Below are 114,385 nucleotides of genomic sequence, written 5' to 3' on the forward strand. Positions count from 1 at the left end.
CATGGAACAACTGATCTGGAGTGTGCAGCGCCATGACCACGCCGAGTCGAGCCTGCGCCTGCTGGCGTTGGTGCCGGGGTTGCTCAAGTCACTGCGCGATGGCCTGAGCAGTTCGGCGTTCGATCCGTTCGCAACCAGCGAATTTTTCAGCGAACTCGAAGCCCTGCATGTGCGGGTGCTGGAGCGTTCTGCCGAGACGGATCAGGCCGCGATGATGGTCGAGGTGTCGCAGCAGATCGTTTTGCAGGCCGCCGACGAGGGCTCGCTGGAGCTGACCTCGGTCCGTTTGCCCCATGACGACGCGGGTCTGCGCCAGGTCGATCAGTTGCGCCTTGGCAGTTGGGTGGCGTTTCAGGAAGACGATGAACACAGCTTGCGCTGCAAACTGGCTGCCATCATCGAGGCCACGGGCAAATACGTCTTCGTCGATCGCACCGGGATGAAAGTGCGCGAGCGCAGTCGCACCGGGCTCGCCCTGGAATTTCGTCGCGGCGCAGTGCGCGCGCTGGACGATACCTTGCTGTTCGACCGGGCGCTGGAGTCAGTGCTGGGCAATCTGCGGCGACTCAATCGCGCCAAGTGATCGCGCGCCGGGGGCCGATCACGGCATACTGGGCGCCAACACAGTCGGCGTTGAAGGAATCGGTATGCAGTTGGATCCCGCTAGCGGATGGTGTCACGGGGTGCAGGTCTGCCCATCGCCCAACTTCAATGAGCGCCCTGCGGGCGAAGTCTCCCTGTTGGTCATCCACAACATCAGCCTGCCACCGGCGCAGTTCGCCACGGGCAAGGTGCAGGAATTTTTTCAGAACCGTCTGGATGTCACTGAACATCCGTACTTTGCCGGGATCGCCGACTTGCGCGTCTCCGCGCACTTTCTGATCGAACGTGACGGCAAGGTCACCCAGTTTGTCTCCTGTCTTGAGCGGGCGTGGCATGCGGGGGTGTCGATTTTCGACGGCCGCGAAACCTGTAACGATTTTTCCGTGGGCATCGAGCTCGAAGGCACCGATGATCTACCGTTCACCGACGCGCAGTATCAGGCGTTGACGACGCTGACCCAGCAGTTGCAAGCAGCATTTCCGGCCATCACCGGCGCCCGCATTTGTGGGCACAGCGACATAGCACCCGGGCGTAAGACCGATCCTGGCCCGGCATTCGACTGGGCGCGTTACCGCGCAGCCCTGGCACAAGAGGAAGGACAATGAGTTTTCTGGTGTTACTGCTGGCGGTCTGGATCGAGAAGTTTTCGGCCCTGCGCCATCGGCTTCAACGCGATGGCGGATGGATCCGCGAACTGAACAAACTCGAAAGCAGTCAGCGGCTGGCGAAACAGCCCTGGCTGGTGCTGACGATTCTGGTGCTGTTGCCGGTGGCATTGTTGGCGCTGTTGCTGGTGGTGCTGGAGCCGGTGGCTTATGGCCTGTTGGCGTTGCCGGTGCATTTGCTGGTGGTGATTTACAGTCTGGGGCGCGGCGATCTGCTCGGCGGCCTCGGCCCGTTTCGTGATGCCTGGCGCCGTGAGGACCTGCAGGCGGCGGCCCATGTGGCCAAGCGCGATCTGAATATTTGCGCCGACAGCGGCGAGCAATTGCTTGATCGCGTGCAGGGGCATTTGTTGTGGGAGGCCTATCAAAGCTTCTTCGCAGTGATTTTCTGGTATTTCCTGCTCGGTCCGGTGGCCGCATTGGCCTATCGCTTGCTGGCGCTGGCCGAGGAGCACGGCAAGAACCCGGCACTGGTTGAACGTGCCGCGCAACTGCGCCACGCCTTCGACTGGGTGCCGGTACGTCTGCTGGCGGCGAGTTTTGCCTTGGTCGGCAACTTCGTCGCGGTTGGCCGGGTCATGCTGCATGAGCTGCTGAACTGGAACATCAGCGCCGCACAACTGATCAACAAGGTCGGTTTGGTCGCGGGCGAGATCCCGCCGCCGGTGGTTGGGCCGGAAGGCATCACCACCCTCGACAGCCTGTGGGAACTGCTGCTGCGTGCGGCGGTGCTGTGGTATGCCGGGTTTGCCCTGTGGACTGTTCTGATCCACTAGCCAGTTGGGGCGAACTCCTATGTGGACAGTCCTGATTCACTAACCAACTAAAGCGAACTCCTTTGTGGCGAGGGGATTTATCCCCGATGGGCTGCGCAGCAGCCCCAAAACCATCCTCCACGATTTATCAGATACAACGCCTGTTCAGCTATTGGGGCCGCTTCGCGCCCCATCGGGGATAAATCCCCTCGCCACAATGGTTTTGTATTGTCCTCGCACCGTTAACCTTAAGTTACAAAACCTCCCGCCGATTTGCGCTATACAGTGATGGCGCCCGATAGTGGCTATCTGCTGTCGCCCCGCGCCTGCCAATAAAAACAAGAAAAACCAAGGGAGACTTCCAGTGAAGAGCTTGCTCTATCCCGCCGTCTCGCTGATGAACCGTCTGAGCTTCGGCATGAAGTTCAGCTTGATCAGCGTGCTGTTCCTGGTGCCGATGCTGGTGACCAATTTCTATCTGGTGCGCGATTCCTATCGAGAATTTCAGGGCACCCGCGTCGAGTTGCAAAGTCTCGATCTGCTCGGCAGCAGCCTGACCCTGCGCCGGGATCTGGAGACCCTGAACAATCTGGTGCAGATCAACGTCACCCTCGGCCAATCCGGCAAGGCCGGCACTGTCGAAGCCAAGATCAGTACCCTTGAGCAAACCGTGCTGGCGCGTCTGCAAGGGCTGACGGCGATGACCGACGATCCCGAGCAGATCAAGGTGTTCGACGGCAAACGCGATGAAATGATCGCCGCGTTCAAGGCCCAGCAAGCGGAAAACTCGCTACAAAGCAAAAGTGCGTTGATCGGCAAGCTGCTCAGCAGTGCGCAGATCTTCAGCCAGATCATCACCAGCCAGGCCGGCCTGAGCCGTGACAACCAGGGTGACATCCGCCAGTTGAGCGAGCTGGTGACCCTGATCACGCCAGGCATTACCCAAACCCTCGGCGAAGGTCGGGCGATAGGCTCGTATTCGCTGGCACAGGGTTTTCTCAACAGTGCCTCCAGCACGCGTTTCGATGAGTTGCTGGGGAAGATTGAAAAACTCCAGGCCGAGTACGGCTTGAAGCTGCAGGACGCCCTCGGCTCCAGCAAAGCTGCGCGTGACACCCTCAGCGCTCAGGCCGACGACAGCAGGGCCTCGCTGAAGCAGGCCAGCGAACTGTTCGAAGAACAGGTGGTGATGGCTGACACCCTCGATGCGCCGTGGCAGGGGTTTTACGATCAGGTCACCGCGCTGATGGACAAGACCTATGCGCTTAACGAAGCCTCGCTGAAATTTCTCGACACTCAACTGCAACAACGTCTGGCGCATAACCGCACGCACATGGTCTTGCAGGCCGTGGCGTTGTCGGTGGTGTTTGTGCTTATTTTCTATCTCTATGGCGGTTTCTACGCCTCGACCCGCACCACGCTCAAGCGCCTCGGCGCGATGATGGACAAGGTCGCGGCGGGGGACATGACGGTCAACTTTGTTGCTCACAGCCGCGATGAACTTGGCGAGTTGGGCGAAGTGTTCAATGGCACCGTGAAGAAGATTCACGACTTGATCGAACGTGTCGGCCACACCGTCGGTGAGGTCGAGCGGCAAGCCGGACAGGTCGAAAACGTCTCGGCGCAGAGCAATCAGGCGGTCGCCGGGCAACGCACGCAGATTGAACAAGTGGCGACGGCGATGAACCAGATGTCGGCGACCTCACTGGAAGTCGCGCGCAGTGCCGCCGCAGCCGTGAGCAGCGCCCACAGCGTCAATGATGAAACCATCAGTGGCCGTGGTCTGGTCGAGTCTCAGCAGGGCAGCATTGCCGCGCTGGCCAGCGAAATCGATCAGTCGGTGCGGGTGATCAACCAATTGGCCAGTGACAGCCAGTCGATCAGCCGGGTACTGGAAGTGATCAAAAGCATCGCCGAACAGACCAATCTGCTGGCGCTCAACGCTGCGATCGAAGCGGCTCGCGCCGGGGAGCAGGGCCGTGGTTTTGCCGTGGTCGCGGACGAAGTGCGCACGCTGGCCAAACGCACCCAGCAGTCCACCGAAGAGATTGAGCAGATGATTGCCAAACTGCATGGTGGGGTCGGCGCGGCGGTAAAGGCCATGGGGGTCAGCCATCAAATGGCTAGCGGCACGGTCGGGCAGTCGGAAAAAGTCCAGCAGGCGCTGGAAAACATCCTTGGCGCTGTGGGCATGATCGTCGATCAGAACCAGCAGATTGCGGCGGCAGTGGAACAGCAAACGGCTGTGGCCCATGACATCGACCAGAACATCGTCGAGATCAACCGCGCCGGCGAGCGCACCGCCCACGGCGCGCACCAGACCGAAGATGCCAGCCGCGCGCTCTCTGCCCAGGTCGTCGAACTCAAACAACTGATCAGCGCCTTCCGCGTCTGAGTCATCTCTTAAAACTTTGTGCGAACCTTTGTGGCGAGGGGATTTATCCCCGATGGGGCGCGAAGCGCCCCCAAAACCTGAAACAGAGTTTTATCTGATAAAACGTGAACTATGGTTTGGGGCCGCTTCGCAGCCCATCGGGGATAAATCCCCTCACCACAAAAGCCCGATTCCACAGGGAGATGTGTTACCAGCCAAACACTTCGCAGCTGTTGGCGGTGCTGGCGGCGGCGAGTTGTTGCGGGGTGATTTTCATCAACTCGGCCAACGCTGTGCAAATCGCCGGCAAGTGCGCCGGTGTATTGCGGACACCTGGGAACATCGCCGGCGCCATGTCCGGTGAATCGGTTTCCAGCACGATCGAGTCCAGCGGCAATTCCGCCAATACCCGATGCATACGCAACGCCTGCGGCCACGTCGGCGCGCCGCCCAGCCCCAGTTTGAAACCGAGTTTGATGTATTCCCGCGCCTCTTCACGGCTACCGGCAAAGGCGTGGATGATCCCCGCGCGTTCAAGCTTGAAGCGCTTGAGCGTGGCGATCACCGCGGCGTGGCTGCGGCGCACATGGATCAGCGCCGGCAATGCAAAGTCCGCAGCCAATTGCAGCTGTGCTTCGAACAGCGACTGTTGGCGCTCGCGATCCAGCGTTTCGATGAAGTAATCCAGACCGATTTCGCCCACCGCGCACAGCTGTCGATGACCGCGCAGCCGGGTCAGCCAATCACCCAGTGCCGTCAAATCTTCAGGACGATGCTGATCGAGATAAACCGGATGCAAGCCAAACGCCGCGTGCAAATCGACATCGCTGCGCACCAGATCCCATACCCGTTGCCAATTACCCTCGTATACACCCAACACCACCATCCGCCGCACCCCAAGGGCGCGGCTTTCGGCCAGCAATGCCGGGCGATCGGCGTCGAAGTCGGGGAAGTCGAGGTGGGTGTGGCTGTCGATCAGCTCCACGGTTCAGTCTCGGTGAATACGCTGCTTGAAGGTCCGCGCAATGGCCTGCACGCCGGGCTTGTATTGCGACTGCTCGACGGCAGCGAGCGCCAGTTCCAGCGCCTTGTCGGCGATCAACTGGTGCTGCTGGGCCATGGCGTTGACCGGCAGCGGCAGGAAATCGAGCAACTGCGTATCACCGAATGTGCCGAGGCGCAGCGGCCGCGATTTCAGCGGGAAGTCATGCAGCGCATCGAACACGCCCTGCAACAGCACGTAGGAAGTCGTTACCAAGGCGTCGGGCAAATGCCCCAGGCGTTGCAGGAGTTCTTCCATCAACTGCTTGCCGCACTCGCGGCTGAAAGATTCTGCGTGCTCGACCAGCACTTCGCCTTTGAAGTCGACAAGGGCCTGTTTGAAGCCGGCGGCACGTTCCTGGCTGATGCTCAGTTCCGGACGTGCGCCGAGCAGTACGATCTGCTTCGGTTGCGGGTCGAGCAGGCTCTGGGTCAGGTGCTGACTGGCCTCGCGGTCGTCACTGACCACCGAGCAGAAATGCTCGGGCTCCATGACCCGGTCGATGGCAATGATCGGCGTGCCCTTGGCCTGCAACTGGCGGTAACTATCATCGCCGGCGGGCAGGCAACTGGCGACGATCAGCGCATCGCAACGGCGCGCGCGGAACAGTTGCAGCAATTGCCGTTCGCTGTCCGGCGCATCGTCGGAACTGGCGATCAACAACTGATAGCCGCGTGCCCGCGCACCTTGCTCAAGCAGTTTGGCGATCCGCGCGTAACTGGGGTTTTCCAGATCCGGCAGAATAAAGCCCAGCGTGCGCGTGTGGCGGCTGCGCAGCCCGGCCGCTTGAGGGTTTGGCGTGAAGCCGTGCAGGTCGACCACCGCCCGCACCCGCTCGACGGTCGCAGTGCTGATGCGTTGCTGTTCGGCCTTGCCGTTGATGACGTAGCTGGCGGTGGTCACGGACACTCCGGCCAACCGCGCGATATCACTGAGTTTCAACCCGGGATTTCCTTGTTTTTGCGAGCTTGCCGCAACATTTTCGCCAATCCTACCCGATTAGGGCAGGCGACTATTGTCGCAACGCATCCGACAAGTTGGACTTCAAGGATGGGACATTATCGAGTAACGTGCCGATCAATCTAGATTAAACGTTTCAGCAAGCGTATTTTCTACGTTTTAGACGCCCTTGGCCGGTGCTGCCGTGAAACCGCCAAATCTGCCGCTGAAAAGCAAAGCGGCAGAGCGCCTAAGCTGCAACCATTCAAAACAATACCTGGCGTCATCCGATGCCAAAAAGGAGATCGCATGCTCGAGCTCACTATAGAGCAGATATCCATGGGCCAATCGGCTGTGGATAAACCCGCCGCCCTGCAATTGCTGGCCAATCACCTGGTCGCCGATGGTCTGGTCGCCGACGGCTACCTCGCCGGATTGCAGGCCCGGGAAGCCCAGGGCTCGACCTTTCTCGGTCAAGGTATTGCCATCCCTCACGGCACCCCGGAAACCCGCGATCAGGTGTTCGCCACCGGCGTGCGCCTGATGCAGTTCCCCGAGGGCGTGGACTGGGGCGATGGCCAGATCGTCTATCTGGCGATCGGCATCGCCGCCAAATCCGACGAGCACCTGCGCCTGCTGCAACTGCTGACCCGCGCCCTCGGCGAGACCGATCTGGGCCAGGCCCTGCGTCGCGCCAGTTCTCCGGAAGCGCTGCTGAAACTGCTGCAAGGCGCGCCGCAGGAACTGGCGCTGGATGCACAGATGATCGGCCTCGGCGTGTCGGCTGACGATTTCGAAGAACTGGTCTGGCGTGGTGCGCGTCTGCTGCGTCAGGCTGATTGTGTGAGCAACGGTTTCTCGGCGGTGCTGCAACAGGTCGAAGCGCTGCCGCTGGGCGATGGCTTGTGGTGGTTGCACAGCGAACAAACCGTGAAACGCCCGGGTCTGGCGTTCGTTACCCCGGACAAACCGATGCGCTACCTCGGCCAGCCGCTCAGTGGTCTGTTCTGCCTGGCCAGCCTCGGCGAAGCGCACCAAGCGCTGCTCGAACGTCTGTGTGCGTTGCTGATCGAAGGTCGCGGCCATGAATTGGGTCGCGCCACCAGCAGCCGTAAAGTCCTTGAAGTGCTCGGCGGTGAACTGCCTGCCGACTGGCCGAGCGCACGCATTGCGCTGGCCAACGCCCATGGTTTGCACGCGCGCCCGGCGAAGATTCTCGCGCAACTGGCGAAGAGTTTTGATGGTGAGATTCGTGTGCGCATTGTCGACGGCCAAGACAGCGCCGTGTCGGTGAAGAGTTTGAGCAAGCTGCTCAGCCTCGGCGCCCGTCGTGGTCAGGTGCTGGAGCTGATTGCCGAACCGAGCATCGCTGCCGACGCCTTGCCGGCATTGCTCGCTGCTATCGAAGAAGGCCTCGGCGAAGAAGTCGAGCCGCTGCCCGCCATCAGCGAGCAACGCGAAGTCTTTGCCGACATCGCCGAAGTGGTGATTGCCCCGGCCTCTGGCACTCAGTTGCAAGCCATCCCCGCCGCGCCCGGCATTGCCATCGGCCCGGCGCATATTCAAGTGCAACAGACCATCGATTACCCAATGCGGGGCGAGTCCGCCGCCGTTGAACGCGAACGTCTCAAGCAAGCGCTCAGCGACGTGCGCAGCGACATTCAGGGCCTGATCGAGCGCAGCAAAGCCAAAGCCATCCGCGAGATCTTCATCACCCATCAGGAGATGCTCGACGACCCGGAACTCACCGACGAAGTCGACACACGCCTCAAGCAAGGCGAGAGCGCCGAAGCGGCGTGGATGGCAGTGATCGAAGCGGCGGCCAAACAACAGGAATCGCTGCAGGACGCGTTGCTCGCCGAGCGTGCGGCGGACTTGCGTGACATTGGTCGCCGCGTGCTGGCGCAACTGTGTGGCGTGCAGACCGCGAGCGAGCCTGAGCAACCGTACATTCTGGTGATGGATGAGGTCGGCCCGTCCGACGTCGCGCGGCTGGATCCGGCGCGCGTGGCGGGGATTCTCACCGCGCGCGGCGGCGCCACCGCGCACAGTGCAATCGTTGCGCGTGCGCTCGGGATTCCGGCGCTGGTCGGTGCTGGTGCGGCAGTTTTGTTGCTGGCGCCGGGCACACCGTTGCTGCTCGACGGTCAACGCGGTCGCCTGCACGTCGATGCCGATGCGGCGACCCTGCAACGCGCCACCGAAGAACGCGACACCCGCGAGCAACGCCTGAAGATTGCCGCCGAACAACGCCACCAACCGGCACACACCACCGACGGCCACGCCGTCGAAGTGTTCGCCAACATCGGCGAAAGCGCCGGCGTGATCAGCGCGGTGGAGCAGGGCGCCGAAGGCATTGGTCTGCTGCGCACCGAACTGATTTTCATGGCCCACCCGCAAGCGCCGGACGAGGCCACGCAAGAAGCTGAATACCGCCGTGTGCTCGATGGCCTCGCCGGGCGGCCGTTGGTGGTGCGCACGCTGGACGTCGGCGGCGACAAACCGCTGCCGTATTGGCCGATCGCCAAAGAAGAAAATCCGTTCCTCGGCGTGCGCGGCATTCGCCTGACCTTGCAACGTCCGCAGATCATGGAAGCGCAACTGCGCGCCCTGCTGCGGTCGGCGGATAACCGTCCGTTGCGGATCATGTTCCCGATGGTCGGCAGCGTTGAAGAATGGCGTCAGGCCCGCGACATGACCGAACGTCTGCGCCTGGAAATCCCGGTCGCCGATCTGCAACTGGGGATCATGATCGAAGTGCCGTCCGCCGCATTGCTCGCGCCGGTGCTGGCCAAGGAAGTCGACTTCTTCAGCGTCGGCACCAACGACCTCACGCAATACACCCTGGCCATCGACCGTGGTCACCCGACCCTGTCGGCGCAGGCGGACGGGTTGCACCCGGCGGTACTGCAACTGATCGACATCACCGTGCGTGCGGCCCATGCCCATGGCAAATGGGTCGGCGTCTGCGGTGAGCTGGCGGCAGATCCGCTGGCAGTGCCGGTACTGGTCGGCCTCTGTGTCGATGAACTCAGCGTGTCCGGGCGCAGCATTGCTGAAGTGAAGGCGCGCATCCGTGAACTCAGCCTGACGCAGGCGCAAACCCTTGCTCAACACGCCCTGGCCGTGGGCAGCGCCAACGAAGTGCGCGCATTAGTGGAGGCCCTGTAATGGCCAAGATTCTTACCCTGACCCTCAACCCGGCGCTCGACCTCACCGTTGAGTTGCCACGGCTGGACGCCGGTCAGGTCAATCGCAGCGACGAGATGCACACCCACGCTGCCGGCAAAGGTGTGAACGTCGCGCAGGTGCTCGCCGACCTCGGTCATCAACTGACGGTCAGTGGCTTTCTCGGCGAAGACAATCTGCAAGCGTTCGAAACCCTGTTCGCCAAGCGCGGTTTTGTCGATGCGTTTATTCGCGTACAGGGCGAGACGCGCAGCAACATCAAAGTCGCTGAACAGGATGGACGGATCACCGACATCAACGGCCCGGGGCCGGTGGTCGATGCCGTCGCGCAGCAGGCGTTGCTCGATCGTTTGGTGCAGATCGCACCGGGTCATGACGCGGTTGTTGTCGCCGGCAGTTTGCCGCGTGGCGTGACCGCGCAGTGGTTGCGTGAACTGATCGAACGGCTCAATCAGCTCGGCTTGAAAGTCGCCCTCGACTCCAGCGGCGAAGCGTTGCGCGAAGCGTTGAAAGCCAGTCCATGGCTGATCAAACCCAATACCGAAGAACTCGCCGATGCGCTCGGTTGCGAGGTGGTTTCTCACGCCGCCGAAGCGCAAGCAGCGGCGCAATTGCACGCGCAAGGCATCGAGCACGTGGTGATTTCTCACGGCGCTGATGGCGTGAACTGGTTCAGCGTCGGCTCGGCATTGCACGCCACGCCGCCGAAGGTCAGCGTTGCCAGCACGGTCGGTGCCGGTGATTCATTGCTGGCCGGCATGCTCCACGGTTTGCTCAGCGCCGACACGCCTGAACAAACCCTGCGCACGGCCACTGCGATTGCGGCGATGGCGGTGACCCAGATCGGTTTCGGCATCAACGACCGTGCGCAACTGGCGCAGCTCGAACAGGGCGTGCGCGTGCGTCCCCTGACAGAACAATAAGAGGGTTTGTCATGAAATTAGCCATTGTTACGGCTTGCCCGAACGGCATGGTCACCAGTGTGCTGTGCGCGCGATTGCTCGATGCGGCGGCGCAGCGTCAGGGCTGGAGCACCAGCGTGGAAGTGGTCGATGCGGCACACCCGGAACGCGAATTGTCGGCGGCGACGATTGCCGCGGCGGAGTGGGTTTTGTTGGTCGCAACGGGTGCGGTCGACATGACGCGTTTTGTCGGCAAGCGGGTCTTCCAGATTGCCCCGGCGCAGGCGTTGCAGGATGTTGAAGCGGTGCTGCGACGTGGTGCAGAAGAGGCATCTGTCTACGTTGCCAGCGAGGCTGAGCCGGTTGCTGATGCGTCGCGTGCCCCTCGCATCGTCGCCATCACCGCGTGCCCGACTGGTGTTGCTCACACCTTCATGGCCGCCGAAGCCTTGCAGCAAACCGCCAAGCGTCTGGGCTATGACTTGCAAGTCGAAACCCAAGGCTCGGTGGGCGCGAAAACCCCGTTGGGCGCAGCGGCGATTGCCGCAGCGGATGTGGTGTTGCTGGCGGCGGATATCGAAGTCGCTACCGAGCGTTTCGCTGGTAAGAAGATCTATCGTTGCGGCACTGGCATTGCGTTGAAGCAGTCCGAAGCGACGCTGAAAAAAGCCTTGGCCGAAGCTGTTGTGGAAAGCGCGGCGGCTGACGGCAAAGCACCAGCCAGGCAAGAGAAAACCGGCGTCTACAAACACCTGCTGACTGGCGTTTCGTTCATGCTGCCGATGGTCGTGGCGGGCGGTTTGATGATCGCGCTGTCGTTCGTGTTCGGCATCACCGCGTTCAAGGAAGAAGGCACGCTGGCAGCGGCGCTGATGCAGATCGGTGGCGAGACCGCGTTCAAATTGATGGTGCCGTTACTGGCGGGTTACATCGCTTATTCGATTGCCGACCGTCCGGGCCTGGCGCCGGGGATGATTGGTGGCTTGCTGGCGAGCACCTTGGGCGCTGGTTTTATCGGTGGCATCGTCGCCGGTTTTATTGCCGGTTATGCGGCCAAGGCGATTAGCCGTTATGTCGCTCTGCCGCAAAGTCTTGAGGCGCTGAAACCGATTCTGATCATCCCGCTGTTTGCCAGTCTGTTCACCGGTCTGGTGATGATTTACGTGGTTGGCAAACCGGTCGCCGGGATGCTGTTGGCGCTGACCAGTTTTCTCGACAGCATGGGCACCACCAACGCGATCCTGCTCGGTGTGGTGCTCGGCGGCATGATGTGCGTCGACCTCGGCGGGCCGATCAACAAAGCCGCGTATGCGTTCTCGGTGGGGCTATTGGCGTCGCAGAGTTATGCACCTATGGCGGCGACGATGGCGGCCGGCATGGTGCCGCCGATTGGTCTGGGCATTGCCACGTTTATTGCGCGGCGCAAGTTCGCGCAGACCGAACGCGAGGCGGGTAAAGCGGCGCTGGTATTGGGGTTGTGCTTTATCTCCGAAGGGGCGATTCCGTTTGCCGCGAAAGACCCGTTGCGGGTGATCCCGGCGAGCATTGCCGGCGGTGCGCTGACCGGCGCGTTGTCGATGTATTTCGGCTGCAAATTGATGGCGCCGCACGGTGGCTTGTTTGTGTTGGCGATCCCGAATGCGATCAATCATGCGCTGTTGTATCTGCTGGCGATTGTCGCCGGTAGTTTGTTGACCGCCGTCGTCTATGCCACAGTCAAACGCCCCGAAGCCGTCGAACTGGCCCTCGAACCCGCCAAGGCTTAACCGACACCACAAATCTCCTGTAGGAGTGAGCCTGCTCGCGATAGCGGTCTGTCAGTGACATGAATGTTGGCAGATATACCGATATCGCGAGCAGGCTCACTCCTACAATGGGTTCTGCGGTGTGTCTGGTGTCATGTGTGTTTCATGATGTCGTGCTTAAGTTTTCCTTTTCTCAGGGAGAACAGCATGAGCGATTTCAATCCTGGTCGTCGGCGTGTCGTGCAAGGGATTGGCGCCGGGCTGCTGCTGCCGGGGCTGGCGCCGGCGGTGATTGCTTCGGTCAAGGATCGGCCGCAACTGACCGATGGCGTGCAGTCCGGCGACCTGCAAGGCGATCGCGCGATGATCTGGAGTCGCAGCGATCGTCCCGCGCACATGGTGGTCGAGTGGGACACCCGCAGCCAGTTTCGCAACCCGCGTCGGTTGGTCTCGGCGCTCGCCGATGCCCGCAGCGACTTTACCGCCCGCGTTGAGCTCACCGGACTGCCCGCCGATCAGGCGATTTTCTATCGCGTGTATTTCAAGGACGCCCGCACCGGCGTCGCCAGCGAACCGTGGCTGGGCCACCTGCGCAGCGCACCGATGGCGCGGCGCAATATTCGTTTCGTCTGGAGCGGCGACACCGTCGGCCAAGGCTTTGGGATCAACCCGGACATTGGCGGCATGCGCATCTACGAAGCCATGCGTCTGCGCCTGCCGGACTTCTTTATCCACAGCGGCGACACCATCTACGCCGATGGCCCGGTGCCTGCTCAGCTCACCACCGAAGGCGGGCGCATCTGGCGCAACCTCACCACCGAAGCCAAGAGCAAAGTCGCGCAAACCCTCGACGATTATCGCGGCAACTATCGCTACAACCTGATGGACGAAAACATCCGCCGCTTCAACGCCGAAGTGCCGCAGATCTGGCAGTGGGACGACCATGAAGTGGTCAACAACTGGTCACCGGGCAAACAGCTCGACGAGCGTTATCAGGAGAAAGATATCCACACCCTGGTCGGTCGCGCGCGAAAAGCCTGGCTGGAATATTCACCGATGCGCCTGCAGGCCGCCGACGGTGGCGGACGGATTTATCGCAAGCTCAGTTACGGGCCGATGCTCGATGTGTTCGTGCTCGACATGCGCAGTTATCGCGGCGCCAATGACGACAACCTTGGCGCCGCGAAACCGTTCCTTGGGCGTGAGCAACTGGACTGGCTCAAGCGCGGCTTGAAGAAATCCAAAGCCCAGTGGAAGGTGATTGCCGCCGACATGCCGATCGGTTTGGGTGTGCCGGATGGCGAGGTCAGCCCGGGTGTGGCGCGCTGGGAAGCGGTAGCTAACGGTGACCCGGGACCGGCGCAGGGGCGCGAGGTGGAAATCGCCGAATTGCTCGGCTACCTGCGTGCGCAGCAGGTACGCAATTTCGTCTTCCTCACCGCCGACGTGCATTACTGCGCGGCGCATCACTATCACCCGGATCGCGCGGCGTTTCAGGATTTCGAGCCGTTTTGGGAGTTTGTCGCGGGGCCGTTGAATGCCGGGAGTTTCGGGCCCAATCCGCTGGATAAAACCTTCGGCCCTGAGGTGGTATTCGAGAAGGCGCCACCGGTGCAGAACGCATCGCCGTTTGCCGGGTTTCAGTTTTTTGGCGAGGTGAATATCGAAGGGCAGAGCGGGGAAATGAGCGTGGTGTTGCGCGATCTTAATGGTGTAGCCGTTTTCGAACAGAAGTTGCAGCCAATCTGACCGTAGGAGCTGCCGCAGGCTGCGATCTTTTGATTTTGCTTTGTGAAGATCAAGATCAAAAGATCGCAGCCTGCGGCAGCTCCTACAGGGGTTTTTTCAGTAGACGTCGCGACGGTAGCGGCCCTGTTCGATCAGGCGCTCGACTTCGGTGCTGCCGAGAACGTCGTTGAGTACCTGGTCCACGCCTGAGGCCATGCCTTGCAGGCTGCCGCAGATGTAGATCACGGCACCGTCAGCCAACCATTTTTTCAATTCGTCAGCCGACTCACGCAAGCGATCCTGCACATAAATCTTCTCCGCCTGATCGCGCGAAAACGCCAGATCCAGCCGTTGCAGATCACCATTGATCAACCACTCTTCCAGCTCCGCGCGGCAGAGGAAATCGTGCTCGCGATTGCGCTCACCAAACAGCAACCACTGGCGTTGCTGGCCGTCGGCAATCCGTGCCTTGAGCAAACTGCGCAGCCCGGCCAGACCTGTGCCGTTGCCCAAAAGAATCATCGGCACTGGCTCGTTCGGCAGGTGGAAACCACTGTTGCGGCGCACGCGCAAGCTGATGGCGCCACCAACCGGCGCATGCTCGGTCAACCAGCCGGAACCGATGCCGAGGCTGCCATCGGCATGCTGTTCCTGACGTACGATCAGCTCCAGCACACCGTCGGCGGCAATCGAGGCGATCGAGTATTCACGCATGGCCAGCGGCACCATCGCGTCGACCAGCGACTGTGCGTGTAGCCCGACCAGATGCGCGCGGTGCTCAGGCAATTGACGCGAAGCCAGTGCGACTTCCAGCGGCTCGTCGAGGCCGTTGATTTTCACCGTGGTCTCGCCACGAATACCCAGGCCGTCGAGGAAATGTTCGATGGCCCACGGGCAGTTGCGGGGCAGCACTTCCACCAGGTCACCGGCCATCCAGCTGCTGGTGTTCGGGGCGCTCAGGCCCAACAGATAAACCGGCGAACCGCTGCTGTCCGGGTTCAGCAGTTCGCGGCGTGTCAGCGTCCAGTTGTCGTAGCTCGGCGCCTGCCAGGTATCGACCGGCGCTTGTCCGGTGAGCAGACCAAGTTGTGTCTGCCAGTGACGCAGCGCGTAGGGATCGCCACTGTCGACTTCCACCGGCGCAAACAATGTCTTGCCGCCGTGTTCACTCAGCCATTGATGCAGGCGTTTGGCGAAGCCGCAGAAGTGCTGATACTGACGATCGCCAAGCCCGAGCACGGCGTAGTTCAGGCTGTCGAGTGTCGAGGCCTTGCCCAGCACTTTGCGCTCGAAGCCACGGGCGCTATCTGGCGCTTCGCCGTCGCCGAAGGTGCTGACCACGAACAGCGCATTGTTCGACTCACGCAGATCCTGCTCGCTGACATTCGCCAGCGGCTGCACCTTCACCGGCAAACCGGCGGCCTGCAATTGTCCGGCGGTTTGCCAGGCCAATTGCTCGGCAAAACCGCTTTGACTGGCAAAACCGATCAGCCACGCCGATGCATCGTCGGCCGGTTGCTCGAGACCTTTGCGCGCGTCCTTGATCTGCTTTTTCTTGCGCCGACGATCGAGGTACAGCAGCCAGCCGGTGATGAAAAACAGCGGCATGCACACCGCCGCGAGGGTGACGATGATCCGCCCGATCAGGCCGAAATAGCTGCCGACGTGCAGCGCATAAATGCTGGTCAGCAGTTGCGCCTTGAAGCTCTTGTCGGCGTAACGGTCGACACGTTTGACGATGCCGGTGGCCGGGTCGAGAGTGATCTGGTTCAGCGCGCGTTCATGCGGCGAGCTTTCCAGCAGATAGAACACTGTTGCCGGTTGGCCAGCCACGGCCGGCATGCGGATGTTGTACGCCGACAGGCCTGGGCCGGCGGCGCTGTAGATGCTGCTCCACATCGCCGCGTAATCGGCAGTTGGCGCCGGGCCTTGCGGTGCCGGGCCACGACCGCCGCGCACGCGCTCGTTTTGCGGCGCGTCGGAAAGCAGTTTGGTCAGGCCCTTGTTGTACCACTCGTACGACCACGACAACCCGGTCAACGCCAGCAGCAGATAGACCAACAGGCACCAGGTGCCGGCCACCGAGTGCAAATCCCAGTTGAAGGCGCGGCCGTTTTTCTTCCAGTCCAGCGTCAGCCACACGCGCCAGCTGTTCCACTGGCGCGGCCAGCGCAGGTACAGACCGGAGAGGCAGAAAAACAGCAGGATCAGCGTGCAGGCGCCGGTGATGTTGCGGCCGGTATCGCCCATCGCGAGGAAGCGGTGCAGTTGCAGCATCAGGCCGAAGAAGTCCTGGCCGACGGCATCACCCATGAACTCGCCGGTGTACGGATCGAAGTAGCGCATCTCGCCGCGACGCTCACCCTTGGGCGGGGTGAAGAACACTTTCGCTGCGCTGCCGCTGTCGGTCTCGACCCAGAGCATCGACACGGTCTTGCCGGAGGTGGCTTCGATGCGCTCGACCAGTTCGACCGGCGGGAGGACGCCGGCGACTTGTTTTTCCACCTGCAGGACGGAGGGATTGATCGCCCGCAGGATTTCATCCTGAAACGAATAGGCCGCGCCGGTGATGCCCATCAGGGCCAGCACCAGGCCTGCGGTGATGCCAAAAAACCAGTGCAACTGGAACAGGGTTTTCTTCAACACGTCACTCGCCGTCCATTCGGAAATTGTCTTCACGGCGCGCATTATGCCGTGGGTTATCGAGAAGCGTTCTTTATTACGCAGAAAAGCCCCGTTCAACTGAATGAACGGGGCCGACTGTTTTTGCAGGAGCTGCCGAAGGCTGCGATCTTTTGATTTTGCTTTTAAAGATCAGGATCAACAGATCGCAGCGTGCCGCAGCTCCTACAGGGTCAGAAGTGGAAGTTGGTGCTCAACAGTGCCGTACGGCCCGCCGCCTGGTTGGCGAAGTGGGTCGAGAAGGCTTTGTCGTAGTAGTTTTCGTTGGTCAGGTTCTGCACGTTGAGTTGCAGGTCGACGTTCTTGGTCAGCTTGTACGCGGCCATCGCGTCATAACGAACATACGAGTCAACCATGGTGGTATTGGCCACGCTGCCGAACACGTCATCCACGTAGAACGCACCACCACCGATGGTCAGCTTCGGCGTGACTTGGTAAGTGGTCCACAGGCTGGCGCTGTTCTTCGGTGTGTTAGGCAGTTCGTTGCCGTCGTTGGCGCGGCCCAGTGGACCACCGTCGACTTGCTCGCTGTCCATGTAGGCGTAGCCGGCGAACACTTGCCATTTGTCAGTGATCTTGCCGCTGGCCGACAGTTCGACACCTTGCACACGGGTCTTGCCGGCGTTTTCGTACGACGAGGTGTCGACTTGCACGCGAGCGTTTTCTTTCTCGGTGCGGAAGATGTCAGCGGTCAGCGACAGGCGATCATTGAGCAGGTCCCACTTGGTGCCGATTTCGTAGTTCTTGGTGGTTTCCGGCTCCATGTCACTGCTCAGCAGGTTGCCGGCACGATCAGTGCTGCCGCCCAACGGGTTGCCTTCCTGACCTTCGCCCAGGGTGTTGCCCGGTGGCGTGGCGGAGGTGGCGTAAGACGCATAAATGCTGCCGTTTTCCGCTGGCTTATAAACCACGCCGAACTGACCGGTGACGAACTCGCTGGTGTCAGCACCCTTCGAAGTGGTGGTGCCGGCGTTGGTGTAAGTCTTGTAGCCGGTTTCGAAATGGTCGTAACGCAGGCCCATGTTCACCAGCCATTGCTCGGACAGCTCCAGGGTGTCGAACGCATACAGTGCGTAAGTATCGGACTGGGTGTCGGTGCCGGCGTAGTTGCGCGAGATCGCACCGTTCCACGGATCGTTCGGGTTCGGATTCGACAGCGACGTGCAGTTGTAGTTACTCGACGCGCCGATCATCGACGGCGTGCAGTTGCTGCTCGATGGCACGTTGGTGGTGCGCGGCGTGGTGTCGACGTTGACGTTGTACGAGGACTTCTGGCTTTCCTCACGGGTGTATTCAACACCGGTGGAGAAGCTGTTCTTGAAGCCGGCGACGTAGAAGTTGCCGAACAGGTCAGTCTGGTTGGTGGTGGTCTCGGTGTTGCTCACGCGCGTATTCGCACGGCGCCAGACCGTGCCGTTGTTGACGTTGCCCTTGCTGTCGTCCGGCTGGGTGAGGATGTAATCCTGCATGCTGGTGCCGTGACGCAGGGTGTTCTTGATCGTCAGCGAGTCGCTCAAGTCATGTTCGATGGCGAAGGTCGCGGTGTCGGTGCGGCCCTTGCGGAAATCGCGATCCAGACCGTAGAAATTGCTGTGGTCACCGCCAGCGTAAGGTTTGTCCGGGTTGGACTTGGTGCGTGCCGCGGAGCCACCGGTTGGAATGGTGTAAGGGATGCCCGAATCCGGGGTGTCGTTGCTTTCGAGATGGTAGTAATCGAGGTTGACGCGGGTGTCGGTGCCCAGGCCAAAGGCCAAGGACGGGGCGATACCCCAACGGTCGTAATCGACCTTGTCGCGACCGGCGACATTGCTCTCGTGGCTCATCAGGTTCAGACGGCCAGCCGCGGTGTCGCTGAACTGGTAGTTGCCGTCGAGGGTGTAACGCTGGGTCTGGTCGGAGCCCCAGGTGAAACCACCGTCGAACGAGTTGCCCAGGTGGGCTTTCTTGCTCACCAGGTTGATGCTGCCGCCCGCTGCGCCACGACCACCGATGGCGGAGTTCGGGCCCTTGCTGACTTCAATGTTTTCCACGGCGAAGATTTCGCGGCTCTGCGAACCGGTGTCGCGCACCCCGTCGAGGTAGGTGTCGCCCTGCGCGTCGAAACCACGAATGAACGGACGGTCGCCCTGTGGGTTGCCGCCTTCACCGGCGCCGAAGGTGATGCCCGGCACGGTGCGCAGCGCGTCCTGCATATTCAGGGCGCCGGTGTCTTTGAGCACTTGTTGCGGAATTACGGTAACCGAACGCGGCGTGTCGACCAGCGGCGCGGTGTACTTGGGCGAGGAGGCTTTTTCGACCTGGTAGGACGTCGCGTCCTGCGCTTCGCCGGTGATGGCGGTGGCGTCCAGGGCGATGGCATTGCCGGAGGCTTTGCTGTCGGTCTTTTCGGCAGCGAACACCATGTGGCCAGCGGAGCCGGCGGTAATCGCTACACCGATTGCAGAGGCGAGCAGACGTGGTGAACTGACCGGTAATTGTGCGTGTTGACGTGCCATTTTTATTCCCCTCCCCAAGGATTTGAGGCGGCGGAATATAGGGTAAACACGTATTCGTATCAATTGCGAAACATTGTTATTCGCACTGAATTTACATTCTTTACAATTTAACCTTACGGTTTCTGCCAGTTCATTCGTCTCCCGGGTTTTACACGGCCAATAAGAATCAATACCATTGCCGCCTCTTTGCCATCAGGTGACATCGCCATGCTGCTGCACATCCCCGCACTGTTCGCGAAAGAAGAAGTGCAGCGCATTCGCGAAGCTCTGGAGCAGGCCGATTGGGCCGATGGCAAGATCACCGCGGGCTTTCAGTCGGCCAAAGCCAAGCACAATCTTCAGTTGCCTGAAGGTCATCCGCTGGCCAAGGAAATCGGCGCGGCGATGCTTGAACGGCTGTGGAAAAATCCGCTGTTCATGTCTGCCGCACTGCCGCACAAAGTCTTCCCACCGTTGGTGAACTGTTACACGGCCGGCGGCAGTTTCGACTTCCATATCGACAACGCTGTGCGCCAGCCCAAGGGCAGCATCGAGCGGGTGCGTACCGATCTGTCGGCGACGCTGTTCTTCAGCGAGCCTGAGGATTACGAAGGTGGCGAACTGGAGATCCAGGACACCTACGGCACCCAACAAGTGAAATTGCCCGCCGGCGACATGGTCTTGTACCCCGGCACCAGCCTGCACAAAGTCAATGCGGTCACTCGCGGCGCGCGTTATGCGTCGTTCTTCTGGACGCAAAGCCTGGTGCGCGAAGACAGCCAGCGCGCTTTGCTGTTCGAGATGGACGGAGCAATCCAGCAACTCACCCAGGACATGCCCGATCACCCTTCGCTGATTCGCTTAACCGGTACTTATCACAACCTGCTGCGTCGCTGGGTTGAGGTATGAGTTTTCTATTGCGTCGCGAGGAAGTCCTCGACGGCGAGCAACTCAGCGCCATGCTCACTGAAAGTCCGGCCCGTGCGGCCCAAGCTATTTTGCTGGCAGCGGGCGAGGGCGAGGTTGAAGCGCAGGCATTGCTCGGGCAAATCCTGCTGGACGGCCAGGGTATCGCGCAGGACCCGCCGCTGGCGCTGCGCTGGTTCGGCATCGCCGCCGGACGCGGGCACCTGATGGCGCGCAACATGCTCGGTCGTTGTCATGAGCATGGCTGGGGGTGTGTCGCCGATGCCGGGGTTGCCGCGCAGCATTATCGAGTCGCGGCGCAGGCAGGGCTGGATTGGGCGATGTACAACCTGGCCAATCTCTTGGCGACCGGGCGCGGCGTGGCGGTCGATCAGCCGCAAGCATTGGCGCTTTATCGCCAGGCCGCCGAGTCCGGACACGCCAAGTCGATGAACCTGCTCGGGCGTTATCTTGAAGAGGGACGCCATTGTCGCGCGGACCCTGCCGCAGCCTTCGACTGGTATCGCCGCTCGGCGCAGGCCGGCGACTTCCGTGGCCAGTTCAGTTATGCCAGCGTGCTGGCCGAGCGCTCACAGATTGAAGAGGCGTCAGGCTGGTACCGCAAGGCGATGTTCGGGGGGCATGCTGCGTTTCTCGGCGTGGCTGCCCAGACTTTGGAGAGCGCAGCACACCCGGCCATTCAGGCATTGGCTCAAGAGTATAAAGAGCGCGCAGGGCACATCAGCGTCTAGTTGAATTCAAGGCGCTGTTCGCAAGTGTCGAGTCGTATGTCCAGTTGTTAGTATTCTTTATAAATATATTGAAGGCATGAAACGCTTTTTTTAACTGCGGCTTTTATGTTTAAGTCTGTCTGGCAAGTTTAAGTTCTTACGGGTTCTGACTTGTTTTTGATTTTACTTAACTTAAAACTGATTAAAGGAATGATCATGTCTTCTTCCAGCTTATGGGGCGATGCCCTGAATAATGCCTCGCCTGAACAAGTTATGCAGATGGCGGCAGCGGCGCCAAAGTTACTAAGTGACGCATCGACGTCGGATGGCGATGATGTAGTACGCGACAGAGGGTTGCTCCTCACTAAAAAGCAGATCATTGATTTGCGTAAATATGAAGCAGCCGGCCTGGCGCTGCCGCATACCCTGAAGGATGTCGAAGATTATCTGCGCTATGGCGCGGGGCAGAACGGCGGCCCAGGGTTGAATCCGACAGATTTCCTCTCGACCTTTGTAAACACCCGCAACCACGCAAGACGCTGGTCGCCGCTGCGTGAACGCATCATGATGACCGGGCAGGGGCTGAAGAGCTTTGCCAGCAGCATGCTCAATTATGGCAAGGCGATTCAGGAAGTCTTGAGCGACGATGATTCGGTCGCGTTCCTCAAGAAAAACAAGATTAAAACACTTGCCCAGCTTAAAGCACTCGAAATTGAATTGGGTGACAAGTTTCCGGATATTGAAATTGATCCGGATACCGTCGCGACGTTGGGCTATTACCTGCAGCGAATATTCGAGCGGATCAATAAAAACCTCAGCGATGTGCAAGGCATCAAGAATGACCTGGACCTATTTGGTTATGATCTGCGCGAGCATGTCCTGCCCAGTATAAAACTCAGGGTCGGTTTGATCGACAGCAGTTCGTTGGCAGCAGATATCAAGGTATTGAAGAACGACATCGATAATCGTGCCAAAGAAATCGATATCAAAAACACTGAATACAAGGCCGCTGTTCAGGAGGCATTGAAGTCTGCCGCCGGGATGAACATCGTGGGCCTGGCCATGGCTATCTACATGGGGGTGGAGGCGGAAAATATTCGTGCTGCACGCAAAGCGTTGTATGCCGAACAGGAACGGGATATCCAGGTGTTGGCGAGCAAGAACCAGACACTCGGTTCTCTTGCCCGCGTCAAACATGACCTGCAAAGTCTGATGATCGTGGCCATCGATGCCGACATCGCTACGCAGAACCTGATGCATGTCTGGAAAAGCCTCTACCTGCACATTTCCAACTCGGTCGCTGCGATGGGCCGTGTCAACGATGCCTTGAGCCTGCGGGTCTTCGGTACCGAGTTCGAAGAAGTCGTGCTGCCATGGAAAGCCATCGAGACCGACTCGGACAAGCTTATTCAGGTCTTCAAAGAGGCTGATGAAGAATACGAGCGCAACTATTCGTTCAGCACGCGAACCTCGCGTGTGATCAGTCTCAGCGCGACAGTGAGCTATCCGCCTGTGGACATGGCCACCCTGGCCGCCACTGTCGAACAGATGCGTGAAGCTCGCACTCAGGCAGAAGTCTTGAAGACTAAACTGGGTTACCTGCCCGATCTGTTCGACCGCTTCAAGCGCACTGTGAGTGGCATGGGGCAATGCCAAAACCAATTGCAGGATTCGGCCCAGACCGGAGTGAATGATCTGCAAAACAGCCTGCGACGTCTCGCCCGCAACGAGAAGGATCGGTTGAAAGAAACCGATCCTGAGGTCATTGAAGAAATCGACGATGAGCGCAAGGATATTTTGCGTTCGATTTCCTCTGCCATGACCAGGCAGGCAACTCTGGTGCGTAACGCCTTGCGCAATATTGATGCACGGTTTGATATGCGCCTGACGCAGGCTTACATCGCCGATTTCCAGCGCGACGCTCTCGTGGCCGATGCAGAAATTGCGCAGCTGGACAGCAAACTTGCAGAGCTTGCGGCTGATCGAAAGGTCATCATTGACGGGGTCAATCTGCTGGAAAAAAGCGGTATCGAGAATCTGGGCAAGGACGTTGAGCTGACCATCGCCAAGATCACCGAACTGGGCCTCGCTCCGCCGGAAATCAAACTGGTGATGGCGGCCATCGACCAACTGAAGCGAACCCTTATTGGCATTAGTGAGTCTGTGCGCTTCCTGGACATGGTGCGTGAGAGCGACAAGCTGAAGCTGAAAATCGATGGCTTGCAGGCCGAGATTGAACGCGAGCGCGCAGGTATCCGTGATTCGCAAGGCAAGGTCACTTACCTGAAGGCCATTCACGCCATGGAAGACTGTCGCGCCGAATATGCCGCCACCTACCGTCCTGCCGTGAATGCTTTTGAGCAGTTGCGCGATGCAATCGATGTCGACGTGTCGGACGACTGTGATGCACTCAGTGCCGCGTTGAAACAGCATGCGCCACTGTTTATCGCTTTCCTTAATCCGCTGTCCGTTCCGCAGCGCTGAGTCTGCCGGTAGGCGTGCTCTGCATTTGTTGTGATATCAGAGTCCGGCGCAGGATTGCCGATGGGCACGGTTCCATCGGCAATGAAAGTACGATCAGACTAAGGAGAGGCTGATGCTTGAATATTTACTGGCAGAAAAAAACTTCGCTGCATTGAAGCAGTACGTGAAGTTTCTGCAGGATCTACCCCCTGCCTTGCAGGAAATGACGGAGTTTACTGAAATCTTCGAACGGCAAAAGCACATCATGGTGCCGCCGCCGAATGTTCAAAGCCTGAGGCAGGCTGCACAAACCAGTGAAATGTGTTGGCGGGCGATACAGGTGGCCACACCGGCGCTCGGCAGCCATTCTGCGCAGGTGTTGCGTGAGATTTTTGCCTTTATCGAAGAGTTTCAGGCAGTCGTTTCAAAGGCCGACAATCGCCGAAAGACGATCATCACGATCGATCCGCGGCAATTTTCACTGGTGAGGTCGCCTGCCTGGGGCAATGCACCTGCCGAAAGCATCATCGATGTGCTGCGCGAAATGGATCGCCGGCTTGAGCAATATCGGGGCATGGTGCTCAATTTCAAAACCCGGGTGATCGGACTGGCCGAGTCGATCCACGGCATCTTCGTGCGTTTCATCGAGTGCCTGACGATGCCGATATGCACGTGCGATAAACCGATCCCCAAGATCGAGGCCTATTACAGTCTGGGTAAAATCGGTCTGCCCGGCACGACTTATGAGCCAGGCCGGTTGTATTCGCAGGAGGAGCGAATCGCGCAGTCCAAAGAACATGTCGAGTTTCTGTTCAACCTGCGCCGACGCGCTGCCAGTGCGGCGAACAACCTCAGCGATTTCTGCTATCGGATGTCGTGCATGCTGGATGAAGCGCAACAGATGCTTCGAAACCATTATCCGGCGATGACGATGGCGCGGGCGAAATCTGCGCTGCCGATGCTCAAGGGGCCGTTGAACGATGTGCAAAGCATGTCGGACCAACTGGGCAAATTGCCCCGGCTGTAACGCATAAAAAAGCCCATGACAGGTCATGGGCTTTTTGCGTTACGGGTAAGACGCTTACACGTAATACGACTTCAGCGGCGGAAAGCCGTTGAACTCGACCGCGCTGTAACTGGTGGTGTACGCACCGGTCGACAGCCAGTACAGACGATCACCGATCGCCAGGTTCAGCGGCAAACCGTACTTGTAGTTTTCGTACATGATGTCGGCGCTGTCGCAAGTCGGGCCGGCGATGACCACTTCTTCCATCTCGCCTTTCTTCTCGGTCCAGATCGGGAACTTGATCGCTTCGTCCATGGTTTCGATCAGGCCGGAGAACTTGCCCACATCGGTGTACACCCAGCGCTCGACGGCAGTACGCGATTTGCGCGCAACCAGCACCACTTCGCTGACCAGAATACCGGCGTTGGCGATCAACGAACGGCCTGGCTCGAGAATGATTTCCGGCAGATCATCACCGAAGTCTTCCTTGAGGAAGCGGATGATTTCTTCGGCGTAGGTTTCCAGGCTGTTGGTGCGGGTGATGTAGTTGGCCGGGAAGCCACCGCCCATGTTGATCAGCTTGAGATGGATGCCGTCTTCTTCTTTCAGGCGTTCGAAGATCACTTTGACCTTGGCGATCGCCGCGTCCCAGACGCTGATGTCGCGCTGCTGCGAACCGACGTGGAAGGAGATGCCGTATGGCACCAGGCCGAGGTCGCGGGCGAGGATCAGCAGGTCCATGGCCATGTCGGTCTGGCAGCCGAATTTGCGCGACAGCGGCCAGTCAGCCGTGGTCGAGCCTTCGGTGAGGATGCGCACATAAACTTTCGAACCCGGCGCAGCCTTGGCGATGTTGCGCAGGTCGGCTTCGGAGTCGGTGGAGAACAGACGTACGCCCTTCTCGTAGAAGTAGCGGATGTCCTTGGATTTCTTGATGGTGTTGCCGTAGCTGATACGGTCGGCGCTGACGCCGCGATCCATCACTTTGTCCAGCTCATAGATCGAGGCGATGTCGAAGCTCGAGCCTTTCTCTTTGAGCAGGTCGATGATCTCGACGGCCGGGTTGGCCTTGACCGCGTAGTAGACCTTGGCGAATTCGAAACCGGCGCGCAGGTCATCGTAGGCCTGGCTGATCATCGCGGTGTCGATCACCACGAACGGGGTTTCCTGTTTGTCGGCGAACGCCTTCATTTTGTCAAAAGTGGCGCGCGCGAAATAATCTTCGACCTGGATCGACATGCTAGGGAGCTCCTATGGCAAACGTGTAAAAACAATGGGTGCAAATGAACGTCCTCCGTATCCCCACTTTGGTTCGCCTACTTCCCAAGGCATGTCGCCGAAAGCAAAAAGGCCATGGGTGCGTTGCTGCCCTTGGCCTTGCTGTCTCGTCGTCAGTACTTGAGCCGGATGGATCGTTTCCAGCATGGACGTTCGGCGCGAACTTTAGGGCGTGAGGGGCCTGAGATCAACAAAAAATGTCGCATTTCTGCACGCTTCCGTCGTGCGGTCTTCCCTGACTCCTGATGTAACCGACCGAGATGACAGAAGGATGTTCCCCTCGCAGGATTCTTTCCTTCCGCCAGCATCCTCAAGCTCGCGTAATAACGGCCCTTGAAGTTTATTTCGAAAAAGTATCAATGACGCTGTTAAGACTGTCATTTCTGACAGGTGTTTATTGTTCTTTATATCCCTAAGGTAGGCACCGGTAACTCTCTTTTAACCAAGTGCAAGCAAGCGTGCCGGCAACTTTAAAGTTATCCGCACCCACGTGCCCGTGCGCTGCTGATTTGTCGAAATATCACGTCGGGGATCAAAGGATGAAAAGAATAAGTGCGTTATTGATTGCGCTGACCCTGTCCGGTTGCGCAACACATGAAGTACCGCAGGAACAGCCGACACTCGTCACTGCTTCAGCGCCGATCAACGTGAGAGCCAATGGCACCGGCCCGGAGATCGCGGCTTACTTGACCAAGGCTTACAACGACACGGCGACCCTGTGTAAAAATCGTCCGTCAGCCCCAGCGTTTCTGTGCTCTGGCGTACTCTTGCGTGCTACGAACCATTCTGCCAGTTACCGATTCTGGGATCCGAACCCCCAGTCGACCGGCGTTTCGTTTTCCTTCCTCCGTACCGATGCAAATTTCAACAAGTTGGTGTTTGGTTATAAAAACGGCTTTATTTTCTATCCATTGTTTTTCTCTCCGGTGGGTAAGGTCTACCCAACGGTCTTATGTTTCTTTCCGGTCGATGCGGGTGCCGACTTGCGCGATGATCAAGGCTGTGGAGTACAAGTGGCTTATCCTGTCGTTGGCAAACCATGCCAGTCCCAAGGTATTAACACCGCCGCCCAATATATTGATCACTACAACAAGTCGACGGTGAAGTATGGAAGCCTGTGCGGATTTAATGTGCGCGATAGCTTAAATGAAGGGGCAACCACTGCATTTAACGAGGCGCTCAAGGCGCAGGGCATGGGCGGCACCTTTGCTTTCAATACGCAAAACGAATTCCGCATGGGTAAATGGGCTCAGGGCCTGGGTAAAACCTTGCCGATCGAAGCGGTTTTTTACATCAGTGATTCTGGCAAGGCCTCGGCCCAGGCCGATCAGAAGGATTTCAAGACCCACACCGATATCTGGATTCCGGTGATCAAAATCACCCTGCCCCAAACGCCCACCGAAAAAGCCAAGTTCGAGTTTTTCGCGGCCGACCAGGCCATTACCTCCTGAACGAACAACCGGGCCATTCTCCGTGGAGACTGGCCCGGTTCGCCGTATCAGGCCAGCGCCGTCTCTGCTGGCGAGACAATGCTGGTTTTACCCCCTCGGGATTTACCCGAGCTCAGGTACTCGGCAATCGACTCCTGCGTCACCTCACCGAGGAACACGCGCTCGGCGTCCATCACTGGCAACCACGAACGATTGAACTCGTACATGCGTGACAACAGAATGCGCAAATGCTCGTCGTAGGCGGCCGTGGCGTTGAACTCGCGCAAGTACTGCGCGCACGTGCCGGTCTGACGGTGCAGGTCGCGACGGCGCACATAACCCAGCGCCTTGTTCTCGGCACAGGTGACCACCACATAGCGACGGTCATGCTCGTCCATCAATTCCAGCGCATCGGCCACCGGGGTTTCCGGGCTTACTGACGGCGCGTTGTCCGCCGCGTCTTCTGCTTTGACCAACAGCAGGCGCTTGAGCGTACTGTCCTGACCCACAAAGTTGCTGACAAAGTCGTCCGCCGGGTGCGCGAGCAGCGTGTCCGGATGATCGATCTGCAGCAGTTTACCGGCGCGGAAAATCGCGATCTTGTCGCCGAGCTTGATCGCTTCGTCGATGTCGTGGCTGACCATGATCACGGTCTTGTTCAGCGCGCGCTGCATCTCGAAGAATTCGTTCTGGATCATCTCGCGGTTGATCGGGTCGACCGCACCGAACGGTTCGTCCATCAACAGCAGCGGCGCGTCAGCGGCCAGTGCACGGATTACGCCGATGCGCTGTTGCTGACCACCGGACAATTCGCGCGGGTAGCGATGCAGATACTGCTTGGGCTCCAGCTTGATCATGCTCATCAATTCGCGGGCGCGGTCGTGGCATTTCTGTTTGTCCCAGCCGAGCAGTTTCGGCACGACGACGATGTTCTCTTCGATGGTCATGTTCGGGAACAGACCGATCTGCTGGATCACGTAGCCGATGTTGCGACGCAGGGTCACTTCGTCGAGATCAGTGGTGTCCTCACCGTTGATGAGGATCTTGCCCGAGGTCGGTTTGATCAGGCGGTTGATCATCTTCAGCGTGGTGCTTTTGCCGCAACCCGATGGCCCGAGGAACACACAGATTTCGCCTTCATTGACGGTCAGGCTTACCGAGTCCACGGCTTTGACATCTTTGCCGTTGCTTTGGAAAGTTTTGCTGAGGTTTTGAAGTTCGATCATTTGAGCAGTCCTTTTGGAGTCAACGAGCGTTGCAGCCATTGGAGAAACAGGTCAGCGAAAATGGCCAGAAGACTGACCAGCAGTGCGCCGACGATCAGCATCGACATGTCACTGCGGCTGATGGAAGCGAGGATCAACACACCGAGGCCACCGGCGCCGATGGTCGCGGCGATGGTCATCACGCCGATGTTCATCACCACGGCGGTGCGCACGCCAGCGAGGATCACCGGCACGGCGATCGGCAATTCAACCATGCGCAGGCGCTGGCCGAAGGTCATGCCGATGCCGCGTGCGGCTTCACGAATACCGGGTTCTACGCCGGTGAGGGCGAGGTAGGTGTTGCGCATGATCGGCAGCAATGAATAAAGAAACACGGCGGTGATCGCCGGCATTGGGCCTAGGCCTTGGCCGAACTTGGAGTAGAACGGCAGCAGCAGACCGAAGAGAGCAATCGACGGCACGGTCAGCAGCACCGTGGCGCTGGCCTGCAGGGGACCGGCGAGGGTCGGAAACCGCGTCATCAAAATGCCCAGCGGCACGCCAACGACAATCGCCAGGGTCACGGCGATGCCGACGAGGGTGATGTGCTGCCAGGTCAGGTGCATCACCTGCTGCCAGTCGAGGTGGGAAAAGGCGTTCAGAAATTCCATGACTTTTCCTCCTTAATTAAGTGGATGCTGGCGCAGGAAATCGGCGGCCACTTTCGATGGGCTTTCGTGATCGACGTCGACCCGCGCGTTGAGCTGGCGCATGGTTTCGTCATCGAACAGTTCGGCCAGCGGCTTGAGTTGCTCGGCCAGTTGCGGGTGCGCGTCGAGGTAGGCCTGACGCACCACCGGCGCTGCTGTGTAGTCGGGGAAGTAATGCTTGTCGTCTTCCAGCAGCTTGAGGCCGAAGGCGTTGAGACGCCCGTCGGTGGTGTAGACCAGGCCGGCGAACACCTGACCGTTGCGCAGCGCGGTGTAGACCAGGCCCGCGTCCATCTGGCGGATGTTCTTGCGGCTCAGGTTCATGCCGTAAAGGTCGACCATGCCGATCAGGCCGTCGGAGCGGTTGGCAAACTCGGTATCCAGCGCTACCAAGTGATTAGTCTTGGCCTCGGCGCGCAGCACTTCGTTCAACTGGCTGATGTTGTTGATCTGCGGATATTCCTCAGCGACCTTTTTCGGCAGCGCGAGGGCGTAGGTGTTACTGAATTTCGACGGCGTCAGCCAGATCAGGCCTTTTTTTGCGTCGAGTTCTTTCACCCGGGCGTAGGACTGGGCGCTGTCGAGTTTTTCGGTGACATGGTTGTAAGCCACCAGCGACACGCCGGTGTATTCCCAGAGCATGTCCAGCTGCCCGCTTTCGTGGGCGCTGCGGGCGAGGTTGCTGCCCAGACCACCGGTGATCTGCGCGTCATAACCTTTACTGCGCAGGTATTGCGCGGTGATTTCGGCGAGCAGGGTCTGCTCGGTGAAGACCCGGGCGCCGAGGCGGATCACCGGTTTTTCAGCGGCTTGCGCGATGCCCGCGAACAGCAGGACGCAACCTAAGATCAAACAAAGTCGTTTCATATTCATTCCTTCGCAAAAGCCTTAAGACGGGCGCAAACCGCGTTCCAGCCAGAGGCGGCTGGCGAGGGTGACGACGCCATCGAGCAGCAAGGCCAGCAGCGCGGTGCACGCGGCGCCGAGCAGCAGTTGCGGCTGATTGTTCAGGGCGATGCCGGGGAAGATCAGGCTGCCGAGGCTGTTTGCGCCGATCAGGAACGCCAGTGGCGCGGTGCCGACGTTGATTGCCAACGCCACGCGCACACCACCGACAATGATCGGCACCGCGTTGGGCAATTCGACTTTCCACAGCACTTGGCGCGGCGTCATGCCGATGCCGACGGCCGCTTCTTTGAGCGAGCCCTGGACGTTTTTCAGGCCTTCGTAGGTGTTGCGCACAATCGGCAACAAGGAAGCGAGGAATAAAGCGAAGATCGCCGGGCCACTGCCGATGCCGAGGACGCCCAGGGCAATCGCGAGCACGGCCAACGGAGGCACGGTGTTACCGATATTGAAGATCTGCATGAAGCGTTCAGCACGGCCGACCATGGTCGGGCGACTGAGGAAGATGCCGGCAGGGATGCCCACGACAAGGGCAGCCAGCATTGAAGCGAGGACGAGAATCAGATGAGCTTGCAGGTAAAACAACAAATCGTCGCGGTAGTGTTCGATCGTGTTGATGCCGATCCAGTGGACCAGCAGGGCCAGGAGCGCGATCACCACCGCACCTCCCATCAGCCCTTTGCCATAGCGGATAGCCACAGGCGGACTCCTTTTTTTGTAGTCGGCGAACGCTCTCCCGTGTGGCATGCCAAGCCTTGGCTGCCGGGAGTGAACGTTCGCGAGAAGCAGCTCCCTCAGCACCGGCAAAAAGCGGTCTGAAAGCGAGCCATGAGCGCAGCCTCGTCAGGCTAACTTGCTGATTTTTCAGCCCCTGACGAAAATTCGTAACAGGGGATGGACGTCTCCGTGCTTTAAAAGGTTCCCATCTGCGGCAGCATTTGGCCACCCTTAATGTGCTCAACGGTTCGGTTATTGCATCGACTTGGGCTATAATCGCGGCCCTTTTTTGAATCACCGCCAGGCGATTTCCCATGACCAACCAGGCCGCCGAAGTCGCGAAACGCCGCACTTTCGCCATTATTTCCCACCCCGATGCCGGTAAAACCACGATCACCGAAAAGCTCCTGTTGATGGGCAAGGCGATTGCAGTGGCCGGTACGGTGAAATCCCGTAAATCCGATCGCCATGCGACATCCGACTGGATGGAGATGGAGAAGCAGCGGGGTATTTCCATTACCACGTCGGTCATGCAGTTCCCCTATCGCGAACACATGATCAACCTGCTCGACACCCCGGGCCACGAAGACTTCTCCGAAGATACCTACCGCACCCTGACCGCGGTGGACTCGGCATTGATGGTCCTCGACGGCGGTAAAGGTGTCGAGCCACGGACCATCGCGCTGATGGATGTCTGCCGTCTGCGTGACACGCCGATCGTCAGCTTCATCAACAAACTCGACCGTGACATCCGCGACCCGATCGAACTGCTCGACGAAATCGAAGCCGTTCTGAAGATCAAGGCGGCGCCGATCACCTGGCCGATCGGTTGCTACCGCGACTTCAAGGGCGTGTACCACCTGGCCGACGACTACATCATTGTCTACACCGCCGGTCACGGTCACGAACGCACCGAAACCAAGATCATCGAGAAGCTCGATTCGGACGAGGCGCGCGCGCACCTGGGCGACGAGTACGAGCGTTTCATCGAGCAGTTGGAACTGGTTCAAGGCGCCTGCCACGAATTCAACCAGCAGGAATTCCTCGACGGTCAGCTGACCCCGGTGTTCTTCGGTACGGCTTTGGGCAACTTCGGTGTTGATCACGTACTCGACGCCGTTGTCGATTGGGCGCCGCGCCCGCTGGCCCGTGTGGCCAACGAGCGTACCGTCGAGCCGGTCGAAGAGAAGTTCTCGGGCTTCATCTTCAAGATCCAGGCGAACATGGACCCGAAACACCGTGACCGCATCGCCTTCATGCGTATCTGCTCCGGCAAGTACGAAAAAGGCATGAAGATGCGCCACGTGCGCACCGGCAAGGACGTGCGCATCGGCGACGCCCTGACGTTCTTCTCCTCCGAGCGTGAGCAGCTGGAAGAAGCCTTTGCCGGCGACATCATCGGTCTGCACAACCACGGCACCATCCAGATCGGCGACACCTTCAGCGAAGGCGAAACCCTCGGTTTCACCGGCATCCCGCATTTCGCCCCGGAACTGTTCCGTCGCGTACGCCTGCGTGATCCGCTGAAATCCAAGCAACTGCGTCAGGGCCTGCAACAACTGGCCGAAGAAGGCGCAACGCAAGTGTTCTTCCCGGAGCGCAGCAACGACATCATCCTCGGTGCCGTCGGTGTGCTGCAGTTCGACGTGGTCGCCAGCCGCTTGAAAGAGGAATACAAGGTCGAGTGCTCCTACGAGCCAATCACCGTGTACTCCGCGCGCTGGATCGAATGCAGCGACAAGAAGAAGCTTGAGGAATTCTCCAACAAGGCGGTGGAAAACCTTGCAGTCGACGGCGGTGGTCACCTGACCTACCTCGCCCCGACGCGGGTCAATCTGGCCCTGATGGAAGAGCGCTGGCCGGACGTGAAATTCCGTGCGACGCGTGAGCATCACTAAGTAGAAGTCACTGCATTTCGCGGCGTTGAACGTTGAGTAGTGCTGGTGCAATAGAAGCCCCGCAGGCATTTGCCTGTGGGGCTTTTTACTTTCTGGCTTAGTTGTCTACTGTCAGGTCTGACAGTAGACGCTGGTTTCGCGAGGACGTTAGATGAGTGAGCGGCGCCGTCGCCGAACATGCAGAAAGGATTGCTGATGACCCGTCAAACCGCATCGAATACTCAGGGGCATCTTTGGGCAGAAGACGACCAGGGCACGCCAATATTTAAAGCCAAAGACTTACAGTTTTTGCAGCCGGACTCTAAGGCGATGTGGGTGGGGGGCGAGGTTAATGGAAGCTCTGGCCAGCGCCTGCACTTCTACATTCCCAAGAAGTACTGGGTGATAGGAATTCACCCGATCAATCTCGATAAAGACGCCGAGGCTTATTACAACCATCAGTTCGGCATGACCTGGACGACGCAGCCCGGCGGCTGGCTCGAGATTGTGCTGATCGATCTGGTCAAGGAAATAATGATCATTGAATTTGAGTTCGTCACAAAACAAGACGTAGATGATGGAGATTGCCTTACGTTAACCGGTTCAGGCTGGCTTAAAGGCTTCACGACCGATCCCTCACATGCCAGCGCTACGTATCTTCAAACATTAAGAAACGCGAAAAATCCGGCTTAGTTGTCATCGCTATTAACGCTATTCAAAACCGGTCTTTCATCGCCCGGCATTTTCTCCATTCCCTTAGCGTCCTATCTGGTGAACCCGGCTGATCGGAACTAGATTTCACACAGCACCAGTCAGGCACGTATGTCTCACCTGCGAAAGGATGGAGTCGGTTATGAAGAGCAGATTGCTACGCGTTTTATTGCTATTGAAAGTGATGGTGATGCTGTCCCTCGGCACCGCGACGGCCTGGGCCGAGTGCGAGGATCACGATTCTCAGGCGTTCAACGGGCAGGTCGGGCACAGCTCGATGATGCTCGCCAAGTCGGAGTCCGAACCGGGTGACCAGGATCAGGGCGGCAGCGCCGATGATGACGACTCGACCACCGACGAGCCGGACACTGATGATCCGGACGAAGGTGACAGCCAGACGTAGATCAAAGATCAAATAAACCCCTGGTTGCGATATCCCGGTAGGAGCTGCGGCACGCTGCGATCTTTTGATCTGGATTTTATCAATAAGAATCTAAAGATCGCAGCGTGCCGCAGCTCCTACAGTTTTAACAGCAACTGCCGCGAGCGAGAGCCCGCAAAGTCTGAGCCGACAGCCAAAAGAAAACCCCTTGCGCCTCGACTGATGCGCAGTCGATGCAGAAGGGGTTTGCTCACACTTCAACCCTGGATAAACACGACCCCTGTAGGAGCTGCGGCACGCTGCGATCTTTTGATCTTGAATCTGAAAATCAAAAGATCGCAGCCTCGTTTCACTCGACAGCTCCTACAGGTTTTGTGTCGGTCTCCAGTTTTGCTTACGCCGCGCCGTCGAGGAATTGCTCGGCGTAGTGGCAAGCCACCTGCCGGCTGTCGAGCTGGCGCAACAACGGCTCTTCAGTGCTGCAACGCTCGGTCGCGTACGGGCAGCGCTTGTGGAAGGCGCATCCCGACGGCGGGTTCAAGGGGTTGGGGAGTTCGCCGACAATCTTGATTTTCGGCTTGTTCGGGTCCGGGTGAATGGTCGGGGTCGCCGACAGCAGCGCCTGGGTGTACGGGTGCAGCGGACGCTCGTAGATGTCGTTTTTCGGCCCCAGTTCCACCGGGCGACCGAGGTACATCACCATCACGTCATCGGCCACGTGCTGCACCACCGCGAGGTTGTGCGAAATGAACACGTAAGCGGTGTTGAACTCCTGCTGCAGATCCATGAACAGGTTGAGCACCTGCGCCTGAATCGACACGTCCAGTGCCGAGGTCGGTTCATCCGCCACCAGCACTTTCGGTTGCAGCATCATCGCCCGGGCCAGGGCGATACGCTGGCGCTGACCGCCGGAGAACATGTGCGGATAGCGCTGATAATGCTCAGGACGCAAGCCGACCTGCTTCATCATCGCCTGGACTTTCTCGCGACGTTCGGCAGCGCTCAGGTTGGTGTTGATCAGCAGCGGCTCGCCGAGCTGGTCACCGACTTTCTGCCGTGGGTTCAACGACGCGTACGGGCTTTGGAAGACCATCTGCACGTCTTTGCGCAGTTGCTTGCGCTGGGCCTTGTCAGCGCCGGCGACTTCCTGGCCGGCGATTTTCAAGGAGCCGGACGACGGGTCTTCGATCAGCGTCAACGCGCGGGCGAGGGTGGATTTACCGCAGCCCGATTCACCAACAACGGCGAGGGTCTTGCCGGCTTCCAGTTCGAACGACACGCCGTTCAGTGCGCGCACGGTCGCGTGGCCCTTGAACAGGCCACGGGAGACTTCATAGTGACGGGTCAGGTCGCGGGCGGTAAGTACGACGGCCATTACGCCACCTCCTGGTTCAGCGGGAAGAAGCAGCGGGCGAGGCTGTGGGCTTTCGGATCAAGGCCTGGACGCTGCGCACGGCAGCTGTCCTGCACGTAGGGGCAGCGCGGCGACAGCAGGCAACCCTGCGGACGGTCGTAACGGCCCGGAACGATGCCCGGCAAGGTCGACAGACGTGCGGCGCCGAGGCTGTGCTCGGGAATCGCCTTGAGCAGCGCTTCGCTGTACGGGTGCGCCGGGATGTCGAACAGTTGCGGTACCTGACCGACTTCAACGGCTTGGCCGGCGTACATCACGCAGACGCGCTGGGCGGTTTCAGCCACGACCGCGAGGTCGTGCGTGATCAGCACCAGGCCCATGTTCTGTTCTTTCTGCAACGCCAGCAGCAGATCCATGATCTGCGCCTGAATCGTCACGTCCAAAGCAGTGGTCGGTTCGTCGGCGATCAGCAGTTTTGGCTCGCCGGCAATCGCCATGGCGATCGCAACGCGCTGGCTCATACCGCCGGACAGTTGATGCGGGTAGGCGTCCATACGGCTGGCGGCGCCGGGGATTTCGACTTTTTCCAGCAGTTCGATCGCACGTTTGCGCGCTTGCTTGCCGGACATTTTCAGGTGCAGACGCAGCACTTCTTCAATCTGGAAACCGACGGTGTAGCTCGGGTTCAGCGCGGTCATCGGGTCCTGGAAGACCATCGACAAGTCTTTGCCGACGATTTGCCGACGTTGACGGTTGCTCAGCTTGAGCATGTCTTTGCCGTCAAAGCTGAGCGAGTCGGCGGTGACGATGCCGGGATGCTCGATCAGGCCCATCAGCGCCATCATGGTCACGGATTTACCCGAACCCGATTCGCCAACGATGGCCAGTACTTCGCCTTTGTCGACTTTCAGATCGAGGCCGTCGACCACCGGGGTCGCGGTCTTGTCGCCGAAGCGAACGTTGAGATTCTTGATTTCTAGCAGTGACATGGGAATCTCCTCAGGCGGCGTTCTTGAGTTTCGGGTCCAGCGCATCACGCAGACCGTCGCCCATCAAGTTGATTGCCAGCACGCTGAGCAAAATGGTCAAACCAGGCAGGCTCACCACCCACCAGGCGCGTTCGATGTAGTCGCGGGCCGAAGCGAGCATGGTGCCCCACTCAGGGGTTGGCGGTTGTACGCCAAGGCCGAGGAAGCCCAGTGCGGCGGCATCGAGAATCGCCGAGGAGAAACTCAAGGTCGCTTGAACGATCAGCGGCGCCATGCAGTTCGGCAGCACGGTGATGAACATCAGGCGTGGCAGACCGGCACCGGCCAGGCGCGCGGCGGTCACGTAGTCGCGGTTCAGTTCGCCCATCACCGCGGCACGGGTCAGACGCACGTAGGACGGCAGCGAAACCACAGCAATGGCGATCACGGTGTTGATCAGGCCAGGGCCGAGGATGGCGACAATCGCCACAGCCAGCAGCAGCGATGGCAGGGCCAGCATGATGTCCATCAGACGCATGATGGTCGGGCCGATCATCTTCGGAAAGAAACCGGCGAACAGACCCAGCAGAATCCCCGGAATCAGCGACATCACCACCGAAGACAAGCCGATCAGCAGCGACAGGCGCGAGCCCTGGATCAGACGCGACAGCAGGTCGCGACCGAGTTCATCGGTACCGAGCAGGAACTGCATCTGCCCGCCTTCGAGCCACGCCGGTGGCGTCAGCAGGAAGTCGCGGTATTGCTCGCTCGGGTTGTGCGGCGCGACCCAAGGGGCGAACAGCGCGCAGAAAATCACCAGCAACATGAACAGCAGGCCGGCAACCGCGCCTTTGTTCTTCGAGAAGGCTTGCCAGAATTCTTTGTACGGCGACGGGTACAGCAGGCTTTGATCCGCGTTGGTGGCGGAAGTCGCTACTGAGGAAGTTGGAGTGCTCATTGGATTGGACCTCAGCGCTGATGACGGATGCGTGGGTTGGCAAAGCCGTAGAGGATGTCCACTACGAAGTTGACCAGAATCACCAGGCAGGCGATTAACAGGATGCCGTTTTGCACAACCGGATAGTCCCGGGCGCCGATGGCTTCGATCAGCCATTTACCGATGCCGGGCCAGGAGAAAATGGTTTCGGTCAGGACGGCACCCGCCAGCAGGGTGCCGACTTGCAGGCCGACCACGGTGAGTACCGGAATCAGCGCGTTACGCAGACCGTGGACGAACACCACGCGCGACGGCGACAGGCCTTTGGCCTTGGCCGTGCGGATGTAGTCTTCGCGCAGCACTTCGAGCATCGACGAACGGGTCATCCGCGCGATCACTGCCAGCGGGATGGTGCCGAGCACGATGGCTGGCAGGATCAGGTGATGCAGCGCATCGAAGAACGCACCGACGTCATCGGCCAGCAGCGTGTCGATCAGCATGAAACCGGTGCGCGGCTCGATGTCGTAGAGCAGGTCGATGCGCCCGGAGACCGGCGTCCAGCCCAGGCTCACCGAGAAGAACATGATGAGGATCAGGCCCCACCAGAAGATCGGCATCGAATACCCCGCCAGGGAGATGCCCATCACCCCGTGGTCGAACAGGGATCCTCGCTTGAGTGCCGCAATCACCCCGGCCAGAAGCCCGAGAATGCCGGCAAACAGCAGGGCGGCCATGGACAGTTCCAGGGTCGCCGGGAAAAGGGAGGTGAACTCGGTCCATACGCTCTCACGCGTACGCAGGGATTCGCCGAGATCGCCGTGGGCCAGTTTGCCGATGTAGTCCAGATACTGGGCATACAGCGGCTTGTTCAGACCTAGGCGTTCCATTGCCTGAGCGTGCATTTCGGGGTCGACCCGACGTTCGCCCATCATCACTTCCACGGGGTCGCCAGGGATCATGCGAATCAACGCGAAGGTCAGCAAGGTGATGCCGAAAAACGTGGGGATCAACAACCCCAGTCGGCGGGCAATAAAACTAAACATCTTGTGTGGTACCTCATCAGCCGGTTAGGCGTGCCCGGCTTCCCTGGGGTCAGGGAGGCCGGGAGTTTCTTATCTACTTCACCTGGGTGGTGGCGAAGTTATTAGTGGTGAGAGGGCTGATGTGATAACCCTCTACATTCTTGCGCATTGCGGTAAACATCCTGGTGTGGGCCATGCTGATCCATGGCTGGTCCTGATTAAACAGCACTTGTGCCTGTTCGTAGAGCGCGGCGCGTTCGGCCGGATCTACTTTAGCCCGTGCTTCATCCAGCAGTGTCTGGAATTTCTCGTTGCACCAGCGTGCATAGTTCTCGCCGTTCTTGGCCGCTTCACAACTGAGCATAGGCGTCAGGAAGTTATCCGGGTCACCGTTGTCGCCCGCCCATCCGGCCGACACCATGTCGTGTTCGCCGGCCTTGGCGCGTTTAAGCATCTCGCCCCATTCCATCACGCGGATGTCGACCTTGATCCCGACTTTCGCCAGGTCAGCCTGCATCATCTGCGCGCCGAGCATCGGATTCGGGTTGGTCGGGCCACCGCCGTTACGGGTAAACAGGGTAAACACGGTGCCGTCAGGAACCCCGGCTTCCTTGAGCAGGGCACGGGCCTTGTCGAGGTCGCGTGGCGGGTTTTTCAGGTCGTGGTTGTAACCCAGCAGCGTGTCCGGGTACGGGTTGACCGCAACGGTTGCATTGCCCGGGCCAAACAGAGCGTTGACGTAAGCCGCTTTGTCGAAAGCGATATCGATCGCTTTACGCACGCGCACGTCGCTCATGTATTTGTGCTGAGTGTTCATTGCGATGTACGAAACGGTCATGGCGTTCAGTTCATCGACCTTGAGCTTGTCGTCTTTCTTGATGCTCGGGATGTCATCCGGTTTCGGGTACAGCGCGATCTGGCACTCGTTGGCCTTGAGCTTCTGCAGGCGCACGTTGTTGTCGGTGGCGATCGCCAGGATCAGCGCATCGGCCGGTGGCTTGCCACGGAAGTACTCAGGGTTGGCCTTGAAGCGCACCTGTGCATCCTTGGCGTAACGCTGGAAGATGAACGGGCCGGTGCCGATCGGCTTGTTATTCAGGTCGCCAGCCTTGTTGGCCTTGAGCAACTGGTCGGCGTATTCAGCGGAATAGATGGCCGTGAACGGCATGGCGACGTCGGCGAGGAACGGTGCTTCGCGACGCGTCAGGGTGAACTTGACGGTGCTGTCGTCGACTTTCTCGACGCTTTTGAGCAGTTCCTTGAAGCCCATGCTTTCAAAGTACGGGAAGCCCACGCTCGACAGTTTGTGCCACGGGTGATTCGGGTCCAGCTGACGCTGGAAGCTCCAGACCACGTCGTCGGCGTTCATGTCGCGCGTCGGCTTGAAGTATTCGGTGGTGTGAAACTTGACGCCTTGGCGCAGGTGGAACGTGTAGGTCAGGCCGTCTTCACTGATGTCCCAGGTGTCTGCCAGCGCCGGTACGATCTCCGTGGTGCCGGGCTTGAAGTCGACCAGACGATTGAAGATGGTTTCGGCCACCGCATCGGCAGTGACTGCAGTTGTGTACTGGACCATATCGAAGCCTTCCGGGCTGGCTTCGGTGCAGACCACCAAGGGTTTGGCCGAGACGCCCAGGGCGGCACTCAGCAAGGCGGCAGCGATGGCCGCACGTAGGGGAAGCATTTTCATCGATAACCCTCTGCAATCGGTTGAAGACAAAAAACCGCACGGCCGACTCTTCATGAGTCAGCCGACGGTTGGCGTTTTTACAGGATGTTGAACGGGATGGTGGTCACGAGACGGAACTCGTTGATGCTGCCGTCAGCCTGGTTTTCGCTGGCGCGGTGGGTGGTGTAGGTCGCGCGGATAGTGGTGGCCTTGAGCGGGCCGCTCTGCACGGCGTACGAAGAGCCGATGCCGTATTCGTAATGGTGTTCGCCGTCCATGCTGCGCACGTCATAAGCGGTGCCGACGTAGTGAGTACCGTCGATGCCCCAGCCGCGAGCGCTGTAGGCGTTGAACTTCAGGCCCGGAATGCCGTACTCGGCCATGTTGATGCCGTAGGCGATCTGGAAGGATTTCTCGTTCGGTCCGTTGAAGTCCGACAGCAGGGAGTTGGCCAGGTAGATGCCGTTGGTTTCGTGCAGGTAGTCGAAGTACTCGTTACCGTTCACTTCCTGGTACGAGAAGGTCAGGGTGTGTGCCTGGTGAGTCAGACCGAACGACAGCGAGTAGGTGTCGTTGTCGATCTCGCCCATCAACTTTTTGCCTTCGTCGACGGTCTTGTAGTAGTTCAGGCCGGTGGTCAGGCTCAGTACCGAGCTGTCGCCCAGTTCGTGAGTGGCGCCGAAGTAGTACTGGTTCCAGAAGTCTTCAGCCTGGGTCGCGTAGAGGCTGGTTTTCAGGCTCTTGAGCGGCTGATAGTTCACGCCTGCAGTGTTGACGTGGTCGGTTTCGACACCGGTGTTGCTGTATTCGGTGCGGAATTTCGACAGGCTCTGTTCGGTACGTGGCGACACGCGGTCGAAGGTTGCGAGGTCGAACGACAGGTTGTCGAATTCTTCACTGTGGATCGCCACACCCTCGAAGCTCGAAGGCAGCGGACGGTTGCCGATGACGTCGACGATCGGGCTGCTGAAGTTCATGCGGCCGGCAGTCAGGGTGGTGTTGGAGATACGCGCCTTGACGTTGGCCAGACCCAGTTTGCTCCACTGATCGACGGCGTCGCCGTTGGAGTGGGCGAGGGTACGGTTGGAACCGCCCTTGATGTCTTCGCGGCTGCGATCCAGTGCGATGGCGTTGTAAGCCGCGACTTCGGTGCTGATCCCCACGGTGCCTTGGGTGAAGCCCGAGGTGTAGTTGAGGATGGTGCCCTGAACCCAGTTGATCCGGCGCGAGCCGGTCAGGGTTTCGCCGTGGCGTTCATAGCTGAAAGTGCCGCCGCGCTGTTTGTCTTCGTTGGCGTACCAGTTACGGGTCGAACCCGACAGGCTCTGGCCATCGATGAAACCCTTGGCTTCGGATTGGGCGCTGGTGCTGGCCAGTTGCGTCGGAATGAAGTCCTGGCTGACGCTTTCAGCATGGGCCCCGGCGGTGATGCTGCTGATGGCCAGGGCCAGTATCGCGGTGTTGCTCAGTTTCATGGGTGAAGCTCCTTTACTTTCTTTTTATGCCGGCTTTTTTGGGTTGGCCGGTTATTGGTTTAGAACTCATTCACACATCGCAAACGTTTGCAGAAGGCCGGATGGGCGAATTTCGGCAAAGCGCTTGCGTGAGGGGGTAGACAGCCCCCTCAGCGTTGCGGCTAATCGGTTGGTTTAATCGATACTGACACCCGAGAAAACGTTGCGACCGAACGGGCTGACTTTGAACCCTTCGATTTTCGTGCTCAGCGGCTGGTTGACCGTCGAGTGGGCGACAGGCGTGATCGGCACTTGCTGTTTAAGCAATTGCTGGGCCTGTTTATAGAGCACGGTGCGCTGGTCACGGTCGGTGACGACCTTGGCCTCTTTGATCAGCTTGTCGTAAGCCGGATCGCACCACATGGAATAGTTGTTGCCGCCAATGGCATCGCAGCTGTACAGCGTGCCCAGCCAGTTGTCCGGATCACCATTGTCACCGGTCCAGCCGATCAGGCTGATGTCGTGCTCGCCATTCTTGGTGCGCTTGATGTACTCGCCCCATTCATAGCTGACGATCTTCACTTTCAGACCGATCTTGGCCCAGTCCGCCTGAAGCATTTCGGCCATCAACTTGGCGTTTGGGTTATACGGACGCTGCACCGGCATCGCCCACAGGGTGATTTCCGTGCCTTCCTTGACGCCGGCAGCCTTGAGCAGCTCTTTGGCCTTTTCCGGGTTGTAGGCGGCGTCTTTGATGGTGTCGTCGTAAGACCACTGAGTCGGTGGCATGGCGTTGACGGCCAACTGACCGGCGCCTTGATAAACCGCGTTGAGAATCCCCTGTTTATTCACCGCCATGTCCAGCGCCTGGCGCACTTCGAGCTGGTCGAAAGGTTTGTGCCGGACGTTGTAGGCGATGTAGCCGAGGTTGAAACCCGGCTTGGAGATCAGTTGCAGTTTTGGATCGTTCTTCAACGCTTCTACATCGGCGGGGCGCGGATGCAGAGTGATCTGGCACTCGCCGGCCTTGAGCTTCTGCACGCGCACCGAAGCGTCGGTGTTGATGGCGAAGATCAGGTTGTCGAGTTTGACCCGGCTCGGGTCCCAGTACTGCTTGTTGCCGGTGAAGCGGATGTTCGAGTCTTTCTGATAACTCTTGAACACGAACGGCCCGGTGCCGATCGGCTTCTGGTTGATGTCGCTCGGTTTGCCATCGGCCAGCAGTTTGTCGGCGTATTCGGCGGACAGAACGGCGGCGAAGCTCATGGCGAGGTTCTGGATGAACGCGGCGTCGACGCTGTTAAGCGTGAACTCCACGGTCAGCGGCCCGGTCTTTTCGACCTTGGCGATGTTCTTGTTCAGGCTCATCCCGTTGAAATACGGGAACTCGGTGGGATAGGCCTTACGGAATGGCTGCTGTGGATCAAGCATGCGATTAAACGTGAACAACACGTCGTCCGCGTTGAAGTCGCGGGTCGGCTTGAAGTACGGCGTTGTATGAAATTTCACACCTTCACGCAGGTGAAAGGTGTACTTGAGACCGTCCTCGGAAATGTCCCACTTGGTTGCCAGACCCGGGACGACATTGGTTGCGCCTTTTTCGAACTCGACCAGACGGTTGTAGATCGGCTCGGCGGCGTCGTTGTCGGTCGCGGTGGTGTATTGGGCGGTATCAAAACCCGCCGGGCTGCCTTCGGAACAGAACACCAGGCTTTTGCTGGCGGCGAAACTGGCGGACGAGACGGCCAACAGACCGGCGCCCAGCAATGCGGAAAAAACCAAGGTATGGCGCATGACGCTCCCTCTTTTTTTAGTGTTGTGCAATGCGCCGCGTCTCGTCCTGAAACGTTGTGGTCGCATTGAGCTCAATCCAATACGTACAGCAAACCGTTGGCCCACGCAGGCACTGGTCAGAACCCGACGGTAGGGGCCGCGGGACTGGCAGTAAATGCGTAAAAGCCTGAAAACCTCGTAGGAAAAGTCGACGCGCCTAGACCGTTGCAGTCACCCGCAGTGGAATTGGCTGTAAGAAAATTCCTAACTTCCCGGCAGGTAAAACAGCGGCGACGTCATGAACGTCGCCGCTGTGATGCCTTATTTGCTGACGCTGACGCCGTAGAAGGAGTTCAAGCCGAATGGGCTGATCTTGAAATCCTGCACGTTGGCGCGCATGGGTTGGTACACCGTCGAGTGAGCGATAGGTGTCATCGGGACTGCATCTTTGAGGACGTGTTGCGCCTCTTTGTACAGTTCGGTGCGCTTGCCTTGGTCGGTTGTGCGCTTGGCTTCTTTGACGAGGCCGTCGAACTTCTTGTCGCACCACTTGGAGAAGTTGTTGCCGCTGAGCGAGTCGCAGCCGAACAGCACGTTCAGCCAGTTGTCCGGATCACCATTGTCACCGCTCCAGCCAATGAGCATGGCCTGGTTCTCGCCACCTTTGGAGCGCTTGATGTACTCGCCCCACTCATAGCTGGTGATCTTCACTTTCAAGCCGATCTTGGCCCAGTCGGACTGGAGCATTTCGGCCATCAGTTTGGCGTTCGGGTTGTATGGACGCTGCACCGGCATCGCCCACAGAACGATCTCGGTACCTTCCTTGACGCCAGCTTCCTTGAGCAGCTGCTTGGCTTTCTCAGGGTCGTACTTGGCATCTTTGATGGTGGTGTCGTAAGACCACTGGGTTGGCGGCATGGCGTTGACCGCCAGTTGGCCTGCGCCCTGGTAAACCGAATCGATGATCTGTGGCTTGTTCACAGCCATGTCCAGCGCCTGACGTACACGCAGGTCAGCCAGCGGGTTTGGCTCGTTGCTGTCCTTGACCTTGTCCATCACGTTATAGGCGATGTAGCCGAGGTTGAAGCCCGCCTGATCAGGCATCTTCAGGGACTTGTCTTCTTTCAGCGCTTTCAGGTCGGCCGGACGCGGGAACAGGGTGACCTGGCACTCGTTCTTTTTCAGCTTCTGGATACGTACCGACGGGTCGGTGGTGATAGCGAAGATCAGGTTGTCGATCTTCACGTCATCCGGCTTCCAGTAATCCTTGTTGCCGGTGTAACGGATGTTGGAGTCTTTCTGGTAGCTCTTGAACACGAACGGACCAGTGCCGATCGGCTTCTGGTTGATGTCGGCAGCTTTGCCTTCCTTGAGCAACTGGGCCGCGTACTCGGCGGACTGCACGGAAGCGAAGCTCATGGCCATGTTCTGGATGAACGCTGCGTCGACTTCTTTCAGGGTGAACTTGACGGTGTGGTCGTCGACTTTATCGATCTTGGTGATGTTGGTGTCCATCCCCATGTCGGTGAAGTACGGGAATTCGGTCGGGTACGCCTTACGGAACGGGTCATCCTTGTTAATCATGCGATTGAAGGTGAACAGTACGTCGTCGGCGTTGAACTCACGAGTCGGCTTGAAATACGGGGTAGTGTGGAACTTGACGCCTTCGCGCAGGTGGAAGGTGTACGTCAGGCCATCATCGGAAATGTCCCACTTGGTCGCCAGACCAGGAATCACGGCGGTGCCGCCGCGCTCAAACTGGGTCAGACGGTTGAACATGGTTTCAGCTGAGGCGTCGAAGTCGGTTCCGGTGGTGTACTGGCCCGGGTCGAAACCGGCCGGGCTGCCTTCGGAGCAGAACACCAGGTTAGTCGCAGCGGATGCGAAAGGTGCGGAGGCTAACAAGCCTGCGCCGACTAGAAACGGAATGACCGCGTGTTTAAGCATGTTGGCCTCATGATTTGTTGTCATTTTTTAGTTGTGAGGTACGACCTCGTGAGTCGTGCCTGCGGATACTTATGCAGGGGCCATACCCATTGCAAGATCCAGAGTGTGAGCGAGCGTTAAACGGTGGCACGTACGTACCTTAATGTCGCATCTGTATAACTTTTGACGCATTTGACCGTTTGCGCGTGGTTTTTACGGTGCAAACGAAGCCCCAAAACGGTGCGCCGGTCACGTTGTGCGCGCCGCGTTGGGGCTTGGTGTTACTTATTTATACCCACACCGTAGAAGGGGGTTAGACCGAACGGACTGATCCGGAAGTCAGTAACTTCCTTGCGCAGTGGCTGGAACACCGTGGAGTTGGCGATCGGGGTGATCGGCACCTGCTGTTTAAGAATCAACTGGGCCTGTTGATACAGTTTTACCCGCTGCGTCTTGTCGGTGGAGACTTTGGCCTGCTGCACCAGCTTGTCGTAGGCCGGGTCGCACCATTTGGCGTAGTTGCTGCCTTTCACCGCCGCGCAGCTGTAGAGCACGCCGAGCCAGTTGTCCGGGTCACCGTTGTCACCGGTCCAACCATAGATCATCGCGTCGTGTTCGCCATTTTTTGCACGCTTGATGTACTCGCCCCATTCATAGCTGACGATGTTGGCCTTGATGCCGATTTTCTCCCAATCCTGTTGGATCATCTGCGCTGACATCCGCGCATTCGGGTTCGAGGCGCGCTGCACCGTCATTGCCCAAAGGTTGATGGTTGTACCCGGTGCAACCCCTGCTTCTTTCAGTAGCACCCGGGCTTTGACCGGATCGTAAGGCGCATCCTTGATGGTCGGGTCATACGACCATTGCGCCGGCGGCAAGGCGTTTTGCGCCAGCTGGCCGGCACTCTGGTAGACGGCTTTGATGATCGCCGGTTTGTCGATGGCCATGTCCAGCGCCTGCCGCACTTTGAGCTGGTCGAGGGGTGCGTGGGTGGTGTTGTAGGCGAGGAAGCCGAGGTTGAATCCGGCCTGTTTGAGCACGCGCAGGTTCGGGTCTTTTTCCATCACTTCGATGTCGGCCGGGCGTGGGTAGCCGCTGACCTGGCATTCGCCGGCCTTGAGCTTTTGCAGGCGCACGGCGGCGTCCGGGGTGATCGAGAAGATCAGGTTATCGATTTTGACGTCTTCGGGTTTCCAGTAGGCCTTGTTGGCGGCGTAGCGGATTTGTGAATCCTTCTGGTAGCGCTTGAACACGAACGGGCCGGTGCCGATGGGTTTCTGGTTGAGGTCGGCGGCTTTGCCTTCCTTCAGCAGTTGGGCGGCGTATTCGGCCGATTGCACCGAGGCGAAGCTCATGGCGAGGTTTTGCACGAACGCGGCGTCGACTTTGTTGAGGTTGAAGCGCACGGTCTGGTCATCGAGTTTTTCGACCGATTTGATTGTGGTGTTCAGGCCCATGTCGGTGAAGTACGGGGATTCGGCCGGGTAGGCCTTGCGGAAGGCGTTGTCCGGGTCGAGCAGGCGCTGGAAGGTGAAGAGGACGTCGTCGGCGTTGAAGTCGCGGGTGGGTTTGAAGTAGTCGGTGGTGTGGAATTTTACGTTTTGGCGCAGGTGGAAGGTGTATTGCAGGCCGTCAGCGGAGACGTCCCATTTTGTTGCCAGGCCGGGTTCGATGTCGGTGCCGCCGCGCTGGAATTGTGTGAGGCGGTTGAAGACGGTTTCGGCGGAGGCGTCGAAGTCGGTGCCGCTGGTGTATTGACTGGGGTCGAAGCCGGCCGGGCTGGCTTCGGAGCAGTAGACCAGGGTTGTGGCGGCGTTTGCCAGTGGGGCGGTTGTGGCCAGGGCCAGGGAGATCAGGAGCGGTTTTAGGGTGGATCTTGGCATGGAGTCCCCGGGGAAATTGGAGGTGGTGGTTTTTTTAGGGTAGCGGGGATTTGGGGAGGGTCGGAAATATCGTTTTTCCTGTTGGAGTGTCTATCTCGGTATATGTAGGGGCTTTTTCGGGTACATATCCGTTGCTGCGGTAACGGCTGCTTAGGGTTTCGCCCTGACGGCGACTCACTTTTTTTCAAACGCCAAAAAAAGTAAGCAAAAAACGCTTGCTCCTACGTTCGGCCCGCTCGCTGGGGCTCGGGGTTCCTTCGCTCCGGGATCGATCCGGGGGGCAGCGCCTACGGTTTGCTTCGCTGCACCTCCTCTCGCTGTGTTTGGCTTCGCCAAACGGTCGCTGCGCTCCCACCCCCGGATCAATCCCTCCACTCAGCCTTCCGACGTCGCCTGTGGATCAAGATCAAGAGCTGCAGCCGAGCTAACGCTCATCCTGCGAGTGGTGCGGCTGCGCCGCGAGTTTCATGTAGGAGCTGCCGAAGGCTGCGATCTTTTGATCTTGCTTTTGTAGGAGCAAAGCTTGCTCGCGAAGACGGCCTGACAGCCAACCCAATATTGGCACTTACCTCTGTAGGAGCTGCCGCAGGCTGCGATCTTTTGATTTTGCTTCTGGTGTTGAAAGATCAACGTCAAAAGATCGCAGCCTTCGGCAGCTCCTACAGGGGTGGGGTGTTTAAAAGTGTTGTGAAATTGGGGAACCTTCCCACAAGGTTTTCAGGTTGTCCGTCGGACGTGGGCTCTCTAGGCTCTGGGTGTCGCTGAATGATCAGCGGACGGGTGTGAGAACCCGGGAAAAATTAGTGATTCGGTTCCCGTATCCGCATAATTGCCGCCAGCTTATTCGCTGTCTGCAAATGCGCTATGGCGGCTGTGTGCGGGCAGACTTCGGTCTGGCCGGTTTTCCTATTTTTCCGGTTTCTCACCCCGCACATAGCTGCCACCCACTTCGCCGCGTGAGAAACGGCAAGGGATGGCCCTCATTTGCAAAAATAGGGTTTCCAATGAATAAGCCAGTTCCCGATCCACCCCTCGAACCCACAACCCCGCTCGAAGACGCCACCCGCGCCGACGATCAGATCAAAAACCGCGAAGCGATAAAACGCGCCCTCGATTTCTACCTCAGCCCCGAACCCAGTAAACCGCGTCTGCCCAGCACGATGTTCCTTGTTCACCCGAACATCGACACGGAAAGTCTGCTCGCGCATGCCTGCGAGTCACTCGCTTCGGCGAATGTCATGGCAGGCGATTTCGCTGATCAGCTCAGCCGTCCGCAACGCAGCACGGCGCTGGCGATTCAGCAGATTGTGATGCTGGCGGAGCTTGCCGTGAACCGCGCGCTGGATCGGGTGGATCCGCAGACCTGATTGGTCGGGATACCGCGTTATCGTTCATCGCGGGCAAGCCCGCTCCCACAGGGTTGTATGCAATTTTCAAAACACTACAGAACCTGTGGGAGCTGGCTTGCCAGCGATGGCGGCAAATCATTCCCCCCAAAATTCGGACACAAAAAAACCGGCGACCCTTCACGGATCGCCGGTCTTTCATTCAGCCCACGTCAAATCACTGCATCAACACTTCAATCGAACCATCAGCCGTCATGCTCACCTGGCTGGTGCCTGCTTCAACTTCCGGCGTCACTGGCGCCGAATCCATCGCCGCCGCTTTCATCATCATCGGTGCACGCAGGTACGGTTGTGGATAACCGTTGCTGTTGAGGTTCAGGTTGACGATTTTGTAGCCCTTGCCGCCCAGGGCGTCGGTGGCCAATTGGGCGCGGGCCTTGAAGGCGCTGACGGCTTCTTTCAGCAGTTGGTCTTCACTGGTTTTGCGGGTCGCGTCGGCGATGGCGAAGTCCATGCCACCCATTTTCAGGTCACCCAACAGTTCGCCGGTGAGTTTGGACAGGGCGGCGAAGTCGGAGCTTTCCAGGCGCAGTTCGGCGCGTTCACGCCAGCCGGTGATCTTTTGGCCTTTGGTATCGTAGATCGGATAGCTGTTGCGGCTGCCCTGGCGCAAGGTGATGTCTTTGACTTGCTTGGCCTGGGCCAGGGCCTTGTTCATGGTGGTGCTGACGTCGGCGGCGAGTTTGGCCGGGTCGGTGTTTTGTTCTTCGGTGTAGAGGGTGACGATCATCTGGTCGCGGGCGACTTCCGTGCTGACTTCGGCGCGCAGGGAGATCTGATTGTAGTGCAGCTCATCGGCGGCCAGCGCCGGAAGGCTGGCGACGCTGCCGACGGTCAGGGCGAGAAGGGCGGCGCTGCGGCGAAATGTGTGCATGAAAGCTCCTTGATGAGGGCGCAGGTGATGGTTCGGGGGCCTGCGTGAAACCATCAGACTCTAGCTTTTATGCTCCGGTTCGCCCAGTTACAACTTCTATACAGATACCGCGGACCCCAAGTTCAGAGAGCTTTTGTGGCGAGGGGATTTATCCCCGTTCGGCTGCGCAGCAGTCGCAAATCCGGCTGACGCGGTATGTCTGGTTAAATGAGGTCGCATGATTTGGGGCGGCTCCGCCACCCAGCGGGGATAAATCCCCTCGCCACAATTGATCTCCGGTAGCCCCGGAATTTTTTTCAACTCAGATGAAATCTCCATCGTCGCCATGTGGTCGTTTGCCGCACTTTCGCCTCTGAAGGGCGCGGCTTGGTTATACTCCGTGCGATCCGCCTGGAGCGCTCATCAGGAGAGCTCATGCTCGCCCCCGTACAACTGACTTCCGCCACTCGCCAGAACCTCTGGCGGCTGACTTTCATCCGCACGCTGGTGCTCGCCGCGCAGGCAGGTTCCGTAGGCCTGGCCTACTGGCTGCAGCTGTTGCCGTTGCCGTGGGTGCAACTGGCGATGACCCTCGGCTGTTCGATTCTGCTCTGCGTGTTCACCGCCGTGCGCTTGCGCACCTCGTGGCCGGTGACCGAGCTTGAATATGCGCTGCAACTGGCCTGCGACCTGGTGATCCACAGTGCGCTGCTGTATTTCTCCGGCGGTTCGACCAACCCGTTCGTTTCCTATTATCTGGTGCCGCTGACCATCGCCGCCGTGACGCTGCCGTGGCGTTATTCGGTGATCCTGTCGGGCATCGCGCTGGCGCTGTACACGGTGATGCTGACGCGTTTCTATCCGTTGGAAACCTTGCCGGTGGCCCGCGAGAACCTGCAGATCTACGGCATGTGGCTGAGCTTTGCGCTGGCCGCTGCGGTGATCACGTTCTTCGCCGCGCGCATGGCCGAAGAGCTGCGCCGTCAGGAAGAGTTACGTGCGATCCGTCGTGAAGAAGGTCTGCGCGATCAGCAATTGCTGGCCGTCGCCACCCAGGCTGCTGGCGCTGCGCATGAACTCGGTACACCGCTGGCGACCATGAGCGTGTTGCTCAAGGAGATGCAGCAGGATCATCCCGACCCGCTGTTGCAGGACGATCTGAAGGTGCTGCAAGACCAGGTCAAACTGTGCAAGGAAACCTTGCAGCAATTGGTCCGCGCCGCCGAAGCCAATCGACGTCTGGCCGTCGAGATGCAGGACGTCACCGACTGGCTCGATGAAGCACTCAACCGCTGGCACCTGATGCGCCCGGAAGCCAGTTATCGCTTCCATCGCCTCGGCCAAGGCACTGTGCCGCGCATGGCGCCGCCGCCGGATCTGACTCAGGCGCTGTTGAATCTGCTCAACAACGCCGCCGATGCCTGCCCGGAAAATCTCAAAGTGACCCTGGACTGGGACGCGGAAACCGTGACCATCAGTATTCGTGACCACGGTGCCGGTGTGCCGCTGGCCATCGCCGAGCAGATCGGCAAACCATTTTTTACCACCAAGGGCAAAGGTTTCGGCCTGGGCCTGTTTTTGAGCAAGGCCAGCGTGACACGCGCCGGCGGCTCAGTGAAACTCTATAGTCATGAGGAAGGCGGCACGCTCACCGAGCTGCGCCTGCCCCACGGCGCCCGAGGAGACCAACATGAGTGACGAAATCCAAGTCGAAGGCGAAGAACTGCCGCATTTGCTGCTGGTCGACGACGACGCAACGTTCACCCGAGTGATGGCGCGCGCCATGGCTCGTCGTGGCTTTCGCGTCAGCACCGCAGGTTCGGCCGAAGAAGGCCTGACCATCGCCCAGGCCGATCTGCCTGATTATGCTGCGCTCGACCTGAAAATGGACGGCGACTCCGGTCTGGTGCTGCTGCCCAAGCTGCTGGAGCTGGACCCGGAAATGCGCGTGGTGATCCTCACCGGTTATTCGAGCATTGCCACCGCCGTCGAGGCGATCAAGCGCGGTGCCTGCAACTACCTGTGCAAACCGGCCGACGCCGACGACGTACTGGCCGCGCTGCTCTCCGAGCACGCTGACCTGGACAGTCTGGTGCCGGAAAACCCGATGTCGGTCGATCGCCTGCAGTGGGAGCACATTCAGCGCGTACTCACCGAACACGAAGGCAACATCTCCGCCACTGCCCGCGCCCTGGGCATGCACCGCCGTACCCTGCAGCGCAAACTGCAGAAGCGCCCGGTTCGTCGCTGAGAGATTTTTGGCAAGATCGAGTAAGACTGAATAAATAGGCGCTACCCGACAGCTCGGGTAGCGCCCTGGATTCAACTTACAACGGTAAAGAACGTTTTTGGCGAAGTGAGATCGGTGTCGTGCAGAGTCGCGTTGCATTGCGCGTAGAGATCCAGCCCTAACCAACTTTCCACGGTCGGCTTTGAAACTGTGAGAATGAACTCATTCGGTTTACCGGGTTTCTGTTCGATTTTGGGTTCGGAGGCCTCACCAATCCAGACATTTCCGATGTGAACTTCGGGATTGTCGGACCAGAATCTGAACTTGGCTCCCGATGCGCCCAGCTTACTGATAGACAGTTTGCCATTCTCAATGGATTCGCTGGCTGGAGCATTGAGTGGGTTTTTTGTCTCAGTCATGATCAATTCCTTTCGATGTCAGGGGGGCTGCTCTGTTCTCCTGATCACAGCGAAGTCGCTCGCAGGAGGCTAATGCAGTTGATCAGCCAGAATCTCCCCACTCTACTGTCAACTCTGACAGTCGTGACGAACGGTATGGGCATTGTCTGCACGGCCAAAACCCTTCTGATTCTGAACATTCCCTGAATGAGCCTGTCCCACCCTCGCGATAAAACGCACCGATCTACTATGATCGGTGCGTGTCTGTTCTTTTCTATATCGAGCCTTATCCATGAATCAGAACGCTGAATATTCCGCGGTCAACGATGCTGTGCGCGGGCAGTTTTTTCGTAAGGTGTGGGCGATCATCACGCCGTACTGGCGCAGTGAAGAGAAGGGCAAGGCCTGGACGCTGCTGATTGCGGTGATCGCACTCTCGCTGCTGAGCGTGGGCATCTCGGTGTGGTTCAACACCTGGTACAAGGATTTCTACAACGCGCTGCAGAAGAAGGATGAAGCGGCGTTCTGGCGCTTGATTCTGTATTTTTGCGGCATTGCGGCCGTGGCGATTGTTGGTGCCGTGTATAGGCTGTATCTGACCCAGATGCTGACGATTCGCTGGCGGGCGTGGCTCACTGAAAAGCATTTTTCCCGTTGGCTTGCCGACAAGAATTATTACCAGCTGGAGCAGGGCGGTTACACCGATAACCCGGACCAGCGGATTTCCGAAGACCTCAACAAATTCACCGCCACCACCTTGAGCCTGGGTATTGGCTTGCTGAGCAATGTCGTCAGTCTGGTGTCTTTTTCGATCATCCTCTGGGGCGTATCGGGCAGCATCGAAGTGTTCGGAGTCACGATTCCCGGCTACATGTTCTGGTGTGTGCTGATTTACGCAGGGGTGGGTAGTTGGCTGACGCATTTGATCGGTCGGCGCCTGATCGGTCTGAACAACAGACAACAACGTTTCGAAGCTGACCTGCGTTTCTCCATGGTGCGAATTCGTGAGAATGCCGAGAGCATCGCGTTGTACAACGGCGAGCCGAACGAGAACCGCCGCCTGAGCAACCGTTTCGGTCTGGTCTGGCACAACTTCTGGGACATTATGAAAGTGTCCAAGCGACTGACCTTTTTTACCGCCGGCTACAGTCAGGCAGCCGTGATCTTCCCGTTTATCGTTGCGGCACCGCGTTACTTCACCGGCAAGATCGAACTCGGTGAACTGATGCAGATCAGCTCCGCATTCGGCAACGTTCAGGAGAGTTTCAGCTGGTTCATCAGCGCCTATCAAGAGCTGGCCTCGTGGCGCGCCACCTGTGATCGTCTGCTGAGTTTCCGTCAGGCGATGACCGACAACGAGCAGCGGGTGCCGGCCATCGATGTGCAGAATCAGGGCAGTGAATTGAAGGTGCACAACCTTGGCCTCGACCTGGCCGACGGCCGTCATCTGTTGACCAGCGCCGACATGACCGTCGAGCCGGGTGAGCGTGTCATGGTCAGTGGTCGTTCCGGCAGCGGCAAGTCGACCCTGCTGCGGGCGATGGGACATCTATGGCCAGCGGGGCACGGCAATATTCGTTTGCCGGCGGCGCGTTATCTGTTTCTGCCGCAAAAACCGTATCTGCCGATCGGCACGTTGCGCGAGGCGTTGAGTTATCCACAACCCGGCGATACCTATGCACCGGAGCGTTATGCCCAGGTGCTGGAAACCTGCCGTCTGCCGCATCTGGTCAACCGTCTGGATGAAGCCAATCACTGGCAGCGCATGCTCTCGCCGGGTGAGCAACAGCGCTTGGCTTTCGCCCGCGCCATGCTTTATGCGCCGCAATGGCTGTACATGGACGAAGCCACGTCGGCGATGGATGAGGAAGACGAGGCGACGCTGTATCAGGCGCTGATCGATCAGTTGCCGGGCCTGAGCATTGTCAGCGTCGGTCATCGCAGCAGTTTAAAACGATTTCATCCAAGGCATGTGCGCATCGACAGCGGGCACTTGGTAGAGCAAACCGTGACCGCCTGACGCCATGGATCCCTTGTAGGAGCTGCCGAAGGCTGCGATCTTTTGATTCTAAAAGGTCAAGATCAAAAGATCGCAGCCTTCGGCAGCACCTACAGGAACGTCGTGTTGAAAGTGATCGTACAACTTGCTTGAGCTATGATGCACCCCAAGCCGAATTTTCGAGACAAGATGCAGACCATGGAAAACCTGATCGACACCCCGCGCCTCCCACGCAAGCGCCGCAGCCTGGCCCAGGAACTGGTGACGGTGCTGAGCGAGCAGATCCGCGATGGTCTGCTCAAGCGTGGCGACAAGCTGCCGACCGAGTCGGCAATCATGGAAGCCCATGGCGTCAGCCGCACCGTGGTGCGCGAGGCGATTTCCCGTTTGCAGGCTGCAGGCCAAGTGGAAACCCGCCATGGCATCGGCACGTTTGTGCTCGACACGCCAAGCCCGAGCGGCTTCCGCATCGACCCGGCCACGGTTGTTACGTTGCGGGATGTGTTGGCGATTCTCGAATTGCGCATCAGCCTCGAAGTGGAGTCCGCCGGCCTCGCCGCGCAACGCCGCAGCCCCGAGCAACTGGCAACCATGCGCGCCGCGCTCGATGCATTGAACGACAGCGTCGCCCACGCCAGTGATGCCGTCGCGTCCGACTTCGCCTTCCACCTGGAAATCGCGCTGTCGACCGGCAATCGCTATTTCACCGACATCATGACCCACCTGGGCACCAGCATCATTCCGCGCACGCGGCTGAATTCCGCGCGACTGGCGCATGATGATCAGCAGCACTACATGAATCGCCTGAGCCGTGAGCACGAAGAAATCTACGAAGCGATTGCCCGTCAGGACAGCGATGCCGCCCGCGCGGCCATGCGACTGCACCTGACCAACAGCCGCGAGCGGTTGCGCCAGGCCCATGAAGAAGCGCAGGCGCAGGGGTGAAGAGCGTGGCCGCATTTAATGGCCACTTTTTTCATCATTTACTTCTCAAGGTGCAATTTAAGGACGAGCGAAGCTCGGTCTGGGGTGCCGGATTGGCTAACGGTATAGCTCACGTCTGCGGTGGCGCCTTGTACCAGACCTTTGGAAAAAATGCCTTCCGGGATCAGGAATGAAATTGGTAACCCGACCCCTGGGCCGGTAAGTGCGTGCTGAGCGTGAAAGTTGTTGCCAGTGCTCTATTCACAGTGAGCGTGATCACATCATCGGTCTTCGCCCCACTGTAAACAGGCACTATCCCAGTGGCGACGTTTACTAGCTTGCCTACGCTGAGTTTGTCTCCGACAGCCTCTTCGATTTTAGGTGCAAGCAGTACGTTTACTTTTGTATTCATCATGAAAATCCTTTTAGCCTTCTGTTCAAACCCATTGAATAGCGCATTTTGGCGATGCGCTGTCGGAGCCGGTTTGTTCTCTCCTGGCGCCATTAAGTCAGGAGGATCTGGGGGCAGGCACCTGTAAGAAATACCAGACTCGACGAACGGCGGCTTAAGGCAGTTGCTCCCACATTTGGAATGCATTTCAGGTGTGGGAGCGGGTTTGTTCGCGAAGGGGCCAGTCGGCCCAACGATGAATTTTATCTTTAGACAACGTACCTCTCGGGTTTCGATCAACCTCCTGGTAAGCCCGTCCCTTCCCGTAAGCCACCCCGAAAACACAATCCTGTCCGACAAAAAATCGCCCTCAACGATGAAATGCAGTTGACGGTTATTTTTTAAGTTGTACGATGACCTACAACTTCGGCGAAGGCTGAACGGTTCAATCACAATAAAACGTCGCTACCAGGGTGTTCGAATAATGAATCCACAAGAACTGAAGTCCATCCTCTCTACCGGTCTGTTGTCTTTCCCGGTGACCGATTTCAACGCGCAGGGTGATTTCAACCGCGCGGGCTACATCAAGCGTCTGGAATGGCTGGCCCCATACGGCGCCTCGGCGCTGTTCGCCGCAGGCGGCACCGGTGAGTTTTTCTCCCTGGCGGCCAGCGAATATTCGGAAATCATCAAGACTGCCGTCGACACCTGCGCCACCAGCGTGCCGATCCTCGCCGGTGTTGGCGGTTCGACCCGTCAGGCCATCGAGTACGCTCAGGAAGCCGAGCGTCTGGGCGCCAAAGGTCTGTTGCTGCTGCCGCACTACCTGACCGAAGCCAGCCAGGACGGTGTTGCCGACCACGTTGAAGCCGTGTGCAAATCGGTCAACATCGGCGTGGTTGTCTACAACCGCAACGTCTGCCGCCTGACCGCGCCGCTGCTGGAACGTCTGGCCGAGCGCTGCCCGAACCTGATCGGCTACAAGGACGGTCTCGGCGATATCGAGTTGATGGTGTCGATCCGTCGCCGCCTCGGTGATCGCTTCACCTACCTGGGTGGCCTGCCGACCGCCGAAGTCTACGCCGCGGCCTACAAGGCGCTGGGCGTTCCGGTCTACTCCTCGGCGGTGTTCAACTTCATCCCGAAAACCGCGATGGACTTCTACCACGCGATCGCCCGTGAAGATCACGCCACCGTCGGCAAGATCATCGACGACTTCTTCCTGCCGTACCTCGACATCCGCAACCGCAAGGCCGGTTATGCCGTGAGCATCGTCAAGGCAGGCGCAAAAATCGCCGGTTATGACGCAGGCCCGGTACGGGCGCCGCTGACCGATCTGACGCGCGAAGAGTACGAAATGCTCGCCGCCCTGATCGACAAGCAGGGTGCGCAGTAACACCCGATGAAACCGAGGCCGCTGAGCAATCAGCGGCTTTTTGCGTGAAGGCTTTGAGATGTGAGGGCTGCCCCTGTGACAACTGCAAAACGCTATGACAACTACATCAACGGTGAATGGGTTTCCGGTGCCGACTACTCGGCCAACATCAACCCGTCCGAACTCAGCGACACCATCGGTGACTACGCCAAGGCCGACCTGACGCAGGTACACGCCGCCATCGACGCCGCCCGCGCCGCATTCCCGGCGTACTCGACTTCGGGCATTCAGGCTCGCCACGACTCGCTGGATAAAGTCGGCACGGAAATCCTCGCCCGTCGTGAAGAACTCGGCACCTTGCTGGCGCGCGAAGAGGGCAAGACCCTGCCCGAAGCCATTGGCGAAGTGACCCGTGCCGGTAACATCTTCAAGTTCTTCGCCGGCGAATGCCTGCGCCTGTCCGGCGACTACGTGCCGTCGGTGCGTCCGGGCGTCAACGTTGAAGTGACCCGCGAAGCGCTGGGCGTGGTCGGTCTGATCACTCCGTGGAACTTCCCGATCGCCATTCCGGCGTGGAAAATCGCCCCGGCGCTGGCCTACGGCAACTGCGTAGTGTTGAAACCGGCCGATCTGGTACCGGGTTGCGCTTGGGCACTGGCGGAAATCATCTCCCGCGCAGGCTTCCCGGCTGGCGTGTTCAACCTGGTGATGGGCAGCGGCCGCGTGGTGGGCGATGCGTTGGTGCAGAGCCCGAAAGTCGATGGCATCAGCTTCACCGGTTCGGTGGGCGTGGGTCGTCAGATCGCCGTTAACTGCGTGTCGCGCCAGGCCAAGGTCCAGCTGGAAATGGGTGGCAAGAACCCGCAAATCATTCTCGACGACGCCGACCTCAAACAAGCGGTCGAGCTGTCGGTGCAGAGCGCGTTTTACTCCACTGGTCAGCGCTGCACGGCGTCGAGCCGCTTGATCGTCACCGCCGGGATTCACGACAAGTTCGTCGAGGCGATGGCCGAGCGCATGAAGTCGATCAAGGTCGGCCACGCGCTGAAATCCGGTACCGACATCGGTCCAGTGGTTTCGCAAGCGCAGCTTGAACAGGATATGAAGTACATCGACATCGGCCAGTCCGAAGGTGCGCGTCTGGTCAGCGGTGGCGGTCTGGTGACCTGTGACACCGAAGGCTACTTCCTCGCGCCAACGCTGTTTGCCGACAGCGAAGCGTCGATGCGCATCAGCCGTGAAGAGATTTTCGGGCCGGTGGCCAACATTGTTCGCGTGGCCGATTACGACGCAGCGCTGGCGATGGCCAACGACACCGAGTTCGGTTTGTCGGCGGGTATCGCGACGACTTCGCTGAAGTACGCCAACCACTTCAAGCGTCACTCCCAGGCTGGGATGGTCATGGTCAACCTGCCGACGGCCGGCGTCGATTATCACGTTCCGTTCGGTGGCCGTAAGGGTTCATCCTATGGCTCACGTGAGCAAGGCCGCTATGCGCAAGAGTTCTACACCGTGGTGAAAACCAGCTACATCGGCTCCTGAATGCAGCACGCGGTGTCGACCCTGACACCGCAATCCCTGTAGGAGCTGCCGCAGGCTGCGATCTTTTGATCCTGTTTTCAAGGTCAAGATCAAAAGATCGCAGCCTTCGGCAGCTCCTACAGGGAACCTGAAATACGAATATCCCGTGATTCAGGAACACCCGGAAAACCGGGGACCAAAGAAGATTCACCCGCGCATAAAAATAATCAGTGGGAGTACCTCTACATGCAATCGTCCAAGCCGACTCACGTCCGCTATTTGATCTTGCTCATGCTGTTTCTGGTGACCACGATCAACTACGCCGACCGCGCCACGATCGCCATTGCCGGCTCCAGCCTGCAAAAAGATCTGGGCATCGACGCCGTTACCCTCGGCTATATCTTCTCTGCATTCGGTTGGGCCTACGTGGCCGGGCAAATTCCCGGTGGCTGGCTGCTCGATCGCTTCGGCTCGAAAAAAGTCTACGCCCTGAGCATTTTCACCTGGTCGCTGTTCACCGTGCTGCAAGGCTTTGTCGGTGAGTTCGGCATGTCCACCGCCATCGTTGCGTTGTTCATGCTGCGCTTTTTGGTCGGCCTGGCTGAAGCGCCGTCGTTTCCTGGCAACGCGCGCATCGTTGCGGCATGGTTCCCGACCGCTGAACGCGGCACCGCTTCGGCGATCTTCAACTCGGCGCAATACTTTGCCACCGTGTTGTTTGCACCGCTGATGGGCTGGATCGTTTACTCCTTCGGCTGGGAACATGTGTTCATTGTCATGGGCGTGTTCGGTATCGTCTTCTCGGGCATCTGGCTCAAGGTTATCCACAGCCCGCGCCAACACCCGCTGGCCAACGAAGCCGAAGTGCAGTTCATCGCCGACAACGGCGGCATGGTCGACATGGACGTCAAGCAAGGCAAAAAAGCCGACGGCCCGAAATGGGACTACATCCGTCAGTTGCTGACCAACCGCATGATGCTCGGCGTATATCTGGGCCAGTACTGCATCAACGGCATCACTTACTTCTTCCTGACCTGGTTCCCGGTCTACCTGGTGCAAGAGCGTGGCATGACCATTCTCAAGGCCGGTTTCATCGCTTCGTTGCCAGCGATCTGCGGGTTTATCGGTGGTGTGCTTGGCGGGGTGATTTCCGATTACCTGCTGCGCAAGGGCCACTCGCTGACCTTCGCCCGCAAAGCGCCGATCATCGCCGGCCTGCTGGTTTCCAGCAGCATCGTGGCCTGCAACTATGTTGATGTGGAATGGATGGTCGTCGGCTTCATGGCCCTGGCCTTCTTCGGTAAAGGCGTTGGCGCACTCGGTTGGGCGGTGGTCTCCGACACCTCGCCAAAACAGATCGCCGGTCTGAGCGGTGGCCTGTTCAACACCTTCGGCAACATCGCTTCGATCACCACGCCGATCGTGATTGGCTACATCATCAGTTCCACCGGTTCGTTCAAATGGGCGCTGGTATTCGTCGGTGCCAACGCACTGGTGGCGGTGTTCAGCTACTTGGTCATCGTTGGCCCGATCAAGCGTGTGGTTCTCAAAGAGCCGCCAACCAACGGCGGTATTGAAGCCACCGGCAAATTGTCTCAAGCGCATTCCTGAGGAGCGGCGTCATGCAGTTGATTGAACATTCCGACTCGCCACGCCACATCCGCCTGCACGAGCGGGATAACGTAGTGGTAGTGGTCAACGATCAGGGCGCACCGGCCGGCACTGAATTTGCCGATGGTCTGGTGACCGTGGAATTCGTGCCGCAGAGCCACAAGGTCACCCTCGAAGATATTCCTGAGGGCGGCCAGGTGATTCGCTACGGTCAGGTGATCGGCTACGCGTTGCAGCCGATCCGCCGGGGCAGTTGGGTCAAGGAAGATCAACTGCGCATGCCGACCGCGCCGCCGCTGGACAGCTTGCCGCTGTCTACCGACGTGCCGGCGGCGCAGGCACCGCTGGAAGGTTTTACTTTCGAGGGTTATCGCAACGCTGACGGTACCGTCGGCACGCGCAATATTCTCGGTATCACTACCACCGTGCAGTGCGTCACTGGCGTGCTCGATCATGCGGTAAAACGCATCAAGGAAGAGTTGCTGCCGAAGTACCCGCACGTCGATGACGTGGTGGCACTGACTCACAGTTACGGCTGCGGCGTGGCGATTACTGCCACCGACGCTTATATCCCGATTCGCACCGTGCGCAATCTGGCGCGCAACCCGAACCTCGGCGGCGAAGCGTTGGTCATCAGTCTGGGCTGCGAGAAATTGCAGGCCGGGCAGGTGATGCACGAGGACGATGCCTCGGTCGATCTCAGCGATCCGTGGCTGTATCGCTTGCAGGATTCCAGTCACGGTTTCACCGAGATGATCGAGCAGATCATGCAACTGGCCGAGGTGCGCCTGAAGAAACTCGACCAGCGCCGCCGCGAAACCGTGCCGGCGTCCGAGTTGATCCTCGGCATGCAGTGCGGCGGCAGCGATGCGTTTTCCGGGATCACCGCCAATCCGGCGCTGGGCTATGCCTCGGACTTGTTGTTGCGCGCGGGGGCGACGGTGATGTTTTCCGAAGTCACCGAAGTGCGCGATGCGATTTATCTGCTCACTTCTCGTGCTGAAACCAAGACTGTCGCCGAGGAACTGGTACGCGAGATGGACTGGTACGACCGTTACCTGGCCAAGGGTGAAGCGGATCGCAGCGCCAACACTACGCCGGGTAACAAGAAGGGCGGGCTGTCGAACATTGTCGAAAAATCGCTGGGGTCGATCGTCAAATCCGGCAGTAGCGCGATCAATGGCGTGCTCGGTCCGGGCGAGCGGTTCAAGCAGAAGGGTTTGATTTTCTGTGCGACGCCGGCGAGTGATTTTGTCTGTGGCACGTTGCAGTTGGCGGCGGGAATGAACCTGCATGTGTTCACTACCGGGCGTGGCACGCCGTATGGGTTGGCGATGGCGCCAGTGGTGAAGGTCTCGACGCGTACGGAATTGGCGCAGCGCTGGCCGGACCTGATCGATATCGACGCCGGGCGGATTGCTACCGGGCGTGCGACCATCGAGGAATTGGGCTGGGAGTTGTTTCACTACTATCTGGATGTGGCGAGCGGCAAGCAGCAGACGTGGGCGGAGAAGCACAAGTTGCATAACGATATTACGTTGTTCAACCCGGCGCCGATTACCTGAGACCGCGTCGCCTTGGAAAGATCGCAGCCTGCGGCAGCTCCTACAGGGAAACGCATTCCGATTGATCGTTCCCACGCTCCGCGTGGGAATGCAGCCCGGGACGCTCCGCGTCCCAACAGCATGACGCGGAGCGTCACAGGAGACTTTCCCACGCAGAGCGTGGGAACGATCAGGGTGAAAGTGGCTTATCATTAGCCCCCTAATGACGCTCACCCAAGGCTCCCCGGCATGCTGGCAATTTTCCTCGAAACCCTGAACATCACCGCGCCGGTGTTTGCCATGCTGTTTCTCGGTGTGCTGCTCAAGCGCATCAACTGGATCAACGACAACTTCATCCACACCGCCTCCTCGCTGGTGTTCAACGTGACCATGCCGGCGCTGCTGTTCCTCGGCATTCTGCACGCTGATCTGCACGCCGCGTTGCAGCCGTCCCTGCTGATCTACTTTTCCCTGGCCACGCTGGTGAGCTTTGCTCTGGCCTGGGGCTGGGCGATCTTCAAATGCCCGCGTGAAGATCGCGGTATCTACACCCAGGGTGCGTTTCGCGGTAACAACGGCGTGATCGGTCTGGCACTGGCGGCGAGCATGTACGGCGATTACGGGATTTCCCTCGGGGCGATTCTCGCGGCGCTGGTGATCCTGTTCTACAACACGCTGTCGACGATTGTGCTGGCGGTGTACAGCCCGGTGATCAAGTCCGATCCGTGGAGCATCTGCAAAAGTGTGTTCAGCAATCCGCTGATCATCAGCGTGATTGCGGCGGCGCCGTTTGCCTATTTCAAGATCGGTTTGCCGGGGTGGCTGGAGACCTCAGGGCAGTATCTGGCGCAAACCACCTTGCCGCTGGCGCTGATTTGCATCGGCGGCACGCTATCGCTGGCGGCGCTGCGCAAGAGCGGCAACATGGCGCTGAGTTCGAGCCTGGTGAAGATGGTTGGTTTGCCAGTGCTGGCGACGCTGGGGGCGTGGTTGTGGGGCTTTCGTGGGGCGGAGTTGGGGATTCTGTTTCTGTATTTCGGTAGCCCGACGGCGGCGGCAAGTTTTGTCATGGCCCGGGCGGCGCAGGGCAATCATGAGCTGGCGGCGGCGATTATCGTGATGACCACGTTGATGGCGGCGATTACCACCAATGTCGGGATCTTTGTTTTGCAGTGGGGTGGGTGGATCTAAAGGGCAAGGTCAAAAGATCGCAGCCTGCGGCAGCTCCTGCATGGCATACGTCCCCTGTAGGAGCTGCCGAAGGCTGCGATCTTTCAGCTCTTCTCGTAGCTGTCGATCACTTCCTGCGCCGCGCGAAACGCATCAATCGCCGCCGGCACGCCGGCATACACCGCGCAATGCAGCAGCGCCTCGCGAATCTCGTCCACCGTGCAGCCGTTGTTCAGCGCGCCGCGCACATGGCCCTTCAGCTCTTGCGGGCATTTCAACGCCGTCAGCGCGGCGAGGGTGATCAGGCTGCGGGTTTTCAGTGGCAAACCTTCACGGTTCCACACACCGCCCCACGCGTGTTCATTGACGAAATCCTGCAACGGCTGGGTGAACTCGGTGGCGTTGCCCAGCGCGCGATCAACAAACGCATCGCCCATTACCTGGCGGCGCACATCTACCCCGGACTTCTTCGATTCGGTCATGGCTTATCACTCTTGTGGTGTTGGCGGCGCCAGGCGCGGATGGACGTGAACAACAGATACGCCAACAGCGGCGGCAGAACATAAAACAGCATCAAGCGCTCCAGCTTGCCGGCCAGTGGCATGCCGGTGGTGAATGACACCACGTGCAGCCCGTAAACCAGATACAAACCGAGCAGCAGCAAACCTTCGGCACGGGTCACGCGGTAGCCCGAATAGAACACCGGCAGGCACAGTGCGGCGACACCGAGCATTACCGGCAGGTCGAAATCCAATGCGTTCGGTGACACCGACAATGGCGTCGGCGCGATCAAAGCCGTGAGGCCGAGTACGCCGAGCAGGTTGAACAGGTTGGCGCCGATCACATTGCCCACGGCGATGTCGCGTTGCCCGCGCAATGCCGCGATCAGCGAGGTCGCCAGTTCCGGCAGCGACGTGCCGACGGCGACCACGGTCAGGCCGATTACCCGTTCGGAGAAGCCCAGGTCCGTCGCCACGACAACCGCAGCGCCGAGCAGCAAATGCCCGGCGAACACCAGCATGGCGAGGCCGACGATGATCATGAAAACGCTGGCAAGCCATGAGGTTTGTGCCGCGTCGGGTTGCGCGGAATGCGGTCGCGTCGAGTGGCGTGACTGACGCAACAGCAAGCCCAGATACAGCGCCAGAGCGGCCAGCAGCAGAATGCCGTCGAAGCGTCCGATCTCTTCGTTCCACGCCAATACAAACACCAGCAGACTGGCGCCGATCATCAGCGGAATGTCGAGGCGCACCAGTTGCCGCGAGACACGCAATGGAATGATCAGGGCCGACAGGCCAAGGGTCACAAGGATGTTGAAGATGCTGCTGCCGACCACACTGCCGACCGCGATGTCGGGGTTATGCGCCAGCGCCGCTTGCACGCTGACCGCCATCTGCGGCGCGCTGCTGCCGAGGGCAACAATTGTCAGACCGATGATCAGTGGTCGCACATGCAGACGTTCGGCCAGACGCACCGCTGCGCGCACCATCAATTCGGCACCGAAGATCAGCAGGCACAACCCGGCGAGCAGTTCGATCACGCTGATCAGCGGCAAATCGGTCAGTCCGAAAATGGTCAGTGCTCCATCAGTCGTCGAGGGCCTGCACGCGAACCCGCGCGGTGCCGCTGCTGAGCATACCGAGTTGTTTGGCGGCTTCGCGTGAAACATCAATCAAGCGTCCGCGCGTATGCGGGCCGCGGTCGTTGATGCGTACCACTACGGATTCGTCGTTTTTCAGGTTGGTGACCTTCACCCGCGTGCCGAAGGGTAGTTGGCGGTGGGCGGCGGTCAGGGAATTCTGGTTGAACGCCTCGCCACTGGCGGTGCGTTTACCGTGGTGCTTGGCACCGTAATAGGAGGCGACGCCGGTCTGGTCGTAACCGTGCGGGTCGATGATGTCGCTGCTGGCGCAACCGGCCAGCAAAGAGAGCAGGGCGCAGGCGCCGAGCAGACGTTTCATTCAAAGGCTCCACAAAACAAATGTGGAAACAACCCTGTATGGAGATGAGCTCTTGTGGCGAGGGGATTTATCCCCGATGGGGCGCGCAGCGCCCCCAGATTCCGAATACACAAGAATTGGGACTGCTGCGCAGCCCATCGGGGATAAATCCCCTCACCACAAAACCCCTCCAGCCAAAGAGGATTATTCCCACAGGGGGTGGAGCCAGGCTTAAGATCTGGCTCCATTTGCATCAGCCTTCGAGCTTGCTTTTCAGCAGTTCGTTCACTTGCTGCGGGTTGGCTTTGCCTTTCGACGCTTTCATCGCCTGACCCACGAAGAAGCCGAACATCTTGCCGCGTTTGGCTTCATCCGCCGCACGGTACTGTTCAACTTGCTCGGCGTTGGCCGCGAGCATTTCGTCGAGCACGGCCGAGATTGCGCCGCTGTCGGTCACCTGCTTCAGGCCGCGTTTTTCGATGATCTCGTCTGCGCTGCCTTCACCGTTGGCCATCGCTTCGAACACGACTTTGGCGATTTTGCCGGAGATGGTGTTGTCCTTGATGCGCAGCAGCATGCCGCCCAACAGTTCCGCCGACACCGGCGACTCGTCGATGTCCAGGCCTTGTTTGTTGAGCAGGCTGCCCAACTCGACCATTACCCAGTTCGCCGCCAGTTTGGCATCACCGCCAATGCTCGCGACTTTCTCGAAGTAATCGGCTTGCTCGCGGCTGGTGGCCAGCACGCTGGCGTCGTAGACCGACAGACCGAATTGCTCCTGGAAGCGCTCGCGTTTCTGCGGTGGCAGTTCCGGCAGGGTGGCGCGCACCTCGCCGAGGAACGACTCTTCGATGACCACCGGCAACAGGTCCGGATCGGGGAAGTAACGGTAGTCGTTGGCTTCCTCCTTCGAACGCATCGGACGGGTCTCGTCCTTGTTCGGATCGTACAGACGGGTCTGCTGGATCACTTTGCCGCCGTCTTCGATCAGCTCGATCTGACGCTGGATCTCGGAGTTGATCGCCTTCTCGATGAAGCGGAACGAGTTGACGTTCTTGATCTCGCAACGCGTGCCGAATTCAACTTGGCCTTTCGGACGGATCGACACGTTGCAGTCGCAACGCAGCGAGCCTTCGGCCATGTTGCCGTCGCAGATGCCCAGATAACGTACCAGCGCGTGGATCGCCTTGACGTAAGCCACGGCTTCCTTGGCGCTGCGCATGTCCGGCTCGGAAACGATTTCCAGCAGCGGCGTGCCGGCACGGTTCAGGTCGATGCCGGTGGCACCGTTGAATTCTTCGTGCAGGCTCTTGCCGGCGTCTTCTTCCAGGTGCGCGCGGGTGATGCCGACACGTTTGACGGTGCCGTCCTCCAGGGCGATGTCCAGGTGGCCCTTGCCAACGATCGGCAATTCCATCTGGCTGATCTGGTAGCCCTTCGGCAGGTCCGGGTAGAAGTAGTTTTTACGGGCGAACACGTTGTGCTGACCGATCTCGGCGTCAATCGCCAGACCGAACATCACTGCCATGCGCACCGCTTCCTGGTTCAGCACCGGCAACACGCCGGGCATGCCCAGGTCGATCAGGCTGGCCTGAGTGTTCGGCTCCGAACCGAATGTGGTGGAACTACCGGAAAAGATTTTCGACCGGGTGGTGAGCTGAGTGTGAATCTCCAGCCCGATCACGACTTCCCATTGCATGTGTGTCTCCTCAGAAGCCGGTTGGGGTGCGGGTGTGCCAGTCAGTGTTGAGCTGATACTGGTGGGCAACGTTCAACAGGCGACCTTCCTGGAAATACGGCGCGAGCAGTTGCACGCCAACCGGCAGACCGTCGACAAAACCGGCCGGCATCGACAGGCCCGGCAGGCCCGCGAGGTTGGCGGTGATGGTGTAGACGTCTTCCAGATAAGCAGCGACCGGGTCGCTGTTCTTGGCGCCAAGCTTCCAGGCCGGGTTCGGCGTGGTTGGGCCGAGGATGATGTCGACTTCATTAAAGGCCGCCATGAAGTCGTTTTTCACCAGACGACGGATCTTCTGCGCTTTCAGGTAGTAGGCGTCGTAGTAACCGGCGGACAGCGCGTACGCGCCGACCATGATCCGGCGCTGGACTTCCGGGCCGAAACCTTCGCCACGCGAGCGTTTGTACAGATCGATCAGGTCTTTCGGTTGCTCGCAGCGATGGCCGAAACGCACGCCGTCGAAACGCGACAGGTTGGAAGAGGCTTCTGCCGGCGCGATCACGTAGTACGCAGGAATCGCGTGCTGCATGTTCGGCAGGCTGATTTCCTTGATCACGGCACCGAGCTTCTGCAGCTCTTTAATGCTGTTCTGGATCAGCTCGGCGATGCGCGGGTCGAGACCGGCGCTGAAGTATTCCTTCGGCACGCCGATGCGCAGGCCTTGCAGCGATTCGCCCAGACTTGCGGAGTAATCCGGAACCGGCTCGTCGATGCTGGTCGAGTCGTTCTGATCGAAGCCAGCCATACCTTGCAACAAAATTGCGCAGTCTTCGGCCGTGCGCGCCAACGGGCCGCCCTGATCGAGGCTGGAGGCGTAAGCGATCATGCCCCAGCGCGAAACACGACCGTAGGTCGGTTTCAGACCGGTGAGGTTGGTGAAGGCCGCCGGCTGACGAATCGAGCCGCCAGTGTCGGTGGCCGTCGCCGCTGGCAACAGACGCGCGGCAACTGCCGCCGCCGAACCGCCGGACGAACCGCCCGGCACGTGTTCCAGGTTCCACGGGTTTTTCACCGCGCCGTACCAGCTCGACTCGTTGGCCGAACCCATGGCGAATTCGTCCATGTTGGTCTTGCCCAGGGTCACGGCGCCGGCAGCGGCCAGTTTCGCGACCACGGTGGCATCGTACGGGGCTTTGAAGTTGTCGAGCATCTTCGAGCCGCAGCTGGTGCGAATGCCCTGGGTGCAGAACAGGTCTTTGTGAGCGATCGGCGCGCCGAGCAGGGCGCCGCTCTCACCGTTGGCGCGGCGTGCATCGGCGGCTTTCGCCTGCTCGAGGGCCAGCTCTTCGGTGAGGCTGATGAAACTGTTGAGCTGCGGATCGAGCTGGGTGATACGCGCCAGCAGGACTTTGGTCAGCTCTTCGGAGGAAAACTTTTTATCGGCGAGACCGCGGGCGATCTCGGCCAGAGTCATTTGATGCATTGCAGGCTCTTTCCCTTTAGTCGATGACTTTCGGAACCAGATACAGGCCGTTTTCGACCGCTGGTGCGATGGACTGGTAGGCCTCGCGGTGATTGCTCTCGGTCACGATGTCGGCGCGCAGGCGCTGACTGGCTTCCAGCGGGTGGGCCAGAGGCTCGATTCCGTCGGTATTAACAGCCTGCATTTCGTCGACCAGACCGAGAATGCTGTTGAGAGCGGAAGTAATGTGTGGAAGATCGGCATCATTGAGGCCAAGGCAGGCCAGATGAGCGATTTTTTCCACGTCGGAGCGTTCTAGCGCCATCGGGATTCTCCTGTGGAAAACAGAACGGACGGCGTCCGTGTGTTAGATTGTCGGAACACTACCGCACTTCTACGGTCATAAGGCCGCGATTGTGGGGCTTGGTGCACAGAAAAGCGGCCAATTTAACATATTGGCGCCTTGCCCAAAATCCCTGTCGTTGTTAGAGTTTGCCGCACTTTTTTACCCACGCGTTGCCTAGGGTCCCTTTCCCATGTTCAAGAAACTGCGTGGCATGTTTTCCAGCGATCTTTCCATTGACCTGGGCACTGCCAACACCCTTATTTACGTGCGCGAGCGCGGTATCGTCCTGAATGAGCCATCGGTTGTGGCCATTCGGACACACGGTAATCAGAAAAGTGTCGTTGCTGTCGGCACCGAGGCCAAGCGCATGCTCGGCCGTACGCCGGGCAACATTGCTGCCATTCGTCCGATGAAGGACGGCGTGATCGCCGACTTCAGCGTCTGCGAAAAGATGCTGCAATACTTTATTAACAAGGTTCACGAAAACAGCTTTCTGCAGCCTAGCCCTCGTGTGCTGATCTGCGTTCCATGCAAATCCACTCAGGTTGAGCGTCGAGCCATCCGTGAATCGGCCCTTGGTGCCGGTGCGCGTGAAGTGTTCCTGATCGAAGAGCCAATGGCGGCTGCGATCGGTGCCGGCCTGCCGGTAGAAGAAGCACGCGGCTCGATGGTCGTGGATATCGGTGGTGGTACCACTGAAATTGCGCTGATCTCGCTGAACGGTGTGGTTTACGCCGAATCCGTGCGTGTTGGCGGCGACCGCTTCGACGAAGCGATCATCACCTACGTGCGTCGTAACTACGGCAGCCTGATCGGTGAATCCACCGCCGAGCGCATCAAGCAGGAAATCGGCACGGCCTACCCGGGCGGCGAAGTTCGCGAAGTCGACGTTCGCGGTCGCAACCTGGCCGAAGGCGTTCCACGCGCATTCACCCTGAACTCCAACGAAGTGCTGGAAGCTCTGCAAGAGTCCCTGGCAACCATCGTTCAGGCTGTGAAAAGCGCCCTGGAGCAATCGCCGCCGGAACTGGCTTCCGACATCGCCGAGCGTGGCCTGGTGCTGACCGGTGGTGGCGCGCTGCTGCGTGACCTCGACAAGTTGCTGGCCCAGGAAACCGGTCTGCCGGTGATCGTTGCCGAAGATCCGCTGACCTGTGTGGCTCGCGGCGGTGGCCGTGCATTGGAAATGATGGATAAACACACCATGGACCTGCTCTCGAGCGAATAAGTCGCCGATTGCAATACGTGGGTGAGCGCGCAGGCAGCACTTTGCAGTGCTGCCTGTTGGCGTTTATCTTCTGTCAGTCTTCATCCAGGCCGGTTTGATGCCGTATGAATAAACAGAACATTTGCCTGGGAGGAGCGGCTTATTAAACCGCTTTTCGCCAAAGGCCCTTCGTTGGGCGTGCGCCTGTTGGTGCTGGCCGTGCTGTCGGTCGCGCTGATGGTGGTCGATGCCCGCTTTGATCTGCTCAAGCCTGCGCGCAAACAAGCGTCGCTGGTGCTGATGGATGCCTACTGGATCACTGACCTGCCCGGACGTTTGTGGGAAGGGATTGCCAGCCAGTTCGGCAGCCGCACCGAGCTTGTCGCCGAAAACGAAAAACTCAAGACCGAAAACCTGCTGCTGCAGGGTCGCATGCAAAAGCTTGCCGCCCTCACCGAGCAGAACGTTCGGCTGCGCGAGTTGCTCAATTCTTCCGCACTGGTCAACGAAAAGGTCGAAGTGGCCGAGTTGATCGGCATGGACCCCAACCCCTTCACCCATCGCATCATCATCAATAAAGGTGAGCGTGATGGCGTGGTGCTCGGTCAACCGGTGCTCGATGCACGCGGTCTGATGGGCCAGGTGGTCGAGTTGATGCCTTACACCTCGCGTGTATTGCTGTTGACCGACACCACTCACAGCATTCCTGTGCAGGTGAACCGTAACGGTCTGCGCGCGATTGCCAGCGGCACCGGTAACCCGGAACGCCTGGAACTGCGTCACGTCGCCGACACGGCGGATATCAAGGAAGGCGATCTGTTGGTCAGTTCCGGTCTCGGCCAGCGCTTCCCGGCCGGTTACCCGGTGGCGACCGTGAAGGAAGTGATCCACGATTCCGGTCAGCCTTTCGCCATCGTTCGCGCCGTGCCGACTGCCGCACTCAACCGCAGCCGCTACCTGCTGCTGGTGTTCAGCGACACCCGCACCGCCGAAGAGCGCGCCAACGATGCCGCGCAGGCGCAGGAAAATCTCGATGCCTTCGGCGGCGGCCCGATCATTCCGGCCACCGTGCCGAAAACCGTGAGCCCGCCTGCGGCTGCAACGCCTGCTGCAACGCCAGCCGCAGCTGCCCCGGCCACGGCCGCAAGCGCGGCGCCTGCCAAACCGGCAAGCAAACCGCCCGCCGCAGCAAAACCTCCGGCAACGACCCCGGCGGCCAGTAAACCACCGGCGTCGCAGCCCGCTGCACGGCCGGCGGCGAAACCTCCGGTCACTGCGCCTGCCACTACCGGGAGACAAGAATAATGGTCGGAGCGACTGCCTCGCGTAACGGCTGGATGGTCTGGCTGACATTCGCCATTGGCCTGCTGCTCAGCGTTTCGCCGTTACCGCAGTTCATGGAAATCCTGCGCCCGCTGTGGCTGGCCTTGCTTCTGACGTTCTGGGCGCTGTACATGCCGCACACAGTCGGCATGGTTACGGCATTTTGTCTGGGCCTGGCCGAAGACGTGCTGTACGGCACACTGCTCGGCCAGAACGCTTTGATCCTGACGCTGATCACCTTCCTTGTGCTGTCGTTGCAGCAACGTCTGCGGATGTTCCCGATGTGGCAACAGTGCCTGGTGATCCTGGTGATCTTCGGCCTCGCGCAACTGGTGCAATTGTGGCTCAGCGCCCTGACCGGCAACCGCCAGCCGACCCTGGCGCTGGTGCTTCCGGCACTGGTCAGTGCCTTGCTCTGGCCGTGGGTCAGCTTCGCTTTGCGTGGATTGCGCCGCCGCTACAAAATCAATTGAGCCGGTGAAGCAGGGCACTGAACAGGGAGATGTTTTGATGAAGCCGCTTTACCTCGCCTCCGGATCACCGCGACGCCGTGAATTGCTCACGCAGATCGGCGTCGCGTTCTCCGCCATCAGTGCGGACATCGACGAAACCCCACTTCCCGAAGAATCGCCGTCGGCCTATGTCGAACGCCTCGCGCGTGGCAAGGCCTGCGCCGGCCGCCGCACGCTCGTGTCCGCTCAACCGTACTGCGTGCTGGGTGCCGACACGGCAGTGGTGCTCGACGGCAAAATACTTGGCAAACCGGTGGACGAAGCCGATGCATGCGCCATGCTGATGATGTTGTCCGGCAAGGAGCACGAAGTGCTGACCGCCATCGCCGTGCTCGAAGGTGAGCGCTGCGAGTCGCGTGTGGTGGTCAGTCGCGTGCGATTTCGACCGATCAGCCGTGAAGAAGCGGCGGCCTACTGGGCCAGCGGCGAACCCCGGGACAAGGCCGGCGGTTATGGCATTCAAGGCCTCGGTGGCGTGTTTGTCGCGGGGCTCAACGGCAGCTATTCGGCAGTGGTCGGGCTACCTGTTTGCGAAACCGCAGAACTGTTGGGCCATTTCGGCATACCCTGTTGGCAAAACCTGAACGCGCAATGAGCGTCGTACGAAACCAGATGCGGCCATTATCGTGAACATGCCTGAACGAGATCCTGCCATGAGTGAAGAGATTCTGATCAACATCACGCCGATGGAGTCGCGCGTGGCGGTGGTCGAAAACGGTGTGCTGCAAGAAGTGCACGTCGAGCGCACACAAAAACGCGGGATCGTCGGCAACATCTATAAAGGCAAGATCGTCCGGGTTCTGCCGGGGATGCAGGCAGCGTTCGTTGATATCGGCCTGGATCGGGCGGCGTTCATTCATGCCTCGGAAATCTCCCTGCGTGAAGGCCCCGCGGTCGAAAGCATCAGTGCGCTGGTACACGAAGGCCAGAGTCTGGTGGTGCAAGTCACCAAAGACCCGATCGGTTCCAAAGGCGCGCGGTTGACCACGCAGTTGTCGATTCCGTCGCGCTATCTGGTGTATATGCCGCGCACCGCCCACGTCGGCATTTCCCTGAAGATCGAAGACGAAGCCGAGCGCGAACGCCTCAAGCAGGTGGTCAGCGATTGCGTGGCCAAAGAAGGCATCAAGGAAGCCGGTGGTTTCATTCTGCGCACCGCTGCGGAAGGTGCAGGCGCTGATGAAATCCTCATGGACATCCGCTACCTGCGGCGCCTGTGGGATCAGATCAACGAACAGATCAAAACCATCGGTGCGCCGAGCGTCATTTACGAAGACCTCGGCCTGGCACTGCGCACGCTGCGCGACCTGGTCAGCCCGAAAATCGAGAAAATCCGTATCGACTCGCGGGAAACCTTCCAGAAAACCACGCAGTTCGTCGCCGAATTGATGCCGGAAATCGCCGATCGTCTGGAACATTACCCGGGCGAGCGACCGATCTTCGATCTTTACGGTGTCGAAGACGAAATTCAGAAAGCCCTCGAACGCAAGGTCCCGCTGAAATCCGGCGGTTACCTGGTGATCGATCCGGCCGAAGCGATGACCACCATCGACGTCAACACCGGGGCGTTCGTCGGTCATCGCAATCTTGAAGAAACCATCTTCAAGACCAATCTCGAAGCAGCCACGGCGATTGCCCGCCAGATGCGTCTGCGCAATCTCGGCGGCATCATCATCATCGACTTCATCGACATGGAAGACGAAGAGCACCAGCGCCAGGTGCTGCGCACTCTGGAAAAACAGCTGGAGCGCGACCACGCCAAGACCAACATCATCGGCATTACCGAGTTGGGCCTGGTGCAGATGACCCGCAAGCGCACCCGCGAAAGTCTTGAACAAGTGCTGTGCGAACCGTGCAGCAGTTGTCAGGGCCGCGGCAAACTGAAAACCCCGGAAACCATCTGTTACGAGATTTTCCGCGAGATCCTTCGCGAAGCCCGCGCCTATCAGGCCGAGGGTTATCGCGTGCTGGCGAACCAGAAAGTGGTGGATCGTTTGCTCGATGAAGAATCCGGTAACGTGGCCGAGCTTGAAGGGTTTATCGGCCGCACCATACGCTTCCAGGTGGAAACCATGTATTCCCAGGAACAATATGACGTGGTGTTGCTCTGAACCCCTGCATCACCACTTTTTCACCGCGGCTGGCCTCAGCTTTTCGCAGTTTTTTTGCCATGGGAGCCAACTGACATGGAACGTCTGACACGCATTTTGGCCGCACTCACCCGTTGGGGGCTGGGCCTGTGCGCGTTGGTTCTGGTGTTGATGGCGCTTTACGTCAGTCTCGGCCGCGAACTGACCCCGCTGGTCGCCGAATACCGCACCGATATCGAAGACAAGGCCAGTGCCGCCCTCGGCATGCCCTTGCAGATTGGCGAACTGGAAGGTAGCTGGAGCGGTTTCGCGCCGATCCTGCTGGCGCATGACGTAATGGTCGGCAGCGGCGCCAATGCCTTGCGTCTGGATCAGGTGCGCGCCGTGCCGGATCTTTGGGCCAGCCTGTTGGCGCGCGAGGTGCGCATTGCCCATCTGGAACTCAATGGCCTGAAAATCAGCCTCAAGGAAGCCGAGGACGGCAGTTGGGCGCTGGAAGGTCTGCCGGTGCAGAACGATCAGCCGCTGGATGCGCAGCAGTTGTTCAACCGTTCGCAAATGATTCAGCAGCTCTCGGTGCTCGACAGTCAGGTGACCTTGCAGCCGCTGGATCACGCGCCGATGACCCTCACTTATGTCGGCCTCAATCTGAAAACCGGTGCCAGTCGCCAGCGCCTCGATGCCCGTTTGACCTTGCCGGACGGTCAACCTGTCGCGATCAACCTGCGCACGCGCCTTCGTCCGGAGCAGTGGCAGGACAGCACGGTTGAGGGCTATGCCAGCCTGCCGCAAAGCGATTGGGCGAAATGGTTGCCCGAGCGCCTGACCCAGCAATGGAATTTTTCCGAGATCAAGGCCGGTGGTGAAGTCTGGGTCGATTGGGCCAAGGGCACGCTGCAAAGTGCCGTTGTACGCCTGAACGCGCCGCAACTGAGCGGTGCGTATGGCGAGCGCAAGCCGATCCAGATCAACAATCTGGCGCTCAATGCGTATTACCAGAACAGTGACGAAGGCGCGAAGATCACGCTCGATTCGCTGGCGATGAATTTTGGCGAAACCCGTTGGGAGTCGCGTGTACAGCTACAGCAGACCCGCGCCACCGATAAGGTTGAAGAGCTCTGGCACCTGCAGGCTGACCGTCTCGATCTGACGCCCATCACGCCGCTGCTCAATGCATTGGGGCCGTTGCCGCAAGGTTTTGCCACGGTGGTCGACCATTTGAATGTCACCGGTGGGCTGCGCAATGTGCTGCTCGATTTTCGTCCCGCCGCCACCGACGGCAGCAAATTCAGCTTTGCCGCCAATCTTGATCAGATCGGTTTCGATGCTTATCACGGCGCCCCGGCGGCGCGAAATGTCAGCGGTAGCCTGAGTGGCAACCTCGACGGCGGCGAGTTGCGCATGGACAGCAAGGATTTCGTCCTGCACCTCGATCCGATTTTCGCCAAGCCATGGCAGTACATTCAGGCCAACGCGCGCTTGACCTGGAAGCTCGATAAAGACGGTTTCACCCTGATTGCGCCGTACCTGAAGGTACTGGGCGAAGAGGGCAAGATTGCCGGTGATTTCCTGATTCGCCTGCATTTCGATCACAGCCAGGAAGACTACATGGACCTGCGGGTCGGGCTGGTCGATGGCGACGGTCGCTACACCGCCAAGTACCTGCCTGAGGTGCTGAGCCCGGCGCTCGATGAGTGGCTGCGTACCGCGATTCTCAAAGGCGCAGTCGATCAGGGCTTCTTCCAGTATCAAGGTTCGTTGAGCAAAAACGCCGGCGAGGCCGACCGCAGCATCAGCCTGTTCTTCAAGGTGCATGACGCCGAACTGGCGTTCCAGCCGGGCTGGCCGCACGTGAGCAAGGTCAGCGGGGATGTCTTCATCGAGGACAGCGGAGTGCGCATCTGGGCCAGCAAGGGCCAGTTGCTCGACACTCAGGTCAGCGATGTCTTCGTCAATATTCCCCATGTGCCGTCCGGGCAGAACACGCATTTGCTCCTCGATGGCGCGTTTGCCGGAGGTTTGGGCGATGGTTTGAAGATCTTGCAGGACGCGCCAATCGGTACGGGTGAAACGTTTGCTGGCTGGGAGGGCTCAGGTGATCTGCAAGGCAAACTGAAGCTCGATGTTCCGCTGGCCAACGGCGATCAGCCGAAAATTCTCGTCGACTTCAAAACCGCCAATGCCCGCCTGAAACTGGCCGAGCCGAAGCTGGAACTGACTCAGCTCAAGGGGGATTTCCGCTTTGACAGCGCCAAAGGCCTCAGCGGTCAGAACATCGCCGCGCGGGCGTTCGACAAACCGGTGACGGCGCAGATTTTTGCCGACGGCAGCCCCGGCAAGCTGAAAACCCGGGTCGCCGCGTCGGGGCAAGTCGAGGTGAAGAAACTCACCGACTGGCTGGGCGTGACGCAACCGTTGCCGGTGACCGGGACGATTCCTTATCAGTTGCAACTGAACCTTGACGGTGCGGACAGCCAATTGTTGGTCAGCTCCAGCATGAAAGGCGTGGCGGTGGATCTGCCTGCACCGTTTGGCATGGCCGCCGATGTCGGCCGCGACACTGTGTTCCGCATGACCCTGCAGGGGCAGGAACGTCGATATTGGGTCAATTACGATCAACTGGCCAATTTCACCTTCGCCGCGCCGCCCACCAGTTTTGCCGACGGTCGCGGTGAGTTGTTCCTCGGTTCCGGTGAGGCCGTACTTCCGGGAGCCAAGGGGCTGCGTATTCGTGGCGTGCTCTCGGAACTGGACGTCGCGCCGTGGCAGGATCTGGTCAGCAAGTACGCCGGACAGGATCCCGGCGGCAGTGCCAAACAGTTGCTCAGCAGCGCCGATTTCAAGGTTGGCAAGTTGACGGCGTTCGGCACTACGCTGGATCAGGCTTCCGTGCAATTGAACCGCAAGCCCGGCACCTGGGCGCTGGCCCTCGACAGCCAGCAGGCCAAAGGCGCGGCCAGTGTGCCGGATGCCAAAGGTGTGCCGATTGTGGTGAGCCTGCAGTACGTGAAATTGCCGGCGCCGGACCCGACGGTGCAGGCCGATGAAAACGCACCTGATCCATTGGTGTCGGTTGATCCGACGAAAATCCCGGCGCTGGATCTCACCATCAATCAACTGTTCCAGGGCCAGGATCTGGTCGGTGGCTGGTCGCTCAAGGTGCGACCGACGCCTAAAGGCATCGCCTTGAACAGCCTCGACATGGGCCTCAAAGGCATCCTCTTGCAAGGCAACGGCGGCTGGGAAGGCGCGCCGGGTTCGACCAACAGCTGGTTCAAGGGCCGGATCGGCGGCAAGAACCTCGCCGATGTGCTCAAGGGCTGGGGCTTCGCGCCGAGCGTGACCAGCGAAGAATTCCACATGGACGTTGATGGCCGCTGGCCAGGCTCGCCGGCCTGGCTGGCGACCAAGCGCTTCTCCGGCACGCTGGATGCCTCGTTGAACAAGGGCCAGTTTGTTGAAGTGGAGGGCGGAGCCCAGGCGCTGCGGGTGTTTGGTTTGCTCAACTTCAATTCGATTGGCCGCCGCCTGCGCCTGGACTTCTCCGATTTGTTTGGCAAAGGCCTGAGCTATGACCGGGTCAAAGGGCTGCTGGTGGCAACCAACGGTGTTTACGATACGAAGGAACCGATTCGCCTGACCGGGCCGTCGAGTAATCTGGAACTCAACGGCAAGCTGGATCTGGTGGCCGAGCAAGTCGACGCCAAGCTGTTGGTGACGCTGCCGGTGACCAATAATCTGCCGATCGCTGCGCTGCTCGTTGGCGCGCCGGCGGTCGGCGGTGCGCTGTTCCTGATCGACAAGCTGATCGGTGACCGCGTGGCTCGTTTCGCCAGTGTCAAATACACCGTCAAAGGCCCGTGGAAAGAGCCGAAAATCACCTTCGACAAGCCTTTTTAACTAGCAGACACTACCCCCCTGTAGGAGCTGCCGCAGGCTGCGATCTTTTGATTTTTTTAAAAACCAGATCAAAAGATCGCAGCCTGCGGCAGCTCCTACAGGGTTGTGTGTAGATTCCGAGGAGTGGCCATGTCTTTAGCGGTGATTCAAATGGTCAGCCAGACCGACGTACTGGCCAATCTGGTTCAGGCCCGGCGCTTGCTCGAACAGGCTGCGGCCGGCGGTGCGAAGCTGGCAGTGCTGCCGGAAAACTTCGCCGCCATGGGCCGTCGCGACGTTGCCGACATCGGCCGTGCCGAAGCATTGGGCGAAGGACCGATCCTGCCATGGTTGAAACAGACCGCCCGCGACCTCAAGTTATGGATAGTGGCTGGCACGTTGCCGTTGCCGCCGGTAGGTCAGCCGAGGGGCAAGGCCAATGCCTGTTCGTTGCTGGTCGATGAACACGGCGAGTTTGTTGCGCGCTACGACAAGTTGCATCTGTTTGATGTCGATGTAGCGGACAATCGTGGCCGTTACCGCGAATCCGATGACTATGCTTATGGCAGTGGTGTGGTGGTGGCGGACACGCCGGTGGGTAAATTGGGCCTGACCGTGTGTTACGACTTGCGCTTCCCGGAGCTTTACAGCGAATTGCGCGCCGCCGGTGCTGAATTGATTACCGCACCGTCGGCGTTTACTGCGGTGACCGGGGCGGCGCATTGGGACGTGCTGATTCGCGCACGGGCCATCGAAACCCAGTGTTATGTGTTGGCGGCAGCGCAGGGCGGTACCCATCCGGGGCCGCGCGAAACCTTCGGCCATGCGGCGATTGTCGACCCATGGGGCCGCGTGCTGACGCAGCAGGATCAAGGCGAAGCGGTGTTGTTGGCCGAGCGCGATAGCAATGAACAAGCGTCCATCAGGGCGCGAATGCCGGTGACGCGTCATCGGCGGTTTTTCTCGCAGGGCGCACAGCGGCCTGCTTCAGAACATGAATTTAAGGCGTAAACCTATGAGCGAGTTGTTGTCCTCAGTCAGTGATCACCTGTTGGCACCGGGCGGCGTGACCATCGAGAGCCTGCAAGGCGTACTCGGCGATCTGGCCGGTCCGGGCATCGATGCCGCCGACCTGTATTTTCAGGGACAGATCTCCGAGTCCTGGGCACTGGAAGACGGCATCGTCAAGGAAGGCAGCTTCAACCTCGACCAGGGCGTTGGCGTGCGCGCGCAATCCGGTGAGAAAACCGGTTTCGCCTATAGCAACGCGATCACCCTCGAAGCCCTCGGCGCGGCGGCCCGTGCGGCGCGTTCGATCTCCCGTGCCGGGCAGAACGGCACGGTGCAGGCGTTCACCAGCCAAGACGTCGCCCAGTTGTACGCGCCGGATAACCCGCTGGAAGTGCTGAGCCGGGCCGAGAAAGTCGAATTGCTCAAGAGCATCGACGTCGCGACCCGCGCGCTCGATCCGCGTATCCAGCAGGTCAGTGTCAGTATGGCCGGGGTCTGGGAGCGGATTCTGGTGGCGTCAACCGATGGCGGTCTGGCTGCCGATGTGCGGCCGCTGGTGCGCTTCAACGTCAGCGTCATCGTTGAGCAGAATGGCCGTCGCGAGCGCGGCGGGCATGGCGGCGGCGGGCGTACCGATTACCGTTATTTCCTCGCCGAAGACCGCGCCATGGGCTATGCCCGTGAAGCGTTGCGTCAGGCGCTGGTGAACCTCGAAGCGATCCCGGCACCGGCCGGTACTTTTCCGGTGGTGCTGGGTTCGGGCTGGTCTGGCGTGCTGTTGCACGAAGCCGTCGGCCACGGTCTGGAAGGCGATTTTAACCGCAAGGGCAGTTCGGCTTACAGCGGGCGCATGGGCGAAATGGTTGCCTCGAAGCTTTGCACCATCGTCGATGACGGCACCTTGAGCGGTCGTCGCGGTTCGCTGAGTGTCGACGACGAAGGCACGCCGACCGAGTGCACCACGCTGATCGAAAACGGCGTGCTCAAGGGTTATATGCAGGACAAGCTCAACGCGCGTCTGATGGGCGTGGCCCGTACCGGTAACGGTCGTCGTGAATCCTACGCGCATCTGCCGATGCCACGGATGACCAACACCTACATGCTCGGTGGCGAGAGCGATCCGGCGGAAATCATTGCGTCGGTGAAGAAGGGCATCTACTGCGCCAACCTCGGCGGCGGTCAGGTCGACATCACCAGCGGCAAGTTTGTGTTCTCCACCAGCGAGGCGTATCTGATCGAAGACGGCAAGATTACCGCGCCGGTCAAAGGCGCGACGTTGATCGGCAACGGCCCTGAGGCAATGAGCCGGGTGTCGATGGTCGGTAACGATCTGGCGCTGGACAGCGGTGTAGGTACGTGCGGCAAGGATGGGCAGTCGGTGCCGGTAGGCGTGGGTCAGCCGACGCTGAAAATCGATGCGATCACCGTGGGTGGCACGGGCGCATAAAGAAACGTGTGTAGGAGCTGCCGCAGGCTGCGATCTTTGTTTTTAAAGATCAAAAGATCGTCCGATCGCGGCCCGAGCCTTCGGCAGCTCCTACAAGGGATGAGATTAACGCAGGCCGCGTTGAGTCTCGTCCAACTCACGGATGTACTTGAAGATCTTGCGGCTGGAAGCAGGAGGTTTGTTTTGCGCAACCTCGTGCTGAGCCTGACGGATCAGGGAACGCAATTGCTGGCGATCGGCGTCCGGGTACTCGACGACGAATTTTTCCAGCACGGCGTCGTCGCCCGCGATCAGGCGATCGCGCCAGCGTTCCAGGTTATGGAAACGCTCGTTGTATTGGCGAGTGGAGGCATCGAGTTGATCGAGCAAGGTCAGAATCGCGTCAGTGTCCTGATCGCGCATCAGTTTGCCGATGAACTGCAAATGCCGTTTACGCGCGATATTCGCGGTGTGCTTGGGCGCATCGGCCAAGGCACGGCGCATCGCGTCGGTCAGTGGCAGTTTTGCCACCAAGTCAGGCTTGAGTGTTGTAAGGCGCTCGCCAAGGTCAACCAGAGCATGTAGCTCGCGTTTGACCTGAGATTTGCTTTTTTCTCCCGTATCGAGGGAGTCGTCGTAAGAATCAACCATGGTGGCAGTCCGCAAAGAAACGCCGCCATGATAACCAGTCGGGGGCCGCTTGTCCGGCCCGGTCGCTCGATGGCCCCAGCCGAAAGCAGAATTTGAGTGGAGATGAGCATGAGTGCAGTTGAAAGCGTCGGCCCGCAGGCTTTGCCGGCACTGCAAGAACAGGTCGAGCAGATCATTGCCGAAGCCAAGCGTCAGGGCGCCAGTGCCTGCGAAGTGGCGGTGTCGCTGGAACAGGGCTTGTCCACTTCGGTGCGTCAGCGCGAGGTCGAAACAGTCGAGTTCAACCGCGATCAGGGGTTTGGCATCACGCTGTACGTCGGCCAGCGCAAAGGCTCGGCCAGCACGTCCGCCACCGGGCCGGAGGCGATTCGCGAAACCGTCGCGGCGGCATTGGCGATTGCCAAGCACACCTCTGAAGACGAAGCCTCGGGCCTGGCAGATGCCGCGCTGATGGCTCGCGAGCAGCAGGATTTCGATCTGTTCCACGAATGGGACATCACCCCGGAGCAGGCCATCGAGAAGGCGCTGATCTGCGAAGCGGCGGCGTTCGATGCCGACGCGCGGATCAAGAACGCCGATGGCACCACGCTGAGCACGCATCAAGGCTGCCGCGTTTACGGCAACAGCCACGGTTTTATCGGTGGCTACGCCTCGACCCGGCACAGCCTCAGCTGCGTGATGATTGCCGAAGCCGATGGCCAGATGCAGCGCGATTATTGGTATGACGTCAGCCGTCAGGGCACCTTGCTGGCCGACCCGGTGAGCATCGGTCAGCGTGCGGCGCAGCGGGCGGCGAGCCGTCTGGGCGCGCGGCCGGTACCGACCTGTGAAGTGCCGGTGTTGTTTTCAGCGGAACTGGCCGGTGGCTTGTTCGGCAGTTTCCTCTCGGCGGTGTCTGGCGGCAGCTTGTATCGCAAGTCGTCGTTCCTCGAAGGCACGCTGGGGCAGAAGCTGTTTCCGGAATGGTTGACCATCGATGAGCGTCCGCACCTGATGCGCGCGATGGGCAGCGCTTCGTACGACGGTGATGGTCTGGCGACGTACGCCAAACCGTTCGTCGAAAAGGGCGAGTTGGTCTCGTACATCCTCGGCACGTATTCCGGGCGCAAACTCGGCATGCCGAGCACCGCCAACGCCGGCGGCGTGCATAACCTGTTCGTCACCCATGGCGACGAAGACCAGGCGGCGCTGTTGAAGCGTATGGGCCGTGGCTTGTTGGTCACCGAATTGATGGGCCATGGTCTGAATATGGTCACCGGTGACTATTCGCGCGGCGCGGCGGGTTTCTGGGTCGAGAACGGCGAAATCCAGTTCGCGGTGCAGGAAGTCACCATCGCCGGCAACATGCGCGACATGTTCAAGCAGATCGTCGCGGTGGGTAATGACCTGGAGCTGCGCAGCAATATTCGCACGGGTTCGGTGTTGATCGAACGGATGACGGTAGCGGGCAGCTAAGCCCCAACCCTCACAAAAAAAGGCGCGCCATCCACCCGGATGGCGCGCCTTTTTCATTCCTGCCCTGTAGGAGCTGCCGAAGGCTGCGATCTTTTGATTTTGCTTTGAAAGACAAGATCAAAAGATCGCAGCCTGCGGCAGCTCCTACACAAGTGCTCTTGTTTTGGTTCTCATTATCATCTAATAATAAATCTCATTATCGGATGGGCCCCGGATCATGAGTTCTGCCTTGCACGAGCAGCCGTACCTCGAAAGCTGGCGCTGGATGAGTCGTCAGATCCGTTGCGCGATGGATCCTGACGAACCGCGCCTGATCGAACATTACCTGGCCGAAGGCCGGTACCTGTCTTGCTGCACCGCGACCTCACCGTGGACGGTCGCCGAAACCTCCTTCCGCTTGCTGCTCGACACCGCCACCGACATCGCCTTGCCGTGGCACTGGCGCAGCCTCTGTCTCGATCAAGCCTGGCGCCCATTGCGTGAAATGGAGCGCCTGTCGCTGTGCAAATGCCGGCTCAAGCGCTGGCAACGCTACACCTGGCAGCTCGCCACTTGCGAATTGCTTCCCTCGATTCCTCTTATTGAACTGGTGCAAGGATTTTCAGATGACCAAGACACGTATTGAGCGCGACAGCATGGGCGAACTGCAGGTGCCGGTGGACGCTCTCTACGGCGCGCAGACCCAGCGCGCAGTGGATAACTTCCCGATCAGCGGCAAGCCGATGCCCAAACAATTCATCCGCGCGTTGATCCTCGCCAAAGCCGCCGCGGCTCGGGCCAACGTCGAGCTTAATCAGATCAGCGCCGCACAGGGCAAAGCCATCAGCGACGCCGCCCAAGGTTTGCTTGAAGGCGATTTCATGCAGCATTTCCCGGTGGATATCTTCCAGACCGGCTCCGGCACCAGCTCGAACATGAACGCCAATGAAGTGATCGCCACCCTGGCCAGCCGTCTGCTCGACGAGCCGGTGAACGCCAATGATCACGTCAACTGCGGCCAGAGCAGCAACGACATCATCCCGACCACCATCCACGTCAGCGCCGCGTTGGCCCTGCACGAACAACTGCTGCCAGCGCTGCTGCACCTGGTGCAGGTGATCGAGCGCAAAGCCGAGCAAGTGCATCACCACGTCAAAACCGGCCGCACGCATTTGATGGACGCAATGCCGGTGCGCATGAGCCAGGTACTCAACGGCTGGGCGCAGCAGCTCAAGGCCAATATCGCTCATCTGCAGGATCTGCTGCCAAGCCTGCAATCGCTGGCGCAGGGCGGTACGGCGGTCGGCACCGGGATCAACGCGCACCCTGAGTTCGCCGCGCGTTTCAGCCGTCAGCTCAGCCAATTGACCGACGTGCAATTCACGCCGGGCAAGGATCTGTTCGCGCTGATCGGCTCGCAGGACACCGCCGTCGCCGTCTCCGGCCAACTCAAAGCCATCGCCGTGTCGCTGATGAAAATCGCCAACGACCTGCGCTGGATGAACTCCGGCCCGCTCGCCGGTCTCGGTGAAATCGAACTGGAGGCGCTGCAACCAGGCTCGTCGATCATGCCGGGCAAGGTCAATCCGGTGATTCCGGAAGCCACCGCGATGGTCGCCGCGCAAGTGATCGGCAACGATTCGGTGATCACCATTGCCGGCCAGTCGGGCAACTTTGAGCTGAACGTGATGCTGCCGATCATCGCGCAGAACCTGTTGAGCAGCATCGAACTGCTGGCCAATTCCAGCCGCCTGCTGGGTGACAAAGCCATCGCCAGCTTCAAGGTCAACGAATCGCGCTTGAAAGAGGCGTTGTCGCGCAACCCGATTCTGGTCACCGCACTCAACCCGATCATCGGTTACCAGAAGGCTGCCGAAATCGCCAAGCAGGCCTACAAGGAAGGTCGCGCGGTGATCGATGTCGCTCTGGAACACACCGACCTGTCGCGCAGCCAACTGGAAGAGTTGCTCAATCCCGAGAAACTCACCGCCGGCGGCGTGTAAGCACCGCAACCGCTTTGGAGGCTCACCATGGAGCACTGGAAACGCACGATCGAACGGGCCAATCGCTGCTTCATGCTGGGCGAACTGATCGATGCCCGTGAGGCTTACCTGCAAGCCCTGGCCTTGGCACAAGTGTTGTACGAGCGCTGGGCAGATGCCGACGAAGCGGTGGCGGCCTGCGTCATCTCCCACCACAACCTCGCGGATTTGCACCTGCGCCTGAATCAGCCGGAGGAGAGCGCCGAATACCTCTGCGCCATCCACCAACGGCTGTTGCAGACCATGCAGGACGAGCGCCTGCGCCCGGCGCTGCGTGAAGCGGCGCTGCGCCAGAGCAGCAAGACTTACGTCGAGCTGCTGAATTTCATCAGCGAGCACGGCGAATACCCGCGCACTCAGCGCCTGCTGCACCCGGATACCGGCAATGCGCGCCGCGCGCCTGCCCCACATCACCATGGAGTCCATTGAAATGGCTTTTACCTTGCCTGCCTTGCCTTACGCCTACGACGCATTGGAACCGCACATCGATGCGCAGACCATGGAGATTCACTACACCAAGCATCACCAGACCTACATCAACAACCTCAACGCTGCGGTAGAAGGCACTGAGTACGCTGAATGGCCGGTGGAAAAACTGGTCGCCAGCGTCAAGGAGTTGCCGGAGAAACTCCGTGCCGCGGTGATCAATCAGGGCGGCGGTCACGCCAACCACTCGCTGTTCTGGGAAGTAATGGTGCCAAGCGGCGGCGGCAAACCGGATGGCGCGCTGGCCAAGGCAATCGATGAGCAGTTGGGCGGCCTCGACAGCTTCAAGGAAGCCTTCACCAAAGCCGCGCTGACCCGTTTCGGCAGCGGCTGGGCCTGGCTCAGCGTGACCCCGGAGAAGAAATTGATCGTGGAAAGCAGCGGCAACCAGGACAGCCCGCTGATGAACGGCAACACGCCGATTCTCGGTCTCGACGTCTGGGAGCATGCCTACTACCTGCGTTACCAGAACCGTCGCCCGGAATACATCAACGCGTTCTACAACGTGATCAATTGGCCTGAAGTTGCTGCGCGCTATCAGGCCGCACTGGTTTAAGTCTTCTATAAAAACAATCCAAGGCTGACTATGGGCACTGAAACACTGGCGATCGGAAGTGGGCGTATGTTTCGTTACGCAGTGGGATCGCTATTGCTGTTGGCGGGCATGACCTTGCTGGTTGCCCACGGACTGGCATGGCTGAATCTCGAACCGCGGCTGTTGCGGGCGTTGCAGGGTGGCGCGATCTGCGCGCTCGGCACGGCGCTTGGTGCGGTGCCGGTGCTGGTGATTCGGCGCATGCCGCAGGCACTCAGCGATACGTTGCTGGGGTTTGGTGCCGGGGTGATGCTGGCGGCGACGGCGTTTTCGCTGATCGTGCCGGGCATTGCCGCTGCCGAAAGTCTTGGTTTGACGCCGTGGGGCGCCAGTGGCCTGATCTGCTTCGGCATCATGCTCGGCGCATTCGGGCTGTATCTGGTTGATCTCAAGGTTTCCGGCGCGTCTCCGGAAATGCTCGTCGGCACCGTCGAGCACCCGGTGATTCCGCCACGGATCTGGCTGTTTGTGTTTGCGATCATTGCCCATAACATTCCTGAAGGCATGGCCGTCGGCGTGTCTGCCGGTGGCGGCATGCCGGATGCGGACAGCCTGGCCATGGGCATCGCTTTGCAGGATGTGCCGGAAGGTCTGGTGATTGCGCTGGTATTGGCCGGGGCAGGGATGTCGCGGGTGAAGGCGTTTATGATTGGCGCGGCGTCAGGCCTGGTCGAGCCGGTGTTTGCGCTGTTGTGCGCGTGGCTGGTCAGTCTGGCCCAGGTGTTGTTGCCATTAGGTTTGGCGCTGGCGGCGGGGGCGATGTTGCTGGTGGTGACCCACGAAGTGATCCCCGAGTCGCGACGCAATGGTCATGACAAATTGGCCAGCCTTGGTTTGTTGAGCGGGTTTTGTCTGATGATGGTGATGGATACTGCATTAGGTTGAAGATCAAAAGATCGCAGCCTTCGGCAGCTCCTACATTGGAATGCGTTCACTGTAGGAGCTGCCGAAGGCTGCGATCTTTTGATGTTGGCTGTCAGCCGCCTTCATCGAAGTAGTTGTTGATCAACGCGACCAACGCATCCAGTGCTTCCTGTTCCTGATGCCCTTCAGTACTCAGATAGATCTTGGTGCCCTTGCCAGCCGCCAGCATCATCATCGCCATGATGCTTTTGCCATCAACCGTGGTCTCAGGCGTGCGACCCACTCTGATCGTGCAATCCGGATACTGCCCGGCCACTCCAACAAACTTGGCCGATGCGCGGGCATGCAGGCCCAGTTTGTTGATGATTTCGATTTCCAGAGCAGGCATCGCGGTGTGAATCCTTTAAGTGAGGTCGCGGTGGCGAACCTGGACGTTCTTCAGGGTTTTCTGCAGGGCCTGACCCAGGCGTTCAGTCAGGTAGACGGAGCGGTGATGCCCGCCGGTGCAGCCAATGGCAATGGTCACATAGGCACGATTGCTCGCGGCAAAACGTGGTAGCCACTTGTGCAGGTAGGTGAAGATGTCCTGAAACATTTCTTCAACGTCGGGCTGTGCTGCCAGATACTCGGCCACCGGTGCATCGAGGCCGGACTGTTCGCGCAATTCCGGTTTCCAGTAGGGGTTGGGCAGGCAGCGCACATCAAAGACCAGATCTGCATCCACCGGCATGCCGCGCTTGAAACCGAATGACTCGACCAGAAACGCCGTGCCCGGCTCCGGCTGATTCAGCAGACGCAGCTTGATGGTGTCGCGCAACTGGTACAGGTTCAGATTGGTGGTGTTGATCTTCAGGTCGGCGAGATCGGCGATCGGGCCGAGCAGGGCAGTTTCATCGTGAATCGCTTCGGCCAGCGAGCGGTTGGCATTGCTCAGCGGGTGGCGGCGGCGAGTTTCGGAGAAACGCTTGAGCAGGGTTTCTTCATCGGCATCAAGATAAAGCACATCACATTGAATGTGCTTGCTGCGGGCATCTTCGAGCAGTTCGGGAAAGCGGCTCAGGTGACTCGGCAGGTTGCGCGCGTCAATCGACACGGCGACCAGCGGTTGCGCAAGCTCCGTGTGGATCAGTGCGCGCTCGGCCAGCTCTGGCAGCAAACCTGCCGGCAGGTTGTCGATGCAGTAGTAACCGTTGTCCTCAAGGACATCAAGGGCGGTGCTTTTACCCGAGCCGGAACGGCCGCTGACGATGATCAAGCGCATGATTACTGCCCGTTTTGCTCGTCCAGAACGACCTGGTACAAGGCTTCGTTGCTCGCGGCGCTGCGCAATTTGTCACGCACGTCCTTGCGGTCGAGCATGCTGGCGATCTGACGCAGCAACTCCAGGTGCGCATCGGTAGCGGCTTCCGGGACCAGCAAGACAAACAGCAGGTCAACCGGCGCGCCGTCAATGGCGTCGAAATCGATGGGGGCTTGAAGGTGCATCAACGCACTGATGGGCGTTTCGCAGCCTTTGAGGCGGCAGTGAGGAATGGCGATGCCGTTGCCAAAACCGGTAGAACCGAGTTTTTCACGGGCAATCAGGGCCTCGAAGACATCTTGCATCTCCAGATCCGGCACTTCGCGGGCGATCAGGTTGGCAATTTGTTCGAGGGCTTTCTTTTTACTGCCGCCCGGCACGTTCACGAGGGAACGGCCGGGGGTCAGGATACTTTCAAGTCGGATCATGGGGTGGGGGGTTATCGACCGGTCGCGCCCTGGAGCAGGCTCTGGGTCTTTTCCTTATGCTTTTTGAGTTGTTTATCCAGCTTGTCGGTCAAGGCGTCGATCGCCGCGTACATATCGGTATGTTCCGCGTTGGCGACCACTTCGCTGCCGGGAATATGCAAGGTGGCTTCGATTTTCTGCTTCAGCTTTTCGACGCACATCGTGACCTGCACGTTGGTGATCTTGTCGAAATGGCGCTCCAGTCGTTGGAGTTTTTCCTCGATATAGGAACGCAGAGGTTGGGTCACTTCCAGTTGGTGTCCACTGATGTTGACTTGCATGCAGCTTCTCCTTCGTTGCCAGTGCATAAAGCGGCAGGCTGGATAGCCTGCCACTGGAACGCTGTAACGTGGCTTACATCAACCGCTTGCGTTCGCTCGAAGGCGCGATCCCTAAGGATTCGCGGTACTTGGCGACGGTGCGGCGAGCCACCTGAATGCCTTGTGCCTCCAGTAAACCAGCGATCTTGCTGTCACTCAACGGCTTTTTCTGATTTTCCGCGGCAACCAGTTTTTTGATGATCGCGCGAATCGCCGTGGACGAGCATTCGCCGCCTTCGGAGGTGCTGACGTGGCTTGAGAAAAAGTATTTCAGCTCATAAATACCGCGCGGGGTATGCATGAATTTCTGTGTGGTCACCCGGGAAATCGTTGATTCATGCATGCCCACCGCTTCGGCGATGTCGTGCAGGACCAGCGGTTTCATGGCTTCGTCGCCGTACTCCAGAAAACCGCGCTGATGCTCGACGATCTGGGTGGCAACTTTCATCAGGGTTTCATTGCGGCTCTGCAGGCTCTTGATGAACCAGCGCGCTTCCTGCAACTGATTGCGCATGAAGGTGTTGTCGGCGCTGGTGTCGGCGCGACGGACGAATCCGGCGTATTGCGCATTGACGCGCAGGCGTGGCACCGATTCCTGATTCAGCTCGACCAGCCAGCGCTCGTTGTCCTTGCGCACGATCACGTCAGGCACAACGTACTCGGCCTCAGTGGATTCGATCTGCGAACCCGGACGCGGATTGAGGCTCTGCACCAGCTCGATGACCTGGCGCAGCTCGTCTTCCTTGAGCTTCATGCGGCGCATCAACTGGCTGTAATCGCGACTGCCAAGCAGGTCGATGTAGTCCGTGACCAGACGCTTGGCTTCTGCCAGCCATGGTGTCTTGGCCGGCAACTGGCGCAATTGCAGCAACAGGCATTCGCCAAGGTTGCGCGCACCGATACCGGCCGGTTCGAATTGCTGGATGCGGTGCAGGACGGCTTCAATCTCGTCCAGCTCGATGTCCAGTTCCGGGTCGAACGCTTCGAGGATTTCTTCGAGGGTTTCGTCCAGATAGCCCTGATTGTTGATGCAATCGATCAGGGTCACGGCGATCAGGCGATCGGTGTCGGACATCGGGGCGAGGTTCAGTTGCCACAGCAGGTGGCTTTGCAGGCTTTCGCCGGCGGAGGTGCGGGTGGTGAAATCCCACTCGTCATCGTCGCTGCTGGGCAGGCTGCTGGCGCTGGTCTGGTAGACGTCTTCCCAGGCGGTGTCGACCGGCAGTTCGTTGGGAATGCGTTCGCTCCAATCGCCTTCTTCGAGGTTGTCGACGGTCGGCGCGGTTTCCTGGTAGGACGGTTCCTGGATCTCGGCGGGCTTCTGTTCAGCGTTGTCGGCCAAGGGGTCGGAATTGTCGAAGTCTTCGCCTTCTTCCTGGCGTTCGAGCATCGGATTGGATTCCAGTGCCTCCTGGATTTCCTGTTGCAGATCCAGGGTCGACAATTGGAGCAGGCGGATGGCCTGTTGCAGCTGCGGTGTCATCGTCAGCTGCTGGCCCATTCTCAAGACTAGCGATGGTTTCATGGCAGGGGCTTAACACCTTATTCGCCGGCGCTATGCGCCATCCACTACAGGGCGCCGAAGCGCCAAACTTAAGCAAATTATATGCCTGAAACTGAAGTGTTTGCCTAGAGCGCTGTAACAATTAAAGCGTATAAAAAGCTGCTTCATCGATACAGCACCCTCGCGAATCACCAGGATGCTGTCGCGCTTACAGGCGGAACTCGTGACCCAGATACACTTCCTTGACCAGATCGTTGGCCAGGATGGTTTCGGCGTCACCTTCGGCGATCAGTTGACCGTCGTTGACGATGTACGCGGTTTCGCAGATATCCAGGGTCTCACGCACGTTGTGGTCGGTGATCAATACGCCGATGCCCTTGGCCTTGAGGTGGTGGATGATCTGCTTGATGTCGCCGACCGAGATCGGGTCGACACCGGCAAACGGTTCGTCGAGCAGGATGAATTTCGGCGCGGTGGCCAGTGCGCGGGCAATTTCCACGCGGCGGCGTTCACCACCCGACAGGCTCATGCCGAGATTGTCGCGGATGTGGCTGATGTGGAATTCCTGCAGCAGGCTTTCCAGCTCCTTGCGACGACCAGCCTTGTCGAGTTCCTGACGGGTTTCGAGGATGGCCATGATGTTGTCGGCGACCGACAGTTTGCGGAAGATCGACGCTTCTTGCGGCAGATAGCCGATACCGGCCTTGGCACGACCGTGCATCGGCTGGTGGCTGACGTCCAGATCATCGATCAGTACGCGGCCCTGATCGGCCTGCACCAGGCCGACGATCATGTAGAAGCACGTGGTCTTGCCGGCGCCGTTGGGGCCGAGCAGGCCGACGATCTGGCCGCTGTCGATCGACAGGCTGACGTCACGCACGACCTGGCGGCTTTTATAGGCCTTGGCCAGGTGCTGAGCTTTCAGAGTTGCCATTACTGGGTTTTCTCTTCGGTTTTCTTCTTCGGCTGGATCACCATGTCGATGCGCGGACGCGCCTCGGTGACCTTGCTGCCGGTAGCGCGACCGGCGCTGGCAAGTTTTTTCACCGTGTCATAGACGATCTTCTCGCCCTGAGTGGTGTTGTTGTCTTTATCGACAACCTTGGCCTTGTCGATCAGCACAACGCGGTTTTGCGCGGCGTGGTACTGGATCGTCACGCCCCAGCCCTGTACAGGCTTGGTGTCGCCAGCGGTCTGCAGCTGTTCGAAGTAGGCGAGGTTGCCGACCGAGGTCACCACGTCGATATCACCGGTCGGGGTGCGGGTGATGGTCACGGTATTGCCGGTGACCTTCATCGAGCCCTGGGTGATGATCACGTCACCTTTATAGGTGGCAACGCCGTTCTTGTCGTCCAGCTGGGCATCGTCGGCCTGAATGCGGATTGGCTGCTCTTGATCGTTCGGCAGAGCCCAGGCGCTCACGCTTCCCAGTGCTGCGCCCAGACTGAGCAAAATAGGGAGGGTTTTAACGAGCCTCATACTGTCCTCTTACGTTCGATAGCAGGTGTATCCTGCTGTCCTTCAGGTACGCTTTCATTCCAACGCCAGTCGATACACCGCCAGCGCCGTCGATTCTAACGGGTTGCTCGGTCTGCGCATATTGCTCCTGCGGGAACACCGTCATGCGAGTGGAGGTGACCAGCAGATCGCGCTTCTTTTCATCGGTGCGCTTGATGCGCACCGAGTCGATCAATTCAACCTGGGTGCCACCCGAGTTCACTTCGCCGCGCTCACTGGTCACGTGCCACGGGAAATCCGTGCCGCGGTACATGTTCAGATCAGGTTTGGTGACCAGCGTGATGTCGGTCGCCTTGACGTGCTCGGCTTTCTCGGACGTCATTTCATATTGCACTTTGCCGTCCGGCAGGTATTGCAGGGTGTGCGTGTTGGTTGCATACCAGTCGATCGGGCTTTCGGTCGACGTGACCGGCGGCTTGTCGAGGAAGCGTTCCGGGCTGATGTTCCAGTAGCCGACCGCGGCGAAAAGCGCCGCGATGCAACCGAACAGCAGGAAGTTGCGAAATTTTTTGCTAAACATGGTTTGACTCACAAGTACGCGGCATTGGCGGCATCAAGGCTGCCCTGCGCACGCAGGATCAATTCACAGAATTCGCGGGCGGCACCTTCGCCGCCACGGGCGCGGGTTACGCCGTGGGCGTGTTCGCGGACGAAATCGGCAGCGTTGGCGACCGCCATGCCCAGGCCCACGCGGCGGATCACCGGCAGGTCAGGCAGGTCGTCACCGAGGTAGGCGACCTGTTCATAGCTTAGGCCCAGTTGTTCAAGTAGACCGTCGAGAACGACCAATTTGTCTTCGCGCCCCTGAAAAAGATGCGGGATGCCCAGGTTTTTCGCCCGACGCTCAACCACCGGTGTCTTGCGGCCGCTGATAATGGCAGTTTGTACGCCCGCATTCATCAGCATCTTGATGCCTTGGCCATCAAGGGTGTTGAAGGTCTTGAATTCGCTGCCGTCTTCGAGGAAATACAGGCGCCCGTCGGTGAGGACGCCGTCGACGTCGAACACCGCCAGTTTGATCGCTTTGCCGCGTTGCAGCAGATCGTTGCTCATTTACATGACTCCTGCGCGCAGCAGATCGGAAAGGTTGAAGGCGCCAATCGGGCGATCGTCCTCGTCGACAACTACCAGTGCGTTGATTCGGTGGTCTTCCATGATTTTCAGCGCTTCGGCGGCGAGCATGTCGGGCCGGGCGGTTTTGCCGTGAGCGGTCATCACCTGGTCGATGGTGGCACTGCGGATATCGATGCTGCGATCGAGGGTGCGGCGCAAATCGCCGTCGGTGAAGATCCCGGCCAGTTTGCCGTCGGCTTCAAGGATCGCCGTCATGCCCAGGCCCTTGCGGGTCATTTCCATCAACGCGTCCTTCAAAAGGGTGCCGCGCTGCACCTGCGGCAGCTCTTGCCCGGCGTGCATGACGTTTTCAACTTTCAGCAACAGGCGGCGGCCGAGGGCCCCGCCCGGATGGGAAAACGCGAAATCTTCAGCGGTGAAACCACGCGCTTCGAGCAATGCCACGGCTAGGGCATCGCCCATGACCAGTGCTGCGGTGGTCGACGAGGTCGGTGCCAGATTCAACGGGCAAGCCTCATGCTCGACGTGCACATTGAGATTGACTTCGGCTGCCTTGGCCAGCGGCGATTGCGGGTTGCCGGTGACGCTGATCAGCTGGATGCCCAGGCGCTTGATCAGTGGCAGCAGGGTGACGATTTCGTTGGTCGAGCCAGAGTTGGAGAGGGCCAGGATCACGTCGTCGCGGGTGATCATGCCCATGTCGCCATGACTGGCTTCGGCCGGGTGGACGAAAAAAGCCGGGGTGCCGGTGCTGGCCAGGGTCGCGGCAATCTTGTTGCCGACATGCCCGGATTTGCCCATGCCGACCACGACCACACGGCCTTTGCTGGCCAGAATCATCTCGCAAGCACGGACGAAATCGGCGTCGATATGGGGCAACAAGCCTTGAACGGCTTCCACTTCGAGTTGGATGGTGCGTTGTGCCGATTGAATCAGGTCGCTGGATTGGCTCATGTCAGAAATCGTATAGCCCGATGAAAAGGCGGCGATTATAGCGGTTATGTTGCAAAGCCTCACGCAAGATCGTCGCGCTTTGTCATTCCTCGTTACCAAATGCTTCGAAAACCTGCCGCGAGCCTGTCAAATCACTGAACATGCGCCGGCACAAGCCTTGGGCGCTTGGCGGTTGCAGTGATATAGTTCGCCGCCAGTTCGGCCTGCCCGGGATGTATGTGCTTTCCCAAGAAAGCCTGGCGTCCGAGTGAGAGGCTGCATCGCAAGGAGTTTAGATGAGTGCCGATAACGCCTACGCGGTCGAGCTGAAGGGAGTCTCCTTCAAGCGCGGTGCGCGCAGCATTTTCAATAACGTCGATATTCGCATCCCGCGCGGCAAGGTCACCGGCATCATGGGGCCTTCCGGGTGTGGCAAGACCACGCTGCTGCGGTTGATGGGCGCGCAGTTGCGTCCCACCAGCGGCGAAGTCTGGGTCAACGGTCAGAACCTGCCGAAGCTGTCGCGCAGCGATCTGTTCGATGCGCGCAAGCACATGGGTGTGCTGTTTCAGAGCGGCGCGCTGTTCACCGATCTCGATGTCTTCGAGAACGTCGCTTTCCCCCTGCGCGTTCATACCCAATTGCCGGAAGAAATGATCCGCGACATCGTCCTGCTCAAATTGCAGGCAGTCGGTCTGCGTGGCGCCATTGAATTGATGCCTGACGAACTGTCCGGCGGCATGAAACGTCGTGTTGCGCTGGCCCGGGCGATTGCGCTCGATCCGCAGATTCTCATGTACGACGAACCGTTCGTCGGCCAGGACCCGATCGCCATGGGCGTGCTGGTGCGCCTGATCCGTCTGCTCAACGATGCGCTGGGGATCACCAGTATCGTGGTCTCCCACGATCTGGCCGAAACCGCGAGCATTGCCGACTACATCTATGTCGTCGGTGATGGTCAGGTGTTGGGGCAGGGCACACCGGATGAGCTGATGAACTCGGACGAGCCACGTATCCGACAGTTCATGACCGGCAATCCCGATGGCCCGGTGCCGTACCATTTTCCAGCGACGGATTACCGCGCAGATCTTCTGGGGAAGCGCTGATGCGCAGAATTTCATTAATAGAACGCGTTCGCCGGTTTGGCGAAGCGGCGATCGATGCCGTTGCGGTGTTCGGTCGGGCGACGCTGTTCCTGTTTCATGCCTTGCTGGGGCGTGGCGGCATCAGCGGTGGCTTCGGCTTGCTGGTCAAGCAACTGCATTCGGTCGGCGTGATGTCGCTGGTGATCATTGTCGTCTCCGGCATTTTCATCGGCATGGTCCTGGCGTTGCAGGGTTTCAGCATTCTGTCGAGCTACGGTTCCGAGCAGGCGGTAGGGCAGATGGTGGCCCTGACCTTGCTGCGTGAACTGGGGCCGGTGGTGACGGCGTTGCTGTTCGCCGGGCGTGCCGGTTCGGCGCTGACCGCCGAAATCGGCAACATGAAGTCGACTGAACAGCTTTCCAGCCTGGAAATGATCGGTGTCGACCCGCTCAAGTACATCATTGCCCCGCGTCTGTGGGCCGGTTTCATTTCCCTGCCGGTGCTGGCGATGATTTTCAGCGTGGTAGGCATCTGGGGCGGTTCGTGGGTAGCTGTCGACTGGCTGGGCGTGTATGAAGGCTCCTACTGGGCGAACATGCAGAACAGCGTGAACTTCACCAGTGATGTGCTTAACGGTGTCATCAAAAGCATCGTTTTCGCCTTCGTCGTCACCTGGATCGCCGTATTCCAAGGCTATGACTGTGAGCCCACTTCCGAGGGGATCAGTCGTGCCACCACCAAGACCGTGGTGTTTGCCTCGCTGGCAGTGCTCGGCCTGGACTTTATTCTGACCGCTTTGATGTTTGGAGATTTCTGATGCAAAACCGCACCCTGGAAATCGGTGTCGGCCTGTTCCTGCTGGCAGGGATCCTGGCTTTGTTGCTGCTTGCGTTGCGGGTCAGTGGCCTGTCTCCGACGTCGACCACCGACACCTATAAACTTTATGCCTACTTCGACAATATCGCCGGTTTGACGGTCAGAGCCAAAGTGACCATGGCCGGTGTGACCATCGGCAAGGTCACGGCGATCGATCTGGATCGCGACAGCTTCACCGGTCGGGTCACCCTGCAAGTGGATAAAAAGGTCGACAACCTGCCGACTGACTCCACAGCGTCTATCCTGACCGCTGGTCTGCTGGGCGAGAAGTACATCGGTATCAGCGTCGGTGGGGAAGACAAACCGCTGAAGGATGGCGGAACCATCCACGACACGCAGTCGTCTCTGGTACTGGAAGACCTGATCGGTAAATTCCTGCTCAATACCGTTAGCAAAGACGCCAAATGAGGAGCTTTTGAATGATCTCTATCTTGCGACGCAGCCTGTTGGTGCTGTTGGCGGCCTTGCCGTTGATGGGTAACGCCGTGGCGGCTGCGACTTCGGCACACGATCTGGTCCAAGACACAACCAACCGGTTGCTGGCTGATCTGGCGGCCAACAAAGAGAAATACAAGCAGGATCCGACTGATTTTTACGCGGCGCTCAACAGCATTGTCGGGCCGGTAGTCGACGCCGAAGGCATTTCCAAGAGCATCATGACGGTCAAGTATTCGCGCAAGGCCACGCCGGCGCAGATGCAGACCTTCCAGGAAAACTTCAAGAAAGGCCTGTTCCAGTTCTACGGCAACGCCTTGCTCGAGTACAACAACCAGGGCATTACCGTTGATCCGGCGAAGGACGAGTCGGGTGATCGCACCAGCGTCAACATGACCGTCAAGGGCAGCAACGGCGCGATCTATCCTGTGCAGTACACGCTGGAGAAGATCAATGGCGAGTGGAAACTGCGCAACGTGATCATCAACGGCATCAACATCGGCAAGCTGTTCCGTGATCAGTTCGCCGACGCGATGCAGCGTAATGGCAACGACCTGGACAAGACCATCAACGGTTGGGCCGGTGAAGTGGCCAAGGCCAAGGAATCCACCGAAAAGAACCCAGCACAATGAGTGAGGCCGCAGTTCGTATGAGTGATGTCGACGAGCTTCTGCTCAGCGGAGTGCTGGATTACCGCACCGGCCCTGACTTGCGCAAGGAAGGCCAGGCACTGATCAAGTCCAGTAAAGCGGCATCGCTGGTGATCGATTGCTCGGCGGTGAAGAAGTCCAGTAGCGTCGGCTTGTCGTTGCTGCTGTGCTTCATGCGCGATGCCAAGGCGGCCGGCAAGGTCGTCAGCATCCGCGCAATGCCCGAAGACATGCGCGAAATTGCTCAGGTCAGTGAATTGACCGAACTGTTGGCGCACCCCTGAACCCACATCTATAAAGAAGCCCCCCGTCAGAGTCCTGCCATGCGGGGTTCGCAGGCGCGGGGCTTTTTTGTATGATGTCCGACCCGTGCGCACAGGGCGCCGATTGAGGTTGAGCATGCAGGCCGTAGAAGTGAAGAGCTTCCTTGAAGGAAAGCTGCCCGGAACGTTGGTAGAAGTTGAGGGCGAAGGCTGCAATTTCCAGCTGAACGTGATTAGCGATGAACTGGCGGCGTTGAGCCCGGTGAAGCGTCAGCAGCAGGTCTATGCCCATTTGAACCCATGGATCACCGATGGCAGCATCCATGCGGTCACTATGAAATTTTTCAGCAGCGCGGCCTGGGCCGAGCGCACCTGAGCCTAAGGGCGTCGAGATTCTTATGGATAAATTGATTATTACCGGTGGCGCTCGCCTTGATGGCGAGATCCGCATTTCCGGGGCAAAGAACTCTGCCCTGCCGATCCTGGCTGCCACCCTGCTGTGCGATGGCCCGGTGACCGTTGGCAACCTGCCGCACCTGCACGACATCACTACCATGATCGAGCTGTTCGGTCGCATGGGCATTGAGCCGGTGATCGACGAGAAACTCAGCGTCGAAATCGACCCGCGCACCATCAAGACCCTGATCGCCCCGTACGAACTGGTGAAAACCATGCGTGCGTCGATCCTGGTACTGGGCCCGATGGTTGCCCGTTTCGGTGAAGCCGAAGTTGCACTGCCTGGCGGTTGCGCCATCGGTTCGCGTCCGGTCGACCTGCACATCCGTGGTCTCGAAGCCATGGGCGCAGTAATCGACGTCGAAGGCGGCTACATCAAGGCCAAGGCGCCTGAAGGTGGCTTGCGCGGTGCAAGCTTCTTCTTCGACACCGTCAGTGTGACCGGTACCGAGAACATCATGATGGCCGCTGCTCTGGCCAAGGGGCGCAGCGTGTTGCAGAACGCCGCCCGCGAGCCTGAAGTGGTTGACCTGGCGAACTTCCTCAACGCCATGGGCGCCAAGGTTTCCGGCGCCGGCACCGACACCATCACCATTGATGGCGTCGAGCGTCTGGGTTCGTGCTTCTACAAAGTCATGCCTGACCGTATTGAAACCGGCACCTACCTGGTGGCTGCTGCCGTCACCGGTGGCCGCGTCAAGGTCAAGGACACTGATCCGACCATCCTCGAAGCCGTTCTGGATAAACTCCGTGAAGCCGGCGCAGAAATCACCTGCGGTGAAGACTGGATCGAGCTGAACATGCACGGCAAGCGTCCGAAAGCAGTGAACGTGCGCACCGCGCCGTACCCGGCTTTCCCGACTGACATGCAGGCGCAGTTCATCTCGCTCAACGCCATTGCCGAAGGCACCGGTGCGGTGATCGAGACGATCTTCGAAAACCGTTTCATGCACGTGTACGAACTGCACCGCATGGGCGCCAAGATCCAGGTCGAAGGCAACACTGCCATCGTCACCGGTACTGAAGTCCTGAAAGGCGCGCCAGTCATGGCCACCGACCTGCGAGCTTCGGCCAGCCTGGTGATCTCGGCACTGGTTGCCGAAGGCGACACGCTGATCGACCGCATCTACCACATCGACCGTGGTTACGAGTGCATCGAAGAAAAACTGCAGATGCTGGGCGCCAAGATCCGTCGCGTTCCGGGCTGATTGCTGCATTGGGACACAGGGACGTGTCCACTGATTTTAAGAGTCGAGCCGGTTTCCGGCTCGATGTGTGTCCGGCGCCGATTGCGACCGGACATGAGTACCTTGATAAGGACTGACGTTTCCCATGTTGACCATCGCACTGTCCAAGGGCCGCATCCTTGACGACACCCTGCCGCTTCTTGCCGAAGCGGGCATCGTGCCGACCGAGAATCCGGACAAGAGCCGCAAGCTGATCATTCCCACGACTCAGGACGACGTTCGTCTGTTGATCGTGCGCGCCACTGACGTGCCGACCTATGTCGAGCATGGCGCGGCCGACCTCGGCGTCGCTGGTAAAGACGTGCTGATGGAATACACCGGCCAGGGCCTGTACGAGCCACTGGACTTGCAAATCGCCCAGTGCAAGCTGATGACCGCCGGCAAAATCGGTGCGGCCGAGCCCAAGGGCCGTCTGCGCGTGGCGACCAAGTTCGTCAACGTTGCCAAGCGTTACTACGCCGAGCAGGGCCGTCAGGTCGACATCATCAAGCTCTATGGCTCGATGGAACTGGCGCCGCTGATCGGTCTGGCGGACAAGATCATCGACGTGGTCGACACCGGCAACACTTTGCGCGCCAACGGCCTGGAACCTCAGGAACTGATCGCCACGATCAGCTCGCGCCTGGTGGTCAACAAGGCTTCGATGAAAATGCAACACGCCCGAATCCAGGCGTTGATCGATACCCTGCGCAACGCAGTGGAATCGCGACACCGCGGCTGATTCACCTGCGCGACGTTAAGTCGCGCCCGTCTATCCGCCTCATAGCCAGAATCTCAGGTGCCCAAGCGGAAACGACTGCTAAGTTAGGGCGCCTGAGTTTTTGCCATTCCTATGAGGCTCTCGCTATGACCGCAACGACTGCAATTCGCCGACTCAACGCTGCTGACCCGGATTTCGCGCATCATCTGGATCATCTGCTGAGCTGGGAAAGTGTGTCTGACGACTCGGTCAATCAGCGGGTGCTGGACATCATCAAGGCTGTGCGCGAACGCGGTGACGCGGCGCTGGTCGAGTTCACCGAGAAGTTCGACGGCCTCGAAGTCGCTTCGATGGCTGACCTGATCCTGCCGCGCGAGCGCCTGGAACTGGCGCTGACGCGCATCACCGTGCCACAGCGCGAAGCGCTGGAAAAAGCCGCCGCCCGCGTGCGCAGCTACCACGAAAAACAGAAGCAGGATTCCTGGAGCTACACCGAGGCTGACGGCACCGTGCTGGGCCAGAAGGTCACGCCACTGGATCGCGCCGGTCTCTATGTGCCGGGTGGCAAGGCGTCGTATCCGTCGTCGGTATTGATGAACGCGATTCCGGCCAAAGTCGCCGGCGTGACCGAAGTGGTCATGGTCGTGCCGACCCCTCGTGGTGAAATCAACGAGTTGGTGTTGGCCGCCGCGTGCATCGCCGGCGTCGACCGCGTGTTCACCATCGGTGGCGCGCAAGCCGTTGCTGCCTTGGCTTATGGCACCGAAAGCGTGCCGAAAGTCGACAAAGTGGTTGGCCCGGGCAACATTTATGTCGCCACGGCCAAGCGCCACGTGTTCGGTCAGGTTGGCATCGACATGATCGCCGGCCCTTCGGAAATCCTCGTGGTGTGCGACGGCCAGACCGATCCGGACTGGATCGCCATGGATCTGTTCTCGCAAGCCGAGCACGACGAAGACGCGCAGGCGATTCTGGTCAGCCCGGACGCCGAGTTCCTCGACAAGGTCGCCGCCAGCATCGACAAACTGCTGCCGACCATGGATCGCGCGACCATCATCGAAACCTCGATCAATGGTCGTGGTGCGTTGATTCACGTGAAGGACATGGCCCAAGCCATCGAAGTCGCCAACCGCATCGCCCCGGAGCACCTGGAATTGTCGGTTGCTGACCCACAGGCCTGGCTGCCGCAGATCCGCCACGCCGGCGCGATCTTCATGGGCCGTCACACTTCCGAAGCGCTGGGCGACTACTGCGCAGGCCCGAACCACGTATTGCCGACCTCCGGCACCGCGCGTTTCTCTTCGCCACTGGGTGTGTATGACTTCCAGAAGCGTTCGTCGATCATCTTCTGCTCCGAGGCCGGTGCTTCCGAGTTGGGTAAAACCGCCTCCGTGCTGGCCCGTGGCGAATCGCTGAGTGCGCACGCGCGCAGCGCCGAATACCGCATCAAAGACGCAGACTTTCTACAAGGGCAGGGGAACTGAGCGATGAGCAAATTCTGGAGCCCGTTCGTTAAAGATCTGGTGCCGTACGTGCCGGGCGAACAACCGAAGCTGACCAAACTGGTCAAGCTCAACACCAACGAAAACCCGTACGGCCCATCGCCAAAAGCCTTGGCGGCGATGCAGGTCGAACTCAACGACAACCTGCGCCTGTACCCGGACCCGAACAGCGATCTGCTGAAAACTGCCGTCGCCAACTACTACGGCGTACAGAGCAATCAAGTGTTTCTCGGCAACGGTTCGGACGAAGTGCTCGCGCACATTTTCCACGGTTTGCTGCAGCATGATCAGCCGTTGCTGTTCCCGGACATCAGCTACAGCTTCTATCCGGTTTACTGCGGGTTGTACGGCATCCAATTCGATGCGGTGCCACTGGACGCGCAGTTCCAGATCGACCCGGCTGACTACGCCAGGCCAAATGGCGGAATCATCTTCCCTAACCCGAACGCACCGACCGGGTGCCTGCTGGCGCTGGACGCGGTTGAACAAATCCTCAAGGCCAGCCCGGATTCAGTCGTGGTGGTGGATGAGGCGTACATCGACTTCGGCGGCGAGACAGCGATCAGTCTGGTGAATCGTTATCCGAACCTGCTGGTGACGCAGACCCTGTCCAAATCGCGCTCGCTGGCCGGTTTGCGCGTGGGTCTGGCGGTCGGGCATCCGGACTTGATCGAGGCGCTGGAGCGAATCAAGAACAGCTTCAACTCTTATCCGCTCGATCGTCTGGCGATTGTCGGTGCTGCTGCCGCGTTCGAAGATCGCGAGTATTTCGACAAGACCTGCCGTCTGGTGATCGAGAGCCGCGAGTGGGTGATCGCGCAGTTGCAGGCCAAGGGTTTTGAAGTGCTGCCGTCGGCGGCGAACTTCATCTTCGCCCGGCATCCGCAGCATGATGCGGCGGGGCTGGCGGCGAAATTGCGCGAGCAGGGCGTGATTGTGCGGCACTTCAAGCAGGAGCGGATTGCGCAGTTCCTGCGGATCTCGATTGGCACGCCGGAGCAGAATCAGGCGCTGATCGACGGCCTGGGCGAGCTTTAAACCACCGCTGCACCCTGTAGGAGTGAGCCTGCTCGCGATGCGTTTCGGCATTCAACATGTGAGTTGAATGACACACCGCAATCGCGAGCAGGCTCACTCCTACAGGGGATTTGTGGTGATTACTCGTGATGCGGTTCGCCAAGAAAGGTCAGTGAGCTGAACAAGCCGCGACTGTTCACATCAGCACTGTCCTTGACCGGCACCTCAACCTGCGCCGCAATCACGTTCAACCCTTCATTTCGCACCAGCACCTGCGCGCGGCCATCCTTGTCGGTCTCGGTGCTCAGGGTGTTCGGCGCGCTGCGATAGTCGCCAATCAACTTCACCCCGGCCGCCGGCTTGCCATCGAGCAACACCCGCACCGGCAATGATTTCCCCGGCCCCACCGTCAGTGGATCAACCTCCGGCAAAATCAGCAGCTTGATCTGATCCAGCTTCGGCAACTTCGCCCCCGGCTGGTAAATCGCCAGGCTGTATTTGAATGTCTCGGTTGCCTCAATAGCGCCCGGTACTTTGCTGCGGCCTTCGTTGATCCACTTCTTGTCGGCGGTCTGCGACCACATGCCATTGTTCAGCGCCACGGCCAACACCGCAGGCGACTTCAGCGGTTTCAAACGTGCGTGATCGGCGAGCCGTTCAACGCTGACCGGAATCATCTTGCCGCCCGCATCGTAGGCCCAGGCGCCGCTGATTTTCTGCGCCTTGAACGCATTGTCTTCAGCGCCGTGGCCGTAGATCACTTCGATATTGCCGCGCCGTTGTTCGGTCCACAGGCCATGAGCCGAGACTTGGCCGGCGAACAGGGCGGCGATGAGCACGAGGGTTTTGCCGTATTGCATGGTGACGTCCTTTTACAGATTGAGTGTCAGGCTGACGGTGAAATTGCGCGGCTCGCCGGGGTTGACCCAGTAATTGCTGTACGAGCGCTCGTAGTATTTTTCGTCGAAAACATTGTTCAGGTTCAGGCCGACGGTGACGTTGTCGCTGGCCTTGTAGTGGGCCAGCAGGTCGACGGTGTGATAGGCCGGCAATTCAAAATCGCTGCCGGATTCACCGGAGCGGTCGCCGACATAAGTGAACGCCGCGCCGACGTCCGAGCCGCGCAAACGGCCATCCTGAAACTCATACACCCCGAGCAGACTGCCGCTGCGTTTGGCCACGCCGAGGATTCGGCTGCCGGTGGGAATCACCGCGTCACCCTGAGTGACTTCGGCGTCGATATAAGCGAAGGCACCGATCACCCGCACCGCATCGGTGACTTGCCCGGTGACTTGCCAATCGAAGCCGCGACTGCGCGCCTTGCCCATCGCGCGGCTGGTGTCGGTGGCCGGGTCGAGGGCGAGGACGTTTTCCTTGTCGATGTGGAAGAAGGCGAGGGTGCTGCTCAGGCGCTCGTCGAACAGCTCGTTCTTGATGCCGACTTCGTAGCCGACGCCTTCTTCCGGGTCAAAGGATTTGCCGGACGCGTCGAGGCCATTGTTCGGTTTGAACGAGGTCGAGGCGTTGGCGAACAGACCGGTTTGCGGCGTCAGTTGATAGAGCAGGCCGGCGCGTTGGGTGAGGGCGTCATGCCGTTGGTTGCTCGTGGCGTTGCGGCTGTGATCGTCGATGTGCTGATCGAAATGCTCGAAACGCGCACCGATCATCCCGCGCAGTTTGTCAGTGAAGATGATTTGATCCTGCAGGTTCAGCGCATGACTTTCGACGTGTTCGAACGTATCCGTGCCCGAGCGTGCATCGTTGGGTTTCGGCTGGCCGTAGATCGGGTTGTAGATGTCGATGGCGTAGGGGCCGCCAGCAATCGTGGTGACGCGCTCATTCTTGCGGAAGTTTTCGTATTCGGTGCCGATCAGCAGTTCGTGCTGCCAAGGGCCGAGGTCGAACAAGCCTCGCAGCTCAAGCTGGGTAATGCTGTCGTGCCAGTTAGTGTCGCGCTCGCGATAGCGGCGGTTGACGGTGTGGCCGTCGGCGTTCAGCGGACGCGCTTCCGAAGCGAAGCCCCAGAGTTTGCCGTCCTTGTAATGGCTGGCCAGGCGCAACTTCCAGCTGTCGTTGAGGTGATGTTCCAGCGTGGCCTGAAGCAGATTGTTGTGATTATTGATGTTGCCGTCGTTGGGTTCGCCGAGGAAAGTCGAGCGCGACACGCCGCTCCATGTGTTGTTCGGCGCAACGATGCCGCGATCGAACGTGGAGCTGTGACGGACGATTTCGCTTTCCACCAACAGCGACGTGTCCGGGTTCAGTTGCCAACTGATCGAAGGCGCGACGAACACGCGCTTGCTGTCGACGTGATCGCGAAAACTGTTGTTGTCTTCGACCGCGAGATTGATCCGCGAGAGCACATCGCCCTGATCATCCAGCGGCGTGTTGACGTCCAGCGCGGTGCGATAACGATCCCAACTGCCGGCGCTGGTTTGCAGGGTGGTAAACGCTTCGGGCTGCGGTTTCTTGGTGACGATGTTCACCGTGCCGCCCGGATCGCCTCGGCCATACAGGCTGGCGGCCGGGCCTTTGAGCACTTCAATGCGTTCGATGTTGGCCGCATCCGGCGTGCTCGGATAACCGCGATTGGCGCTGAAACCGTCCTTGTAGAACTCCGAGGTGGTGAAGCCGCGCACGCTGTATTCGTACAGTGTCAGGCCGCCGAAGTTGTTCTGCTTCGACACTCCGCCAGCAAAATCTAATGCGCGCTCGACGCTGGTGCTGCCCAGATCCTTAAGCACGCTGGCGGGCACCACGCTGATCGCCTGCGGAATATCGCGGATCGCGGTGTCGGTTTTGGTCGCGCTGGACGAACGGGTAGCGCGGTAACCCTTTACCGGGCCGGTCGGCGATTCGTAATCGGAGACGACACTGATAGTGTCGAGTTCGAGGGGTTGCGGTTCTTCGGCAAAGGCTGGATCAACCAGCAAACCGAGGCTCAGGCCGAGTAGGGAGGCCTTTGTTCGAGACGACATGTTATGTTGTTCCAATTGGCGTAATTGAAACAATATAACATGCCTTTTGAGAAAGTCTCTTATTCACGCCGCTGGCGTGGCAGCGGAGTGAAGCTTCAGCCGGCTTTCAGGTCGAACGTTCCCTCGAACTTCGTACCTTCCCTCGTCTCGAAACTGTAGGAGCCTTTCGCCGAGTTGAGATGATTCGAGAAAGTCACGTTCAATTCTCCTTCATCCGCAACATGCGTCCCACCATCCTTGTCGCTGTAACTCCACGTCATATAAGAATCGAAAAAGTCCTTCTTGTAATATGCCTTGTGGCTTCCGTCCTTGGAGTGCGCCGGGTAACCAAACCCGATCGTGTGATAGGTTCCATCATCGCCCCCTACCATTACACCTCCCTGGTCATTGCCGAAATCGTGCAGATCAACAGCGGTGAACCTGTGCTCCTCCCCACCATCGCGCTTAACCGTAATAAAACCTGAACCCATACGCTCCAAGCCTTTCGTTGCTTCTCGAATGTCCATTTTCAACCCCATGTTTTGATTATTTGGTTTTGACGGCATCAGCGTAAAACTCAAGGGGCTGTCGTCGATACTGTCGGATATGACAGGTTTTCAGTTTTATTGGCTATCAAGGCTATAGCTGCAGGTTTTAGCGCTTAATGTTCTTACGGGCAAAAAAAACGCGATGTATGAATACATCGCGTTCTTCCAGCAGCGGCAGTTGCCGTCACGTGGGGTGGGGCAGCTTGCTTTTAATTCTCTTCTTTTTCCTGCACCGGCGCCGGTGGCGGACGCAGGCCGATTTCAGCCGAGAGCTTCAGCTCCTTGCCGTTACGCATCACCTGAATCGTCACCTTGTCAGTCGGTTTGATCCGCGCGACCTGGTTCATCGAGCGACGACCATCACCCGCCGGTTCGCCATCAATACTCAAAATCACGTCACCCAATTGCAGGCCGGCCTTCTGTGCCGGGCCATCGCGGAAGATCCCCGCGACGACAATCCCCGGGCGCCCGGACAGGCCAAACGACTCGGCCAGTTCCTGGGTCAGTGGCTGCACTTCAATGCCCAGCCAGCCACGGATCACCTGACCGTGCTCGATGATCGACTTCATCACTTCCATCGCCAGTTTCACCGGGATGGCAAAACCGATGCCCTGCGAACCGCCGGACTTGGAGAAAATCGCCGTGTTGATGCCGGTCAGATTGCCGTTGGCATCGACCAGCGCACCACCGGAGTTGCCCGGGTTGATCGCCGCGTCGGTCTGGATGAAGTCTTCGTAGTTGTTCAGGCCCAACTGGTTACGCCCGGTGGCGCTGATGATGCCCATGGTCACGGTCTGGCCGACGCCGAACGGGTTGCCGATGGCCAGCGCGACGTCGCCGATGCGGATGTTGTCGGAGCGACCGACGGTGATGGCTGGCAGGCTTTTCAAGTCGATCTTGAGGACGGCCAGATCGGTTTCCGGGTCGCTGCCGATCACGCGGGCGAGGGTTTCGCGACCGTCCTTCAAGGCGACGACGATCTGATCCGCGCCGCTGGTCACGTGGTTGTTGGTCAGAATGTAGCCTTCCGGGCTCATGATCACGCCGGAGCCGAGGCTCGATTCCATGCGTTTCTGCTTCGGCGAGTTGTCCCCGAAGAAGCGGCGGAACTGCGGATCTTCAAACAGCGGATGCGCCGGTTTGTTGATGACTTTGGTGGTGTACAGGTTGACCACCGAGGGCGCCGCGATGGTCACCGCGTCCGCATAGGACACCGGGCCCTGCTGCACGCTGGTGGTTTGCGGTGCCTGTTGCAGGTTGACGTCGAGGCTCGGCAGCCCGACCCACTGCGGGTAACGCTGAATAATCAACAGAGCGATAAGCACACCGGCCAACAGCGGCCAGCCCATAAAACGCAGCGCCTTGAACATTAAGCACGTCCTGGAAAAGTTGCAGGCGGGGTCAGACCGCCCATAATGTCGCGCATTATACGAGGCCGCGCGTGCCTCGGAACGGGATATTTAGGAGTCTTTCATGGCCGTTGCCCTCAGCACCCTCGTCGAAGAAGCCGACCGTTATCTTGGCAGTGCGAAAATTGCCGATTATTGCCCCAACGGTTTGCAGGTCGAAGGTCGGCCGCAGGTGATGCGCATTGTCAGCGGCGTCACTGCCAGCCAGGCTTTGCTGGACGCTGCCGTTGAAGCCGGGGCCGATCTGGTGCTGGTGCATCATGGTTACTTCTGGAAGGGCGAAAACCCGTGCATCACCGGCATGAAACAGCGTCGGCTGAAGACCTTGCTCAAGCACGACATCAGTCTGCTCGCCTACCACTTGCCGCTTGATTTGCACCCGGAGGTGGGCAATAACGTGCAACTGGCGCGTCAGTTGGATATCACTGTGGAAGGGCCACTGGACCCGGATAATCTGAAAATCGTCGGCCTGGTCGGCTCCCTGAAAGAGCCGATGACCGCACGCGATTTCGCCCGCAAGGTGCAGGACGTCATGGGCCGTGAGCCGCTGGTGATTGAGGGCAGCCCGATGATTCGCCGGGTCGGCTGGTGCACTGGCGGTGGCCAGGGTTATATCGATCATGGCGTCGCGGCGGGCGTCGATTTATTCCTCAGTGGCGAGGCGTCCGAGCAGACTTTCCACAGTGCTCGCGAAAACGACATCAGCTTCATCGCCGCCGGCCACCACGCCACCGAACGCTACGGCGTGCAGGCGCTGGGCGACTACCTGGCAAAACGCTTCGCCCTCGAACACATCTTCATCGACATCCCCAACCCGATCTGACTCCCTCCTCTGTAGGAGCTGCCGAAGGCTGCGATCTGTTGATCTTGTTTTTAAAGGGCCAGATCAAAAGATCGCAGCCTTCGGCAGCTCCTACAGGGGCGGGTTGGCCGAACTGTGAGGCATATTCATATGCCCTTTCGTTCTAGCCCGCGTCCTGATTAGAAGAAGGCCGCTGTGCTAGGATTCCCCGCTCGAACACGGCCCGCTGGCCGTTCATAAGAAAGTTTTCGTGAGTAGCCATGGTCGACAAACTGACGCATCTGAAACAGCTGGAGGCGGAAAGCATCCACATCATCCGCGAGGTGGCCGCCGAGTTCGATAACCCGGTGATGCTGTACTCCATCGGTAAAGACTCCGCCGTGATGCTGCATCTGGCACGCAAGGCGTTCTTCCCGGGCAAGCTGCCGTTTCCGGTGATGCACGTCGACACCCGCTGGAAATTCCAGGAGATGTACAAGTTCCGCGACAAGATGGTCGAAGAACTGGGCCTGGACCTGATCACCCACATCAACCCCGATGGCGTGGCGCAGAACATCAACCCGTTCACCCACGGCAGCGCCAAGCACACCGACATCATGAAAACCGAGGGCTTGAAGCAGGCACTCGACAAACATGGTTTCGACGCAGCGTTCGGCGGCGCCCGTCGCGATGAAGAGAAATCCCGCGCGAAAGAGCGCGTGTACTCGTTCCGCGACAGCAAGCACCGCTGGGACCCGAAAAACCAGCGTCCAGAACTGTGGAACGTCTACAACGGCAAGGTCAACAAGGGCGAATCCATCCGTGTATTCCCTCTGTCTAACTGGACCGAACTGGACATCTGGCAGTACATCTACCTCGAAGGCATCCCGATTGTGCCGCTGTACTTCGCCGCCGAACGCGAAGTGATCGAGAAGAACGGCACGCTGATCATGATCGACGACGAGCGCATCCTCGAACACCTGTCCGATGAAGACAAAGCGCGCATCGTCAAAAAGAAAGTGCGTTTCCGCACCCTTGGCTGCTACCCGTTGACGGGCGCCGTGGAGTCCGAAGCCGAAACGCTGACGGACATCATCCAGGAAATGCTCCTGACGCGAACTTCCGAGCGCCAGGGCCGAGTCATCGACCACGATGGCGCCGGCTCGATGGAAGACAAAAAACGTCAGGGTTATTTCTAAGGGGTTGTCATGTCGCACGTATCTGATTTGATCAGCGAGGACATCCTCGCCTACCTGGGCCAGCACGAACGTAAAGAGCTGCTGCGCTTTTTGACTTGCGGTAACGTTGATGACGGCAAGAGCACCCTGATCGGGCGCCTGCTGCACGACTCGAAAATGATCTACGAAGATCACCTCGAAGCGATTACCCGCGATTCGAAGAAAGTCGGCACCACCGGTGACGACATCGACCTGGCATTGCTGGTTGACGGTCTGCAGGCCGAGCGTGAGCAGGGCATCACCATCGATGTTGCTTACCGCTACTTCTCCACCGCGAAACGCAAATTCATCATTGCCGACACCCCTGGCCATGAGCAGTACACCCGCAACATGGCCACCGGTGCGTCCACCTGTGACCTGGCGATCATCCTGGTCGACGCGCGTTACGGCGTGCAGACCCAGACCCGTCGCCACAGCTTCATCGCCTCGTTGCTGGGGATCAAACACATCGTCGTCGCCATCAACAAGATGGACTTGAAAGACTTCGATGAAGGCGTGTTCGAGTCGATCAAGGCTGACTACCTGAAGTTCGCCGAAGGCTTGAAGATGAAGCCGACCAGCATGCACTTCGTGCCGATGTCTGCCCTCAAAGGCGACAACGTGGTCAACAAGTCCGAGCGCTCGCCTTGGTACAAAGGCCAGTCGCTGATGGAAATCCTCGAGACCGTGGAAGTCGCGGGCGATCGCAACTTCACCGATCTGCGTTTCCCGGTGCAATACGTCAACCGTCCGAACCTGAACTTCCGCGGTTTCGCCGGCACGCTGGCCAGTGGCATCGTGCACAAGGGTGACGAAGTCGTGGTGCTGCCGTCGGGCAAGAGCAGCCGCGTAAAATCCATCGTCACTTTCGAAGGTGAGCTGGAACATGCAGGTCCAGGTCAGGCCGTGACGCTGACCATGGAAGACGAAATCGACATCTCCCGTGGTGACCTGTTGGTGCACGCCGACAACGTGCCGCCAGTCACCGACAGCTTCGAAGCGATGCTGGTGTGGATGGCTGAAGAGCCGATGCTGCCGGGCAAGAAATACGACATCAAGCGCGCCACCAGTTACGTGCCGGGCTCGATTGCCAGCATCGTTAACAAGGTTGATGTGAACACCCTGGAAGAAGGCCCGGCGAGCGCGTTGCAGCTCAACGAAATCGGCAAGGTGAAGATCGCGCTCGACGCGCCGATCGCCCTCGACGGTTACGAGAGCAACCGCACCACCGGCGCGTTCATCATCATCGACCGCTTGACCAACGGCACCGTCGGCGCCGGCATGATCGTCGCGCAGCCAGTGACGCATGGCACTGCCACGCACCACGGCAAACTGGCGCATGTTGCGACAGAGGAACGTGCTCAGCGCTTTGGCCAGCAACCGGCGACCGTGCTGTTCAGCGGTCTGTCGGGCGCGGGCAAAAGCACGCTGGCTTACGCGGTCGAGCGCAAGCTGTTCGACATGGGCCGTGCGGTGTTTGTGCTGGATGGCCAGAACCTGCGTCAAGACCTCAACAAAGGTCTGCCGCAGGATCGCGCCGGGCGTACCGAGAACTGGCGTCGTGCCGCGCACGTGGCGCGTCAGTTCAACGAAGCCGGTCTGCTGACCCTGGCCTCTTTCGTGGCACCAAGCGCTGAAGGGCGTGAACAGGCCAAGGACCTGATCGGCAAGGATCGTCTGCTGACCGTCTACGTACAGGCCTCGCCGGCCGTCTGCGCCGAGCGTGATCCGCAAGGCCTGTATGCCGCCGCTGGCGACAACATCCCGGGCGAATCCTTCCCGTACGACGTGCCGCTGAATGCCGATCTGGTGATCGACACGCAGACGCTGAGTGTGGAAGAAAGCGTCAAGCAAGTGCTGGATCTGCTGCGTCAGCGTGGCGCGATTTAAGCGTTAGCCTGAAAAACAAAACCCGCTGATGAGAGATCATCGGCGGGTTTTTTGTTGCCTTGATATTGCTATCGCTGGCAAGCCAGCTCCCACAGGGATTTTCAGCGCACACAAATATTGTGTAACGCAGAGAAACCTGTGGGAGCTGGCTTGCCAGCGATGAGGCCGGAACAGACGCCTCAAGACTTCGCTGGATATTCGCGGTGCATCTGTTCCAGCAGCGCATCCTTGTCCAGCCACAGCTGATTGATCCAGCCCTGGAACTGCAGGCGATACTCGCCGTCCTGATCGTAGTTCTTGCCGATGAACTGCTGCGGAATCTTCAGCTCTTCAAAGTGCACCACCACGTCGCGCACATTGCCGCACAGCAAATCCCAGAAGCCCGGGCGCCCGGCCGGGTAGTGAATCGTCACGTTGACGATCGACTCCAACTGCTCGCCCATCGCATCGAGCACAAAGGCAATCCCGCCAGCCTTGGGCTTGAGCAGATACTTGAACGGCGATTGCTGCTGCGCATGCTTGCCGTCGGTAAAGCGCGTGCCCTCGACGAAGTTGAAAATCCCTACCGGATTATTGCGAAACTTCGCGCAGGTCTTGCGCGTGGTTTCGAGGTCTTTGCCTTTCTTCTCCGGGTGCTTGGCCAGGTAGGCCTTGGAGTAGCGCTTCATGAACGGAAAGCCCAGCGCCCACCAGGCCAGACCGATCACCGGCACCCAGATCAGCTCCTGCTTGAGGAAGAACTTCAGCGGCTGAATCCGGCGGTTGAGCACGTATTGCAGCACCAGAATATCGACCCAGCTCTGATGGTTACTGGTGATCAGGTACGAGTGCTGGTAGTCGAGGCCTTGCAGGCCGCTGATGTGCCAGCGCGTGCGGCGTACCAGGTTCATCCAGCCCTTGTTATTGCTGATCCACGCTTCGTGGGTGTGGCTCATCAGCCAACCGGCGATACGTTGGGTCAAGGCGAACGGCAAGGCCTTGACCAGCGCCACGCAGAACAGAAACGAGCAGAGCAGAATCGTGTTGAGTGCCAACAGCAGCGAGGCAATCACGCCGCGCACGGGTGCAGGTAGAAAATCCAGCATTTACACATCCATAGGTCGGTTGGCGGCTTGAATCGCGGTAAGGGCGATGGTGTAGACGATGTCATCGACTTGCGCGCCGCGCGGCAAATCGTTCACCGGTTTGCGCAGGCCTTGCAGCATCGGTCCGAGGCTGACGCAATCGGCGCTGCGTTGCACGGCTTTGTGCGTGGTATTGCCGGTGTTCAGATCCGGGAACACGAACACCGTGGCGCGACCGGCGACCTGGCTGTTCGGCGCCAGTTGCCGGGCGACTTCGGCGTTGGCCGCGGCGTCGTATTGCAACGGGCCGTCGATCAGTAGCGAGTGCTGTTGTTCGTGGGCGAGCAGGGTGGCCTCGCGGACTTTCTCGACTTCTTCGCCCGTGGCCGATTCGCCGCTGGAATAACTGATCATCGCCACGCGCGGCGTAATACCGAACGCCGCCGCCGAGTCGGCACTTTGCAGGGCAATCTCGGCCAGTTCGGTGGCACTTGGATGCGGGTTCATCACACAGTCGCCATACACCAGCACTTCTTCCGGGAACAGCATGAAGAACACCGACGACACCAGCGTGCAGCCCGGTGCCGTTTTGATCAACTGCAAGGCAGGGCGGATGGTGTTGGCGGTGGTGTTGATCACGCCGGAAACCAATCCGTCGACTTCATCCAGCGCCAGCATCATGGTGCCGATCACCACAGTGTCTTCCAGTTGCTGCTCGGCCATCGGTGCATTGAGGCTTTTGGTTTTGCGCAGGGCCACCATCGGTTCGACGTAGCGCTCGCGGATCAGGTCCGGATCGAGAATCTCCAGCCCTGGCGGCAATGTAATGCCTTGGGCGCGGGCGACGGCTTCGACGTCTTCCGGTTTCGCCAGCAACACACAACGGGCGATCCCGCGCTCCTGACAGATCGCCGCCGCTTGCACGGTGAACGGCTCGCTGCCTTCGGGCAGGACGATGCGCTTGTTCGCCGCCTGCGCACGCTGAATCAACTGATAGCGGAACACTGCCGGCGACAGGCGCATTTCGCGTGGCGTGCCGCAGCGCTGGTGCAGCCATTTGGCGTCGAGATGGCTGGCAACGAAGTCGGTGATGATCTCCGCACGCTCGCGGTCATCGATCGGGATTTCCTTGTTCAAACCGTTGAGCAGGTTGGCGGTGTCATACGAGCCAGTGCTCACCGACAACACAGGCAGACCGGCCTGCAACGCGCCCCGGCACAGATCCATGATGCGCGGATCGGGCAGGGTGTCGCTGGTCAGCAACAGGCCGGCCAGCGGCACGCCGTTGATCGCCGCGAGGCTGACGGCGAGGATGATGTCGTCGCGATCGCCCGGGGTCACCACCAGCACGCCGGGCTTGAGCAGCTCGACGGTGTTGCGCATGGTGCGTGCGCAAATGATGATTTTGGTCATCCGCCGGGTTTCGTAATCACCGGCGTTGAGCACTTGCGCGCCCATCAGGTCGGCGACGTCGCGGGTGCGTGGTGCATTGAGTTCCGGCTGATAGGGAATGCAGCCGAGCAGGCGGAAATCACCGCTGCGCAGCAACGGCGAGTGCTCCTTCAGACGCGCGGCGAAGGCGTCCATGCTTTCTTCGGTTTTGACCTTGTTGAGGATCACGCCGAGGACTTTCGGGTCTTTCGGCCCGCCGAACAATTGCGCCTGCAATTCAACGCGGCCGGAGAGTTCGGCGAGCACTTCGTTTTCCGGCGCCGAGACCAGAATCACCTCGGCATCGAGGCTTTTGGCCAGGTGCAGGTTGACCCGCGCGGCGTAGCTGGCGCTGCGGGTCGGCACCATGCCTTCGACGACCAGCACGTCCTTGCCGATGGCGGCTTGCTGATACAGGGTGATGATTTCTTCGAGCAACTCATCGAGCTGGCCGTCGCCGAGCATCCGCTCGACGTGCGCCAAGCCCAATGGTTGCGGCGGTTTCAAACCGTGAGTACGGGCCACCAGTTCGGTGGAGCGCTCGGGGCCGGTGTCGCCCGGGTGCGGCTGCGCAATCGGTTTGAAGAACCCGACTTTCAGGCCCGCTCGCTCAAGCGTGCGCACCAGCCCGAGGCTGATGGAGGTCAGACCCACGCCAAAATCGGTGGGGGCGATAAAAAAAGTTTGCATGCGAATTCTCTAAAGTTGCATGGCAATGGCGGCAATCTATACGTGATCGCCTACCGAAATTCAGTCGCCAAGGTTATCGCTAACCGAGCCCTGTGCGCACCAACCGCAGGCAAAGGGTTGGCCTATTTTTTCAATACGTTGCGCCGGGTCCAGCACCCAGGCGCGTGATTGCCACGGCGGCTGGTGGCGCAGGTGCTGGGTGTGGCCACAGGAAAGCTCGGCCACCCAATGGCCGTCTTCGTCTTGATGGAAGCCTGTGAGCGTCGAAACCCGTTTGTCCGGGTTGTGTTCGCTTTCGCGCGATTGCTTCGCTAAACTTGGCCTTTCTATATTCTTCTGCAAAAGGTCTCGCCCCATGCTGATCGCCGCCAATAAGGCTGTCTCCATCGACTATACCCTGACCAACGACGCTGGTGAGGTCATCGACAGCTCCGCCGGCGGCGCTCCGCTGGTCTACCTGCAAGGCGCAGGCAACATCATCCCGGGCCTGGAAAAAGCGCTGGATGGCAAAGCTGTTGGTGACGAGCTGGAAGTCTCCGTTGAACCGGAAGACGCTTACGGCGAATACGCTGCCGAGCTGGTCAGCACCCTGAGCCGCAGCATGTTCGAAGGCGTTGACGAGCTGGAAGTCGGCATGCAGTTCCACGCTTCGGCGCCGGACGGCCAGATGCAAATCGTCACCATCCGTGACCTCGACGGCGACGACGTGACTGTCGACGGCAACCACCCGTTGGCTGGTCAGCGTCTGAACTTCAAAGTGAAGATCGTTGACATCCGTGACGCCAGCCAGGAAGAAATCGCTCATGGCCACGTCCATGGCGAAGGTGGCCATCACCACTGATTTTCTGCGCTAAGCTTCGAGTACTGGAGAGGCGCCTGCGGGCGCCTTTTTAGTCCGCGGCTGTCCTTGGTGGTCTCGCCAAGTGGCTGTTTCGAGTAGAACACGGGAATCTTGGAGTTCGTCATGAGTGCTTTTCACGACCTTAAGTTGACAGCCCTGGATGGTCAGGAGCTACCGCTGGCACCGTTCAAGGGCCAAGTCGTGCTGGTGGTCAACGTCGCCTCCAAATGCGGCTTGACCCCCCAGTATGCGGCGCTGGAAAACCTCTATCAGCAGTTCAAGGGCAAAGGTTTCAGCGTGCTCGGCCTGCCGTGCAACCAGTTTGCCGGCCAGGAACCTGGCACTGAACAGGAAATCCAGGATTTCTGCAGCCTCAACTATGGCGTGACGTTCCCGTTGTCGAGCAAGCTCGAAGTCAACGGTCATGATCGTCATCAGTTGTACCGCTTGCTGGCGGGCGAGGGGGCGGAGTTTCCCGGTGACATCACCTGGAATTTCGAGAAGTTTTTGCTCGGCAAGGACGGCCGTGTGTTGGCGCGGTTCTCGCCGCGCACGGCGCCGGATGATCCGACCATTGTGCATGCGATTGAAAAAGCGCTGAGCTGAGACAGCAAGATCAAAAGATCGCAGCCTTCGGCAGCTCCTACAGGGAAACCTTAATCCCATGCAGGAGCTGCCGAAGGCTGCGATCTTTTGCTTTGCGTCTTTTAATCCTTAATCACCGAAATCAATAATGCTGTTCAAAGGCCTCGGCTCTCCATATTATAGTCGTCATAAAGTCATCTCTGTGGAGCCTCCCGATGCCTGTCCAAGCCTTGTTCAAACCGTTCCACCTCGGTGCCTTCGAATTGCCGACCCGCGTGGTCATGGCGCCGATGACCCGTTCTTTCTCCCCGGGTGGCGTGCCGAATTCGAAAGTCATTGAATACTACCGCCGTCGTGCGGCCGCAGGCGTTGGCCTGATCATCACCGAAGGCACCACCGTCGGTCACATCGCCTCCAATGGCTACCCGAACGTGCCGCAATTCTTTGGCGACGCGCCTTTGGCCGGCTGGAAAAAAGTCGTCGACGCCGTTCACGCTGAAGGCGGCAAGATCGTTCCGCAACTGTGGCACGTCGGCAGTGTGCGCCGCATCGGCACCGAGCCGGACGCCAGCGTGCCGGGTTACGGCCCGTCGGAAAAACGCAAGGACGGTCAGGTCGTGGTGCACGGCATGACTAAACAAGACATCCAGGACGTGATCGCAGCCTTCGCCCAAGCGGCCAAGGATGCACAAAGCATCGGCATGGACGGCGTCGAGATTCACGGCGCCCACGGTTACCTGGTCGACCAGTTCTTCTGGGAAGGCAGCAACCAGCGCACCGACGAGTACGGCGGCAACCTGGCCAACCGCTCGCGTTTTGCCATCGAGCTGATTCAGGCGGTGCGTGCTGC

Annotated in this window: 101 protein-coding genes and 1 pseudogene (2 of these 102 only partly in view); 57 read left to right on the forward strand and 45 right to left on the reverse strand. The window is 59.4% G+C overall.

The window, feature by feature from the left end; translation table 11 throughout:
- The 5 genes and pseudogenes from ACQ4MY_RS00505 to ACQ4MY_RS00525 form a co-directional block, all read left to right on the forward strand.
- A protein-coding gene (locus ACQ4MY_RS00505; RefSeq protein ID WP_440093136.1) for a DUF1631 domain-containing protein crosses the window boundary here: on the forward strand, positions 1-583 show its final stretch. 1,598 nt of this gene lie to the left of the window's left edge; only the last 583 of its 2,181 coding nucleotides appear in the window; its start codon lies off the left edge, out of view; its stop codon occupies positions 581-583.
- 64 nt (positions 584-647) lie between these two features.
- The gene (ampD, locus tag ACQ4MY_RS00510; RefSeq protein WP_008088360.1) at positions 648-1,208 is read left to right on the forward strand and encodes a 1,6-anhydro-N-acetylmuramyl-L-alanine amidase AmpD; all 561 of its coding nucleotides are present in this window, start codon (positions 648-650) and stop codon (positions 1,206-1,208) included.
- Positions 1,205-2,044, forward strand: a complete 840-nt coding sequence (gene ampE, locus ACQ4MY_RS00515) for a regulatory signaling modulator protein AmpE (RefSeq protein WP_008088362.1) — start codon at positions 1,205-1,207, stop codon at positions 2,042-2,044. Before ampD ends, ampE begins: the two co-directional genes overlap by 4 nt.
- 1,312 nt (positions 2,045-3,356) lie before the next feature.
- A pseudogene (locus ACQ4MY_RS00520) lies at positions 3,357-3,560 on the forward strand (HAMP domain-containing protein); the annotation flags it as partial.
- A gap of 153 nt (positions 3,561-3,713) precedes the next feature.
- Positions 3,714-4,418 carry a methyl-accepting chemotaxis protein gene (locus ACQ4MY_RS00525; protein ID WP_440093643.1) on the forward strand — a complete coding sequence of 235 codons (705 nt, stop codon included), beginning with the start codon at positions 3,714-3,716 and terminating at the stop codon, positions 4,416-4,418.
- A gap of 187 nt (positions 4,419-4,605) precedes the next feature.
- Here the strand turns inward: ACQ4MY_RS00525 and ACQ4MY_RS00530 are convergent, their stop codons facing one another.
- On the reverse strand, positions 4,606-5,382 hold the full coding sequence (locus ACQ4MY_RS00530) for a TatD family hydrolase (RefSeq protein WP_440093140.1): 777 nt from the start codon (positions 5,380-5,382) through the stop codon (positions 4,606-4,608).
- Positions 5,383-5,385: 3 nt separating this feature from the next.
- Entirely contained in the window at positions 5,386-6,381 is a 996-nt protein-coding gene (gene cra / locus ACQ4MY_RS00535) for a catabolite repressor/activator (protein ID WP_158830214.1), read from the reverse strand.
- Positions 6,382-6,687: 306 nt separating this feature from the next.
- Here cra and ptsP point away from each other — a divergent pair, with 306 nt between their 5' ends.
- The 4 genes from ptsP to ACQ4MY_RS00555 all read left to right on the forward strand — a co-directional run bounded on the left by ptsP (position 6,688) and on the right by ACQ4MY_RS00555 (position 13,963).
- Positions 6,688-9,549 carry a phosphoenolpyruvate--protein phosphotransferase gene (gene ptsP / locus ACQ4MY_RS00540; RefSeq protein WP_440093142.1) on the forward strand — a complete coding sequence of 954 codons (2,862 nt, stop codon included), beginning with the start codon at positions 6,688-6,690 and terminating at the stop codon, positions 9,547-9,549.
- On the forward strand, positions 9,549-10,490 hold the full coding sequence (gene pfkB, locus ACQ4MY_RS00545; RefSeq protein ID WP_440093145.1) for a 1-phosphofructokinase: 942 nt from the start codon (positions 9,549-9,551) through the stop codon (positions 10,488-10,490). The genes ptsP and pfkB overlap by 1 nt, the downstream gene beginning before the upstream one ends.
- Before the next feature lie 11 nt (positions 10,491-10,501).
- Positions 10,502-12,235, forward strand: coding sequence for a PTS fructose-like transporter subunit IIB (locus ACQ4MY_RS00550; RefSeq protein ID WP_440093147.1), 1,734 nt, complete (start codon positions 10,502-10,504; stop codon positions 12,233-12,235).
- 186 nt (positions 12,236-12,421) lie between these two features.
- The gene (locus tag ACQ4MY_RS00555; RefSeq protein WP_440093149.1) at positions 12,422-13,963 is read left to right on the forward strand and encodes an alkaline phosphatase D family protein; all 1,542 of its coding nucleotides are present in this window, start codon (positions 12,422-12,424) and stop codon (positions 13,961-13,963) included.
- 96 nt (positions 13,964-14,059) lie between these two features.
- On the opposite strand, the gene ACQ4MY_RS00560 is transcribed toward ACQ4MY_RS00555, so the two are convergent.
- Both ACQ4MY_RS00560 and ACQ4MY_RS00565 read right to left on the reverse strand, forming a co-directional pair.
- Positions 14,060-16,588 carry a PepSY domain-containing protein gene (locus ACQ4MY_RS00560; protein ID WP_440093645.1) on the reverse strand — a complete coding sequence of 843 codons (2,529 nt, stop codon included), beginning with the start codon at positions 16,586-16,588 and terminating at the stop codon, positions 14,060-14,062.
- 209 nt (positions 16,589-16,797) lie between these two features.
- Positions 16,798-19,119 (reverse strand): TonB-dependent receptor, encoded by a 2,322-nt coding sequence (locus ACQ4MY_RS00565; protein WP_440093152.1) that lies wholly within the window; start codon positions 19,117-19,119, stop codon positions 16,798-16,800.
- 207 nt (positions 19,120-19,326) lie between these two features.
- Here ACQ4MY_RS00565 and ACQ4MY_RS00570 point away from each other — a divergent pair, with 207 nt between their 5' ends.
- The 4 genes from ACQ4MY_RS00570 (at position 19,327) to ACQ4MY_RS00585 (ending at position 24,225) form a co-directional block, all read left to right on the forward strand.
- Positions 19,327-20,007 (forward strand): Fe2+-dependent dioxygenase, encoded by a 681-nt coding sequence (locus ACQ4MY_RS00570; protein ID WP_440093154.1) that lies wholly within the window; start codon positions 19,327-19,329, stop codon positions 20,005-20,007.
- The gene (locus tag ACQ4MY_RS00575; RefSeq protein WP_440093156.1) at positions 20,004-20,756 is read left to right on the forward strand and encodes a tetratricopeptide repeat protein; all 753 of its coding nucleotides are present in this window, start codon (positions 20,004-20,006) and stop codon (positions 20,754-20,756) included. The genes ACQ4MY_RS00570 and ACQ4MY_RS00575 overlap by 4 nt, the downstream gene beginning before the upstream one ends.
- Before the next feature lie 195 nt (positions 20,757-20,951).
- Positions 20,952-23,219, forward strand: a complete 2,268-nt coding sequence (locus tag ACQ4MY_RS00580) for an alpha-xenorhabdolysin family binary toxin subunit A (protein ID WP_440093158.1) — start codon at positions 20,952-20,954, stop codon at positions 23,217-23,219.
- A 112-nt stretch (positions 23,220-23,331) separates the two neighbouring features.
- On the forward strand, positions 23,332-24,225 hold the full coding sequence (locus ACQ4MY_RS00585; protein ID WP_440093159.1) for a hypothetical protein: 894 nt from the start codon (positions 23,332-23,334) through the stop codon (positions 24,223-24,225).
- 54 nt (positions 24,226-24,279) lie between these two features.
- Here ACQ4MY_RS00585 and ACQ4MY_RS00590 read toward each other — a convergent pair whose 3' ends face one another.
- Positions 24,280-25,443 carry a type III PLP-dependent enzyme gene (locus ACQ4MY_RS00590; protein ID WP_008088754.1) on the reverse strand — a complete coding sequence of 388 codons (1,164 nt, stop codon included), beginning with the start codon at positions 25,441-25,443 and terminating at the stop codon, positions 24,280-24,282.
- A 578-nt stretch (positions 25,444-26,021) separates the two neighbouring features.
- On the opposite strand from ACQ4MY_RS00590, the gene ACQ4MY_RS00595 reads away from it, so the two are divergent.
- Entirely contained in the window at positions 26,022-26,933 is a 912-nt protein-coding gene (locus ACQ4MY_RS00595; RefSeq protein ID WP_008088752.1) for a hypothetical protein, read from the forward strand.
- 47 nt (positions 26,934-26,980) lie between these two features.
- On the opposite strand, the gene ACQ4MY_RS00600 is transcribed toward ACQ4MY_RS00595, so the two are convergent.
- The 4 genes from ACQ4MY_RS00600 to ACQ4MY_RS00615 are packed head-to-tail and all read right to left on the reverse strand — an operon-like array spanning position 26,981 to position 30,405.
- A complete protein-coding gene (locus tag ACQ4MY_RS00600) occupies positions 26,981-28,138 on the reverse strand; it encodes an osmoprotectant ABC transporter ATP-binding protein OsmV (RefSeq protein WP_008088750.1) in 1,158 nt (385 codons plus the stop codon).
- On the reverse strand, positions 28,135-28,788 hold the full coding sequence (locus ACQ4MY_RS00605; RefSeq protein ID WP_007915307.1) for an ABC transporter permease: 654 nt from the start codon (positions 28,786-28,788) through the stop codon (positions 28,135-28,137). Before ACQ4MY_RS00605 ends, ACQ4MY_RS00600 begins: the two co-directional genes overlap by 4 nt.
- Before the next feature lie 12 nt (positions 28,789-28,800).
- Positions 28,801-29,694 (reverse strand): glycine betaine ABC transporter substrate-binding protein, encoded by an 894-nt coding sequence (locus ACQ4MY_RS00610; protein WP_008088748.1) that lies wholly within the window; start codon positions 29,692-29,694, stop codon positions 28,801-28,803.
- Positions 29,695-29,715: 21 nt separating this feature from the next.
- Entirely contained in the window at positions 29,716-30,405 is a 690-nt protein-coding gene (locus ACQ4MY_RS00615; protein WP_169844036.1) for an ABC transporter permease, read from the reverse strand.
- Between the two features lie 359 nt (positions 30,406-30,764).
- Between ACQ4MY_RS00615 and ACQ4MY_RS00620 the strand changes: the two genes are divergently transcribed.
- From ACQ4MY_RS00620 to ACQ4MY_RS00630, 3 genes are all read left to right on the forward strand, one after another.
- On the forward strand, positions 30,765-32,348 hold the full coding sequence (locus ACQ4MY_RS00620) for a peptide chain release factor 3 (RefSeq protein WP_007915312.1): 1,584 nt from the start codon (positions 30,765-30,767) through the stop codon (positions 32,346-32,348).
- 195 nt (positions 32,349-32,543) lie between these two features.
- Positions 32,544-33,020, forward strand: coding sequence for a hypothetical protein (locus ACQ4MY_RS00625; protein ID WP_440093163.1), 477 nt, complete (start codon positions 32,544-32,546; stop codon positions 33,018-33,020).
- 160 nt (positions 33,021-33,180) lie between these two features.
- Entirely contained in the window at positions 33,181-33,441 is a 261-nt protein-coding gene (locus tag ACQ4MY_RS00630) for a hypothetical protein (RefSeq protein WP_008088743.1), read from the forward strand.
- Positions 33,442-33,814: 373 nt separating this feature from the next.
- On the opposite strand, the gene ACQ4MY_RS00635 is transcribed toward ACQ4MY_RS00630, so the two are convergent.
- The 9 genes from ACQ4MY_RS00635 to ACQ4MY_RS00675 all read right to left on the reverse strand — a co-directional run bounded on the left by ACQ4MY_RS00635 (position 33,815) and on the right by ACQ4MY_RS00675 (position 46,406).
- The gene (locus ACQ4MY_RS00635; protein ID WP_008085266.1) at positions 33,815-34,795 is read right to left on the reverse strand and encodes a peptide ABC transporter ATP-binding protein; all 981 of its coding nucleotides are present in this window, start codon (positions 34,793-34,795) and stop codon (positions 33,815-33,817) included.
- Complete coding sequence (locus tag ACQ4MY_RS00640; RefSeq protein WP_008085268.1) at positions 34,795-35,763, reverse strand: ABC transporter ATP-binding protein; 969 nt, start codon at positions 35,761-35,763, stop codon at positions 34,795-34,797. The genes ACQ4MY_RS00635 and ACQ4MY_RS00640 overlap by 1 nt, the downstream gene beginning before the upstream one ends.
- A gap of 10 nt (positions 35,764-35,773) precedes the next feature.
- Positions 35,774-36,700: an ABC transporter permease subunit gene (locus ACQ4MY_RS00645; RefSeq protein WP_008085271.1), complete on the reverse strand. Its 927-nt coding sequence runs from the start codon at positions 36,698-36,700 to the stop codon at positions 35,774-35,776.
- Between the two features lie 11 nt (positions 36,701-36,711).
- A complete protein-coding gene (locus tag ACQ4MY_RS00650) occupies positions 36,712-37,722 on the reverse strand; it encodes an ABC transporter permease subunit (protein WP_008085273.1) in 1,011 nt (336 codons plus the stop codon).
- A gap of 73 nt (positions 37,723-37,795) precedes the next feature.
- Positions 37,796-39,391 (reverse strand): ABC transporter substrate-binding protein, encoded by a 1,596-nt coding sequence (locus ACQ4MY_RS00655; RefSeq protein WP_008085274.1) that lies wholly within the window; start codon positions 39,389-39,391, stop codon positions 37,796-37,798.
- A gap of 77 nt (positions 39,392-39,468) precedes the next feature.
- Entirely contained in the window at positions 39,469-40,845 is a 1,377-nt protein-coding gene (locus tag ACQ4MY_RS00660; protein WP_008085277.1) for an OprD family porin, read from the reverse strand.
- A gap of 174 nt (positions 40,846-41,019) precedes the next feature.
- On the reverse strand, positions 41,020-42,618 hold the full coding sequence (locus ACQ4MY_RS00665) for an ABC transporter substrate-binding protein (RefSeq protein WP_008085279.1): 1,599 nt from the start codon (positions 42,616-42,618) through the stop codon (positions 41,020-41,022).
- 300 nt (positions 42,619-42,918) lie between these two features.
- Positions 42,919-44,544 (reverse strand): ABC transporter substrate-binding protein, encoded by a 1,626-nt coding sequence (locus ACQ4MY_RS00670; RefSeq protein ID WP_008085281.1) that lies wholly within the window; start codon positions 44,542-44,544, stop codon positions 42,919-42,921.
- 260 nt (positions 44,545-44,804) lie between these two features.
- Positions 44,805-46,406, reverse strand: coding sequence for an ABC transporter substrate-binding protein (locus tag ACQ4MY_RS00675; protein WP_440093167.1), 1,602 nt, complete (start codon positions 46,404-46,406; stop codon positions 44,805-44,807).
- Positions 46,407-47,410: 1,004 nt separating this feature from the next.
- Here ACQ4MY_RS00675 and ACQ4MY_RS00680 point away from each other — a divergent pair.
- Positions 47,411-47,773, forward strand: a complete 363-nt coding sequence (locus ACQ4MY_RS00680; RefSeq protein ID WP_440093169.1) for a DUF6124 family protein — start codon at positions 47,411-47,413, stop codon at positions 47,771-47,773.
- A 196-nt stretch (positions 47,774-47,969) separates the two neighbouring features.
- Here the strand turns inward: ACQ4MY_RS00680 and ACQ4MY_RS00685 are convergent, their stop codons facing one another.
- Positions 47,970-48,686 (reverse strand): SIMPL domain-containing protein, encoded by a 717-nt coding sequence (locus ACQ4MY_RS00685; RefSeq protein WP_440093171.1) that lies wholly within the window; start codon positions 48,684-48,686, stop codon positions 47,970-47,972.
- A gap of 414 nt (positions 48,687-49,100) precedes the next feature.
- On the opposite strand from ACQ4MY_RS00685, the gene ACQ4MY_RS00690 reads away from it, so the two are divergent.
- Positions 49,101-50,363, forward strand: coding sequence for an ATP-binding protein (locus ACQ4MY_RS00690; protein ID WP_008086607.1), 1,263 nt, complete (start codon positions 49,101-49,103; stop codon positions 50,361-50,363).
- Positions 50,356-50,916, forward strand: a complete 561-nt coding sequence (locus ACQ4MY_RS00695; RefSeq protein WP_003221630.1) for a response regulator transcription factor — start codon at positions 50,356-50,358, stop codon at positions 50,914-50,916. Before ACQ4MY_RS00690 ends, ACQ4MY_RS00695 begins: the two co-directional genes overlap by 8 nt.
- Before the next feature lie 71 nt (positions 50,917-50,987).
- On the opposite strand, the gene ACQ4MY_RS00700 is transcribed toward ACQ4MY_RS00695, so the two are convergent.
- Positions 50,988-51,314: a hypothetical protein gene (locus ACQ4MY_RS00700; protein WP_440093172.1), complete on the reverse strand. Its 327-nt coding sequence runs from the start codon at positions 51,312-51,314 to the stop codon at positions 50,988-50,990.
- Between the two features lie 271 nt (positions 51,315-51,585).
- Here ACQ4MY_RS00700 and ACQ4MY_RS00705 point away from each other — a divergent pair, with 271 nt between their 5' ends.
- Together ACQ4MY_RS00705 and ACQ4MY_RS00710 are read left to right on the forward strand one after the other, a co-directional pair.
- Positions 51,586-53,313 carry an ABC transporter ATP-binding protein/permease gene (locus tag ACQ4MY_RS00705; protein ID WP_440093174.1) on the forward strand — a complete coding sequence of 576 codons (1,728 nt, stop codon included), beginning with the start codon at positions 51,586-51,588 and terminating at the stop codon, positions 53,311-53,313.
- Between the two features lie 177 nt (positions 53,314-53,490).
- Positions 53,491-54,237, forward strand: coding sequence for a FadR/GntR family transcriptional regulator (locus ACQ4MY_RS00710; RefSeq protein WP_440093176.1), 747 nt, complete (start codon positions 53,491-53,493; stop codon positions 54,235-54,237).
- Positions 54,238-54,400: 163 nt separating this feature from the next.
- Here ACQ4MY_RS00710 and ACQ4MY_RS00715 read toward each other — a convergent pair whose 3' ends face one another.
- Positions 54,401-54,628, reverse strand: a complete 228-nt coding sequence (locus tag ACQ4MY_RS00715) for a hypothetical protein (RefSeq protein WP_440093177.1) — start codon at positions 54,626-54,628, stop codon at positions 54,401-54,403.
- A gap of 463 nt (positions 54,629-55,091) precedes the next feature.
- Here ACQ4MY_RS00715 and kdgD point away from each other — a divergent pair, with 463 nt between their 5' ends.
- The 5 genes from kdgD (at position 55,092) to ACQ4MY_RS00740 (ending at position 61,849) form a co-directional block, all read left to right on the forward strand.
- Positions 55,092-56,003 carry a 5-dehydro-4-deoxyglucarate dehydratase gene (kdgD, locus tag ACQ4MY_RS00720; protein ID WP_008086619.1) on the forward strand — a complete coding sequence of 304 codons (912 nt, stop codon included), beginning with the start codon at positions 55,092-55,094 and terminating at the stop codon, positions 56,001-56,003.
- Positions 56,004-56,078: 75 nt separating this feature from the next.
- Positions 56,079-57,524, forward strand: coding sequence for an aldehyde dehydrogenase family protein (locus ACQ4MY_RS00725; protein WP_440093179.1), 1,446 nt, complete (start codon positions 56,079-56,081; stop codon positions 57,522-57,524).
- Between the two features lie 138 nt (positions 57,525-57,662).
- Complete coding sequence (locus tag ACQ4MY_RS00730; protein WP_338009892.1) at positions 57,663-59,114, forward strand: MFS transporter; 1,452 nt, start codon at positions 57,663-57,665, stop codon at positions 59,112-59,114.
- A gap of 11 nt (positions 59,115-59,125) precedes the next feature.
- Entirely contained in the window at positions 59,126-60,679 is a 1,554-nt protein-coding gene (gene garD / locus ACQ4MY_RS00735) for a galactarate dehydratase (RefSeq protein WP_440093181.1), read from the forward strand.
- Positions 60,680-60,907: 228 nt separating this feature from the next.
- Positions 60,908-61,849: an AEC family transporter gene (locus ACQ4MY_RS00740; RefSeq protein ID WP_158832794.1), complete on the forward strand. Its 942-nt coding sequence runs from the start codon at positions 60,908-60,910 to the stop codon at positions 61,847-61,849.
- Positions 61,850-61,932: 83 nt separating this feature from the next.
- Here the strand turns inward: ACQ4MY_RS00740 and ACQ4MY_RS00745 are convergent, their stop codons facing one another.
- The 6 genes from ACQ4MY_RS00745 to gatC form a co-directional block, all read right to left on the reverse strand.
- Entirely contained in the window at positions 61,933-62,310 is a 378-nt protein-coding gene (locus ACQ4MY_RS00745) for a carboxymuconolactone decarboxylase family protein (protein ID WP_008085417.1), read from the reverse strand.
- Entirely contained in the window at positions 62,307-63,368 is a 1,062-nt protein-coding gene (locus ACQ4MY_RS00750) for a calcium/sodium antiporter (RefSeq protein WP_045123244.1), read from the reverse strand. Before ACQ4MY_RS00750 ends, ACQ4MY_RS00745 begins: the two co-directional genes overlap by 4 nt.
- A gap of 46 nt (positions 63,369-63,414) precedes the next feature.
- Positions 63,415-63,789 carry a septal ring lytic transglycosylase RlpA family protein gene (locus ACQ4MY_RS00755; RefSeq protein WP_440093184.1) on the reverse strand — a complete coding sequence of 125 codons (375 nt, stop codon included), beginning with the start codon at positions 63,787-63,789 and terminating at the stop codon, positions 63,415-63,417.
- Between the two features lie 232 nt (positions 63,790-64,021).
- On the reverse strand, positions 64,022-65,467 hold the full coding sequence (gene gatB, locus ACQ4MY_RS00760; protein ID WP_008085412.1) for an Asp-tRNA(Asn)/Glu-tRNA(Gln) amidotransferase subunit GatB: 1,446 nt from the start codon (positions 65,465-65,467) through the stop codon (positions 64,022-64,024).
- 10 nt (positions 65,468-65,477) lie between these two features.
- Positions 65,478-66,929 (reverse strand): Asp-tRNA(Asn)/Glu-tRNA(Gln) amidotransferase subunit GatA, encoded by a 1,452-nt coding sequence (gene gatA, locus ACQ4MY_RS00765; protein ID WP_440093186.1) that lies wholly within the window; start codon positions 66,927-66,929, stop codon positions 65,478-65,480.
- A gap of 16 nt (positions 66,930-66,945) precedes the next feature.
- Positions 66,946-67,233, reverse strand: coding sequence for an Asp-tRNA(Asn)/Glu-tRNA(Gln) amidotransferase subunit GatC (gatC, locus tag ACQ4MY_RS00770; RefSeq protein WP_008085410.1), 288 nt, complete (start codon positions 67,231-67,233; stop codon positions 66,946-66,948).
- A gap of 211 nt (positions 67,234-67,444) precedes the next feature.
- Between gatC and mreB the strand changes: the two genes are divergently transcribed.
- From mreB to tldD, 8 genes are all read left to right on the forward strand, one after another.
- Complete coding sequence (gene mreB, locus ACQ4MY_RS00775) at positions 67,445-68,482, forward strand: rod shape-determining protein MreB (protein WP_002555108.1); 1,038 nt, start codon at positions 67,445-67,447, stop codon at positions 68,480-68,482.
- A 141-nt stretch (positions 68,483-68,623) separates the two neighbouring features.
- The gene (gene mreC, locus ACQ4MY_RS00780; RefSeq protein WP_081500531.1) at positions 68,624-69,766 is read left to right on the forward strand and encodes a rod shape-determining protein MreC; all 1,143 of its coding nucleotides are present in this window, start codon (positions 68,624-68,626) and stop codon (positions 69,764-69,766) included.
- The gene (mreD, locus tag ACQ4MY_RS00785) at positions 69,766-70,257 is read left to right on the forward strand and encodes a rod shape-determining protein MreD (protein WP_008085408.1); all 492 of its coding nucleotides are present in this window, start codon (positions 69,766-69,768) and stop codon (positions 70,255-70,257) included. The genes mreC and mreD overlap by 1 nt, the downstream gene beginning before the upstream one ends.
- A gap of 37 nt (positions 70,258-70,294) precedes the next feature.
- Positions 70,295-70,891 carry a Maf family protein gene (locus ACQ4MY_RS00790; protein WP_008085407.1) on the forward strand — a complete coding sequence of 199 codons (597 nt, stop codon included), beginning with the start codon at positions 70,295-70,297 and terminating at the stop codon, positions 70,889-70,891.
- A 58-nt stretch (positions 70,892-70,949) separates the two neighbouring features.
- Positions 70,950-72,407, forward strand: coding sequence for a ribonuclease G (gene rng / locus ACQ4MY_RS00795; protein WP_008085406.1), 1,458 nt, complete (start codon positions 70,950-70,952; stop codon positions 72,405-72,407).
- 75 nt (positions 72,408-72,482) lie between these two features.
- A complete protein-coding gene (locus ACQ4MY_RS00800; protein ID WP_440093191.1) occupies positions 72,483-76,286 on the forward strand; it encodes a YhdP family protein in 3,804 nt (1,267 codons plus the stop codon).
- A gap of 129 nt (positions 76,287-76,415) precedes the next feature.
- Positions 76,416-77,276 carry a carbon-nitrogen hydrolase family protein gene (locus ACQ4MY_RS00805; protein WP_440093192.1) on the forward strand — a complete coding sequence of 287 codons (861 nt, stop codon included), beginning with the start codon at positions 76,416-76,418 and terminating at the stop codon, positions 77,274-77,276.
- 4 nt (positions 77,277-77,280) lie between these two features.
- Positions 77,281-78,723 carry a metalloprotease TldD gene (gene tldD / locus ACQ4MY_RS00810; protein WP_008085093.1) on the forward strand — a complete coding sequence of 481 codons (1,443 nt, stop codon included), beginning with the start codon at positions 77,281-77,283 and terminating at the stop codon, positions 78,721-78,723.
- Between the two features lie 105 nt (positions 78,724-78,828).
- On the opposite strand, the gene yjgA is transcribed toward tldD, so the two are convergent.
- Entirely contained in the window at positions 78,829-79,353 is a 525-nt protein-coding gene (gene yjgA, locus ACQ4MY_RS00815; protein ID WP_008085091.1) for a ribosome biogenesis factor YjgA, read from the reverse strand.
- Positions 79,354-79,461: 108 nt separating this feature from the next.
- Between yjgA and pmbA the strand changes: the two genes are divergently transcribed.
- The 6 genes from pmbA to ACQ4MY_RS00845 all read left to right on the forward strand — a co-directional run bounded on the left by pmbA (position 79,462) and on the right by ACQ4MY_RS00845 (position 84,795).
- Positions 79,462-80,808: a metalloprotease PmbA gene (pmbA, locus tag ACQ4MY_RS00820; RefSeq protein WP_008085089.1), complete on the forward strand. Its 1,347-nt coding sequence runs from the start codon at positions 79,462-79,464 to the stop codon at positions 80,806-80,808.
- A gap of 217 nt (positions 80,809-81,025) precedes the next feature.
- The gene (locus ACQ4MY_RS00825; RefSeq protein ID WP_159812153.1) at positions 81,026-81,433 is read left to right on the forward strand and encodes a FagA protein; all 408 of its coding nucleotides are present in this window, start codon (positions 81,026-81,028) and stop codon (positions 81,431-81,433) included.
- Positions 81,414-82,790, forward strand: coding sequence for a class II fumarate hydratase (locus ACQ4MY_RS00830; protein ID WP_008085085.1), 1,377 nt, complete (start codon positions 81,414-81,416; stop codon positions 82,788-82,790). The genes ACQ4MY_RS00825 and ACQ4MY_RS00830 overlap by 20 nt, the downstream gene beginning before the upstream one ends.
- 27 nt (positions 82,791-82,817) lie before the next feature.
- Complete coding sequence (locus ACQ4MY_RS00835) at positions 82,818-83,258, forward strand: hypothetical protein (RefSeq protein ID WP_008085084.1); 441 nt, start codon at positions 82,818-82,820, stop codon at positions 83,256-83,258.
- A 1-nt stretch (position 83,259) separates the two neighbouring features.
- The gene (locus ACQ4MY_RS00840; protein ID WP_045123232.1) at positions 83,260-83,871 is read left to right on the forward strand and encodes a superoxide dismutase; all 612 of its coding nucleotides are present in this window, start codon (positions 83,260-83,262) and stop codon (positions 83,869-83,871) included.
- A gap of 30 nt (positions 83,872-83,901) precedes the next feature.
- Positions 83,902-84,795: a ZIP family metal transporter gene (locus ACQ4MY_RS00845; RefSeq protein WP_440093194.1), complete on the forward strand. Its 894-nt coding sequence runs from the start codon at positions 83,902-83,904 to the stop codon at positions 84,793-84,795.
- Positions 84,796-84,886: 91 nt separating this feature from the next.
- Here the strand turns inward: ACQ4MY_RS00845 and ACQ4MY_RS00850 are convergent, their stop codons facing one another.
- The 10 genes from ACQ4MY_RS00850 to ACQ4MY_RS00895 form a co-directional block, all read right to left on the reverse strand.
- Entirely contained in the window at positions 84,887-85,162 is a 276-nt protein-coding gene (locus ACQ4MY_RS00850; protein ID WP_008085079.1) for an HPr family phosphocarrier protein, read from the reverse strand.
- Between the two features lie 15 nt (positions 85,163-85,177).
- Entirely contained in the window at positions 85,178-86,035 is an 858-nt protein-coding gene (rapZ, locus tag ACQ4MY_RS00855) for an RNase adapter RapZ (protein WP_440093196.1), read from the reverse strand.
- 2 nt (positions 86,036-86,037) lie between these two features.
- A complete protein-coding gene (ptsN, locus tag ACQ4MY_RS00860; RefSeq protein WP_008085075.1) occupies positions 86,038-86,502 on the reverse strand; it encodes a PTS IIA-like nitrogen regulatory protein PtsN in 465 nt (154 codons plus the stop codon).
- Between the two features lie 11 nt (positions 86,503-86,513).
- A complete protein-coding gene (hpf, locus tag ACQ4MY_RS00865) occupies positions 86,514-86,822 on the reverse strand; it encodes a ribosome hibernation-promoting factor, HPF/YfiA family (RefSeq protein ID WP_008085073.1) in 309 nt (102 codons plus the stop codon).
- 73 nt (positions 86,823-86,895) lie between these two features.
- Positions 86,896-88,386: an RNA polymerase factor sigma-54 gene (locus ACQ4MY_RS00870; RefSeq protein ID WP_008085071.1), complete on the reverse strand. Its 1,491-nt coding sequence runs from the start codon at positions 88,384-88,386 to the stop codon at positions 86,896-86,898.
- A gap of 187 nt (positions 88,387-88,573) precedes the next feature.
- Positions 88,574-89,299, reverse strand: coding sequence for an LPS export ABC transporter ATP-binding protein (lptB, locus tag ACQ4MY_RS00875; protein ID WP_008085069.1), 726 nt, complete (start codon positions 89,297-89,299; stop codon positions 88,574-88,576).
- On the reverse strand, positions 89,299-89,844 hold the full coding sequence (lptA, locus tag ACQ4MY_RS00880; RefSeq protein ID WP_008085067.1) for a lipopolysaccharide transport periplasmic protein LptA: 546 nt from the start codon (positions 89,842-89,844) through the stop codon (positions 89,299-89,301). Before lptA ends, lptB begins: the two co-directional genes overlap by 1 nt.
- A complete protein-coding gene (gene lptC, locus ACQ4MY_RS00885) occupies positions 89,831-90,403 on the reverse strand; it encodes an LPS export ABC transporter periplasmic protein LptC (RefSeq protein WP_440093200.1) in 573 nt (190 codons plus the stop codon). The genes lptA and lptC overlap by 14 nt, the downstream gene beginning before the upstream one ends.
- An 8-nt stretch (positions 90,404-90,411) precedes the next feature.
- Entirely contained in the window at positions 90,412-90,936 is a 525-nt protein-coding gene (locus ACQ4MY_RS00890; RefSeq protein WP_122595145.1) for a KdsC family phosphatase, read from the reverse strand.
- Positions 90,937-91,911 (reverse strand): KpsF/GutQ family sugar-phosphate isomerase, encoded by a 975-nt coding sequence (locus ACQ4MY_RS00895; RefSeq protein WP_440093202.1) that lies wholly within the window; start codon positions 91,909-91,911, stop codon positions 90,937-90,939.
- Positions 91,912-92,186: 275 nt separating this feature from the next.
- Here ACQ4MY_RS00895 and ACQ4MY_RS00900 point away from each other — a divergent pair, with 275 nt between their 5' ends.
- The 10 genes from ACQ4MY_RS00900 (at position 92,187) to hisC (ending at position 100,143) form a co-directional block, all read left to right on the forward strand.
- Complete coding sequence (locus ACQ4MY_RS00900) at positions 92,187-92,996, forward strand: ATP-binding cassette domain-containing protein (RefSeq protein WP_008085058.1); 810 nt, start codon at positions 92,187-92,189, stop codon at positions 92,994-92,996.
- On the forward strand, positions 92,996-93,793 hold the full coding sequence (gene mlaE / locus ACQ4MY_RS00905; RefSeq protein WP_003221704.1) for a lipid asymmetry maintenance ABC transporter permease subunit MlaE: 798 nt from the start codon (positions 92,996-92,998) through the stop codon (positions 93,791-93,793). The genes ACQ4MY_RS00900 and mlaE overlap by 1 nt, the downstream gene beginning before the upstream one ends.
- Positions 93,793-94,260, forward strand: a complete 468-nt coding sequence (gene mlaD, locus ACQ4MY_RS00910) for an outer membrane lipid asymmetry maintenance protein MlaD (RefSeq protein ID WP_007912400.1) — start codon at positions 93,793-93,795, stop codon at positions 94,258-94,260. Before mlaE ends, mlaD begins: the two co-directional genes overlap by 1 nt.
- 11 nt (positions 94,261-94,271) lie before the next feature.
- Complete coding sequence (locus ACQ4MY_RS00915) at positions 94,272-94,919, forward strand: MlaC/ttg2D family ABC transporter substrate-binding protein (RefSeq protein WP_008085055.1); 648 nt, start codon at positions 94,272-94,274, stop codon at positions 94,917-94,919.
- Positions 94,916-95,221: an STAS domain-containing protein gene (locus ACQ4MY_RS00920; protein WP_440093203.1), complete on the forward strand. Its 306-nt coding sequence runs from the start codon at positions 94,916-94,918 to the stop codon at positions 95,219-95,221. The genes ACQ4MY_RS00915 and ACQ4MY_RS00920 overlap by 4 nt, the downstream gene beginning before the upstream one ends.
- Before the next feature lie 115 nt (positions 95,222-95,336).
- The gene (locus tag ACQ4MY_RS00925) at positions 95,337-95,576 is read left to right on the forward strand and encodes a BolA family protein (RefSeq protein WP_008085051.1); all 240 of its coding nucleotides are present in this window, start codon (positions 95,337-95,339) and stop codon (positions 95,574-95,576) included.
- A gap of 22 nt (positions 95,577-95,598) precedes the next feature.
- Positions 95,599-96,864, forward strand: coding sequence for a UDP-N-acetylglucosamine 1-carboxyvinyltransferase (murA, locus tag ACQ4MY_RS00930; protein WP_053117117.1), 1,266 nt, complete (start codon positions 95,599-95,601; stop codon positions 96,862-96,864).
- A 124-nt stretch (positions 96,865-96,988) separates the two neighbouring features.
- Positions 96,989-97,624 carry an ATP phosphoribosyltransferase gene (gene hisG / locus ACQ4MY_RS00935; protein ID WP_007967226.1) on the forward strand — a complete coding sequence of 212 codons (636 nt, stop codon included), beginning with the start codon at positions 96,989-96,991 and terminating at the stop codon, positions 97,622-97,624.
- A 125-nt stretch (positions 97,625-97,749) separates the two neighbouring features.
- Positions 97,750-99,087, forward strand: coding sequence for a histidinol dehydrogenase (gene hisD / locus ACQ4MY_RS00940; RefSeq protein ID WP_440093206.1), 1,338 nt, complete (start codon positions 97,750-97,752; stop codon positions 99,085-99,087).
- Between the two features lie 3 nt (positions 99,088-99,090).
- Positions 99,091-100,143 (forward strand): histidinol-phosphate transaminase, encoded by a 1,053-nt coding sequence (gene hisC / locus ACQ4MY_RS00945; RefSeq protein ID WP_440093208.1) that lies wholly within the window; start codon positions 99,091-99,093, stop codon positions 100,141-100,143.
- 119 nt (positions 100,144-100,262) lie between these two features.
- Here hisC and ACQ4MY_RS00950 read toward each other — a convergent pair whose 3' ends face one another.
- From ACQ4MY_RS00950 to algW, 4 genes are all read right to left on the reverse strand, one after another.
- Positions 100,263-100,982: a DUF4198 domain-containing protein gene (locus ACQ4MY_RS00950; RefSeq protein WP_440093209.1), complete on the reverse strand. Its 720-nt coding sequence runs from the start codon at positions 100,980-100,982 to the stop codon at positions 100,263-100,265.
- A gap of 12 nt (positions 100,983-100,994) precedes the next feature.
- On the reverse strand, positions 100,995-103,100 hold the full coding sequence (locus ACQ4MY_RS00955; protein WP_440093211.1) for a TonB-dependent siderophore receptor: 2,106 nt from the start codon (positions 103,098-103,100) through the stop codon (positions 100,995-100,997).
- A gap of 95 nt (positions 103,101-103,195) precedes the next feature.
- Complete coding sequence (locus ACQ4MY_RS00960; RefSeq protein WP_440093212.1) at positions 103,196-103,660, reverse strand: hypothetical protein; 465 nt, start codon at positions 103,658-103,660, stop codon at positions 103,196-103,198.
- Between the two features lie 176 nt (positions 103,661-103,836).
- A complete protein-coding gene (algW, locus tag ACQ4MY_RS00965; protein WP_008085036.1) occupies positions 103,837-104,997 on the reverse strand; it encodes a Do family serine endopeptidase AlgW in 1,161 nt (386 codons plus the stop codon).
- A gap of 103 nt (positions 104,998-105,100) precedes the next feature.
- Between algW and ACQ4MY_RS00970 the strand changes: the two genes are divergently transcribed.
- From ACQ4MY_RS00970 to cysN, 3 genes are all read left to right on the forward strand, one after another.
- On the forward strand, positions 105,101-105,859 hold the full coding sequence (locus tag ACQ4MY_RS00970) for a Nif3-like dinuclear metal center hexameric protein (RefSeq protein ID WP_440093214.1): 759 nt from the start codon (positions 105,101-105,103) through the stop codon (positions 105,857-105,859).
- A 239-nt stretch (positions 105,860-106,098) separates the two neighbouring features.
- Positions 106,099-107,016, forward strand: coding sequence for a sulfate adenylyltransferase subunit CysD (gene cysD / locus ACQ4MY_RS00975; protein WP_008085033.1), 918 nt, complete (start codon positions 106,099-106,101; stop codon positions 107,014-107,016).
- A 9-nt stretch (positions 107,017-107,025) separates the two neighbouring features.
- The gene (gene cysN / locus ACQ4MY_RS00980) at positions 107,026-108,924 is read left to right on the forward strand and encodes a sulfate adenylyltransferase subunit CysN (RefSeq protein ID WP_034154495.1); all 1,899 of its coding nucleotides are present in this window, start codon (positions 107,026-107,028) and stop codon (positions 108,922-108,924) included.
- A gap of 179 nt (positions 108,925-109,103) precedes the next feature.
- Here the strand turns inward: cysN and ACQ4MY_RS00985 are convergent, their stop codons facing one another.
- Genes ACQ4MY_RS00985 through ACQ4MY_RS00995 form a run of 3 tightly spaced genes read right to left on the reverse strand, consistent with a single transcriptional unit; the run spans position 109,104 to position 112,496 of the window.
- Positions 109,104-110,009, reverse strand: a complete 906-nt coding sequence (locus ACQ4MY_RS00985; RefSeq protein WP_008085029.1) for an acyltransferase — start codon at positions 110,007-110,009, stop codon at positions 109,104-109,106.
- Positions 110,010-112,109 carry a phosphate acetyltransferase gene (gene pta, locus ACQ4MY_RS00990; RefSeq protein WP_440093217.1) on the reverse strand — a complete coding sequence of 700 codons (2,100 nt, stop codon included), beginning with the start codon at positions 112,107-112,109 and terminating at the stop codon, positions 110,010-110,012.
- 60 nt (positions 112,110-112,169) lie between these two features.
- Complete coding sequence (locus ACQ4MY_RS00995; RefSeq protein ID WP_440093219.1) at positions 112,170-112,496, reverse strand: DUF3565 domain-containing protein; 327 nt, start codon at positions 112,494-112,496, stop codon at positions 112,170-112,172.
- Between ACQ4MY_RS00995 and ACQ4MY_RS01000 the strand changes: the two genes are divergently transcribed.
- The 3 genes from ACQ4MY_RS01000 to ACQ4MY_RS01010 all read left to right on the forward strand — a co-directional run.
- A complete protein-coding gene (locus tag ACQ4MY_RS01000) occupies positions 112,465-112,950 on the forward strand; it encodes an FKBP-type peptidyl-prolyl cis-trans isomerase (RefSeq protein WP_008085027.1) in 486 nt (161 codons plus the stop codon). The genes ACQ4MY_RS00995 and ACQ4MY_RS01000 overlap by 32 nt on opposite strands.
- 123 nt (positions 112,951-113,073) lie before the next feature.
- On the forward strand, positions 113,074-113,556 hold the full coding sequence (locus ACQ4MY_RS01005) for a glutathione peroxidase (RefSeq protein WP_008085026.1): 483 nt from the start codon (positions 113,074-113,076) through the stop codon (positions 113,554-113,556).
- Positions 113,557-113,750: 194 nt separating this feature from the next.
- Positions 113,751-114,385, forward strand: partial view of an NADH:flavin oxidoreductase gene (locus ACQ4MY_RS01010; RefSeq protein WP_440093222.1) — the 5' portion only. It continues 469 nt past the right edge of the window; only the first 635 of its 1,104 coding nucleotides appear in the window; its start codon is at positions 113,751-113,753; its stop codon lies beyond the right edge, outside the window.

This window comes from Pseudomonas sp. SM4 (assembly GCF_051913165.1).
Taxonomy (GTDB): Bacteria; Pseudomonadota; Gammaproteobacteria; order Pseudomonadales; family Pseudomonadaceae; genus Aquipseudomonas.

Coding starts and splice junctions, on each gene's coding strand:
- ACQ4MY_RS01005 (WP_008085026.1), top strand. CDS start 113,074: ATGAGTGCTTTTCACGACCTTAAGTTGACAGCCCTGGATGGTCAGGAG.
- ACQ4MY_RS00840 (WP_045123232.1), top strand. CDS start 83,260: ATGGCTTTTACCTTGCCTGCCTTGCCTTACGCCTACGACGCATTGGAA.
- cysN (WP_034154495.1), top strand. CDS start 107,026: ATGTCGCACGTATCTGATTTGATCAGCGAGGACATCCTCGCCTACCTG.
- rng (WP_008085406.1), top strand. CDS start 70,950: ATGAGTGAAGAGATTCTGATCAACATCACGCCGATGGAGTCGCGCGTG.
- ACQ4MY_RS00610 (WP_008088748.1), bottom strand. CDS start 29,694: ATGAAACGACTTTGTTTGATCTTAGGTTGCGTCCTGCTGTTCGCGGGC.
- ACQ4MY_RS00850 (WP_008085079.1), bottom strand. CDS start 85,162: ATGCCTGCTCTGGAAATCGAAATCATCAACAAACTGGGCCTGCATGCC.
- murA (WP_053117117.1), top strand. CDS start 95,599: ATGGATAAATTGATTATTACCGGTGGCGCTCGCCTTGATGGCGAGATC.
- ACQ4MY_RS01000 (WP_008085027.1), top strand. CDS start 112,465: ATGCTGATCGCCGCCAATAAGGCTGTCTCCATCGACTATACCCTGACC.
- ACQ4MY_RS00845 (WP_440093194.1), top strand. CDS start 83,902: ATGGGCACTGAAACACTGGCGATCGGAAGTGGGCGTATGTTTCGTTAC.
- kdgD (WP_008086619.1), top strand. CDS start 55,092: ATGAATCCACAAGAACTGAAGTCCATCCTCTCTACCGGTCTGTTGTCT.
- ACQ4MY_RS00985 (WP_008085029.1), bottom strand. CDS start 110,009: ATGCTGGATTTTCTACCTGCACCCGTGCGCGGCGTGATTGCCTCGCTG.
- ACQ4MY_RS00665 (WP_008085279.1), bottom strand. CDS start 42,618: ATGCGCCATACCTTGGTTTTTTCCGCATTGCTGGGCGCCGGTCTGTTG.
- ACQ4MY_RS00835 (WP_008085084.1), top strand. CDS start 82,818: ATGGAGCACTGGAAACGCACGATCGAACGGGCCAATCGCTGCTTCATG.
- ACQ4MY_RS00695 (WP_003221630.1), top strand. CDS start 50,356: ATGAGTGACGAAATCCAAGTCGAAGGCGAAGAACTGCCGCATTTGCTG.
- hisD (WP_440093206.1), top strand. CDS start 97,750: ATGACCGCAACGACTGCAATTCGCCGACTCAACGCTGCTGACCCGGAT.
- pta (WP_440093217.1), bottom strand. CDS start 112,109: ATGCAAACTTTTTTTATCGCCCCCACCGATTTTGGCGTGGGTCTGACC.
- cysD (WP_008085033.1), top strand. CDS start 106,099: ATGGTCGACAAACTGACGCATCTGAAACAGCTGGAGGCGGAAAGCATC.
- ACQ4MY_RS00555 (WP_440093149.1), top strand. CDS start 12,422: ATGAGCGATTTCAATCCTGGTCGTCGGCGTGTCGTGCAAGGGATTGGC.
- ACQ4MY_RS00955 (WP_440093211.1), bottom strand. CDS start 103,100: ATGTCGTCTCGAACAAAGGCCTCCCTACTCGGCCTGAGCCTCGGTTTG.
- ACQ4MY_RS00615 (WP_169844036.1), bottom strand. CDS start 30,405: ATGGGAGGTGCGGTGGTGATCGCGCTCCTGGCCCTGCTGGTCCACTGG.
- lptC (WP_440093200.1), bottom strand. CDS start 90,403: ATGTTTAGCAAAAAATTTCGCAACTTCCTGCTGTTCGGTTGCATCGCG.
- ACQ4MY_RS00600 (WP_008088750.1), bottom strand. CDS start 28,138: ATGATCGAACTTCAAAACCTCAGCAAAACTTTCCAAAGCAACGGCAAA.
- ACQ4MY_RS00575 (WP_440093156.1), top strand. CDS start 20,004: ATGAGTTTTCTATTGCGTCGCGAGGAAGTCCTCGACGGCGAGCAACTC.
- ACQ4MY_RS00995 (WP_440093219.1), bottom strand. CDS start 112,496: ATGGAGACAGCCTTATTGGCGGCGATCAGCATGGGGCGAGACCTTTTG.
- ACQ4MY_RS00655 (WP_008085274.1), bottom strand. CDS start 39,391: ATGAAAATGCTTCCCCTACGTGCGGCCATCGCTGCCGCCTTGCTGAGT.
- lptB (WP_008085069.1), bottom strand. CDS start 89,299: ATGGCAACTCTGAAAGCTCAGCACCTGGCCAAGGCCTATAAAAGCCGC.
- gatA (WP_440093186.1), bottom strand. CDS start 66,929: ATGCATCAAATGACTCTGGCCGAGATCGCCCGCGGTCTCGCCGATAAA.
- ACQ4MY_RS00970 (WP_440093214.1), top strand. CDS start 105,101: ATGGCCGTTGCCCTCAGCACCCTCGTCGAAGAAGCCGACCGTTATCTT.
- ACQ4MY_RS00605 (WP_007915307.1), bottom strand. CDS start 28,788: ATGGAATTTCTGAACGCCTTTTCCCACCTCGACTGGCAGCAGGTGATG.
- ACQ4MY_RS00715 (WP_440093177.1), bottom strand. CDS start 54,628: ATGAATACAAAAGTAAACGTACTGCTTGCACCTAAAATCGAAGAGGCT.
- ACQ4MY_RS00660 (WP_008085277.1), bottom strand. CDS start 40,845: ATGAAACTGAGCAACACCGCGATACTGGCCCTGGCCATCAGCAGCATC.
- ACQ4MY_RS00635 (WP_008085266.1), bottom strand. CDS start 34,795: ATGGCCGTCGTACTTACCGCCCGCGACCTGACCCGTCACTATGAAGTC.
- ACQ4MY_RS00700 (WP_440093172.1), bottom strand. CDS start 51,314: ATGACTGAGACAAAAAACCCACTCAATGCTCCAGCCAGCGAATCCATT.
- ACQ4MY_RS00595 (WP_008088752.1), top strand. CDS start 26,022: ATGAAAAGAATAAGTGCGTTATTGATTGCGCTGACCCTGTCCGGTTGC.
- yjgA (WP_008085091.1), bottom strand. CDS start 79,353: ATGGTTGATTCTTACGACGACTCCCTCGATACGGGAGAAAAAAGCAAA.
- ACQ4MY_RS00710 (WP_440093176.1), top strand. CDS start 53,491: ATGGAAAACCTGATCGACACCCCGCGCCTCCCACGCAAGCGCCGCAGC.
- ACQ4MY_RS00870 (WP_008085071.1), bottom strand. CDS start 88,386: ATGAAACCATCGCTAGTCTTGAGAATGGGCCAGCAGCTGACGATGACA.
- tldD (WP_008085093.1), top strand. CDS start 77,281: ATGAGCGAGTTGTTGTCCTCAGTCAGTGATCACCTGTTGGCACCGGGC.
- ACQ4MY_RS00650 (WP_008085273.1), bottom strand. CDS start 37,722: ATGTTTAGTTTTATTGCCCGCCGACTGGGGTTGTTGATCCCCACGTTT.
- ACQ4MY_RS00825 (WP_159812153.1), top strand. CDS start 81,026: ATGAGTTCTGCCTTGCACGAGCAGCCGTACCTCGAAAGCTGGCGCTGG.
- ACQ4MY_RS00620 (WP_007915312.1), top strand. CDS start 30,765: ATGACCAACCAGGCCGCCGAAGTCGCGAAACGCCGCACTTTCGCCATT.
- mlaE (WP_003221704.1), top strand. CDS start 92,996: ATGCGCAGAATTTCATTAATAGAACGCGTTCGCCGGTTTGGCGAAGCG.
- hpf (WP_008085073.1), bottom strand. CDS start 86,822: ATGCAAGTCAACATCAGTGGACACCAACTGGAAGTGACCCAACCTCTG.
- ACQ4MY_RS00645 (WP_008085271.1), bottom strand. CDS start 36,700: ATGAGCACTCCAACTTCCTCAGTAGCGACTTCCGCCACCAACGCGGAT.
- ACQ4MY_RS00950 (WP_440093209.1), bottom strand. CDS start 100,982: ATGCAATACGGCAAAACCCTCGTGCTCATCGCCGCCCTGTTCGCCGGC.
- ACQ4MY_RS00915 (WP_008085055.1), top strand. CDS start 94,272: ATGATCTCTATCTTGCGACGCAGCCTGTTGGTGCTGTTGGCGGCCTTG.
- ampE (WP_008088362.1), top strand. CDS start 1,205: ATGAGTTTTCTGGTGTTACTGCTGGCGGTCTGGATCGAGAAGTTTTCG.
- ACQ4MY_RS00790 (WP_008085407.1), top strand. CDS start 70,295: ATGAAGCCGCTTTACCTCGCCTCCGGATCACCGCGACGCCGTGAATTG.
- hisC (WP_440093208.1), top strand. CDS start 99,091: ATGAGCAAATTCTGGAGCCCGTTCGTTAAAGATCTGGTGCCGTACGTG.
- mlaD (WP_007912400.1), top strand. CDS start 93,793: ATGCAAAACCGCACCCTGGAAATCGGTGTCGGCCTGTTCCTGCTGGCA.
- ACQ4MY_RS00690 (WP_008086607.1), top strand. CDS start 49,101: ATGCTCGCCCCCGTACAACTGACTTCCGCCACTCGCCAGAACCTCTGG.
- ACQ4MY_RS00755 (WP_440093184.1), bottom strand. CDS start 63,789: ATGAAACGTCTGCTCGGCGCCTGCGCCCTGCTCTCTTTGCTGGCCGGT.
- hisG (WP_007967226.1), top strand. CDS start 96,989: ATGTTGACCATCGCACTGTCCAAGGGCCGCATCCTTGACGACACCCTG.
- ACQ4MY_RS00745 (WP_008085417.1), bottom strand. CDS start 62,310: ATGACCGAATCGAAGAAGTCCGGGGTAGATGTGCGCCGCCAGGTAATG.
- algW (WP_008085036.1), bottom strand. CDS start 104,997: ATGTTCAAGGCGCTGCGTTTTATGGGCTGGCCGCTGTTGGCCGGTGTG.
- ACQ4MY_RS00895 (WP_440093202.1), bottom strand. CDS start 91,911: ATGAGCCAATCCAGCGACCTGATTCAATCGGCACAACGCACCATCCAA.
- ACQ4MY_RS00670 (WP_008085281.1), bottom strand. CDS start 44,544: ATGCTTAAACACGCGGTCATTCCGTTTCTAGTCGGCGCAGGCTTGTTA.
- ACQ4MY_RS00680 (WP_440093169.1), top strand. CDS start 47,411: ATGAATAAGCCAGTTCCCGATCCACCCCTCGAACCCACAACCCCGCTC.
- ACQ4MY_RS00580 (WP_440093158.1), top strand. CDS start 20,952: ATGTCTTCTTCCAGCTTATGGGGCGATGCCCTGAATAATGCCTCGCCT.
- ACQ4MY_RS00900 (WP_008085058.1), top strand. CDS start 92,187: ATGAGTGCCGATAACGCCTACGCGGTCGAGCTGAAGGGAGTCTCCTTC.
- ampD (WP_008088360.1), top strand. CDS start 648: ATGCAGTTGGATCCCGCTAGCGGATGGTGTCACGGGGTGCAGGTCTGC.
- pfkB (WP_440093145.1), top strand. CDS start 9,549: ATGGCCAAGATTCTTACCCTGACCCTCAACCCGGCGCTCGACCTCACC.
- mreD (WP_008085408.1), top strand. CDS start 69,766: ATGGTCGGAGCGACTGCCTCGCGTAACGGCTGGATGGTCTGGCTGACA.
- ACQ4MY_RS00640 (WP_008085268.1), bottom strand. CDS start 35,763: ATGTCACTGCTAGAAATCAAGAATCTCAACGTTCGCTTCGGCGACAAG.
- ACQ4MY_RS00740 (WP_158832794.1), top strand. CDS start 60,908: ATGCTGGCAATTTTCCTCGAAACCCTGAACATCACCGCGCCGGTGTTT.
- ptsN (WP_008085075.1), bottom strand. CDS start 86,502: ATGATCCGACTTGAAAGTATCCTGACCCCCGGCCGTTCCCTCGTGAAC.
- ACQ4MY_RS00565 (WP_440093152.1), bottom strand. CDS start 19,119: ATGGCACGTCAACACGCACAATTACCGGTCAGTTCACCACGTCTGCTC.
- ACQ4MY_RS00830 (WP_008085085.1), top strand. CDS start 81,414: ATGACCAAGACACGTATTGAGCGCGACAGCATGGGCGAACTGCAGGTG.
- ACQ4MY_RS00525 (WP_440093643.1), top strand. CDS start 3,714: ATGTCGGCGACCTCACTGGAAGTCGCGCGCAGTGCCGCCGCAGCCGTG.
- ACQ4MY_RS00585 (WP_440093159.1), top strand. CDS start 23,332: ATGCTTGAATATTTACTGGCAGAAAAAAACTTCGCTGCATTGAAGCAG.
- ACQ4MY_RS00685 (WP_440093171.1), bottom strand. CDS start 48,686: ATGCACACATTTCGCCGCAGCGCCGCCCTTCTCGCCCTGACCGTCGGC.
- ACQ4MY_RS00805 (WP_440093192.1), top strand. CDS start 76,416: ATGTCTTTAGCGGTGATTCAAATGGTCAGCCAGACCGACGTACTGGCC.
- ACQ4MY_RS00570 (WP_440093154.1), top strand. CDS start 19,327: ATGCTGCTGCACATCCCCGCACTGTTCGCGAAAGAAGAAGTGCAGCGC.
- ACQ4MY_RS00800 (WP_440093191.1), top strand. CDS start 72,483: ATGGAACGTCTGACACGCATTTTGGCCGCACTCACCCGTTGGGGGCTG.
- ACQ4MY_RS00925 (WP_008085051.1), top strand. CDS start 95,337: ATGCAGGCCGTAGAAGTGAAGAGCTTCCTTGAAGGAAAGCTGCCCGGA.
- ACQ4MY_RS00920 (WP_440093203.1), top strand. CDS start 94,916: ATGAGTGAGGCCGCAGTTCGTATGAGTGATGTCGACGAGCTTCTGCTC.
- ACQ4MY_RS00705 (WP_440093174.1), top strand. CDS start 51,586: ATGAATCAGAACGCTGAATATTCCGCGGTCAACGATGCTGTGCGCGGG.
- lptA (WP_008085067.1), bottom strand. CDS start 89,844: ATGAGGCTCGTTAAAACCCTCCCTATTTTGCTCAGTCTGGGCGCAGCA.
- pmbA (WP_008085089.1), top strand. CDS start 79,462: ATGAGTGCAGTTGAAAGCGTCGGCCCGCAGGCTTTGCCGGCACTGCAA.
- ACQ4MY_RS00675 (WP_440093167.1), bottom strand. CDS start 46,406: ATGCCAAGATCCACCCTAAAACCGCTCCTGATCTCCCTGGCCCTGGCC.
- ptsP (WP_440093142.1), top strand. CDS start 6,688: ATGCTCGAGCTCACTATAGAGCAGATATCCATGGGCCAATCGGCTGTG.
- gatB (WP_008085412.1), bottom strand. CDS start 65,467: ATGCAATGGGAAGTCGTGATCGGGCTGGAGATTCACACTCAGCTCACC.
- mreB (WP_002555108.1), top strand. CDS start 67,445: ATGTTCAAGAAACTGCGTGGCATGTTTTCCAGCGATCTTTCCATTGAC.
- ACQ4MY_RS00590 (WP_008088754.1), bottom strand. CDS start 25,443: ATGTCGATCCAGGTCGAAGATTATTTCGCGCGCGCCACTTTTGACAAA.
- ACQ4MY_RS00890 (WP_122595145.1), bottom strand. CDS start 90,936: ATGAGCAACGATCTGCTGCAACGCGGCAAAGCGATCAAACTGGCGGTG.
- garD (WP_440093181.1), top strand. CDS start 59,126: ATGCAGTTGATTGAACATTCCGACTCGCCACGCCACATCCGCCTGCAC.
- gatC (WP_008085410.1), bottom strand. CDS start 67,233: ATGGCGCTAGAACGCTCCGACGTGGAAAAAATCGCTCATCTGGCCTGC.
- rapZ (WP_440093196.1), bottom strand. CDS start 86,035: ATGCGCTTGATCATCGTCAGCGGCCGTTCCGGCTCGGGTAAAAGCACC.
- ACQ4MY_RS00630 (WP_008088743.1), top strand. CDS start 33,181: ATGAAGAGCAGATTGCTACGCGTTTTATTGCTATTGAAAGTGATGGTG.
- ACQ4MY_RS00625 (WP_440093163.1), top strand. CDS start 32,544: ATGACCCGTCAAACCGCATCGAATACTCAGGGGCATCTTTGGGCAGAA.
- ACQ4MY_RS00550 (WP_440093147.1), top strand. CDS start 10,502: ATGAAATTAGCCATTGTTACGGCTTGCCCGAACGGCATGGTCACCAGT.